Annotated in this window: 111 protein-coding genes, 3 tRNA genes and 1 pseudogene (1 of these 115 running past the window's edge); 76 read left to right on the top strand and 39 right to left on the bottom strand. The window is 62.6% G+C overall.

The genetic code is table 11. The features are described from left to right. The first annotated feature begins 110 nt into the window (after positions 1 to 110). A complete protein-coding gene (locus EL191_RS06030; RefSeq protein ID WP_041977341.1) occupies positions 111 to 1,454 on the top strand; it encodes a short-chain fatty acid transporter in 1,344 nt (447 codons plus the stop codon). 258 nt (positions 1,455 to 1,712) lie between these two features. On the opposite strand, the gene EL191_RS06025 is transcribed toward EL191_RS06030, so the two are convergent. The 10 genes from EL191_RS06025 to EL191_RS05980 all read right to left on the bottom strand — a co-directional run bounded on the left by EL191_RS06025 (position 1,713) and on the right by EL191_RS05980 (position 14,234). Continuing rightward, positions 1,713 to 4,319 (bottom strand): LuxR C-terminal-related transcriptional regulator, encoded by a 2,607-nt coding sequence (locus EL191_RS06025; protein ID WP_041977338.1) that lies wholly within the window; start codon positions 4,317 to 4,319, stop codon positions 1,713 to 1,715. A gap of 169 nt (positions 4,320 to 4,488) precedes the next feature. Continuing rightward, positions 4,489 to 5,856: a DUF1329 domain-containing protein gene (locus tag EL191_RS06020; protein ID WP_026042003.1), complete on the bottom strand. Its 1,368-nt coding sequence runs from the start codon at positions 5,854 to 5,856 to the stop codon at positions 4,489 to 4,491. Positions 5,857 to 5,883: 27 nt separating this feature from the next. Continuing rightward, positions 5,884 to 7,677: a DUF1302 domain-containing protein gene (locus EL191_RS06015; RefSeq protein WP_041977336.1), complete on the bottom strand. Its 1,794-nt coding sequence runs from the start codon at positions 7,675 to 7,677 to the stop codon at positions 5,884 to 5,886. Between the two features lie 275 nt (positions 7,678 to 7,952). Beyond that, the gene (locus EL191_RS06010; RefSeq protein ID WP_080764252.1) at positions 7,953 to 8,969 is read right to left on the bottom strand and encodes an alpha/beta fold hydrolase; all 1,017 of its coding nucleotides are present in this window, start codon (positions 8,967 to 8,969) and stop codon (positions 7,953 to 7,955) included. Between the two features lie 165 nt (positions 8,970 to 9,134). Then, complete coding sequence (locus EL191_RS06005) at positions 9,135 to 10,289, bottom strand: phospholipase D-like domain-containing protein (protein ID WP_232005512.1); 1,155 nt, start codon at positions 10,287 to 10,289, stop codon at positions 9,135 to 9,137. 2 nt (positions 10,290 to 10,291) lie between these two features. Beyond that, positions 10,292 to 10,864, bottom strand: a complete 573-nt coding sequence (locus EL191_RS06000) for a YceI family protein (RefSeq protein WP_041977331.1) — start codon at positions 10,862 to 10,864, stop codon at positions 10,292 to 10,294. 108 nt (positions 10,865 to 10,972) lie between these two features. Then, positions 10,973 to 11,293 (bottom strand): hypothetical protein, encoded by a 321-nt coding sequence (locus tag EL191_RS05995; protein WP_017361835.1) that lies wholly within the window; start codon positions 11,291 to 11,293, stop codon positions 10,973 to 10,975. Beyond that, entirely contained in the window at positions 11,290 to 12,408 is a 1,119-nt protein-coding gene (locus EL191_RS05990) for a serine hydrolase domain-containing protein (RefSeq protein ID WP_041977328.1), read from the bottom strand. Before EL191_RS05990 ends, EL191_RS05995 begins: the two co-directional genes overlap by 4 nt. A gap of 83 nt (positions 12,409 to 12,491) precedes the next feature. Further along, on the bottom strand, positions 12,492 to 13,277 hold the full coding sequence (locus EL191_RS05985) for an oxygen-binding di-iron domain-containing protein (protein ID WP_041977326.1): 786 nt from the start codon (positions 13,275 to 13,277) through the stop codon (positions 12,492 to 12,494). Positions 13,278 to 13,343: 66 nt separating this feature from the next. Further along, positions 13,344 to 14,234, bottom strand: a complete 891-nt coding sequence (locus EL191_RS05980) for an acyl-CoA dehydrogenase middle domain-containing protein (RefSeq protein ID WP_041977324.1) — start codon at positions 14,232 to 14,234, stop codon at positions 13,344 to 13,346. 291 nt (positions 14,235 to 14,525) lie between these two features. Between EL191_RS05980 and olsB the strand changes: the two genes are divergently transcribed. Both olsB and EL191_RS05965 read left to right on the top strand, forming a co-directional pair. Next, positions 14,526 to 15,257: an L-ornithine N(alpha)-acyltransferase gene (olsB, locus tag EL191_RS05970; protein WP_013714316.1), complete on the top strand. Its 732-nt coding sequence runs from the start codon at positions 14,526 to 14,528 to the stop codon at positions 15,255 to 15,257. 68 nt (positions 15,258 to 15,325) lie between these two features. Next, positions 15,326 to 16,108, top strand: a complete 783-nt coding sequence (locus EL191_RS05965) for a lysophospholipid acyltransferase family protein (RefSeq protein WP_013714315.1) — start codon at positions 15,326 to 15,328, stop codon at positions 16,106 to 16,108. Positions 16,109 to 16,186: 78 nt separating this feature from the next. On the opposite strand, the gene EL191_RS05960 is transcribed toward EL191_RS05965, so the two are convergent. Next, positions 16,187 to 17,035, bottom strand: coding sequence for a universal stress protein (locus EL191_RS05960; protein WP_013714314.1), 849 nt, complete (start codon positions 17,033 to 17,035; stop codon positions 16,187 to 16,189). Positions 17,036 to 17,211: 176 nt separating this feature from the next. On the opposite strand from EL191_RS05960, the gene EL191_RS05955 reads away from it, so the two are divergent. Further along, positions 17,212 to 19,929 carry a cation-transporting P-type ATPase gene (locus EL191_RS05955; protein WP_041977321.1) on the top strand — a complete coding sequence of 906 codons (2,718 nt, stop codon included), beginning with the start codon at positions 17,212 to 17,214 and terminating at the stop codon, positions 19,927 to 19,929. A gap of 127 nt (positions 19,930 to 20,056) precedes the next feature. On the opposite strand, the gene EL191_RS05950 is transcribed toward EL191_RS05955, so the two are convergent. Further along, positions 20,057 to 20,644 (bottom strand): acyl carrier protein phosphodiesterase, encoded by a 588-nt coding sequence (locus EL191_RS05950; protein ID WP_041977317.1) that lies wholly within the window; start codon positions 20,642 to 20,644, stop codon positions 20,057 to 20,059. Between the two features lie 126 nt (positions 20,645 to 20,770). Between EL191_RS05950 and EL191_RS05945 the strand changes: the two genes are divergently transcribed. Continuing rightward, positions 20,771 to 21,073, top strand: a complete 303-nt coding sequence (locus tag EL191_RS05945; protein ID WP_041977631.1) for an ArsR/SmtB family transcription factor — start codon at positions 20,771 to 20,773, stop codon at positions 21,071 to 21,073. A gap of 26 nt (positions 21,074 to 21,099) precedes the next feature. Then, positions 21,100 to 22,149, top strand: a complete 1,050-nt coding sequence (locus tag EL191_RS05940; protein WP_041977315.1) for an alkene reductase — start codon at positions 21,100 to 21,102, stop codon at positions 22,147 to 22,149. A 111-nt stretch (positions 22,150 to 22,260) separates the two neighbouring features. Here EL191_RS05940 and EL191_RS05935 read toward each other — a convergent pair whose 3' ends face one another. Continuing rightward, on the bottom strand, positions 22,261 to 23,109 hold the full coding sequence (locus EL191_RS05935) for a coiled-coil domain-containing protein (protein WP_041977313.1): 849 nt from the start codon (positions 23,107 to 23,109) through the stop codon (positions 22,261 to 22,263). A gap of 359 nt (positions 23,110 to 23,468) precedes the next feature. Between EL191_RS05935 and EL191_RS05930 the strand changes: the two genes are divergently transcribed. Beyond that, positions 23,469 to 23,753 carry a hypothetical protein gene (locus EL191_RS05930; RefSeq protein ID WP_041977311.1) on the top strand — a complete coding sequence of 95 codons (285 nt, stop codon included), beginning with the start codon at positions 23,469 to 23,471 and terminating at the stop codon, positions 23,751 to 23,753. Here EL191_RS05930 and EL191_RS05925 read toward each other — a convergent pair. Together EL191_RS05925 and EL191_RS05920 are read right to left on the bottom strand one after the other, a co-directional pair. Then, positions 23,744 to 24,742, bottom strand: a complete 999-nt coding sequence (locus EL191_RS05925) for an NAD-dependent epimerase/dehydratase family protein (RefSeq protein WP_041977309.1) — start codon at positions 24,740 to 24,742, stop codon at positions 23,744 to 23,746. The two genes, EL191_RS05930 and EL191_RS05925, sit on opposite strands and share 10 nt — an antisense overlap. Before the next feature lie 101 nt (positions 24,743 to 24,843). Next, positions 24,844 to 25,739: pseudogene (locus tag EL191_RS05920) on the bottom strand (LysR family transcriptional regulator ArgP). Between the two features lie 92 nt (positions 25,740 to 25,831). Between EL191_RS05920 and EL191_RS05915 the strand changes: the two are divergent. The 12 genes from EL191_RS05915 (at position 25,832) to EL191_RS05860 (ending at position 39,657) form a co-directional block, all read left to right on the top strand. Beyond that, complete coding sequence (locus EL191_RS05915; RefSeq protein ID WP_041977305.1) at positions 25,832 to 26,245, top strand: ACT domain-containing protein; 414 nt, start codon at positions 25,832 to 25,834, stop codon at positions 26,243 to 26,245. Continuing rightward, positions 26,245 to 26,847 (top strand): LysE/ArgO family amino acid transporter, encoded by a 603-nt coding sequence (locus EL191_RS05910; RefSeq protein WP_017361848.1) that lies wholly within the window; start codon positions 26,245 to 26,247, stop codon positions 26,845 to 26,847. The genes EL191_RS05915 and EL191_RS05910 overlap by 1 nt, the downstream gene beginning before the upstream one ends. 48 nt (positions 26,848 to 26,895) lie before the next feature. Continuing rightward, positions 26,896 to 27,852 (top strand): LysR family transcriptional regulator, encoded by a 957-nt coding sequence (locus tag EL191_RS05905; RefSeq protein ID WP_041977303.1) that lies wholly within the window; start codon positions 26,896 to 26,898, stop codon positions 27,850 to 27,852. A gap of 88 nt (positions 27,853 to 27,940) precedes the next feature. Beyond that, on the top strand, positions 27,941 to 28,123 hold the full coding sequence (locus tag EL191_RS05900; RefSeq protein WP_041977300.1) for a hypothetical protein: 183 nt from the start codon (positions 27,941 to 27,943) through the stop codon (positions 28,121 to 28,123). Between the two features lie 85 nt (positions 28,124 to 28,208). After that, positions 28,209 to 28,436 carry a DUF2790 domain-containing protein gene (locus tag EL191_RS05895; RefSeq protein ID WP_013714301.1) on the top strand — a complete coding sequence of 76 codons (228 nt, stop codon included), beginning with the start codon at positions 28,209 to 28,211 and terminating at the stop codon, positions 28,434 to 28,436. 412 nt (positions 28,437 to 28,848) lie between these two features. After that, positions 28,849 to 32,784 carry a trifunctional transcriptional regulator/proline dehydrogenase/L-glutamate gamma-semialdehyde dehydrogenase gene (gene putA, locus EL191_RS05890; protein WP_041977297.1) on the top strand — a complete coding sequence of 1,312 codons (3,936 nt, stop codon included), beginning with the start codon at positions 28,849 to 28,851 and terminating at the stop codon, positions 32,782 to 32,784. Between the two features lie 430 nt (positions 32,785 to 33,214). Continuing rightward, the gene (gene arcD / locus EL191_RS05885) at positions 33,215 to 34,642 is read left to right on the top strand and encodes an arginine-ornithine antiporter (RefSeq protein ID WP_013714299.1); all 1,428 of its coding nucleotides are present in this window, start codon (positions 33,215 to 33,217) and stop codon (positions 34,640 to 34,642) included. 74 nt (positions 34,643 to 34,716) lie between these two features. Further along, entirely contained in the window at positions 34,717 to 35,967 is a 1,251-nt protein-coding gene (gene arcA / locus EL191_RS05880; protein ID WP_041977294.1) for an arginine deiminase, read from the top strand. A 63-nt stretch (positions 35,968 to 36,030) separates the two neighbouring features. Continuing rightward, positions 36,031 to 37,041, top strand: a complete 1,011-nt coding sequence (locus EL191_RS05875) for an ornithine carbamoyltransferase (protein ID WP_041977292.1) — start codon at positions 36,031 to 36,033, stop codon at positions 37,039 to 37,041. Positions 37,042 to 37,188: 147 nt separating this feature from the next. After that, the gene (gene arcC / locus EL191_RS05870) at positions 37,189 to 38,115 is read left to right on the top strand and encodes a carbamate kinase (protein ID WP_013714296.1); all 927 of its coding nucleotides are present in this window, start codon (positions 37,189 to 37,191) and stop codon (positions 38,113 to 38,115) included. A 12-nt stretch (positions 38,116 to 38,127) separates the two neighbouring features. Continuing rightward, positions 38,128 to 38,493 carry a DUF5064 family protein gene (locus EL191_RS05865; protein ID WP_041977290.1) on the top strand — a complete coding sequence of 122 codons (366 nt, stop codon included), beginning with the start codon at positions 38,128 to 38,130 and terminating at the stop codon, positions 38,491 to 38,493. Between the two features lie 210 nt (positions 38,494 to 38,703). Next, positions 38,704 to 39,657, top strand: coding sequence for a hypothetical protein (locus EL191_RS05860; RefSeq protein ID WP_041977288.1), 954 nt, complete (start codon positions 38,704 to 38,706; stop codon positions 39,655 to 39,657). Between the two features lie 155 nt (positions 39,658 to 39,812). Here EL191_RS05860 and lpdA read toward each other — a convergent pair whose 3' ends face one another. Both lpdA and EL191_RS05850 read right to left on the bottom strand, forming a co-directional pair. Further along, positions 39,813 to 41,213 (bottom strand): dihydrolipoyl dehydrogenase, encoded by a 1,401-nt coding sequence (lpdA, locus tag EL191_RS05855; RefSeq protein ID WP_041977286.1) that lies wholly within the window; start codon positions 41,211 to 41,213, stop codon positions 39,813 to 39,815. Between the two features lie 15 nt (positions 41,214 to 41,228). Further along, complete coding sequence (locus tag EL191_RS05850) at positions 41,229 to 42,428, bottom strand: Bcr/CflA family efflux MFS transporter (RefSeq protein ID WP_041977284.1); 1,200 nt, start codon at positions 42,426 to 42,428, stop codon at positions 41,229 to 41,231. A 95-nt stretch (positions 42,429 to 42,523) separates the two neighbouring features. Here EL191_RS05850 and EL191_RS05845 point away from each other — a divergent pair, with 95 nt between their 5' ends. Continuing rightward, a complete protein-coding gene (locus EL191_RS05845; protein ID WP_041977282.1) occupies positions 42,524 to 43,093 on the top strand; it encodes a PaaI family thioesterase in 570 nt (189 codons plus the stop codon). Positions 43,094 to 43,122: 29 nt separating this feature from the next. Further along, positions 43,123 to 43,689 carry a TetR/AcrR family transcriptional regulator gene (locus EL191_RS05840; protein ID WP_013714290.1) on the top strand — a complete coding sequence of 189 codons (567 nt, stop codon included), beginning with the start codon at positions 43,123 to 43,125 and terminating at the stop codon, positions 43,687 to 43,689. Between the two features lie 118 nt (positions 43,690 to 43,807). Here the strand turns inward: EL191_RS05840 and EL191_RS05835 are convergent, their stop codons facing one another. Next, positions 43,808 to 44,602, bottom strand: coding sequence for an SDR family NAD(P)-dependent oxidoreductase (locus tag EL191_RS05835; protein ID WP_013714289.1), 795 nt, complete (start codon positions 44,600 to 44,602; stop codon positions 43,808 to 43,810). Positions 44,603 to 45,030: 428 nt separating this feature from the next. On the opposite strand from EL191_RS05835, the gene EL191_RS05830 reads away from it, so the two are divergent. The 3 genes from EL191_RS05830 to EL191_RS05820 all read left to right on the top strand — a co-directional run bounded on the left by EL191_RS05830 (position 45,031) and on the right by EL191_RS05820 (position 47,332). Continuing rightward, positions 45,031 to 45,837: an outer membrane protein OmpK gene (locus EL191_RS05830; RefSeq protein WP_013714288.1), complete on the top strand. Its 807-nt coding sequence runs from the start codon at positions 45,031 to 45,033 to the stop codon at positions 45,835 to 45,837. A gap of 121 nt (positions 45,838 to 45,958) precedes the next feature. Then, positions 45,959 to 46,804 carry an EamA family transporter gene (locus EL191_RS05825; protein ID WP_013714287.1) on the top strand — a complete coding sequence of 282 codons (846 nt, stop codon included), beginning with the start codon at positions 45,959 to 45,961 and terminating at the stop codon, positions 46,802 to 46,804. 54 nt (positions 46,805 to 46,858) lie between these two features. Continuing rightward, complete coding sequence (locus EL191_RS05820; protein WP_041977279.1) at positions 46,859 to 47,332, top strand: LEA type 2 family protein; 474 nt, start codon at positions 46,859 to 46,861, stop codon at positions 47,330 to 47,332. A gap of 26 nt (positions 47,333 to 47,358) precedes the next feature. On the opposite strand, the gene EL191_RS05815 is transcribed toward EL191_RS05820, so the two are convergent. Further along, a complete protein-coding gene (locus EL191_RS05815) occupies positions 47,359 to 48,153 on the bottom strand; it encodes a gamma-glutamyl-gamma-aminobutyrate hydrolase family protein (protein WP_041977277.1) in 795 nt (264 codons plus the stop codon). Positions 48,154 to 48,615: 462 nt separating this feature from the next. Here EL191_RS05815 and EL191_RS05810 point away from each other — a divergent pair, with 462 nt between their 5' ends. Together EL191_RS05810 and EL191_RS05805 are read left to right on the top strand one after the other, a co-directional pair. Continuing rightward, positions 48,616 to 48,957, top strand: a complete 342-nt coding sequence (locus EL191_RS05810) for a zinc ribbon domain-containing protein YjdM (RefSeq protein ID WP_041977275.1) — start codon at positions 48,616 to 48,618, stop codon at positions 48,955 to 48,957. Positions 48,958 to 49,031: 74 nt separating this feature from the next. After that, a complete protein-coding gene (locus EL191_RS05805) occupies positions 49,032 to 49,754 on the top strand; it encodes a substrate-binding periplasmic protein (protein WP_017361860.1) in 723 nt (240 codons plus the stop codon). Positions 49,755 to 49,758: 4 nt separating this feature from the next. Here EL191_RS05805 and EL191_RS05800 read toward each other — a convergent pair whose 3' ends face one another. The 4 genes from EL191_RS05800 to EL191_RS05785 all read right to left on the bottom strand — a co-directional run bounded on the left by EL191_RS05800 (position 49,759) and on the right by EL191_RS05785 (position 54,310). After that, a complete protein-coding gene (locus EL191_RS05800; RefSeq protein WP_041977273.1) occupies positions 49,759 to 50,532 on the bottom strand; it encodes a hypothetical protein in 774 nt (257 codons plus the stop codon). Positions 50,533 to 50,675: 143 nt separating this feature from the next. Next, the gene (locus EL191_RS05795) at positions 50,676 to 52,007 is read right to left on the bottom strand and encodes a spinster family MFS transporter (protein ID WP_041977271.1); all 1,332 of its coding nucleotides are present in this window, start codon (positions 52,005 to 52,007) and stop codon (positions 50,676 to 50,678) included. Positions 52,008 to 52,372: 365 nt separating this feature from the next. After that, positions 52,373 to 53,395 carry a ferrochelatase gene (gene hemH / locus EL191_RS05790; protein ID WP_041977269.1) on the bottom strand — a complete coding sequence of 341 codons (1,023 nt, stop codon included), beginning with the start codon at positions 53,393 to 53,395 and terminating at the stop codon, positions 52,373 to 52,375. Positions 53,396 to 53,407: 12 nt separating this feature from the next. Further along, positions 53,408 to 54,310, bottom strand: coding sequence for a TIGR01777 family oxidoreductase (locus EL191_RS05785; protein ID WP_041977266.1), 903 nt, complete (start codon positions 54,308 to 54,310; stop codon positions 53,408 to 53,410). 333 nt (positions 54,311 to 54,643) lie between these two features. On the opposite strand from EL191_RS05785, the gene EL191_RS05780 reads away from it, so the two are divergent. The 16 genes from EL191_RS05780 (at position 54,644) to EL191_RS05705 (ending at position 68,978) form a co-directional block, all read left to right on the top strand. Further along, on the top strand, positions 54,644 to 55,630 hold the full coding sequence (locus EL191_RS05780) for an NAD(P)/FAD-dependent oxidoreductase (RefSeq protein WP_017361865.1): 987 nt from the start codon (positions 54,644 to 54,646) through the stop codon (positions 55,628 to 55,630). Continuing rightward, a complete protein-coding gene (locus EL191_RS05775) occupies positions 55,627 to 55,869 on the top strand; it encodes a TIGR02450 family Trp-rich protein (protein WP_013714277.1) in 243 nt (80 codons plus the stop codon). Before EL191_RS05780 ends, EL191_RS05775 begins: the two co-directional genes overlap by 4 nt. A gap of 171 nt (positions 55,870 to 56,040) precedes the next feature. Further along, complete coding sequence (locus EL191_RS05770) at positions 56,041 to 56,991, top strand: YbgA family protein (RefSeq protein ID WP_026042006.1); 951 nt, start codon at positions 56,041 to 56,043, stop codon at positions 56,989 to 56,991. Between the two features lie 4 nt (positions 56,992 to 56,995). Then, entirely contained in the window at positions 56,996 to 57,952 is a 957-nt protein-coding gene (locus EL191_RS05765) for a MerR family transcriptional regulator (RefSeq protein ID WP_017361868.1), read from the top strand. Further along, positions 57,940 to 59,376 carry a deoxyribodipyrimidine photo-lyase gene (phrB, locus tag EL191_RS05760; RefSeq protein ID WP_041977262.1) on the top strand — a complete coding sequence of 479 codons (1,437 nt, stop codon included), beginning with the start codon at positions 57,940 to 57,942 and terminating at the stop codon, positions 59,374 to 59,376. The genes EL191_RS05765 and phrB overlap by 13 nt, the downstream gene beginning before the upstream one ends. Then, on the top strand, positions 59,373 to 59,795 hold the full coding sequence (locus EL191_RS05755; RefSeq protein WP_041977259.1) for a nuclear transport factor 2 family protein: 423 nt from the start codon (positions 59,373 to 59,375) through the stop codon (positions 59,793 to 59,795). The genes phrB and EL191_RS05755 overlap by 4 nt, the downstream gene beginning before the upstream one ends. Further along, positions 59,792 to 60,547, top strand: a complete 756-nt coding sequence (locus EL191_RS05750; RefSeq protein ID WP_041977257.1) for an SDR family NAD(P)-dependent oxidoreductase — start codon at positions 59,792 to 59,794, stop codon at positions 60,545 to 60,547. Before EL191_RS05755 ends, EL191_RS05750 begins: the two co-directional genes overlap by 4 nt. Then, entirely contained in the window at positions 60,544 to 61,791 is a 1,248-nt protein-coding gene (locus EL191_RS05745; RefSeq protein WP_041977255.1) for an NAD(P)/FAD-dependent oxidoreductase, read from the top strand. The genes EL191_RS05750 and EL191_RS05745 overlap by 4 nt, the downstream gene beginning before the upstream one ends. Then, on the top strand, positions 61,791 to 62,591 hold the full coding sequence (locus EL191_RS05740; protein WP_041977253.1) for a DUF1365 domain-containing protein: 801 nt from the start codon (positions 61,791 to 61,793) through the stop codon (positions 62,589 to 62,591). The genes EL191_RS05745 and EL191_RS05740 overlap by 1 nt, the downstream gene beginning before the upstream one ends. Then, entirely contained in the window at positions 62,578 to 63,852 is a 1,275-nt protein-coding gene (locus EL191_RS05735; protein WP_041977249.1) for an SAM-dependent methyltransferase, read from the top strand. The genes EL191_RS05740 and EL191_RS05735 overlap by 14 nt, the downstream gene beginning before the upstream one ends. Next, positions 63,845 to 64,372: a DUF2878 domain-containing protein gene (locus EL191_RS05730; protein ID WP_041977247.1), complete on the top strand. Its 528-nt coding sequence runs from the start codon at positions 63,845 to 63,847 to the stop codon at positions 64,370 to 64,372. Before EL191_RS05735 ends, EL191_RS05730 begins: the two co-directional genes overlap by 8 nt. Positions 64,373 to 64,460: 88 nt before the next feature. Beyond that, entirely contained in the window at positions 64,461 to 64,775 is a 315-nt protein-coding gene (locus tag EL191_RS05725; RefSeq protein WP_041977244.1) for a YkgJ family cysteine cluster protein, read from the top strand. Positions 64,776 to 65,095: 320 nt separating this feature from the next. Continuing rightward, positions 65,096 to 66,547, top strand: a complete 1,452-nt coding sequence (gene ccoN, locus EL191_RS05720; protein WP_126403460.1) for a cytochrome-c oxidase, cbb3-type subunit I — start codon at positions 65,096 to 65,098, stop codon at positions 66,545 to 66,547. Continuing rightward, complete coding sequence (locus tag EL191_RS05715) at positions 66,540 to 66,767, top strand: hypothetical protein (RefSeq protein ID WP_017361878.1); 228 nt, start codon at positions 66,540 to 66,542, stop codon at positions 66,765 to 66,767. The genes ccoN and EL191_RS05715 overlap by 8 nt, the downstream gene beginning before the upstream one ends. A 95-nt stretch (positions 66,768 to 66,862) precedes the next feature. Continuing rightward, entirely contained in the window at positions 66,863 to 67,996 is a 1,134-nt protein-coding gene (locus tag EL191_RS05710) for an HPP family protein (protein ID WP_041977241.1), read from the top strand. Positions 67,997 to 68,117: 121 nt separating this feature from the next. After that, entirely contained in the window at positions 68,118 to 68,978 is an 861-nt protein-coding gene (locus EL191_RS05705) for a LysR family transcriptional regulator (RefSeq protein ID WP_041977625.1), read from the top strand. 65 nt (positions 68,979 to 69,043) lie between these two features. On the opposite strand, the gene EL191_RS05700 is transcribed toward EL191_RS05705, so the two are convergent. The 6 genes from EL191_RS05700 to hemA all read right to left on the bottom strand — a co-directional run bounded on the left by EL191_RS05700 (position 69,044) and on the right by hemA (position 74,511). Beyond that, positions 69,044 to 69,559 carry an acyloxyacyl hydrolase gene (locus EL191_RS05700; protein WP_013714261.1) on the bottom strand — a complete coding sequence of 172 codons (516 nt, stop codon included), beginning with the start codon at positions 69,557 to 69,559 and terminating at the stop codon, positions 69,044 to 69,046. Between the two features lie 95 nt (positions 69,560 to 69,654). Beyond that, entirely contained in the window at positions 69,655 to 70,443 is a 789-nt protein-coding gene (gene murI, locus EL191_RS05695; RefSeq protein ID WP_026042008.1) for a glutamate racemase, read from the bottom strand. Next, positions 70,433 to 71,185, bottom strand: a complete 753-nt coding sequence (locus tag EL191_RS05690; protein ID WP_041977238.1) for a molybdopterin-synthase adenylyltransferase MoeB — start codon at positions 71,183 to 71,185, stop codon at positions 70,433 to 70,435. Before EL191_RS05690 ends, murI begins: the two co-directional genes overlap by 11 nt. A 4-nt stretch (positions 71,186 to 71,189) precedes the next feature. Continuing rightward, on the bottom strand, positions 71,190 to 72,023 hold the full coding sequence (gene prmC, locus EL191_RS05685) for a peptide chain release factor N(5)-glutamine methyltransferase (protein WP_041977237.1): 834 nt from the start codon (positions 72,021 to 72,023) through the stop codon (positions 71,190 to 71,192). Positions 72,024 to 72,151: 128 nt separating this feature from the next. Next, positions 72,152 to 73,234 carry a peptide chain release factor 1 gene (prfA, locus tag EL191_RS05680; protein ID WP_041977235.1) on the bottom strand — a complete coding sequence of 361 codons (1,083 nt, stop codon included), beginning with the start codon at positions 73,232 to 73,234 and terminating at the stop codon, positions 72,152 to 72,154. Next, on the bottom strand, positions 73,231 to 74,511 hold the full coding sequence (gene hemA, locus EL191_RS05675; RefSeq protein WP_013714256.1) for a glutamyl-tRNA reductase: 1,281 nt from the start codon (positions 74,509 to 74,511) through the stop codon (positions 73,231 to 73,233). Before hemA ends, prfA begins: the two co-directional genes overlap by 4 nt. A 209-nt stretch (positions 74,512 to 74,720) precedes the next feature. On the opposite strand from hemA, the gene EL191_RS05670 reads away from it, so the two are divergent. From EL191_RS05670 to EL191_RS05615, 12 genes are all read left to right on the top strand, one after another. Next, on the top strand, positions 74,721 to 76,448 hold the full coding sequence (locus EL191_RS05670; RefSeq protein ID WP_041977233.1) for a tetratricopeptide repeat protein: 1,728 nt from the start codon (positions 74,721 to 74,723) through the stop codon (positions 76,446 to 76,448). Beyond that, positions 76,448 to 77,062, top strand: a complete 615-nt coding sequence (gene lolB, locus EL191_RS05665; RefSeq protein ID WP_013714254.1) for a lipoprotein insertase outer membrane protein LolB — start codon at positions 76,448 to 76,450, stop codon at positions 77,060 to 77,062. Before EL191_RS05670 ends, lolB begins: the two co-directional genes overlap by 1 nt. A 231-nt stretch (positions 77,063 to 77,293) precedes the next feature. After that, positions 77,294 to 78,169 carry a 4-(cytidine 5'-diphospho)-2-C-methyl-D-erythritol kinase gene (gene ispE, locus EL191_RS05660; protein ID WP_041977125.1) on the top strand — a complete coding sequence of 292 codons (876 nt, stop codon included), beginning with the start codon at positions 77,294 to 77,296 and terminating at the stop codon, positions 78,167 to 78,169. A gap of 26 nt (positions 78,170 to 78,195) precedes the next feature. Further along, a tRNA-Gln gene (locus EL191_RS05655) sits at positions 78,196 to 78,270 on the top strand. 56 nt (positions 78,271 to 78,326) lie between these two features. Next, a tRNA-Gln gene (locus EL191_RS05650) sits at positions 78,327 to 78,401 on the top strand. 46 nt (positions 78,402 to 78,447) lie between these two features. Next, positions 78,448 to 79,389, top strand: a complete 942-nt coding sequence (locus tag EL191_RS05645) for a ribose-phosphate pyrophosphokinase (protein WP_026041935.1) — start codon at positions 78,448 to 78,450, stop codon at positions 79,387 to 79,389. 107 nt (positions 79,390 to 79,496) lie between these two features. Then, complete coding sequence (locus tag EL191_RS05640; RefSeq protein ID WP_013714251.1) at positions 79,497 to 80,111, top strand: 50S ribosomal protein L25/general stress protein Ctc; 615 nt, start codon at positions 79,497 to 79,499, stop codon at positions 80,109 to 80,111. 60 nt (positions 80,112 to 80,171) lie between these two features. Then, a complete protein-coding gene (pth, locus tag EL191_RS05635; RefSeq protein WP_013714250.1) occupies positions 80,172 to 80,762 on the top strand; it encodes an aminoacyl-tRNA hydrolase in 591 nt (196 codons plus the stop codon). 25 nt (positions 80,763 to 80,787) lie between these two features. Then, positions 80,788 to 81,888: a redox-regulated ATPase YchF gene (gene ychF, locus EL191_RS05630; RefSeq protein WP_041977123.1), complete on the top strand. Its 1,101-nt coding sequence runs from the start codon at positions 80,788 to 80,790 to the stop codon at positions 81,886 to 81,888. 120 nt (positions 81,889 to 82,008) lie between these two features. Beyond that, entirely contained in the window at positions 82,009 to 83,064 is a 1,056-nt protein-coding gene (locus EL191_RS05625; protein ID WP_126403459.1) for a hypothetical protein, read from the top strand. Between the two features lie 534 nt (positions 83,065 to 83,598). Further along, positions 83,599 to 84,447, top strand: a complete 849-nt coding sequence (locus EL191_RS05620) for a hypothetical protein (protein ID WP_126403458.1) — start codon at positions 83,599 to 83,601, stop codon at positions 84,445 to 84,447. After that, complete coding sequence (locus tag EL191_RS05615) at positions 84,444 to 85,115, top strand: hypothetical protein (protein WP_041977120.1); 672 nt, start codon at positions 84,444 to 84,446, stop codon at positions 85,113 to 85,115. Before EL191_RS05620 ends, EL191_RS05615 begins: the two co-directional genes overlap by 4 nt. Before the next feature lie 73 nt (positions 85,116 to 85,188). Here EL191_RS05615 and EL191_RS05610 read toward each other — a convergent pair whose 3' ends face one another. Both EL191_RS05610 and EL191_RS05605 read right to left on the bottom strand, forming a co-directional pair. After that, a complete protein-coding gene (locus tag EL191_RS05610) occupies positions 85,189 to 86,022 on the bottom strand; it encodes an HNH endonuclease (RefSeq protein ID WP_041977118.1) in 834 nt (277 codons plus the stop codon). After that, positions 86,015 to 86,404: a (deoxy)nucleoside triphosphate pyrophosphohydrolase gene (locus EL191_RS05605; protein ID WP_041977115.1), complete on the bottom strand. Its 390-nt coding sequence runs from the start codon at positions 86,402 to 86,404 to the stop codon at positions 86,015 to 86,017. Before EL191_RS05605 ends, EL191_RS05610 begins: the two co-directional genes overlap by 8 nt. A 439-nt stretch (positions 86,405 to 86,843) precedes the next feature. Here EL191_RS05605 and EL191_RS05595 point away from each other — a divergent pair, with 439 nt between their 5' ends. The 11 genes from EL191_RS05595 to EL191_RS05550 all read left to right on the top strand — a co-directional run bounded on the left by EL191_RS05595 (position 86,844) and on the right by EL191_RS05550 (position 94,917). After that, positions 86,844 to 87,116, top strand: a complete 273-nt coding sequence (locus tag EL191_RS05595; protein ID WP_174447341.1) for a MerR family transcriptional regulator — start codon at positions 86,844 to 86,846, stop codon at positions 87,114 to 87,116. 380 nt (positions 87,117 to 87,496) lie between these two features. Continuing rightward, positions 87,497 to 87,808, top strand: coding sequence for a lysogeny maintenance protein PflM (pflM, locus tag EL191_RS05590; RefSeq protein ID WP_162184343.1), 312 nt, complete (start codon positions 87,497 to 87,499; stop codon positions 87,806 to 87,808). 384 nt (positions 87,809 to 88,192) lie between these two features. Next, entirely contained in the window at positions 88,193 to 88,561 is a 369-nt protein-coding gene (locus EL191_RS05585) for a hypothetical protein (RefSeq protein ID WP_041977108.1), read from the top strand. A gap of 15 nt (positions 88,562 to 88,576) precedes the next feature. Then, complete coding sequence (locus EL191_RS05580; protein ID WP_017361246.1) at positions 88,577 to 88,756, top strand: hypothetical protein; 180 nt, start codon at positions 88,577 to 88,579, stop codon at positions 88,754 to 88,756. 160 nt (positions 88,757 to 88,916) lie between these two features. Beyond that, positions 88,917 to 89,051 (top strand): membrane protein, encoded by a 135-nt coding sequence (locus EL191_RS24650; RefSeq protein ID WP_017361248.1) that lies wholly within the window; start codon positions 88,917 to 88,919, stop codon positions 89,049 to 89,051. Positions 89,052 to 89,170: 119 nt separating this feature from the next. Next, positions 89,171 to 90,646, top strand: a complete 1,476-nt coding sequence (locus EL191_RS05575) for a hypothetical protein (protein ID WP_126403457.1) — start codon at positions 89,171 to 89,173, stop codon at positions 90,644 to 90,646. Position 90,647: 1 nt separating this feature from the next. Further along, a complete protein-coding gene (locus tag EL191_RS05570; RefSeq protein WP_041977105.1) occupies positions 90,648 to 90,986 on the top strand; it encodes a DUF2523 family protein in 339 nt (112 codons plus the stop codon). 1 nt (position 90,987) lies between these two features. Beyond that, positions 90,988 to 92,079 carry a zonular occludens toxin domain-containing protein gene (locus EL191_RS05565; RefSeq protein ID WP_052435026.1) on the top strand — a complete coding sequence of 364 codons (1,092 nt, stop codon included), beginning with the start codon at positions 90,988 to 90,990 and terminating at the stop codon, positions 92,077 to 92,079. A 9-nt stretch (positions 92,080 to 92,088) separates the two neighbouring features. Next, a complete protein-coding gene (locus tag EL191_RS05560; protein ID WP_041977102.1) occupies positions 92,089 to 92,373 on the top strand; it encodes a hypothetical protein in 285 nt (94 codons plus the stop codon). Positions 92,374 to 92,584: 211 nt separating this feature from the next. After that, the gene (locus EL191_RS05555) at positions 92,585 to 93,868 is read left to right on the top strand and encodes a hypothetical protein (RefSeq protein WP_041977100.1); all 1,284 of its coding nucleotides are present in this window, start codon (positions 92,585 to 92,587) and stop codon (positions 93,866 to 93,868) included. Then, entirely contained in the window at positions 93,865 to 94,917 is a 1,053-nt protein-coding gene (locus tag EL191_RS05550; RefSeq protein WP_041977097.1) for a phage integrase, read from the top strand. Before EL191_RS05555 ends, EL191_RS05550 begins: the two co-directional genes overlap by 4 nt. 369 nt (positions 94,918 to 95,286) lie before the next feature. On the opposite strand, the gene EL191_RS05545 is transcribed toward EL191_RS05550, so the two are convergent. Continuing rightward, positions 95,287 to 95,363 (bottom strand) — tRNA-Met (locus tag EL191_RS05545). A 224-nt stretch (positions 95,364 to 95,587) separates the two neighbouring features. Here EL191_RS05545 and EL191_RS05540 point away from each other — a divergent pair. Then, a complete protein-coding gene (locus tag EL191_RS05540) occupies positions 95,588 to 95,815 on the top strand; it encodes a hypothetical protein (RefSeq protein ID WP_041977094.1) in 228 nt (75 codons plus the stop codon). Here EL191_RS05540 and EL191_RS05535 read toward each other — a convergent pair. Next, a complete protein-coding gene (locus tag EL191_RS05535) occupies positions 95,812 to 96,168 on the bottom strand; it encodes an excalibur calcium-binding domain-containing protein (RefSeq protein WP_041977091.1) in 357 nt (118 codons plus the stop codon). The genes EL191_RS05540 and EL191_RS05535 overlap by 4 nt on opposite strands. Before the next feature lie 136 nt (positions 96,169 to 96,304). Here EL191_RS05535 and EL191_RS24385 point away from each other — a divergent pair, with 136 nt between their 5' ends. Beyond that, entirely contained in the window at positions 96,305 to 96,469 is a 165-nt protein-coding gene (locus tag EL191_RS24385; protein ID WP_013714230.1) for a hypothetical protein, read from the top strand. A gap of 25 nt (positions 96,470 to 96,494) precedes the next feature. Then, positions 96,495 to 96,941: a hypothetical protein gene (locus tag EL191_RS05530; protein WP_041977090.1), complete on the top strand. Its 447-nt coding sequence runs from the start codon at positions 96,495 to 96,497 to the stop codon at positions 96,939 to 96,941. 48 nt (positions 96,942 to 96,989) lie between these two features. On the opposite strand, the gene EL191_RS05525 is transcribed toward EL191_RS05530, so the two are convergent. Both EL191_RS05525 and EL191_RS05520 read right to left on the bottom strand, forming a co-directional pair. Continuing rightward, the gene (locus tag EL191_RS05525; protein ID WP_041977087.1) at positions 96,990 to 97,904 is read right to left on the bottom strand and encodes a DMT family transporter; all 915 of its coding nucleotides are present in this window, start codon (positions 97,902 to 97,904) and stop codon (positions 96,990 to 96,992) included. A gap of 208 nt (positions 97,905 to 98,112) precedes the next feature. After that, positions 98,113 to 100,029, bottom strand: a complete 1,917-nt coding sequence (locus EL191_RS05520) for a bifunctional metallophosphatase/5'-nucleotidase (RefSeq protein WP_041977085.1) — start codon at positions 100,027 to 100,029, stop codon at positions 98,113 to 98,115. A 172-nt stretch (positions 100,030 to 100,201) separates the two neighbouring features. Here EL191_RS05520 and EL191_RS24380 point away from each other — a divergent pair, with 172 nt between their 5' ends. Beyond that, complete coding sequence (locus tag EL191_RS24380; protein WP_013714226.1) at positions 100,202 to 100,366, top strand: hypothetical protein; 165 nt, start codon at positions 100,202 to 100,204, stop codon at positions 100,364 to 100,366. A gap of 233 nt (positions 100,367 to 100,599) precedes the next feature. Here EL191_RS24380 and moaE read toward each other — a convergent pair whose 3' ends face one another. The 4 genes from moaE to EL191_RS05500 form a co-directional block, all read right to left on the bottom strand. Further along, on the bottom strand, positions 100,600 to 101,049 hold the full coding sequence (gene moaE / locus EL191_RS05515; protein ID WP_041977083.1) for a molybdopterin synthase catalytic subunit MoaE: 450 nt from the start codon (positions 101,047 to 101,049) through the stop codon (positions 100,600 to 100,602). A gap of 88 nt (positions 101,050 to 101,137) precedes the next feature. Then, positions 101,138 to 101,380 carry a MoaD/ThiS family protein gene (locus EL191_RS05510; protein ID WP_017361261.1) on the bottom strand — a complete coding sequence of 81 codons (243 nt, stop codon included), beginning with the start codon at positions 101,378 to 101,380 and terminating at the stop codon, positions 101,138 to 101,140. Next, positions 101,377 to 101,853 carry a cyclic pyranopterin monophosphate synthase MoaC gene (gene moaC / locus EL191_RS05505; RefSeq protein WP_013714224.1) on the bottom strand — a complete coding sequence of 159 codons (477 nt, stop codon included), beginning with the start codon at positions 101,851 to 101,853 and terminating at the stop codon, positions 101,377 to 101,379. The genes EL191_RS05510 and moaC overlap by 4 nt, the downstream gene beginning before the upstream one ends. A gap of 250 nt (positions 101,854 to 102,103) precedes the next feature. Further along, entirely contained in the window at positions 102,104 to 103,495 is a 1,392-nt protein-coding gene (locus EL191_RS05500; RefSeq protein ID WP_013714223.1) for a PhoH family protein, read from the bottom strand. Between the two features lie 483 nt (positions 103,496 to 103,978). On the opposite strand from EL191_RS05500, the gene yaaA reads away from it, so the two are divergent. From yaaA to algG, 7 genes are all read left to right on the top strand, one after another. Then, positions 103,979 to 104,758: a peroxide stress protein YaaA gene (yaaA, locus tag EL191_RS05495; protein ID WP_013714222.1), complete on the top strand. Its 780-nt coding sequence runs from the start codon at positions 103,979 to 103,981 to the stop codon at positions 104,756 to 104,758. Between the two features lie 706 nt (positions 104,759 to 105,464). Next, entirely contained in the window at positions 105,465 to 106,775 is a 1,311-nt protein-coding gene (gene algD, locus EL191_RS05490; protein WP_041977079.1) for a GDP-mannose 6-dehydrogenase, read from the top strand. A 50-nt stretch (positions 106,776 to 106,825) separates the two neighbouring features. Beyond that, complete coding sequence (gene alg8 / locus EL191_RS05485; protein WP_013714220.1) at positions 106,826 to 108,307, top strand: mannuronan synthase; 1,482 nt, start codon at positions 106,826 to 106,828, stop codon at positions 108,305 to 108,307. A gap of 26 nt (positions 108,308 to 108,333) precedes the next feature. Then, a complete protein-coding gene (locus EL191_RS05480; protein WP_017361265.1) occupies positions 108,334 to 109,497 on the top strand; it encodes an alginate biosynthesis protein Alg44 in 1,164 nt (387 codons plus the stop codon). A gap of 12 nt (positions 109,498 to 109,509) precedes the next feature. After that, positions 109,510 to 110,886 (top strand): alginate biosynthesis TPR repeat lipoprotein AlgK, encoded by a 1,377-nt coding sequence (algK, locus tag EL191_RS05475; RefSeq protein WP_041977076.1) that lies wholly within the window; start codon positions 109,510 to 109,512, stop codon positions 110,884 to 110,886. 14 nt (positions 110,887 to 110,900) lie between these two features. Further along, positions 110,901 to 112,340 (top strand): alginate export family protein, encoded by a 1,440-nt coding sequence (locus EL191_RS05470; RefSeq protein ID WP_041977073.1) that lies wholly within the window; start codon positions 110,901 to 110,903, stop codon positions 112,338 to 112,340. A gap of 11 nt (positions 112,341 to 112,351) precedes the next feature. After that, positions 112,352 to 112,375, top strand: the start of a protein-coding gene (algG, locus tag EL191_RS05465) for a mannuronan 5-epimerase AlgG (protein WP_041977071.1). It continues 1,512 nt past the right edge of the window; only the first 24 of its 1,536 coding nucleotides appear in the window; its start codon is at positions 112,352 to 112,354; its stop codon lies beyond the right edge, outside the window.

The raw sequence follows: 112,375 nt of genomic DNA, 5'->3' as shown, positions 1-112,375 counted from the left end.
CACCAGCTCGGCCTCGGCCGAGCTTTGTCATATCCACCGCAACACCCAGGCATAGCCAACTCTGAATGCCCGGTTAGCCCTTACACAACCATAAGAAAGAGGCGTCATCCATGTTCAACACCCTCACCCGCATGAGTGTGAGCCTGGTACAGAAGTACTTGCCCTCACCCTTCGTGTTCTCTGCGCTCCTGACCTTGGGAGTCCTGCTCGCCGGCATCCTCTCCACCGGCCAGTCGTTGCCGGCCATGGTGCAGCACTGGAGCGGCGGCTTCTGGACGCTACTCGGCTTCGCCATGCAGATGGCGCTGATCTTCGTCACCGGTCACGCCCTGGCCAGCGCGCCGATCATCAACCGTCAACTCGACCGTCTGGCGGGCATGGCGCGCACACCGGGCCAGGCGATCATCATGGTCACCCTGGTGGCGCTGGTCGGCTGCTGGGTCAACTGGGGTTTTGGCCTGGTGATCGGCGCGGTGTTCGCCCGCGCCCTGGCGCGCAAGGTCGATGGCGTCGACTATCCGCTGCTGGTGGCGTCGGCCTACTCGGGCTTCCTGGTCTGGCACGGCGGTCTTGCTGGCTCGGTACCGCTCTCCCTGGCCACCGGCGGCCCGGATCTGGCGCGCATCACCGCAGGGGTGCTGACCGACCCGGTAAGCATCACCGAAACCCTGTTCAGCACCCTCAACCTGACCATCGTCGCCCTGCTGTTCATCGGCCTGCCGCTGCTCAACCGCGCCATGCACCCGCGCCAGGGAGCCAAGGTTGCCGATGCCGCCAAACTGGTCGAGTCTCGCGCTGAACTACCAGCCCGTGATACCCCGGCGCAGCGCCTGGATGACAGCCGCATCCTTGGCCTGGCGCTGGTGGCCATGGCCGGCATCTACCTGTTCAACCACTTCGCCACCAAGGGCTTCGTGCTTGGCCTGGATGTGGTCATCGCCATCTTCCTGTTCAGCGGCCTACTGATGCACGGCACCCCGGAGCGCTATATGCGCGCGGTGGACGAGAGCGTGCGCGGCATCGGCGGCATCGTCCTGCTGTTCCCCTTCTACGCCGGGATCATGGGCATGATGATGGGCGCCAACGCCGATGGCATCTCCCTCGGCCGGCAGATCACCGAAGCGTTCATTTCCTGGTCCTCGGCCGACACCTTTCCGTTGCTGGCCTTCCTCAGCGCTGGCGTGGTCAACGTGTTCGTCCCGTCCGGTGGCGGCCAGTGGGCCGTGCAAGGTCCGATCATGCTCCCAGCCGCCCAGGCTCTGGGCGTTTCGCCGACCGTTACCGCCATGGCCATTGCCTGGGGCGACGCCTGGACCAACATGATCCAGCCATTCTGGGCGCTGCCGCTGCTCGGCATCGTCGGCCTCGGCGCCCGCGACATCATGGGCTACTGCCTGATCATGCTGCTGTACTCGGGCGCGGTGATCTGCGGCGCGTTCTACTTCCTCGGCTGACCAGGCAGCCAGGCCTTGCAGGGTGGGCTGGGCGGCGATCCGCTTCGGCCCACGCTGACCAACCCAGGTGGGCTAAAGCCCACCCGAGCTGACCTGCACCACTATCAGGCAGCCAACCCGCCCTGGGGTGAGCTTCAATATGTAGGGAGAGCCCGGCAGAGATCCGCCTCTTGTAGGGTGGGCTTCAGCCCACCAGCGGCGGCCCACAGAGCTCGCCTCCTGACAGAGCGGGCACCGCCCCATGCGGCCATCGCCCGCTCAATCCCCCATCAGCCCCTGCGCCTTGGCCATCGCCACGGCCTGGGTGCGTCTTTGCACACCGAGCTTGACGTTGATCCGCCGCGCATGGGTCTTGACCGTGTGCAGCGAGATGAACAGACGATCGGCGATTTCCTGATTGGAATAACCCTGCGCAATCAACTGCAGCACTGCCAGCTCACGCGAGCTGAGCAGCGCGGTACCGGCACTGGCAGGTTCGTCCAACCGCGGAGCCGGCTCGAACAGCCGCTGATGCAGGCTCTGCCCGGCCTCCCCCGGCAGCAGGCGTTCGAGCCATTGCGCCTGGCGCTGCTGCAACTCCTGCAAGGGCCGTAGCAGGCGCAGTTGCCGTGCCTCGCCGATGGCTTGCTGCAACAGGCCATCGGCCTGTTCCACCTGGCCCTGTACCAGCAGCGCTTCGGCCAGGCTGACCCGGCATTCACAGGCCAGGCTGCGATGTCCGGCGAGCTGGCATTCATCCAGCAACAGACGCAATGCATGCTCAGCAGCCGCATGATGACCGAGCAGCAGGTCACTGATGGCCAGGCAGTGGCGCAAGCGCGGCAGCAGATCGTAGAACTCGGAAGGCGCCAGTTGCTGGCGCTGCTGCAACTGCTGCAGGGTCTGGGCGAACAACTCGCGCGCACGCCCCGTCTGCCCCTGACGCAGCAGCAGGCGCCCCGCCTGCAGTTGCAACACGCAGCGATAACGAACCTCAGGCACATGCGACCACTGCATCACCCGCTCGGCCCTCTGCAACCACTGGTGCGCCTCGTCGAGATCGCCGCGGCTCTCGGCCAGCTCCAGCATCCCCAGGTAACCGGAAATGATGTAGGCATCCTCGCAGTGCTCGGCTTCCTGCAGCCCCAGGCGATAGGCCTGCTGCGCCGCCTCGTCCAGGCCCTGGCGCGCCAGCAGGCTGGCCCGCACCAGCAGCAGACGGGCAACCACCGGGCTATGGCTGAAGCCTTCACGCAGCAGTGCCAGCGACTGCTCGGCCAGCTCGGCCGCACGCCCGGCCTCACCGCGCATTTTCAGCAGCAGGCAGTGATCGGTATTGATCAGGGCTTCGAAAATCAAACTGCCATGCAGTCGTGCCAGGCGCAGCCCCTGATCCAGCGCCTGCTTGGCCTGATCCAGGGCGTGCTCGGCCATATGCTGCTGAGCCAGCGCCTGATAACAGAGCACGCGCTGCGACCAGCTGCCCTCGTCCAGCATCTGCAGCGCTTCCTGGCAGTGCAAGCGGGCATCGCGCCGTCCGCACTGACGCGCCAGCACGCCCGTCAGTGCCTGCCAATGGGCGATCAACTTGCTCTGGCGCCGAGCATCGGGTTGCGGCATGAAATGCGCCAGCCCCTTGATGCAGGCACTGGCCTCGTCGAATCGGGCGCAGATGATCAGCGCCCAGGCCTGCAGCACGATCAGACGCGGCGAACTGGCGAACAACCAGTCCGGCAGTTCCTCGCGCCATTGCAGCAGTTGCGCGACCGAATGGCCCTGCAGCAACTGCTCCTGATCGAAGCGCTGCAGATAGTTGACCGCGACCTCGACCTGACCCGCCTGCAAGGCATGCTCGACCGCCTCACGGATGTCGCCATGCTGAGCGAACCACTGGCAGGCCCGCACATGGATCGGAGCCGGTGCCGGAGCCCCCGGCAAGCGCCGCAGCACCTCGGCCAGCGGCCGCCACATGCGGAACCAGGTGCCGCTGCTGTCGAGACTGCGTACGAACAGCTGACGCCGCTGCAACTCACTCAACAGCTCGGTAGCACGCCCCTCCAGCAGGTGCTCACAGAGCGACAGGGAGAAACGCGGCAGCAAGGCCAGTGCATGCAGATCGCTGCGCAGCTCCTGGTCCAGATCGGCCAGTACCTCACGCTGCACGTAATCGCGCAGCACCGGACAGCCATCCTGCAAACGCTGGCGCAGCGCGTCCTCGTCGGCATCGAGCAACAGCAGACGAATCGCCGCCAGCCAACCCTCGCTGCGTGCGAGCAACGTCAGCCGGAGATCATCGGCCAGCTCGATCCGCAGCGCGGCGAGAAGCTCGCTCAGCGCCGATTCATCCAACGCCAGCTCTTCGCCCTTGAGCTCCAGCAGATCACCCTGAAGCAGCAGACGTGGCAGGTTCCAGGCCGGCGTTCGACGGCTGGCGACCCACCAGGTGACCTGAGCCGGCGCCGCGGCGAACAGGCGGTCGAGACAGGCATCGAGCGCCTCGTCGGCCTGCCGCGGGTAGTCATCGATAAAGACCCACAAGCGCCCTGCGCGCTCGTGCAGCCGCTCGATCAGCCCTGCTTCGTTGGCATCATCGTTCGGCAGTTGCAAGACAACCGCCAGTCGCTTGCACAACTGCGCTGGCGTCAGGCTGCGCCCCGCGAGATCGAGCCAGACCCGCTCAACGGCGGCAGGCGTGTGCCGCGCGCACTGGCCGAGCAGCACGCTCTTGCCGGTTCCGGCAGGCGCGCACAGCAGGCGCAGACGCGACTCGCTGGCGAGCAGACGCTGCAGCAGGACGGGACGGGAAACGACGCACGGTGGCAGCCGTGGTAGATCGGCAGGTTGTACCTGCAGCGCACTCGGACGGGCGATGGCGAGGGTCGGCATGGCAGCGGTTCTCTCTGCTTGTCATTGTTGAACCACCCGGCGATGGTACCCCGCTCACCGCTCACGACCACCCCTTGACGCTTATGGCGTGAGATTCACGTGAGAGAAGCAGGCAGAAAAAAGCCGGTGGCACGCAAGGCGCCACCGGCTTGTTCAGACTGCTGCCGAGTCAGCGAACGCCAGCGTTACGCAGCGCGGCCGGGGTGAAGTCCTTGGCCGAAGCCTGGGTGCCGTACTGCACCGCGGTGCGCTCCTCGTTGGCCATGCCGATGGCGATGTAGCGACCAGCGATCACGTCGTAGAGGGCTTCCAGCGCGTACACCGGCACCTGCTTGTCGTACTGCTGGAACAACAGCGCCTCACCCACACGCCAGAGCTGACCACGGCCGTCGTAATGCTCGGATAAAGCAATCTGCCAGGAGTCCTCGTCGACGAAGAAGCGCCGCTTGGCGTAGATGTTGCGCTCACCGCTCTTCAGCGTGGCTTCCACCTCCCAGACCCGGTGCAGCTCGTAGCGCGCCAGATCCTGGTTGATATGGCCAGCCTTGAGGATGTCGCTGTACTTCACCTGCGGCGAGGCCAGACGGAAGTTGTTGTAGGGAATGAACGCCTCGCGTTTGCCTACCAGCTTCCAGTCGTAACGATCCGGCGCACCGCTGAACATGTCGAAGTTGTCGGTGGTGCGCAGGCCGTCGGCGGCGGTACCCGGACCGTCGTACGCCACCTGCGGCGCACGACGCACACGGCGCTGGCCGGCGTTGTAGATCCACGCCATGCGCGGTTCGCGCACCTGGTCGAGCGAGTCGTGCACCAGCAGTACGTTGCCGGCCAGACGCGACGGCGCAGTAACCCGCTGCTTGAACAGCAGCAGGGTGTTCTCTGCCTTCGCCGGGTCGATATCCGGAACGTTGTCGGGGAAGGCGACCTCGTCCTCGAAGTTCACCAGGGTGTAGGCGCCATTGGTCTGCGGCGACGCCTGGACAATGCTGCGCTTGAGGTTGCCACCGCGATAACGGGTGATGTGGTTCCACACCACCTCCAGGCCGTTCTGCGGGATCGGGAAAGCGTAGTAGCGGCTGTCATTGAAATTGGTCAGGCCGTTGCCTCCCTCCACCAGCCCGGTATTCAACGCGCTGCGTCTGGCGGCCTCGTAGATCCGCTCCGGCACAGCCGCACTACGATGGGTCGGGTAGACCGGCATGCGGTAGCTTTCCGGATAGCGCTTGAACATCGCCAACTGACCGGGTGTGAGCTGGTCGCGGTACTGCTCCAGGTTCTGCGCGGTGATGGTGAACAGCGGCTGCTCGCCGGCATAGGGGTCACTCAGAAAGCCGCGGGCGTCGACCTGCCCGGCGTCACTGGCCAGGCCGCCGGTCCAGGCCGGGATGGTGCCGGCATTGTTGCCGGCCATCTCCGCACCCAGCGGGGTCAGGCTGTTACCGAGCTTGGCTGCTTCCTGCTCGCTGACCGCCGCCAGCACGCTACCGGCCAGCAGGCTCAGGGACAGCGCGCCGAGCATCTTCAGGGTTGTATTCATCTGCATTCCTCAACTGATCCTGATGGCCTAGAAGCTCACGCCGAAGCTGAGCGCCAGGAAGTCGCGGTCGACCGCGGTGTTGTACTTGCCGCCGAAGAAGTCGGTGTACGAGAGGCTGGCGGTGTAGGTGTTGCGGTAGTCGGCATCGATGCCGAAGCTCACCGCCTTGGCCCCCTCGTTGAACAGGCCGTTGGGGCCGTAGCCGTCCACGTCATGCGACCAGGACACGTTCGGCTTGAGGTTCACCCCGGCGAACACGTTGCTGTACTCCCAGATACCGCGAACGCGGTAACCCCAGGAGGTGCTGGTGACGAAGCCATGGGTGTCGCCGCGGAAGCCATAGGCACCGAACAGCGAATCGCGGCCGTAGCGCAGGTCTTCGCGACTTTCCAGGCCGCCGACATGGGCCATGCCGATCTCGCCCACCAGGGTGAAGCGCCCGGCGCCCATCACCTGATCGAAGAAGTGAGTGAAGGTGGTTTGCACCTGGGTCACTTCCTTGCGCCGGTAGCCGACGTTGTCCTGGCCCGGCCCGGCGGTGACCGGCGAGGTGCCCGGCGCGATGGGGTTGAGCAGGCTCAGGGTCAGGTCGGTGGTGTTGATCTGCAGCGGCAGGTTCGGCCGGTAGCTGATCTCGCCGCTCCACGCGGTGCCGGTCGGCAGCGTGGTGGAGAAGCTCGCGCCGTAGAGACGGATGTCCTCGGGGTAGTCGAGGAAGTAGCGGCCATTGCCGAGCATCACGCTTTGCGCGAGGCCAGCACCGCTGCCCGGCACGATGCCATTGGCGGTACCGATGATCCCCGGCAGCGCAGCCAGGGTCGCCAGGCCGGCATTCTGTGTACCGACGATGGGCGTACGGCTGTGGTAGTTCATGAAGTACAGGCCGTACTCGGTCTCGTCGCCCAGCCAACGCAGCGCAGCACCCCACTGGCCACTGTCACGCGCATCGCGATCACCGGCACGCGGCAGGATCACCCCTTCGCTGTCGACCTGGAAGCCCTGGCCGAACGCTGCAGCCACCGGCTGCAACGGCGCGATGGCCGGCGAGCCGATGTGATACCCGCTGTCGCAGCCGTCGGCGGCCACATCGGCAGTGGAGAAGAAGGTACCGCAGTTGTCGAGGATGGTCTGGTCCCATTCCAGCTGGTAGAAGGCCTCCATGCTCAGGCGGTCGCTGAGGCTCTGCGACAGGTAGAGCATGTTCACCGGAATCAGGCCTTCCTTGATCTCCGCGCCGGGACGGCGGAAGGCGGCGACGTCGATGGGGTTGATCGAGTTGATGCTGTTGCCGATGAAGGTGCTCTCGCCCCAGCTCACCACCTGCTTGCCGACCCGTACCGTGCCGGGCAGATCACCGATGGCGTAGTTGTGGTAGAGGAAGGCATCGAGAATTTCCGCTCCCGAGGACTTGGCGCCCTCCTTGCGGTTGTGGTCGTCGATGTCCTTGAAGCGGCGGCTCTCGTCCTTCAGCTCGAAGTCGTACCAGTACTTGCCGCGCACGAAGACGCCGGTATCGCGGTACTTCAGCTCGAGGTCATGGATGCCCTTGAAGATCTTCGAGAAGGTCTCGCCCTTCTTGAAGTTCAAGCGCCCGTCGTCGCCAGTCTGCGCCTGGCCCTGGCCACCGTTGTTGGGACCGATCAGATCGCGATCCGGACTGCGCATGGACCAACTGGCACCGACCGACAGCGAGCTGTCGAACTGCCCTTCGATCTCACCGATATTGAAATTGACGGCCTGCACCGGGGCGGCGAAACCGACGGCGACGGCCAAAGCCAAGGTGTGCGGCTGGAATAGTCCGGGCCCTCTTGTTCTTGTCATGCGGGTCTCCTGAAGTGGGGTGCAACTGCAGGGAACCCTACGCAGCGACCACACCTCGGATAAGCGCACCAAGGAGGGATTTCACCTGTCGCCCGAAAGGATGAATAACGCCCTGACACGGGCGCGTACGGGCCGACCTCAGCTTGCTGAATGACAGACCATCAGGCAGGTTGGGGAACTATTTGCAGGCAGGCACCGAAAGGTGCTGCCAGAGGACGACGCGAATGGCGTCCAGAAGAAGAGGCAGAGCCTGGGGCAAGGCTCTGCCAGGTCGATCAGTTACCGCTAGCGGCCAGTTCGCGCAACAGCACCTCGTGGAACAGCGCCGGCGCTTCCACCTGCGGCGAATGGCCCAGCTCCGGCCACTCCACAAGTATCGCCTCGGGGATCGCTTCGGCAGTCTTTCGCCCCAGTTCCGGGTAGTTGCCAAGGCGCTTGGCGACGTCCTCCGGTGCACGGTTGGCGCCTGGGGCGGTGCGATCCTTGCCACCGATCAGCAGCAGGGTCGGCGCCTCGATGTTGGCGAACTCATGCACCACCGGCTGGGTGAAGAGCATCTCCGCCGTCTGCGCCTGGTTCCAGGCGACGATCTCCTTACCCGGCCCGTTGTACATGCCATAAAGCATGTCCACCCAGCGGTCGTACTCGGGCTTCCACACGCCGTTGTAGTAGAACTTCAACTGGTAGTCCTTGATGCCCTCGTAAGAGGTTTTCAGCTCGCCCTGGTAGAGCTGGTCGACCGTCACGTAGGGCACGCCCTCGGCCTGCCAGTCTTCGAGGCCGATGGGGTTGACCAGCACCAGTTTCTCGACCCGCTCGGCATGCGCCAGCGCGTAGCGTGCGGCCAGCATGCCGCCCATGGAATGGCCGATCACCGTGGCCTTGTCCACGCCGAGTGACTCCAGCAGCGCGTCGGTATTGCTGGCCAACTGGCCGAAACTGAACTGATAGCCGCGCGGCTTGCTCGAACTGCAGAAACCGATTTGATCCGGCGCGATCACCCGGTAGCCGGCATCGCTCAGGGTTTTGATGGTCGCCTCCCAGGTGGCGCCACAGAAATTCTTGCCATGCAGCAACACCGCCGTGCGGCCATTGGCCTTGGCGGTCGGTTTCACGTCCATGTAGCCCATCGACAACTCCTGCTGTTGCGAGCTGAAGTCGAAGCGCTGAATCGGGTGGGGATAGTCGAAGCCCTCCAGCTGCGGGCCGTAGCTGCCCTGCGGCGAGGCCTGGAGCATGGATAGAGGAAGGAAGCTGGCGGAAAGTATCGCGATGAGCAGGGTTTTCTTCACGGGCGCATTCCTGTATCGGGTTCGCGGCTGAACGCCTGTCACGACCGCGCGCCAGGCGTAAGGGAGCTGGCGACTATAGCAACCGCTCTCTGCCGCCGAAGCGGCAAAGCTTTTCCAGATGTGAACGAAACGCCTGAGATAGAGCCTTCAGCGCACCGCAGTGGGTCAGCGCCAACGGTCCAGCAGGTTCACCGCCAGACGATCCAGCCATCCCCACAGGCGCTGCTGCGCGCGGCGCCACCAGGGGCGCTGACGCCAATCCTCGAGGCTGATTTCGCGGCTGACGCCAAAGTCCTCGATGAAGCTGGCCGTTACCGCCCGGGTAAAGTCCGGGTCGAGCGCCTCGACGTTGGCGTCGAGGTTGAAGCGCAGGTTCCAGTGGTCGAAGTTGCACGAACCAACGCTGACCCAATCGTCCACCAGGACCATCTTCAGGTGCAGGAAACGTGGCTGGTATTCGAAGATGCGCACGCCGGCCCGGAGCAGCTTCGGGTAATAGCGCTGGCCGGCGAAACGTACCGGCGGATGGTCGGTATTGCGCCCGGCCAGCAGCAGGCGCACCTCGACGCCACGGGCCGCTGCGCGGCGCAGGGCGCGGCGGATCTTCCAGGTTGGCAGGAAGTAGGGCGTGGCCAGCCACACGCGCTTTCTGGCGCCCTTCAGCGCATGCAACAGCGAGAGCAGGATGTCGCGATGCTGCGCCGCATCGGCGTAGGCCACACGCCCAAGACCAACGCCAACCGGCGGGCACTCGGGCAGGCTCAGGGGAAGTGGCTGATGACGCGGGCGCCAGGAAAAACGCGCGCGCCAGAGGTGCTCGAACAACTGCTGCCAGTCGCCCACCAATGGCCCTTCGATTTCGACCATGGCTTCATGCCAGGGGCTGCTGGCTTCATCCGGCAACCAGAACTCATCGGTGGAGCCGGTACCGCCGACGTAGGCCAGGCGCTGATCCACCAGCAGCAGCTTGCGGTGATCGCGGTGAAAGTTGCGGATACCACGCCGCCAGCGCACAGGGTTGTACCAGCGCAGCTGCACGCCCGCGGCCTGCATGCGCTCACGCAGCGCAGCACCCAGGCCCGCCGCACCATAGGCATCGAACAGACCACGCACCGCTACGCCGCGCTCGGCCGCCCGACACAGCGTATCGACCAGGCGTTCGCTGCAGCGGCCATCCTCGATCAGGTAAAGCTCGATCTCCACCTGTTGGCGAGCGCCGTCGATGGCCGCCAGCATGCGTGGGAAGAACGCCGGCCCGTCCAGCAGCAACTCGAAGCGATTGCCCCCGCGCCAGGGAAAGATGCGGCCGCGTTTGTGCACGCTCAACGCGCCGTGAAGATCAGCACGGCGCCCACCGGCACCGAAAGGCTAATGGCCGGCAGATCGGCGACCTTGCGCAGCGCCTCGATACCACTGGCCAGGGCGAAGTCTTCGGCGTGCAACACCAGTGGCGCCAGGGTCACCACCTGAAAACGCCGATCATCCAGGCGCGTGACCAGCAGCTCGCTGTCCAGCTGGCGCGTGCGCTCGTTGAGGGTCAGTTGCAGCGGCAAGCGCAACTCCAGCTGCGCGCCGGGCGCCAGGTCGGTGAGTTGCGGCAGATCGATCCGGGCGCTGATGCGCGCCTCGGGCAGACGCGAGGTGTCGAACAACATGGCACGCAGACGTTCGTCGCGCAGTGCAATACCGGTGCTCAGCGAGTCCAGATCCACGCGCAGCCGTGCACGCCCATCGGGCGCGATCTGCCCATGCAGAGTGAGGAAACGATGCACCTCCGACTGGCTGCCGGAGTGGGTGGAAATGAATGACAGCCGCGAAGACTCGTTGTCCAGATACCAATCGGCGTGAACGGGCAAGGCGGCAGCAAGCAACAGGGCGAGAAGCGAACGGCGCATGAGAACTCGAAAACGACATGACCAGGCGGCAACGATAGTCGCCATGCGCGGCGTTGCAAAGCAAGATGCGCTTGGCTCCCCTCTCCCATTTATGGGAGAGGGCCGGCTCTACTTGCCCGGCAGCAACTGGCAACCCTGCCGCTCGCCCAGCCAGGCCGCGCTGTGGGTGCGGCCCAGTCCACTGGCGGTGACACGCTTGGCATCCTGATCATCGAGCAGACTGCTGATCGGCACGTACTGCGCGACATAGCCTTCGCAATAGGCCGCCGGATTACCGCTGACGTAACGGCAGGAGCAATATTCCTTGGCCGTGTAGGCGCCAATGATGTCGGGGAACGCCGCCAGATGCGCGCGGTTCGGCCAGGCCCAGGCCAGCAGCAGGACCAGCAGCAGCGCCAGCACACTGAGAATCGGGTGACGACGGATCATGGCTGCACCTCCACGGCGAAGGCCGCCTGCACTCGCTTGAGCAATTCGTTGTGCTGGAAGCTGCGGTCGCGGTCATCGGCGTAGCGCACCACCACCAGCTTCTCCTGCGGCATCACGTACAGGCCCTGCCCCCAATGTCCCAGCGCGGCGATGGTGTCGACCGGTGCATCCGGCCAGGGCCGCGTGCTGCCCGGCAACTCGGCGTTGAGCCACCAGTGCCCTCCCGGCACCGCGTCGCCTGGCGCGAAGCCCTGTGGCTGATAACCGGCGAAGGGCGTGGAGACGAAATCGACCCAGGCCGACGGCAGCAATTGCCGATCGCCCCAACGTCCACCGCGCTGCATCAGCAGGCCGACGCGGGCCAGATCGCGCGCGTTCAGATAGGCATAGGACGAGGCGACGAAGGTGCCGCTGGCATCGCGCTCCCAGGTCGCGCTGGTAATTCCCAGCGGTTCGAACAGAGCCGTCCAGGGATAGTCGGCGTAGGCCTGCTCACCGACCATACCGCGCAACGCGGCCGCCAGCACATTGCTGTCGCCACTGGAGTAACGAAAGCGCATACCGGGTGCGGCATCGGCCTCATGCGCGGCAGTGAATGCGGCCATGTCGGAGCGACCGCGAGTATAGAGCATGGCCACCACCGAGGATTTCAGCGGCGCGTACTCGTAGTCCTCTTCCCAGGCCAGACCCGAGGCCCAGTTGAGCAGATGGCCGATCTTGATCTGCGGATGCTCGGCCATCGCCGGGTAATACTGCGCGGCCGGTGCATCGAGCTTGAAGCGTCCTTCGCCGTAGGCCACACCGAGAGTGGTAGCGAGCAGGCTCTTGGCCATCGACCAGGTCAGGTGCGGCGTTTGCGCCGTGGTAGGTTCTGCGTAGCGCTCGTAGACGATCTGCCCGTCGCGTATCACCACCAGCGCATCGGTGCGCACGCCCGTGCGCTCGACATCATCGCGCTCGGGAAAGGCGTACTGTTCGAGTTCGGCCAGGGCGGCACTCTCGATACGGGGTTGGCGCTGCCAATCGGCTTGCGGCCAGCTTTCCGCCAGGGCGGTGCTGGCAGCCAGGCTGAAACCGAGCGCCAGGCTCAGTCGACGAAGCAAGGAAGTGGGCATGGGCGGCCTCGATCAGAAATCGTGGCGCACCCTAGCACGGTGATGATGAAGGCTTGAAGCGACGAAACCGCCATCTCAGCCCCTCATTTGGGCAGCTGATAATCCTCCGGCCCCATCAGATCGAGACCGCATTCGAGGTTCTCGATCCAGTAGAGGAAGGCGCTGATCATTTCCGGGCCAACGAAAGGCCGGCCATGCTGCGGCACGATCATCTCCACATCCATCTCGCGCACCATCGCTGCCCACAGGCGGCAGGCCTTGTTTCCGGCCATGTAGCGACGGTGGAAGGCCTCCATGTTCGGTACGTGGTTGACGAAGTCGCGCACAGGCGAGGCGTCGTCGACCATCGAGGCGCCCATGTCGCCGGAGAAGAGGATCTTGCTCACCGGGTCATACACCTGGAAGTTGCCCACCGAGTGCAGGAAGTGCGCCGGCACGGCCTTGAGCGTGCACTTGCCGAGCGGGATGCTTTGGCCCCGGTCCGGCAGCGCGATGATGCGATCGAAGGTATTGATGCCTCGGCTCAGCACCAGGTAGTTGGCCGTCAGGTGCGGTAGAAAGCGCGCCCACAGCTTGGAGCAGATCACCCGCGCACGGGTGTGCAGCAGCCACTTGTCCAGCGAGGCGATGATGTCCGGATCCTGGTGCGAGGCGAAGATGTAGGTCAGGTCCTGCACTGGAATGTGCTTGGACAGCTCCAGCGACAGCGGCGTATAGGTCAGGTCGCCGCCCGGATCGAGCAGCAGGTACTGCTCGCTGTCGGTGATCAGGAACTGGTTGGACTGCACGCCTTCGCCGCTGACCAGGTCATCGAACATCAGGCATTGGTGGCTGCCGTTATCGAACAGCACGATGGGCTCGCGGCGCATGGAAACCTCTTGGATGATTCGCCAAACAACCTTATGCGCGCGCCGCTGCAAGGGTACTGATATGGATCAAAGGCCGGCGACAATCCGCCGCGCTTTCTCCAGGCGCTTGGCCCGTGCCGCCTCGGCGATGCGCAACAAGCCCTTGTCACGTTGCCAGAGGTCGGCCCAGTGCGGCGCGCCGATCGCCAGAGCGGCCTCCAGATCGCCTGCCAGCGCCTGCTGCTCAGCGAACAGGCCGGCCAGCAACAGATGCGTGGTCGGCGCGTTGGGCGCTTGCCGGGCTACTTCGGCGCAACCAGCAAGCAGCGCCTGCAGACGCAACAGCAGGGCGCCCGGCCAGCCGCTTTCACGACCGATACCGAACAGCCAGGCACTCACCGCCGTGAGCACGTACACATCCTCCAGGGTGCGGAAGGGTTTCACGTAGTCATCCCAGCCGTCGCCAGCCAGACGTTCGCACTGAGCCTGATCCAGGTGCAGACGGGCATGGCCGATATCCGGCATCAGTGGCAATGCCGGCAGCGCTTCGATGCGCACGCCCGGCGCGCCCTGACGCACCACGCCCAGGGCCAGCCGCGGCGGCTGCCCATCGCCCTCCTCGCGTGCCGCCACCAGCAACCAGTCGGCGCCTTCGGCGGCGGTGACGAAATCCTTGCGGCCACTGATCTGCAGGCCTTCGATACGCGTATTCATATCCGCCGATCGGGTGCTGCGATTCTCCGTCACGCATAGTGCGCCGGCCGTCCACGGTGCAGCCGGCCACAACATGCGCAACGCGGCCTGGTAGCCGGCCAGGAATGCCAGGCCCGGCGTGGCCGCCTGCAAACCGCCCACCAGCGCTAGATCGAAGGGCTGTGGCGTGCCGCCCAGCCGCGCCAGCAGACGCGCATACCAGTCTTCCAGCCCGGCGTCGGCTGTCAGACGCTCGACCGGCTGAAACAGGCTCGACCAGGGCATCACAAACCTCCTCGCAGCAGCAGTCGGACACCTCTAAAAACTACCTGCGTTGCCATTGCTGCGTAAAAAACAGGCTCAAAATGCTCATTTACAGCTCGTAAACTCCGCTTTTTCGCCTGTTTTTGCCTTGCACTGGCTGCCTCGCCTACGTTTTTAAAAGTGTCCACCTGAGCCGCCGTCACATAAGCATCAAAAAAGCTTCACGGTGGTGACACCGCAGCTACCTAGCCTGAGCTTGCCCAACAAGATCGACCGGCTGCAAGCATCCAGCCGGCACACGGAGGATCTGGCATGACTCAAAACGCTCGCCGTCTGCAGGCCGAACGCCTGCAAGGCCCCGCCGCCCTGCGTGAAGCTCAGGCCTTGCGCTACCGCGTGTTCAGCGCGGAATTCGACGCCAAGCTCAACGGCGCCGAACTGGGTCTGGACATGGACGACTACGACATCCACTGCCGCCATATCGGCGTGCGCGACCTGGAAAGCGGCCAACTGGTGGCTACCACCCGCTTGCTCGACCATCAGGCCGCCGCGGGCCTCGGTCGCTACTACAGCGAAGAGGAATTCGCCCTGCACGGCCTGGCCGGCCTCGAAGGCCCGGTGCTGGAGATCGGCCGCACCTGCGTCGATGTCGCCTACCGCAACGGCGCCACCATCGCCGTGCTCTGGGGCGAGCTGGCCGAGGTGCTCAACGAGGGCGGCTACAGCTACCTGATGGGCTGCGCCAGCATCTCCATGCAGGACGGAGGCATCCAGGCCCATGCCGTGATGCAGCGCCTGCGCGAGCGCTACCTGTGCACCGAACACCTGCGCGCCGAGCCCAAACATCCGCTGCCGCAGCTGGACCTGCCGGGCAACGTCATCGCCGAGATGCCGCCGCTGCTCAAGGCCTACATGCGCCTGGGCGCGAAGATCTGTGGCGAGCCGTGCTGGGACAAGGACTTCCAGGTGGCCGACGTGTTCATCCTGCTCAAGCGTGACGAGCTGTGCCCGCGCTACGCCCGCCACTTCAAGGCGGCAGTCTGACAGCAACACTTGCATACCCTGCGCCGGCCCTGTAGACAGAGGCCGGCTTTTTTCATCTGGAGTCCTGCATGACCCGACTGCGCCTGGCCCTGCGCCTGCTGCACCTGGCCCTGGTAATCGCCTTCGGCACCCTGCTGGCCGGCATCGTCGGCCTGTGCGAACGCGCAGTACGGCACGACCTGATGCCGCTGCGCCAGCGCCTGACGCGCTGGTTCCTGGCACGCCTGGGCGGCGCCCTGCCATTTCGCGTACGAGTCGAAGGCGAACTGCCGACGCAACCGATGCTGTGGGTCGCCAACCATGTGTCGTGGACGGACATTCCGCTGCTCGGCGCCCTGCAGCCGCTGTCCTTCCTGTCCAAAGCCGAAGTACGTGCCTGGCCGCTGGCCGGCTGGCTGGCACACAAGGGAGGGACGCTGTTCATCCGTCGTGGCGCAGGTGACAGCAGCCAGGTCGGCCAGCAACTCACCCGCCATCTGCAACAGGGTCATCACCTACTGATCTTCCCCGAAGGTACCACCACCGACGGCCTCGCCCTGCGCACCTTTCACGGTCGTCTGCTGAGCAGCGCCATCGACAGCGGCGTGGCGCTGCAACCTGTGGCCATCCGTTACTTGCGCGATGGCCAACCCTGCATGGTGGCGCCGTTCGTGGGCGACGACGACATGCTCTCGCACCTTCTGCGCCTGCTTTCCAGTTCCGCCTGCGAGGTGGAAATCCGCCTGCTCGCGCCGATCCCCAGCGAATCACGCAGCCGCAACGAACTGGCACGGCACAGCCAGGCCGCAATCGCCTGCGCCCTACGACTGGAAACGTCGGCCATGGTGCCGACCGAAGCCGAAGCCGCCTAATTCACCGCGCAGCCCGGGTGCAATCCGGGGCTTTGCAAGGGCTCCCTGGATTTCATCCAGGCTACAGGTCGGAGCCGTTCAGCCAGCCGGCGGCACGATCAACGCATCGCAGTCTAGCGAGCCCAGCAGGCGGCTGGCCACGCTGCCCAGGAAGAAGCGCGAGACGCCTTCACGGGCATGGGTGCCAAGTACCAGCAGGTCGGCCCCGGAGAGACGCAAGGCCTCGCCGATCACCCCTTCGGGCGATCCGATCTGCACCAGCAGGCGCTCATGGTTCAGCGTCGCGCCGAGTGCATCCAGGCGCTCCACCAGTTGCTGACGAAGCAGTTCGCGCTGGTTCTCCAGCACCTCGGCGCTGATCCCTGCCTCCATCACGGCACCCGCCGCTACCGGCTCGACCGCGCTGGCCACATGCAGGTTATCGAGGCTCGCCAGTCCCAATTCGCGTGCGCGCTTGAGGGCATTTTGCGAGGTGCGCGACAGATCCATCGCCAACAGCGCATGACGGTACTCATGGGTGACCGGTCCATTGACCCGCAGCACCGGCAGATGGCTGCTGCGCACGACGCGCTCGAGCGTGGTACCGACGAAGAAATCGCGCAGCGCCGACTTGCGATGCGCCCCCACCACCAGCAGATCGGCGCCCATGCCTCGAGCGCTTTCGACGATAACCGCGGCAGCTTCGCCAGTGCCGACTATCACTCGCGGAACGCTGCCGGCCTGTTCACCAAGGCGCTCGGCCTGCGCCTGCAGGAGCGTCTCTGCCTGTTGCACCTGACGCTGCACGTGCGCGGCCGGCGCATCGTCATCGATCACATGCAGCAGACTCCACTCGCCGCCACCCTGGCGACGGACCAGTTGCACGGCACGCTGCACCGCATGCGCCGAACGCTCGGACAGGTCGGTCGCTACCAGAATCTTGATCATCTCGTTTCCTCCATGGGTTTAACACCGAGTTACATTCAAGCGCCTGCCGGCGCCGCACTCCTTGATGCAGGTCAGGCCATACGCGCGAAAGCGGACTAGGGTGATCAGGACTGCTTGTTGCGCCGCCCGAAGGCGACCGGCAAGCGCAGCCCGGTTCACCGAAGGAGACGTGCCTCATGGGCAATTCCCCCTCTCAACATAGTGACCACGCTTGGCACGGTTTGACTGCACAACAAGCACTCGAGGCGCAGCACAGCAACGCCAGTGGCCTCAGCCAGGGCGAAGCCGAACGGCGCCTGCAAAGCCACGGCGCCAACCGCCTGCCACCGCCACAACGCCGTGGACCACTGCTGCGCCTGCTCTATCAGTTCCATAACGTGCTGCTCTACCTGATGCTGGTGGCCGCCATCATCACCGCGCTGCTCGGCCATTGGGTCGACACCTCGGTGATCCTCGCCGCCGTGCTGATCAACGTGATCATCGGCTTCATCCAGGAAGGCAAGGCAGAGAATGCGCTGGACGCCATCCGCAACATGCTTTCGCCTCAGGCCATGGTGCTGCGCGACGGCGAACGCCACGAAATCGACGCCGAATACCTGGTCCCCGGCGACATCGTGCTGCTGGTATCCGGTGACAAGGTGCCGGCCGACCTGCGCCTGCTCAGCGTGAAGAACCTGCTGGTGGAGGAAGCCGCACTGACCGGCGAATCGGTGCCGGTGGAAAAATCCGTGGCCCACTGCCAGGCCGACGCTGCGCTCGGCGACCGCCGCTGCATGGCTTACTCCGGAACCCTGGTCAGCAGCGGCCAGGCCACCGGCGTGGTGGTGGCCACGGGCGCCGACACCGAGCTGGGGCGCATCGGCGCCATGCTGCAACAGGTGCAGGCACTATCCACTCCGCTGCTGCGGCAGATCGAACAGTTCAGCCGCTGGCTGGCGGTGATCATCCTGATCCTCGCCTTCGCCACCTTCGTCCTCGGCATTCTGTGGAACGGCCAGGACCCCGGCGACATGTTCATGATGGTGGTCGCCCTGACCGCAGCGGCCATCCCTGAAGGGCTACCGGCGATCATGACGGTGATCCTCGCCCTCGGCGTACAGCGCATGGCCGGGCACAACGCCATCGTGCGTCGCCTGCCGGCGGTGGAAACGCTGGGCTCGGTGACGGTGATCTGCTCGGACAAGACCGGCACCCTGACCCGCAACGAGATGACCGTGCAGCGCGTGGTCAGCGCCAGCCGCGTCCTCGATGTCTCGGGTGTTGGCTACGCCCCGGAAGGCGCCTTCCACCAGGACGGTGCGCTGCGCGAGCCCGACGCCGAACTGCTGGAGATCGCGCGCGCCGCGCAACTGTGCAACGACGCCCGCCTGCATCAGAACGATGCCGGCCACTGGCGGCTGCACGGTGACCCCACCGAAGGCGCGCTGCTGACCCTGGCGCTGAAAAGCGGCCTCGATATCCAAACCCTGCAGGCGCAGTTACCACGCAGCGACGCCATTCCGTTCGAGTCCGAGCATCGCTTCATGGCCACCCTGCACCACGACCACACGGGCCATGGCCTGATCTACCTCAAGGGTGCTCCCGAGCGGGTGCTGGAAATGTGCACCAGCCAACGCAGTGCCGATGGCAGCAATGCCCCACTGGACACCGATTACTGGCGACGCCAGGCCACCGACCTGGCTGCCCGTGGCCTGCGCCTGCTGGCCCTGGCCAGCAAGGCGGCGCCGGCTGAGCAGCGCACGCTGAATTTCGCCGACGTAGAAGATGGCCTGACCCTGCTGGCTCTGATCGGCATCATCGATCCACCGCGCGCGGAAGCCATCGTCGCCGTCGCCGAATGCCAGCGCGCCGACATCCGAGTCAAGATGATCACCGGTGATCACGCCGAAACCGCACGCGCCATCGGCGCGCAACTGGGCATCGGCGTCGGCCTGCCGGCAATGACCGGTGCCGAGCTGGAACTGCTCGATGACCGTCGCCTGCGCGAGGTGCTGCCCGGCGTGGAGGTATTCGCCCGCGCCAGTCCCGAGCACAAGCTGCGCCTGGTGCAGGCAATGCAGGACAGCGGCCAGGTGGTCGCCATGACCGGCGACGGCGTCAACGATGCCCCCGCGCTGAAGCGCGCCGACGTCGGTGTCGCCATGGGCCTGAAGGGTACCGAAGCGGCCAAGGAAGCCGCCGAAGTGGTGCTGGCCGACGACAACTTCGCCACCATCGCCGGTGCCGTACGCGAGGGTCGGGCGATCTACGACAACCTGAAGAAATTCATCCTTTTCGCCCTGCCCACCAACGGCGGCCAGGCGTTGATCGTGATCTTCGCCATCCTGTTCCAGGTGCTGCTGCCGCTGACCCCGGCGCAGGTGCTGTGGATCAACATGGTCACATCCAGCACGCTGGGCCTGGCGCTGGCTTTCGAGCCCAGCGAACGCGGGCTCATGAACCGCGCGCCGCGGGCGCCGAACGAGCCCCTGCTGTCTGGCTTTTTCGTCTGGCGCGTGGTGATGATCTCGGTGCTCATCGCCGGTGCCGGCATCGCCCTTTTCCTTTGGGAACTGCAGCTCGGCAACGACCTGAGCAGTGCAAGGACCGTGGCGGTCAACGCCGTGGTGATGTGCGAAATCTTCTATCTGCTCAACTGCCGCAGCCTGTTCGGCTCGGTGCTCAGCCGTGAGGCCCTGCTGGGTAATCGCGCGGTGCTGGTGACCATCGCCCTGTGCCTGGTGTTGCAGGCACTGTTCACCTACGCCCCGCCGCTGCAAAACCTGTTCAACTCGGTTGGCCTGAGCCTGGAACAATGGCTGCGCGTGCTGCTGGCGGGCCTGGTGCTATTTTCCCTGGCAGAGCTGGAGAAATGGCTGGTGCGGCGCTATCGCCTGCATCCGCAGGCGGTCTGAACGTCAGAGAAGCGCTGCGGTGATGTTGTCGCGGCTGAAGCCCCTCCCACGGAGCCAGACGCCCGCTTCTGTGGGAGGCGCTTCAGCGGCGAGCGGGGATGCCGCTCCCCCCGGATTTGCATCCGGGCTAGGGCTCGCTCCCGCCCAGCTCGGCCTCAGCGAAGGCCATCAACTCAGGGTAGAAGGCGCGAAAGTCCTCGCTGAGCGGTTCGTACAGGCGCTCCAGTTCGCTCAGGCTGCCATCGAGCAACTGCGGTTTGGACAGGCGTCGCTGCATGCCGGCGATCACCTGTTCCAGCACGGCGAACTCGCGGTAGCTGCCGAGCCAGTCCTGCGCCGCCATGCGCGGTGCCATCAGCGCCAGACGCCCCGGCAGTTTAGGCTCGGCAGCCAGTACCCGGTATACCCGACCGGTGAAGTGATCCAGCGGCTGCGTCGCGTACATCGGCCAGTCACGAGCCAGGCAATGATCGAAGAACAGGTCCAGCAGCATGCCGGCCGTTCTTCGCCGCTCGACGGGAAAGCGCGCCCGTGCGCGGGTTTGCAGTGGGTGGCTGTCGGTGAAGGCGTCGATACGCCGGTGCAGGCGAATGGCCGCCTCGATCTGCGCCGGCCAGCGCCCGTTGAGCGGGCCTTTGACGAAATCGCCATAAAGGCTGCCGAGTAGCTGTGACGGCGCGTCACCGCCGAGATGCAGATGGGCGAGGTAGTTCATTCCCGGAGCTTAACGCCGTCGGCGGGACAATCGAAGCGGTTGATGGAGACTATCGGAACAAACGATCTGTATATCGCTCAGAGACGATATAAGGTTCGCCACATGACGAAACACGGCCCACACATCATGGATATCGACCTCGACGCCATCATCAAGGCCCTTGCCCACCCGGTACGCCGCGACATCCTCGACTGGCTGAAGGAGCCTGAGCGCCACTTCGCCGAACAGGATCATCCGCTGGAAATCGGCGTGTGCGCGGGCAAGATCTTCCTGCGCACCGGGCTTTCGCAATCCACCGTTTCCGCCCATCTGACCACCCTGCAGCGCGCCGGTCTGGTGACCAGTCGCAAAGTCGGTCAGTGGCACTTCTTCAAGCGTAACGACGAGCTGATCCAAACCTTCGTCGAGCGCCTAGGCCAGCAACTCTGATTTGACCTTTCCTTCGGAGACATCACATGCCCACACTGTTCGCCCCCATCCAGATCGGTGATCTGCACCTGAACAACCGCATCATCATGGCGCCGCTCACTCGCTGCCGCGCCGACGAAGGCCGCGTACCCAACGCGCTGATGGCCGAGTACTACACCCAGCGCGCATCGGCTGGCCTGATCATCAGCGAGGCCACCGCCGTCACGCCAATGGGCGTGGGCTACCCGAAAACGCCCGGCATCTGGTCCGACGAGCAGGTCCGTGGCTGGAGCAATATCACCCAGGCAGTGCACGCCAACGGCGGCAAGATCGTTCTGCAGCTGTGGCACGTCGGCCGTATCTCCGACCCGATCTACCTGAACGGCGAACTGCCGGTCGCTCCCAGCGCGATCAAGCCAGCCGGCCATGTCAGCCTGGTGCGTCCGATCAAGGACTATGTCACCCCGCGCGCCCTGGAAACCGAAGAGATCGCCGACATCGTCGAGGCGTATCGTCAGGGCGCCGAAAACGCCATGGCCGCCGGTTTCGACGGCGTGGAAATCCACGGCGCCAATGGCTACCTGCTCGACCAGTTCCTGCAGAGCAGCACCAACCAGCGCACCGACCGCTACGGCGGCAGCCTCGAGAACCGTGCGCGCCTGCTGCTGGAAGTGACGGATGCCGCCATTTCCGTGTGGGGCGCCGGCCGCGTCGGCGTGCACCTGGCGCCGCGCGCCGACTCGCACGACATGGGCGACGCCAACCGCGCCGAAACCTTCGGCTACGTGGCCCGTGAACTGGGCAAACGCGGCATCGCCTTCATCTGCGCCCGCGAGAAGGCAGGTGACGACAGCCTGACACCGCAACTGAAGAAGGAATTCGGCGGTGTGTTCATCGCCAACGAGCGCTTCACCAAGGATCAGGCCAACGCCTGGCTGGCTGAAGGCAAGGCCGACGCCGTGGCGTTCGGTATCCCCTTCATCGCCAACCCGGACCTGCCGGAGCGCCTGGCACAGGACGCAGCGCTGAACGAGCCGCATCCGGAAACCTTCTACGGCTCGGGCCCGGTCGGCTATATCGACTATCCGCGCCTGTAAGATCGCAGCTTAAGCACCTCCCGCAAGCGACATCCCATGGGAGGGGCTTTAGCCGCGACCAATAAATGAACAAGCCCCGCATTGCGGGGCTTGTTCATTTAGCGAATTGCCTCAGCGCTGATTGAGCTGCTGCTGCAGATTCGCCACCTGGCTCTGCAGGGTGTTGATGTTGCGCGTCATCTGCGCGCGGAAGGCATCGAACTCGGCGGTGCCGGGGCCCGCGCTGGCGGCCGGGCGATTGTCCAGCTCACTGCGCAGTACCAACAGATCCTGCTCCAGGTTGCGGATGGCCTGGGCAGGGTTGCCCTGCTTCTTCAGCGCATCGATATCGCCACCAAGCGCCTTGATCCGGGTATCGAGCTTGGCCAGCTCGGCCTGGGTCGCCTTGGCATCACCCTGCGCGGCCTTCAGCGCCGCCTGCTCGGCGGAGAGCGCCTGCAGGCGCTTGTCGAAATCGGCGCTGGCACCAATGCCACCCTTCAGTTCGCTGCCAAGTTGCTCGACGCGCTTGTCCAGCGCGGCCTGCGCGGTGGCGCTCTGCTGTTGCTGCTTGCTCAGCTCGGCCAGACGCGTTTCCAGTTGCTTGACCTGCAGCTTAAGCGCCTCGCTGCCGCTAGTGACGCTGGATTCGGTCGCTACCACCTTGCCGGAAATATCCTGAATGCGTCCGGCGGCCTCTTCGCTGATGCGCGCGAAGCTTTCCTGGGTCGCCACCAGGCGCTGCTCCATCAGGCCGATCTGTTGCAGGCTCCACCAGCCCAGGCCAGCCAGGGCGAAGCTCAGTGCACCGACCAATGCCCACAGCGGCCCGGTGCTGGCGCCCTTGACCACTGGCGCCTTGCTGCTGGTCATGCGGCTGCTGCGCGGGGCCGGTTCCTCACGCGGCTCGGCGAAATCCTCGCGGCGTTCCGGGGTCAGGCTGGGCAGGTTGTCGAGCTCGTCGTTGGCGTCGTTGCGCATGGTCGGACCTATGGTTGGAACGTAGAAACGGAAATGCCGCGCAGTATACCGATTCGCCACTATGCCATCAGCGTCGCGCCAAGCAGGTGCGCGGCGCACCGACGAAGGGCGCGACAGGGCCATCGACTCGCCTGCAGCCCGGCAGTTCCGCAAAACTTGAACTGGTACGCACTTTGCTTTTGATCCTGTCGTGAATGCGCCGATAGCGCGTCGCTCACGAGCCAGCATGCGGCCTGAAAGTTCTGCAATGCACTCAGCACGAAAATACGTGTGACAGCCACCGGGAAGTGGCTGGCCAGGACACGGCGGGCGAGGAACGCCACAACCCGTGCCCCTTCAACCAACCGGGGGAAGTCGCGATGGAACTGAACAAAGAAGTACTGGACTGCATGAAAGCGCTGCGTCGTCGCCTACGCGAAGAGCAGGCGGTGGACATTCGCCTCAGCCAGCCCAACGCCATCGGTGCCATGCTCGATGGCAGCCTCAAGTCCGATGATGAAGAAACCCGTAGCCTGGGCAGGCGCCTGGCGGAGTTGTCCGATCAACCGCAGCGCATCGTTTCACCCGTGGCTGCAGTCGAGCTGCCGGTCGGCAGCGCCACCGGCTCGGTGCGCATCTATCGCGGCCAGCGCATCTACGCCTGATGCCCCATCTGCGCCTGCCACCAGGTGCAGAACTCATCCAGTGCATCCCACAGGCTGGCCCTGGGCTCATAGCCGAGGTACTCACGGGCGTGATCGATGTTCAGGGAAAAATCCCTGGCCATCACCGCCACGCCCAGACGGAACAGGCTCGGTTCGGGACGACCGGGCAACAGGCGACACACGCCCTCGTTGAGCGTCGCCGCAGCATAGGCCAGCGGAAACGGCACATGCCGGGTTACCGGTGGTAGCTCCAGGCGACGCAACACGTAGTTGACCACATCCCACAACGGCACCGGCGCGCCATTGCTGATGTTGTACACCTGACCAAGTGCCGCTCTGCCCACTTGCAACGAGCTAAGCAAGGCATCGTTGAGATTGTGCACATTGGTGAAGTCGACCTTGTTCAGACCATTGCCGATGATCGCCAGGCGACCCTTGCGTTGCATACCGATCAAGCGCGGGAAGATGCTGGTATCGCCCGCCCCGGTAACGAAACGCGGGCGCAGGGCGACCACCTCCAGGCCGAACTCCTGCGCGGCGAACACCTGCTGCTCGGCCAGGTGCTTGGTTTTGCCGTAGTGATCGGAAAAACGCTTGGGCACCTGCTCCTCGCGGATATCGACATGGGATTTCCCATCGAAGTAGATCGAGGGTGAAGACAGGTGCACCAGGCGCTGCACTTTCTGCTTGAGGCAGGCGTCGACGATGTTCTCGGTGACCGTCACATTGGCCTGATGGAAATGTCCGTAGTCGCCCCACACCCCCACGGCGCCGGCACAGTGCACCACGGCCTCGACATCCTGGCACAGCGCCTGGGCCAGCTCGGCATCGCCCAGATCGCCCTGGACGAACTCGGCACCGCGCTTGATCAGGTGCTGCACACCTTCGGCACGGCGGCCGTTGACCCGCACCGCCAGGCCCTGTTCGAGCGCGAAACGTGCGAAGCGCCCACCGATGAAACCACTCGAGCCGGTGACCAGAATCTTCATCGCATCCCCCAAACACTGATTCTTGTAATGGCCGAACTCTAGCAGCGCTCGGTTCGCCCTGCGCTGTCGGCGGCGGCCAGAACTACGACTCTGCAGGCCGCCTATGAGTGCAGCGACACCAGCACCGAAGCCGAGTGGCGACGCAGTTGCTCGGTCAGCTCGCCGAGCAGTTCACCGCCGTTGCGCCAGTGGTGCCAGTACAGCGGCACATCGATGAAGCGCTCCGGCACCAGCTCCACCAGCCGGCCACCGACCAATGCCTCACGCACCTGCAACTCCGGCACCAGACCCCAGCCCAGGCCGCCTTCGGCCAGGCGCACGAATCCTTCCGACGACGGGCACAGGTGATAGGCAAAGGCTCCGGTCACCCCCAGCCCTGCGAGGTAGCGGTGCTGCAGTTGATCATCAGGGCCGTAGACGATAGCTGGGGCACGCGCCAACGACTCGGCGGTAACGCCAGAGGAAAAGTGCCGGGAAACGAAGGCCGGGCTGGCCAGCGCGCGATAACGCATCGCCCCTAGCGCCAGGCTGCGCGCGCCCGCCACCGGACGCTCGGCAGCACACACGCAGCCGGCCACCTCACCCGCACGCATGCGCTTGAGACCCACTTCCTGGTCCTCAACCACCAGCTCCATCAACACCTGCTGGGCGGCGCAGAACTCGGCCGTTGCCGCCGCCCACCAGGTAGCCAGGCTATCGGCGTTGATGGCGATGCGCAGACGCTCGGGCAAGGCCTGTTCATCCAGCCCCGGCACCTGGCCCTGCAGGTCGCGTTCGAGCAGGCGCACTTGCTGCACGTGGTTGAGCAGGCGTCGACCAATGTCGGTGGGTGCTGGGGAGATGCACGCACCAGCACCGGCTGACCGACGCGCGCCTCGAGCAACTTGATGCGCTGCGAAACGGCAGACTGCGACAGCCCCAGCACCTGCGCAGCGCGCTCGAAGCCGGCCTGCTCCACCACTGCTGCCAGAGCAGCCAGCAGTTTGTAGTCGAACATCGATTTTCCTAATGAGCAATCAGCAATATTTGTTTCTCTTATACATCCAGTCGCAGCAGACTCGCTAGCACTCACCCAATCAGGAGCCTGCCATGTCTGGCGAAACCAATCTCGCGCGCCTGTTGCAAGGCATGACGCCGCAGCTCAACCCCGGTCAGTATGTGTTCTGCTGCGTCCCGTCCGGGTATGACTGCAGCGGCTTGCAACCCATCGCCAGCCTGCGCGAAACCGAAGGCCTGAGCCTGGTGCTGCCGCGCGAGGCCGCCGACGCGTACAACCTGAGCTACGACTACGTCGCGGCCTGGATCACCCTTGAGGTGCATTCGTCGCTGGCCGCTGTCGGTTTGACCGCTTCCTTCTCCACCGCCCTGGCGCAGGCGGGGATCAGTTGCAACGTGGTCGCAGGCTTTCACCACGACCACCTGTTCGTGCCCTGCGAACGAGCCGAAAAGGCGCTTTCCACCCTGCGCGCTCTGTCAGCGGCCTCCCTGCCGGAGCACGCGTGATGTGGCAGAGCTACAGTAACGGCCTGCTGGTGGCCATCGGCCTGATCATGGCCATCGGCGCACAGAACGCCTTCGTCCTGGCGCAAAGCCTGCGCCGCGAACACCACCTGCCGGTGGCCGCGCTGTGCATCGCCTGCGACGCGGCACTGGTGGCGGCCGGCGTGTTCGGCCTCGCCACACTGCTGACGCAGAGCCCGACGCTGCTGGCAATCGCCCGCTGGGGCGGCGCTGCCTTCCTCATGTGGTACGGCAGCCAGGCGCTGCTGCGCGCCGCCCGCCCACAGTCACTGCAGGCGGCTGGCAGCGAACCACGTTCGCTTCGCGCGGTGATGCTCGCAGCGCTGGCGGTCACCCTGCTCAACCCGCACGTCTATCTGGATACCGTGTTGCTGATCGGCTCGCTCGGTGCTCAGCAACCCGAGCCCGGCGCCTATGCGGCAGGAGCGGCCAGCGCGTCCTTTCTCTGGTTCAGCGCTCTGGCTCTTGGTGCGGCCTGGCTGGCGCCGTGGCTGGCGAAGCCGCTGACCTGGCGCCTGATCGATCTGGGTGTGGCTGCGATGATGTTCGCGGTGGCGGCGCAGTTGATCCTTGGCGTGCTGTAGCGGCAGGACGCGCATAATGCGTCAGACCCTCTTACGCCAGGAGCAACAATGGATACCTTGCATGCGATGCGCGTGTTCATTCAGGTGGTCGAGCGCGGCAGTTTCACTGCAGCAGCTCAGGCGCTGGATCTGTCGACTGCTCAGGTGTCACGCCTGATCGCCGATCTGGAGCAGCATCTGCAAGCGCGCCTGCTGCAGCGCACCACTCGCCGCCTGGCCCTGACCGAAACCGGCGAGCGCTATCTGGAACGCAGCCGACAGATTCTCGGCCAGATCGACGAAGCCGATGCCGAAGCACGCGGCGCCCACCTCACGCCCAGTGGCCGCCTGCGCGTACACACCATGACCGGCCTCGGCCTGCAGCACCTGACGCCACTGATCGCCCGCTACGCCGAGCGTTATCCACAGGTGGTGGTCGAGCTCACCCTGGCGCAACGCACGCCGGATCTTCTCGAAGACGGCCACGACGTGACCGTCGCCTTCGCCCGCGACCTGCCGGATTCGCAACTGGTCGCACAACGTCTCGGCCCGGTGTACAGCGTGCTCTGCGCCGCCCCCAGCTACCTGGCCAAACACGGCATCGCACAACGACCGAGCGATCTGCAGCAACACCGCTACCTGCGGCTGACCGACCCGCAGTACCGCGGCCAGTGGGATTTCGGTGACGAGCAGCTGGATGCCTTGCCAGCCGAATGCTTTCAGGTCAACGTCGCCGAGGCTCTGGTCAAGGCAGCGCAGGCGGGCATGGGGTTTTGCCTGCTGCCATCGTTCGTCGCCAGTCAGCCGCTGCGCGAGGGGCGACTGCTGCGTATCCTGCCGCAGCACCGCCTGCGCGCCCTGAACATCTATGCGATGTATCCGTCGCGTCGCTTTCTCGATGCCAAGACGCGCACTTGGGTGGACTTTCTCAAGGCCGAACTGCCACCGCTGCTGCGCGCTGACGAAGCGGTATTGGACGACACGCGATACTGGGCGACGCCCGATAAATTGTTGCGCGAGAAGTAAGAGTCATTCACCCGCAACGCTCTTTTTCCGACCCCGATGCCTCACTAGGATGACTTCGACCCCACGAAGAATCCCGAGAGGATCCCCCATGAAGAACCTCATCACTGCTGCTGGCCTGTCTCTCTCCACTCTACTGGCCGCCCAGGCCTGCCTTGCCGAAGAGTCGGCTGCATTCGTCGCCCATCAGCAGGCCCACCAGCAACAACCGCACACCACAACCACCCAGCAAGCGCAGACCACGGGCTCGCAGAGCACCGATCATCACGGCTGAAACAAGGCTTACCGGGTGCCGGCCGAGCACCTGACTGGCGCCCCCGAGGCCGCTGACACGGCCTTTTCTCCCAATCGAGGCCAACATGAAACGTATCGCCTGCCTACTCGCTTTCGCCTGCACCGCTACCCTGGCACACGCCGAAACACCCGAGCACTACCACTATGGGATGCACCTGGACATCGCCAGAATCATCAGCCAGACCCTGCCGCAAGGCTGCGAAACGGGTGAAGCCCGAATGGTCTACCTGGACTCCAAAGGCGAACAGCACACTCTGATCTATCAACGCATCGGCGAAGACTGCCGCTACTGATCTGCGCCTGGCGCTACCCGGCGCATGCAATCCGTCACCTCGCACCACCGTCCCCTTTCCAGCGGTCTACCCTGATCAAAAGGCAATACCTTGCCGACGATCGGGTAGCACCAAGGTTGCACCACAAAGTCTCCCCACCGGTTTCAGCCCGCTTTGCGCTACTCATGACCTATTGTCTGCGGCGCCGGGCTTTAGCGGCAGCGTTCATGAGCCATGAGATTAGACGTTCGTCGGCCCACGACAATTATTGGTTGCACCTAGTTGCACCCTACATATTTACGGGTTTACTCTCCCGCAGCTTTTTTGCTGCCCGCATCGAAGGCGGCAACTCTTCGGGCCGTCGCAGGGCGACGTCAAAAATTGCTTCGGCAATTTTCTACCGTGCATAACCTGACAATAAGTAGGACTCCCCATGGCTACTACCACTCTTGGCGTGAAACTCGACGATGCCACCCGCGAACGCCTGAAAAAGGCTGCCGCGCAGATCGACCGCACGCCGCACTGGATGATCAAGCAGGCGATCTTCAATTATCTGGAGCAAGTCGAGAGTGGCCTGACGCCCGCCGAGCACGCCGGCCTGGCCGCTGCCGCCGGTGAAGAGGCGCTGGAGTCGCTGACCGAGCAGGGCTTGCAGGTATTCCTGGATTTCGCCGAGAGCATCCTGCCGCAGTCGGTGCTGCGCGCCGCCATCACCAGCGCCTACCGCCGCCCGGAAACCGAAGTGGTACCGATGCTGCTGGAGCAGGCGCGCCTGAACCCGGAGCAAGCCGAAGCCTCGCAGAAGCTGGCCCTGGGCATCGCCGAAAAGCTGCGCAACCAGAAGAACGCCAGCGGCCGTCAGGGGCTGGTGCAGGGCCTGCTGCAGGAGTTCTCGCTGTCGTCGCAGGAAGGCGTGGCGCTGATGTGCCTGGCCGAAGCCCTGCTGCGCATCCCCGACAAGGCCACCCGCGACGCGCTGATTCGCGACAAGATCGCCAACGGCAACTGGAGCCAGCACCTCGGCCAGAGCCCGTCGATGTTCGTCAACGCGGCCAGCTGGGGCTTGCTGATCACCGGCAAGCTGGTGTCGACCCACACCGAAGCCGGCATGACCTCGGCGCTCAACCGCATCATCGGCAAGAGCGGCGAGCCGGTCATCCGCAAGGGTGTGGACATGGCCATGCGCCTGATGGGCGAACAGTTCGTCACCGGCGAAACCATCGCCGAAGCCCTGGCCAATGCATCCAACCTGGAGGCCAAAGGCTTCCGCTATTCCTACGACATGCTCGGTGAAGCCGCGCTGACCGAAGAAGACGCCAAGCGTTACCTGGCCTCCTACGAGCAGGCCATCCACGCCATCGGCAAGGCCTCGCACGGTCGCGGCATCTACGAAGGCCCGGGCATCTCGATCAAGCTGTCCGCCCTGCACCCCCGCTACAGCCGCGCCCAGTACGAGCGCGTAATGGACGAGCTGTACCCGACCCTGCTGGGTCTGACCCAACTGGCCAAGCAGTACGACATCGGCATCAACATCGACGCCGAGGAAGCCGACCGCCTGGAGCTGTCGCTGGATCTGCTCGAGCGCCTGTGCTTCGCGCCGAGCCTGGCCGGCTGGAACGGCATCGGCTTCGTCATCCAGGCCTACCAGAAGCGCTGCCCGTACGTGATCGACTACGTCATCGACCTGGCCAAGCGCAGCCGCCACCGCCTGATGATCCGCCTGGTGAAAGGCGCCTACTGGGACAGCGAGATCAAGCTGGCCCAGGTCAATGGCCTGGAAGGCTACCCGGTGTACACCCGCAAGCCGTACACCGACCTCTCCTACATCGCCTGTGCGCGCAAACTGTTGGCCGCGCCGGAAGCCATCTACCCGCAGTTCGCCACGCACAACGCCCACTCGCTGTCGGCCATCTATCACCTGGCCGGGCAGAACTACTACCCGGGCCAGTACGAGTTCCAGTGCCTGCACGGCATGGGCGAGCCGCTGTACGAGCAAGTGGTCGGCAAGATCGCCGATGGCAAGCTGAACCGCCCGTGCCGCATCTACGCCCCGGTCGGCAGCCATGAAACCCTGCTGGCCTACCTGGTACGTCGCCTGCTGGAAAACGGCGCCAACACCAGCTTCGTCAACCGCATCGCCGACCACAGCATCTCGCTGAAAGACCTCGTACTCGATCCGGTGCAGCAGGTCGAGCAGATGGCCGCGCAGGAAGGCACCGTCGGCCTGCCGCACCCGCGCATCCCGCTGCCGCGTGATCTGTACGGCAAGCAGCGTGTCAACTCCGCCGGCCTCGACCTGGCCAACGAACACCGCCTCGGCTCGCTGTCCTCGGCGCTGCTGTCGACCGTCAACCACAGCTACCTGGCCGAGCCGATGCTCGGTTGCGATGGCGCCAATCCGGGCGAGCCGGAGCCGGTGCGCAACCCGGCCGATCATCGCGACCTGGTCGGCCATGTGCGCGAAGCCAGCGTCAAGGACGTCGACAGCGCCATTCTCTGCGCCCTGGCCAGTGGGCAGATCTGGCAGTCCACCCTGCCCGCCGAGCGCGCCGCCGTGCTGGAACGCGCCGCCGACCTGATGGAAGCCGAGCTGCAACAGCTGATGGGCCTGCTGGTGCGCGAGTCCGGCAAGACCTTCGCCAACGCCATCGCCGAAGTGCGCGAGGCGGTGGACTTCCTCCGCTACTACGCCATTCAGGCACGCAGCTTCGGCAACGACAGCCACCGCCCGCTGGGCCCGGTGGTGTGCATCAGCCCGTGGAACTTTCCCCTGGCAATCTTCACCGGCCAGGTCTGCGCCGCACTGGCCGCCGGCAACACCGTGCTGGCCAAGCCGGCCGAACAGACCCCGCTGATCGCCGCCCAGGCCGTGCGCATCCTGCGCGAGGCCGGCGTGCCGGCCGGCGCCGTGCAACTGCTGCCGGGTCGTGGCGAAACCGTTGGTGCGCGCCTGGTGGGTGACGAGCGCGTGCGTGGCGTGATGTTCACCGGCTCCACCGAAGTGGCCGGCATCCTCCAGCGCAACATCGCCGGTCGCCTGGATGCCCAGGGCCGGACCATTCCGCTGATCGCCGAAACCGGCGGCCTCAACGCCATGATCGTCGATTCCTCGGCGCTGACCGAGCAGGTGGTGATGGACGTGGTCGCCTCCGCCTTCGACAGCGCCGGCCAGCGCTGCTCGGCGCTGCGCGTGCTGTGCGTGCAGGACGACGTGGCCGACCGCGTGCTGACCATGCTCAAGGGCGCCATGGCCGAATACAGCCTCGGCAACCCGGAGCGCCTGAACACCGACATCGGCCCGGTGATCGACGCCGAAGCCAAGGCTGGCATCGAAACCCATATTGCCAAGCTGCGCGAGAAAGGCCGCAAGGTCACTCAACTGGCGCGCGTCAACGGTGACGAGATCAAGCGCGGCACCTTCGTCGTGCCGACCCTGATCGAGCTGGACAGCTTCGACGAAATGAAGCGCGAGATCTTCGGTCCGGTACTGCACGTGGTGCGCTACCAGCGCGCCGATCTGGGCAAGCTGCTGCAGCAGATCAACGACAGCGGCTACGGCCTGACCCTCGGCGTGCACACGCGCATCGACGAGACCATCGCCCAGGTGGTCGGCACCGCCAAGGTCGGCAACCTGTACGTCAACCGCAACATGGTCGGCGCCGTGGTCGGCGTGCAGCCGTTCGGTGGTGAAGGCCTGTCAGGCACCGGCCCGAAAGCCGGCGGCCCGCTATACCTCTATCGCCTGCTGTCGACCCGCCCGCAGGAGGCCGTCGCCCAGTACCTGCAACAGGCCGAAGTGCAGGCACTGCCAGCACCGACCGAGCTGGACAATGTACGCGCCGCCTTCGCCGAGTGGGCAGGCAAGCAGGAGCCGGCCGTCGCCGCACTGTTCGAGCACTACCGCGGCCTGTCGCAGAGTTACAGCAGCCACGCCCTCACCGGCCCGACCGGCGAGCGCAACAGCTACAGCCTGCTGCCGCGTGAGCACGTACTGAACCTGGCCGACGAACGCAGCGACCTGCTGACGCAACTGGCTGCTACCCTGGCAGTCGGCAGCCAGGCGATCTGGCTGGAAAGCCAGCGCGCCCTGTACAGCGAGCTGCCGAAGGAAGTGCAGAAGCACATCCAACTGGTGGCCGACTGGAACAGCGTCGACGTGGAGCTGGACGCCATTCTGCACCACGGCGACTCCGACCAGTTGCGCGCAGTCAGCGAGCAAGCCGCGCAGCGCAAGGGTGCCATCGTCGGTGTACACGGCCTGAACAAGGGCGAGACCGACATCCCGCTGGAACGCCTGCTGATCGAGCACGCCTTGAGCGTCAACACCGCAGCGGCCGGCGGCAACGCCAGTCTGATGACCATCGGCTGATAGTCGTCATATGGCGGCAACGCCGTGGAAAGCTGGCTGAAAGCTTTCTACGGCATGCTGTACCCACACGGCGCACCTGCCTGCAGGGGCTACCCGCCCAGCGCCGTGCCATCTCCTCGTGACCTTAGGGTCTGCGCCAGCCTACCCGGCCGGTGCTTCGAGCGGGGCCAAACGCCCCGCCCATTTCCCTCCCCATACTGATTTCATCTCAACTGGCCATCATTGCGTAACGAAAAGTTCGGACTATGGTGTCAGGACGGTCGCCTTGCCGCGCCCGCCAGAGCTGCAGTCCTGAGGCTTATCAGGTGCTCGACAACGCTTACTACACGGATGTGCGTTGACGAATCCTGACTGTTGACTCAAGTCAGGATGTTCTGCTCGCCAAACGCGCTCAATACCTATGTCTCCCTGTGATACGGAGGTAATTGAGATGTCAGACTCGACCCAAAAACTCCGCCTCGCCGCGTTGATCGCACTGGTAGTCGGCTCGATGGTCGGCGGCGGTATCTTCTCTCTTCCGCAAAACATTGCGGCCAGCGCCAGCGCCGGCGCCACCCTGATCGGCTGGTTGATCACCGGGGTCGGCATGCTGACCCTGGCGTTCGTATTCCAGACCCTGGCCAATCGCAAGCCCGAACTCGATGGTGGGGTGTATGCCTACGCCAAGGCTGGTTTCGGTGACTACATGGGCTTTTCTTCGGCCTGGGGCTACTGGATCAGCGCGTGGATCGGCAACGTCAGCTACATGGTGCTGCTGTTCTCCACCCTGGGTTACTTCTTTCCGGTCTTCGGTGAAGGCAATACCCTGCCGGCGGTGATCTGCGCCTCGCTGCTGCTATGGCTGCTGCACTTCTTGGTGCTGCGCGGGATCAAGGAGGCGGCGTTCATCAACACCGTCACCACCATCGCCAAGATGGTTCCGCTCGCGCTGTTCATCATCATCGCCGCCATCGCCTTCAAGTTCGACGTCTACACCGCTGACTTCTGGGGCCACGGCAACAGCGAGTTGGGTAGCGTGATGGATCAGGTACGCAACATGATGCTGGTCACCGTCTGGGTGTTCATCGGCATCGAGGGTGCAAGCATCTTTTCGGCCCGAGCCGAGAAACGCAGCGACGTTGGCAAGGCCACAGTGCTTGGCTTCGTCGGCGTGCTCCTGCTGCTGGTGCTGGTCAACGTGCTCAGCCAGGGCATCCTCGCCCAGGCCGAACTGGCCGGTTTGAAGAACCCGTCCATGGCCGGTGTGCTGGAACACGTGGTCGGCCCCTGGGGTGCACAGCTGATCTCCATCGGCCTGATCGTCTCCCTAGCCGGTGCGTTGCTGTCGTGGACCCTGCTGTGCGCGGAGATTCTCTTCGCCAGTGCCCGCGACCACACCATGCCGGAGTTCCTGCGCAAGGAGAACGCCAACCACGTTCCGGCCAATGCGCTGTGGCTGTCCAACGGGCTGATCCAGCTGTTCCTCATCATCACCCTGTTCAACGCGTCCACCTACCTGAGCCTGCTGTACCTGGCCACCTCGATGATCCTGGTGCCGTACTTCTGGTCCAGCGCCTATGCGGTGCTACTGGCCGTGCGCGGCGAGACCTACGAGAAGGCTGCCGGCGAGCGCAACAAGGACCTGCTGATCGCGCTGATTTCCACCCTCTACGCGGTGTGGCTGGTATACGCGGCCGGTATCCAGTACCTGCTGCTCTCCGCGCTGCTCTATGCCCCTGGCGCGATTCTCTTCGCCAAGGCCAAACGCGAACTGGGGCAACCCGTGTTCACCGGCCTGGAAAAGCTGATTTTCGCCGCCGTACTGATCGGTGCCGCCATTGCTGCCTACGGGCTGTATGACGGCTTCCTGAGTCTGTAACACCGCTGGCCGTGGAGCGGCCCGCGCGGGCCGCTGGTCAGCCTGAAAACTCGCTCTACGAGAAGGAGTTCGACATGTCCAAGAAAGCCCTCGGCGTTCATTCCGAAGCCGGCAAACTGCACAAGGTAATGGTCTGTTCACCAGGCCTGGCCCATCTACGCCTGACTCCCGCCAACTGCGACGAACTGCTGTTCGACGACGTGATATGGGTATCGCAGGCCAAGCGCGATCACTTCGACTTCATGACCAAGATGCGCGAACGCGGTGTGGAAGTCGTGGAGATGCACAATCTGCTGGAAGAGACCGTCAGCGATCCCAATGCACTGAAGTGGATTCTCGATCGCAAGATCACCCCCAACAGCGTAGGCCCCGGCCTGCAGAACGAAGTGCGTTCCTTCATCGAAAGCCTGGAGCCCCGGCGCATCGCCGAGTTCCTGATCGGTGGCGTTTCCGGCGCCGACCTGGCCAAGCACAAGGATTCCGAGGCGGCGAAGATGTTCAACGCCTACCTGGGCGAAGCCAGCTTCATCTTCCCGCCGCTGCCCAACACCCAGTTCACTCGCGACACCACCTGCTGGATCTATGGCGGCGTCACCCTCAACCCGATGTACTGGCCGGCACGTCGTCAGGAAACCCTGCTCGCCAGCGCCATCTACACATTCCACCCGGACTTCGCCAACGAGCCCTTCGAGATCTGGTTCGGCGACCCGGACAAGGATCATGGCTCGGCCACCCTGGAAGGCGGCGACGTGATGCCCATCGGCAACGGCACCGTGCTGATCGGCATGGGCGAACGCACCTCGCACCAGGCCATCGGCCAGTTGGCACGCACCCTGTTCGCCAAGGGCGCAGCCGAGCGGGTGGTGGTCGCCGGCCTCGGTCGCTCACGTGCGGCCATGCACCTGGATACGGTGTTCAGCTTCTGCGACCGCGATCTGGTGACCATCTTCCCGGAAGTGGCCAACAGCATCGTGCCCTTCACCCTGCGTCCAGATGAAAGCCGCCCCGGCGGCATCGACTTGCGCCGCGAGGAAAAGCCATTCGTCGATGTGGTCGCCGAATGCCTGGGCCTCAAGCAGCTGCGCGTGGTGGAAACCGGTGGCGATGCCTACGAGGCCGAGCGCGAGCAATGGGATGACGGCAACAACGTGGTCTGCCTCGAGCCGGGCGTGGTCATCGGCTACGACCGCAACACCTACACCAATACCTTGCTGCGCAAGGCCGGCGTCGAGGTCATCACCATCAGCGCCAGCGAGCTGGGACGCGGTCGTGGCGGCGGTCACTGCATGACCTGCCCGATCATTCGCGACCCTATCGATTACTGATCCAGCCTGCCCCGGTGGCCATCCGCCGCCGGGGTGTTTCGACGCCCCAAAAGGAGAGAGACCATGGCTTTCAACATGCACAACCGCAACCTGCTCAGCCTGATGCACCACAGCCCGCGCGAGCTGCGTTACCTGCTCGACCTGTCGCGCGATCTCAAACGCGCCAAGTACACCGGTACCGAGCAGCAGCACCTCAAGCGCAAGAACATCGCGCTGATCTTCGAGAAGACCTCGACCCGCACCCGCTGCGCCTTCGAGGTCGCCGCCTACGACCAGGGCGCCAACGTCACCTACATCGACCCCAACTCGTCGCAGATCGGCCACAAGGAATCGATGAAGGACACCGCCCGCGTGCTCGGGCGCATGTACGACGCCATCGAGTACCGTGGCTTCAAACAGGAAATCGTCGAGGAACTGGCTACCTACGCCGGCGTACCGGTGTTCAACGGCCTGACCGACGAATACCACCCGACGCAGATGCTCGCTGACGTACTGACCATGCGCGAACACAGCGACAAGCCGCTACACGACATCACCTACGCCTACCTCGGTGACGCGCGCAACAACATGGGTAATTCGCTGCTGCTGATCGGCGCCAAGCTCGGCATGGACGTACGCATCGCCGCGCCCAAGGCACTCTGGCCACACGATGACCATGTCGCCGCGTGCAAGAAATTCGCCGAGGAGAGTGGCGCACGTATCACCCTCACCGAAGACCCGAAGGAAGCGGTCAAGGGCGTCGACTTCGTCCATACCGACGTCTGGGTATCGATGGGTGAGCCGGTGGAAGCCTGGGGTGAGCGCATCAAGGAGCTACTGCCCTACCAGGTCAACGTCGAGATCATGAAAGCCGCTGGTAATCCGCGAGTGAAGTTCATGCACTGCCTTCCGGCCTTCCATAACAGCGAGACCAAGGTCGGCAAGCAGATCGCCGAACAGTATCCGAACCTGAAGAACGGCATCGAAGTCACCGAGGACGTCTTCGAGTCGCCGTGGAATATCGCCTTCGAGCAGGCGGAAAACCGCATGCACACCATCAAGGCGATTCTGGTCTCGACCCTGGCTGATATCTAGGTTCACGTAGCCCGGATGCAATCCGGGGGATGAGCTTGTCTCCCCTCTCCCACTGATGGGAGAGGGGCCGGGGGGATAGGGTCTGGCCGGCGACGCCGAATCTCAGACCACAACCCCGGAGTCAACCTGATCGACAAGGAGAACATCATGCGACTCGTCATCGCCCTGGGCGGCAACGCCCTGCTTCGTCGCGGCGAAGCCATGACCGCGGAAAACCAACGCGAAAACGTGCGTATTGCTTGCAAGCAGATCGCCAAGGTGGCGCCCGGCAACGAGCTGGTGATCGCCCACGGCAACGGCCCACAGGTCGGCCTGCTGGCCCTGCAAGGCAACGCCTATGACGCAGCCAACCCCTACCCGCTGGACGTGCTAGGCGCCGAGACCGAAGGCATGATCGGCTACATGATCGAACAGGAACTGGGCAACCTGCTGCCGTTCGAGGTGCCCTTCGCCACCATCCTCACCCAGGTCGAAGTGGACAGTGCCGATCCTGCGTTCCAGAAACCCACCAAACCCATCGGCCCGGTCTACACCCAGGCAGAGGCCGAACGCCTGGCCACCGAAAAAGGCTGGAGCATCGCCCCGGACGGCGACAAGTTTCGCCGCGTCGTGGCCAGCCCCAGACCGCAGCGCATCTTTGAAATACGCCCGATCAAATGGCTGCTGGAAAAAGGCAGCGTGGTGATCTGCGCCGGTGGTGGTGGCATTCCTACCATGTATGACGGCAAGCAGCTACGCGGCGTCGAAGCGGTTATCGACAAGGACCTGTGCTCGGCACTGCTGGCCGAACAGCTGAATGCCGACCTGCTGGTGATCGCCACCGATGTCGACGCTGCCTATATCGAGTGGGGCAAGCCCGGACAGAAAGCCATCGCCGCCGCTCACCCCGATGAAATCGAAAAACTCGGCTTCGCCTCCGGCTCGATGGGGCCCAAGGTGCAAGCCGCCTGCGAGTTCGCGCGCAACACTGGCAGCAGTGCGGTGATCGGCTCGCTGGAGAACATCGATGCCATCGTCCAGGGTCGTTCGGGCACGCGCATCAGCCTCGACTGCACCGGCATCGTCTACCGCTGAGAGGGCTCGGTCATGTTCACTCCGGGCCACCTGCACCGCGACAATAACGACCGTCCCGAGCACATGCGTCGGCTGCCACCCTTCTCGGTGGACTTCTACTACGACGTTCGCAAAGACCCGCAGCACGGGCCGATGTTGCACATGCGCCTGGTCGGCGAGGTGGACGGGCGGCGTTTCGAGGAGGAGTTCGAGTTGCACCGCGACGTTGCCTTCAACTTCGCCAGCGTGGCGACCCGCATCGCCGCCCGCCACGGCCTGAACCCCAATGCCAGCCCGGTGATGCGCGGCCATGACGAGTACGACAAGGTGTTCGCCGATATTCGCAACAAGCTCAATGTTCAACCGGGCGAACCGGTGAACCTCGACCACGTACTCTGACGTCACATGGCCCGATTGCATCCGGGCCATGTTTCTACCCGCAAGGTGCGCCACGCGCACCGATGCCGTTGCTCATGCTTACGGACACCCCGGTCTGTATAGGCCCAATAAGTGATAGCGCCTCAAGACCTCCGCCGAACTGCCGATCTACATCACATGGCTCAGTAGCTAACTGCGCGCGCAGGACAGCAAGAACCAAGGGATGTGGAAATGACAAACTTCAGCGTGGAAGGTCTGCTGGCACACCGTTCTTTCAAGGCTGGTATGGCTGGCGCCGTTATTCAGCGTGACGATCAATCCAGGCCATCACCCGCCCCACAGAGCATGGGTTCTGATGCTGGCGTGAAGGTAGTCCTCTCTCCCGCAGCCTCGAAGATATCCTTGCTGCTCAAGAGCGAGTCCGCGGGCAAGGCCAGTGCGGCAGTGGGTTTCGATGAGTTTCTGGAAAGCAATCACCAGCAGATCAAGGCTCACGGCAAGAATGCCGACTTCCTCAAGGAAGTCCCTCAGGACCTGAGCCCGGAGCGGCAAATACTGGCCCAACAAGCGGCCAACTATCTTCTCGGCAATCACTACGGTGAAGAGAAACTCCATCCCAGCCGCTCTGCGGAAAATCCGTTCGCTGCACTGGACCGGGTCACGCTTTCAAAGATTTCCTTCGATGATTCCGGCCTATTTACCGCAGCGGAACGCCAAGTGGCTTTTCTGGAAATGACCAATCGCGACATGCAGCACCGCAATGCCACCTATGATCTGGCCGAGGAGCTGCAACGGCGAGATGGTTCCGCCCCATGGTTCCAGGTAACCGCCTTTCTGCGCGACGCACAGTTGATCGGCACCATGAGTGAGGGAGAAAAAGCCTGGCGAAACTGGCCACCAGCGGCCGAGTTGGAAGCCTATGCAGCGTCGATGCTGCGCAATGACCCCAGTCGGGAGCCAACCCTACCGGAATATCAGAACCTGAATAACCAGGACAAACCCATCCTGGCTTTCATGGTTGGCAAAGATGGCTCAGGGACGTGGAAGAATGTCGCGGTTGAAGAGCTGGCCTCGGACACCCTCCCCCTCAGGCTCATCCATTCCCTGATTGAAAAGAACAAAACCACCCAACCCGAGCACCCGTGGTTATCGCTCTACCTGAGCATCGACAACCTGGGGAAATAGGGTGCAGCCAGAGGATTGTCGAGGCGCCCCCTGAGAGTTCGCCCAGCCAGAGAAAAACGCGGCACTCACAGGTGCGCCGCGCACACCGATCTAATGACTCGATCAGGATAATTCCCACTGCGCACGGCGCGGGATACGCCGCGAGCCCTTCTCCCTTACGCCTGCATCGTCCAGCCATGCACGCCCATCGCCGCCTGGCGCCCGGCCTCGGAACGGGTCGGGTGCGGATGACAGGTCAGCGCGATGTCCTCGGCCGAGGCTGAGAACTCCATGGCCACGCAGTACTCACCGATCAACTCGCCCACGCTCGGACCGATCATGTGTACGCCGAGGATCTGGTCGGTATTGGCGTCGGCGAGAATCTTCACGAAACCTTCGGTCTCGTGGTTGATCTTCGCCCGGCTGTTGGCGGTGAAGGGAAACTTGCCCACCTTGTAGGCGCGACCCTCTGCCTTCAGCTCCTCCTCGCCCTTGCCGACGCTGGCCACCTCAGGGCGGGTGTAGATCACCCCGGGGATCACCCCGTAGTTGACCTCCGCCTTATGCCCGGCGATGCGTTCGATGCAGGCCACCGCCTCGTCTTCGGCCTTGTGCGCGAGCATCGGCCCGGAGGTGACGTCACCGATCACCCACACGCCAGGTACGCCGCTCTGATGTTTTTCGTTGGCGAGCATGCCGCGCTTGTCGGTGTTCAGGCCGACAGTCTCCAGACCGAGCCCCTTGGTGTAGGGACGCCGGCCGATGGCCACCAGCACGTAGTCGGCTTCCAGGGTTTCACTCGCACCGCCAGCGGCAGGCTCCAGACTCAGGGTCACGCCGGACTTGCTCGCCTTCGCGCCCATGACCTTGGTACCCAGCTTGAAGCTCATGCCCTGCTTGCCCAGGGTGCGTTGCAGGGTCTTGGCGGTCTCGCCATCCAGGCCGGGACAGATGCGGTCGAGGTATTCCACCACGGTGACCTGGCTACCCAGGCGGCGCCATACCGAGCCCAGCTCCAGGCCGATCACCCCGGCGCCGATCACCACCAGGTGCTTGGGCACTTCCGGCAACGACAGCGCACCGGTGGAATCGAGGATACGCGCATTATCGATGGTCACGCCCGGCAGCGGCGTCGGCTCGGAGCCAGTGGCGATGACGATGTTCTTCGTTTCCAGCAGGCGCTCGCCGCCCTCGTGCAGCTTGACCTGCACCCGACCAGGGCCGTCGATGCGTCCCCAGCCCTTGACCCATTCCACCTTGTTCTTGCGAAACAGGAATTCCACACCCTTGGTCAAGGCTTCGACGCTGTCGGCCTTCTGCTTCATCATCTGCGCCAGGTTGAGCGTCGGCGTAACCTCTACCCCCAGTGCACTGAGCTCACCACCGGCCGCCGCCTCGTAGAGTTCGGAGGCATGCAGCAGCGCCTTGGACGGCATGCAACCGACGTTCAGGCAGGTGCCGCCAAGGGTTTCGCGACCTTCCACGCAGGCCACCTTCAGGCCCAGTTGGCCGGCGCGAATGGCGGCGTTGTAACCGCCGGGGCCGGCGCCGATGATGACCACGTCATAGCTGCTCATTGCTTTGTCCTCGAATCAGGGAAGTTTGCCGACCACCGCAGCCGTAACGACCGGGCGGACACGCAGAAGGTGGAAGAACAGAAACGCCAGCACGGCGAACAGCGTGTTCAGGGCAACCATAGGCCAAGCCGAGCCATCCTGCAGAGCGCCGAGCAGCAACCCCGCCAGGGTGGCGCCGGCCATCTGCGAGAAGCCCATCAAACCTGCCGCCAAGCCGGCACGCTGCGGATTGGGAATCACCGCGCCGGCCACGGCGGCGGGCAGCAGCATGCCGCCACCCAGCGTCACCAACACCTGCGGTAGCGACAGCCCCAGCAGCGACAGGCCGGACAACTGATAAACCACCAGGGTCAGCAGCGACCCGATCAGCACCAGCGCCACGCCGATGCCGACTACCCGTTGCGGCCCCATGCGTTGCACGTTACGTAGGGTGAACAGCGCACCGCCGAGCAAGCCGGAAACGACCAGGGCAAAGGTCAGCCCGTACTGCGCGGCGCTCAACCCCAGCTGGCCGATGTACACCGACGACGAGCCGGCCACCACGACGAACATCGCGCCATAGGTGCAGGCGATGGTCAGCGCCAGCGCGCGGCAGCTGGGCCAGACCTGCAGATAGTTGGCCAGCAGCCCCTTGAGCCGGCCCGCCAAGGGATCACGCTGCAGATGCGTCTCGCGGTAGCGGCCAAGCACCGATAGCAGAGCCAGGCTGCCGAGCAGCAGGGTCGCCAATAGCGGTGCGCGCCAGCCGCCGTACTGGGTCAGCAGACCACCGACCACCGGCGACAGCACGATAGCCGTGAACATGCCCAGCACGGTTAGCGCTAGGGCTGGCCCCGCCTGCTCCTGCCACACATCGCGGACGATGGCCCGCGCCAGCACCAGCGCCGCACAGGCGCCCAGACCTTGCAGCACGCGCATGCCGATCAGCATCTCGATATTGGGTGCCAGCAGCATGCCCAGGGTCGCCAGCAGATAGAGGCTCAAGCCAACGAGCAACACCGGCCGGCGCCCCAGTCGATCCGACAGCGGCCCGAGCCACAACTGGCCAAGGCCAAAGGCACCGACGAACAACGACAGCGCCAGCAGACTGCTGCCGGGCTTGGCATGCAGGCCTCGCTCCAGCTCGCCCAGCGCAGGGATCAGCAACTGCGTGGAGGTTTCGCCCAGCGCAGTGAGCAGCATCAGGATGATCAACAGAACACGGGAAGGCTGCATGGCGGAACTCCGATCGACAGCGACTGGCGGCTATTTATATTTCGACCATAATATGAAACATTGAATGTCGTCCATCATATTTACCTGGAGTCTGTATGACCGCCCTATCCCGAGACGCCCGCCTCGCTACCTGGATCGCCGAAGAACAGGCGGTGCGCAGCCAGCTTGCCGCCCCCGGCACCCTCAGCCTGGCGGAGGTGGCCGCCATGACGCCGATGGATTTCTTCGACGGTATCGGTCGCGGTGACCTACCCTCGCCGCCGATCAACGCAGTGCTCGACTTCACCCCGGTGCAGTGGGCCAGCAGCCTGTTCGTATTCCAGGGCTCGCCCGACCAACGCCACTACAACCCGCTGGGCAGTGTGCACGGCGGCTACATCGCCACCCTGCTCGACTCCTGCATGGGTTGCGCCGTGCATACCCTGCTCAAGCCTGGCCAGGGCTACACCACCGCCGACCTGCGGGTGAGCTATATCCGCGCGCTGCGCAGCGAGGCCGGCCCGGTACGTGCCGAGGGCCGCATCATTCACCTCGGTCGCTCCACCGCCCTGGCCGAAGGGCGCTTGTACGACGTCGACGAACGCCTCTACGCCGTGGCCTCCACCACCTGCTTGATTCTCGATATGAACGCCCCACGCCAGAACAGCGATGGGGGTGTAAGATGACGGCCAGCATCTGAAAGACGGGGAAGCCCATGCGCTATTCGGAAGATCACAAGGCCAAGACTCATCAACGCATCATCGAGGAGGCGGCCCTGCGCTTTCGCCGCGACGGCGTCGGTGCCACCGGCCTGCAACCGCTGATGAAGGCGCTGGGCCTGACCCACGGCGGCTTCTACGCCCATTTCAAATCCAAGGACGATCTGGTGGAAACCGCCCTGCAACATGCCGTGCAGGAGCTGTCCAGCAGCACCGAGGCACTGGCAAAGGACGCCGAAGCGCCGCTGCCGCACTTCATTGCCAGCTACCTGTCCAGCGCGCACCGCGCCAATCCTGGTGCTGGCTGCCCATTGCCGACCATGTCGGCGGAACTGGGCCAGCGTGGCGAACCCAGTACGACCACCGACGCGATGGTGCGCAACCGCCTGGCACTGATCGAAAGCAACCTGTCCGGCGATGATGCCGACGATGAAAGCGTGCTGATGCTGTCGGCCATGGTTGGCGCACTGCTGCTGTCGCGTAGCGTCAAGGACCCGGAACTGTCCGACCGCCTGCTGAAAACCACCCGCCGCCTGTTGATTGAGCAGGCACAGAAGCAGTGACGGGCCCGAAGCTATCGTAGGGTGCGCCATGCGCACCTGTGCTACGCGGTGCGAGCGGGCTCCGCTGTAGCAGAGCCCCGAGAGTGGTGCCAGACCCGGTGTGCGCAGCGCCCAGGTATCACTTGTAGCGTCCGGCCGCCTGATTGCGCGACAGATTCGGCCCCAACGCTGCTCGCGCCTTGACGAAGGCGTCCCAATCGGCGGCGTCAGGTAGCGACGGGATGGTCACCAGTTCCTTCTGATCGAAGCCGGCTAGCGCCGCATCGACCATCTCCCCCACTTCCATGATCATCGATGGCGGCAGCGCCGAGGCATCGGTGCCACTGCGCTCCCAGATTTCGGTGCGGGTCACGCCCGGCATCACCGCCTGCAGTTGCACCCCACGCTCGCGCACCTCACCAGCCAGCGTCTGCGTCAGACTCAATACATAGGCCTTGGTCGCGCTGTAGACGGCGTTGAACATCTCGGGAGCAAGGGCCACCACCGAGCCAAGGTTGATGATCCCGCCACGCCCGGCAGCGGAAAAATTGGCTGCCGCTGCGGCGGCCAGGCGAGTTAGCGTCACCACGTTGAGCTGGATCATCGCCTCGGCCTGTTCCAGATCGGCCGCCGCCAGCGTGCCGTTCATGGCAACGCCGGCATTGTTGACCAACAGGGTGATGGAGGAGTCCTCACGCAGGCGCCGCTCCACCTTGAGCACGTCGGCCTTGTTGGTGAGATCGGCCGGCATTACCTCGACCGCAACGCCGTACTCGGCCCCCAGGCGCTCGGCCAAGGCGTTGAGACGCTGGGCATCGCGTGCCACCAGCAGCAGGTCGTGACCGCGCTGAGCCAGGCGATCGGCATAGGTCGCACCGATACCGGTCGAGGCGCCTGTGATCAGAGCAGTTCCGAGGGTGGCTTGGGCATTCATGGTGAGTCTCCAGGGGGGGGATGAGTGAGAGGACATCCTCCCACCAATTAAATTACAACCATAATTTAAATATCATATTACGACCATAATAAAAATAATCAAACTCACAACTGAAGCCGTCCCCGGACATCCGCCAGACGGTTGCGCACCAAGTTATGGCTGTATCTGTCCTCTCGGTCAGAAAACGGTGCAATGGCGACGCCGGATCAACTGCGGGATATCCGTGCATCCGATTGATTTGCAAGGAATATGATCAATCACGAGAATTGGCGCCGTTTTTGCTCTAGCTGTACCAGCCTGACCAGGCAGACAACTTTAATAACGCCATGAGCGTTCTTTGGACATCGCCACGATGACCCGAAGATCCTCCGCCAGAGATGGCAGGCCACAAGAACCATAACGACACGTCTTAACCACCAGGAGCTTTCATGAATCGCACCCTTTCTTCGCTGGCGCTCGCCAGTGGTCTGCTGGCCGGCGGCCAGGCCATCGCCGGTGAACTGCTGCACTGGCAGAACAACAGCCTGACCTATCTCTATGGGCAGGACTTCAAGATCGACCCGGAGATCCAGCAGACCGTCACCTTCGAGCACGCCAGCGGCTGGAGCTTCGGTGACCTGTTCTTCTTTACCGATGTGATCAAGTACAACACCGACGCGCAGAATGGTAACGGCGACGGCCACACCTACTACGGGGAATTCAGCCCACGCCTGTCGTTCGGCAAGATCAGTGGTGCCGACCTGTCCTTCGGACCGATCAAGGACGTACTGCTGGCCTTCACCTACGAATTCGGCGAGAAGGACGTCGATGCCTACCTGCTCGGCCCGGCATTCGATCTGGATATTCCCGGTTTCGACTACTTCCAGCTCAACACCTACCTGCGCAAACCGGACGGCAGCCGCCCAGGCAAAAACGTCTGGCAGATCACCCCGGTATGGAGCTACACCATTCCGGTCGGCGAATCCGACATCCTCATCGACGGCTTCATGGACTGGGTGGTGGACAACGACAGCAACCGCCGCGGTGACTACCACGCCAACCTGCACTTCAACCCACAGATCAAGTACGACTTGGGCAAAGCCATGAAGTGGGGCGAGAAACAGCTCTACGTCGGCATCGAGTACGACTACTGGAAGAACAAGTACGGCATCAAGGACGGTGGTTTCGTCAGCGACAACTTCGTCGGTCCGACCGACCAGAACACCGCCAGCCTGCTGGTCAAGGCGCATTTCTGATCGCCGCGCGCATGCGTGAACGGCCAAGGTCGCAGCGACTTGCGACCTTCTGCCAATGCCCAGCATCGGCCGGGCATGTTTAGCTGCGAGGCATCACCAGACCTTCACCCAAGGATGGACGATGCCTCCGCGTATCCTGCTACTCACCACCCTCGCCATGCTGGCCTTCGCCGGCAACTCGCTGCTGTGCCGCCTGGCATTGCGTGAAACCCAGATCGACGCGGCAAGCTTCACCGCCATTCGCCTGCTCTGCGGCGCAGTGACACTGTGGGCACTGCTGAAACTGCGGCAAGGCAAGCAGCCCCTGGCCGGCAACTGGACTGGCGCCCTGGCGCTGTTCACTTATGCAGCTGCCTTTTCCTTCGCCTACCTGCAATTGGATACCGGTGTCGGTGCCCTGCTGCTGTTCGGCGCGGTGCAGTTGAGCATGCTGCTCTGGGGCTGGCTGCGCGGCGAACGTCTTGGCCTGGCAGCCAGCCTTGGTACAGCACTGGCTGCGGCGGGCCTGTTGGCGCTGCTGCTACCAGGCGCCAGCGCGCCACCGCTGTTGGCCGCCTTGCTGATGTTGCTGGCCGGTATCGCCTGGGGCGCGTATTCCTTGCTCGGGCGTGGCCAGGGGAGTCCGCTGGCGGTGACCGCCGGCAACTTCATGCGCGCAACGCCATTGGCGTTACTGCTGGCTACGTTGCTGTTAGGGCAGCTCGACTGGGATGGACCAGGCCTGCTCTATGCGCTGCTGTCCGGTGCGCTGACTTCAGGTATCGGTTACGCCATCTGGTACAGCGCCCTGCCCGGCCTGCGCGCCAGCCAGGCCGCCACCGTGCAATTGAGCGTACCGATCCTCGCCGCACTTGGTGGCAGCCTGCTGCTGGGCGAAGCACTCAGCGTGCGCCTGATGCTCAGCTCCGTTGCCGTGCTGGGTGGGATCGCACTGGTGCTGGGCAGCCGGCAACGTGCCGGGAGCTAATCGCAAGCACAGTGGTCTTCTATCCTGAGCCCACAAAGTCCAGGGAAGATCGCCATGCCGCGCCTGCTCCGTCTTTGCCTTGTCATCCTGCTCGCCGCAGGCCTCGGCGCTTGTGCCGGCCTGAGCAATCGTGACCCGCTGCGGGTCGACCTGGTCGGCCTGGAACCGCTGCCCGGTCAGGGCCTGGAGGTGCGCTTCGCGGTCAAGCTGCGGGTGCAGAACCCCAACGACAGCGCGGTGAGCTTCAACGGTATGGCACTTGATCTGGATGTGAACGGCCAGCCACTGGCCAGCGGCGTCAGCGATCAGAGCGGCAACGTGCCGCGCTTCGGGGAAACGGTGGTGAGCGTGCCGGTGAGCATTTCCGCCTTTTCGGTGATGCGCCAAGCCTGGGGTGCTGCCGGCTACCAACCGGGTCAGGAGGTGCCCTACAGGCTGCGCGGCAAACTGGCTGACGGCCTGTTCGGCACGCGCCGCTTCAGCGACAGCGGCACCCTGAACTGGCCGCAGCCGCCAAGCCCCTACTGACGGAGGAGCTGGCGGCAGCGCCTGATTCAGGCAGCCTGACGGCTGTTGCGCGAGGCTACACGACGGTGACAGGCGTCACCGAAAGCCTGGAAGATCTTCACCGAATCCGGGTTCAGCGCGGCCTGCCATTCCGGATGCCACTGCACCGCAAACAGGAAAGGCGACAGGCTTGGCGCGTGAACGGCCTCAATCAGGCCATCCTCGGCGGTGGCCAGCACTTCCAGCCCCTTGCCCAGCGTGCGGATGGCCTGGCCATGCAGGGAGTTGACCTGGATCTCGTCCTTGCCCAGCAGGTCGGCGAACCAGCTTCCGGGCACCGGACGTACGCTGTGGCTGGGCGCGTACTGCACCTCGACCGGGTCATCAGGATTTTCACGGTGGTCGTTGAAGCCGGGCTCGGCGTAGACCTTCTGATAGATGTCGCCGCCCAGTGCCACGTTGATTTCCTGCATGCCCCGGCAGATACCGAAGATCGGCAGACCGCGGGCGATGGCGGCACGAATCAGCGGCAGGTCGAACAGATCACGGTCACGATCCTGGCCCTTGTTCGGCGTTTCGTTCTCCTGCCCGTACAACGCGGGGTCGATATTGCTGCCGGCCCCGGTCAGGTAAACGCCGTCGGCCATGTCCAGATACTGCTCGAGGTCATCGATACCGCAGCAAGTGGGCACCAGCACCGGCCTACAACCGGAGAACTGGACCAGAGGCTGGATGTATTTGTGAGTCATTACTTGGTAGTCGTGGCCCTTGCGCTCTTGAGCGCCCATGGACATCAGCACGACGGGCTTGCGGGAAGTGTTGCGGATCTTGTTCTCGGACATACGTCACCTTGGGACAGGCCGGGCCTGTCGTTGCTGTGCAGACCGGTGTACAGCAGAGGCTCTGCCGACACGGATGGCCTGTTTGGCTAACCCCGTGCACCCATGCTCTTCCTGAGCCAGCGTGTCGCCTTCCGACGGCGGCTCGAACCGGGTCAGCTCCATCCAGAGAGGGGCTGCAGCGACGCTGCCCATTACCCGGTTCGGCAACGGAATCTGCAGCCAGTCTGCCCGAGCCGTAAAATATGTCAAACAAATCCACTCAAAATCTCACAACAGGCCTTCTAGCAATACTGCCGGAAAGCCCATTAAAAGGCTTACAAGGGCGATATCCGACAAAAACGGCCAGATAGAAGTCCAATATTTAAAACACCCTACTGCCAGGCGCGCCTCAGCCTGAAGCAGCGCCCGCCGACAAAACCCTATATAATCTGCGGTTTTCTCATCACACCTTGAGGATGCCCCTTGAGCGCTTTGCCACCCTGCCCCAAATGCAACTCCGAATACACCTACGAAGACGGCGACCAGCTGATCTGCCCCGAGTGCGCCCATGAATGGAAAGCCGGCGAAAATGCCGACGCCAGCGACGATGCGCGCGTGATCAAGGACTCGGTCGGCAACCTGCTGCAGGACGGCGACACTATCACCGTGATCAAGGACCTCAAGGTCAAAGGCTCCTCGCTGGTGGTCAAGGTGGGCACCAAAGTGAAGAACATCCGCCTGGTCGACGGCGATCACGACATCGACTGCAAGATCGATGGCATCGGCGCGATGAAGCTCAAGTCCGAGTTCGTGCGCAAGGTCTGATATTCCTCGCCTCACCCGCCTCGTTCGAAGAAACTGACTAGCCTGAATACAGGTCGGTCACGAGGTATCCCGCCATGCGCTATCTGCTGCTCGCCCTGCTGGCTTTGAGTCACTCGCTGGCAGCACAGCCCTGGCGGGTCGTGGGCGATGAACAGTTCGCGCCCTACAGCTTCGTCACCGCCGATGACGACACCCCACACGGACTCGATGTCGAACTGATCGACGCCGTGCTACGCGAAGCACAGGTCCCCTACGAAATTCGTCTGTATCCCTGGGAGCGAGTCAAGCGCATGCTCGACCGCGGTGAAGTGCAGATGGCCTTCCAGTTCGCCGGCACACCGCAGCGTCAGGAGCAGTACGAACTGGTCGGCCCGCTGCGCAGTGGCTCGACCGTGTTCATGACCACCGGCAAGACCGCGATCAAAGACTGGAAGACACTGGATGATCTTTCGCCGTACGTAATCGGCCAGGTTCGCGGCTATGCCTATGAGGAGAGTTTCGACCGCGCCGACCTGGCTCGCGACAGCAGTGCCCAGAATCCACGGCAGCTGGTGTCGATGCTGCTGGCCGGGCGCATCGACATCATCGTCGGCGATCACACTCAGTTGCTGTATTTCATCCGTGAGCAGCGCGCCCAGGAGCAGGTACGCGTACTCCCTCGCCCGCTGATCCAGATGCCACGCTTCGTCGCCTTCGCCAAAGGCGATGTCGAGCGCGCCCGGCAATTTTCCGAAGCCCTGGTACGTCTACGCAAAGCCGGAAAGCTGGACGAAATCCAGCAGCGCTGGCACCGGTGACGCGCTACTGCACTGGCAGGAAGTTCAGCAGGAACAGGCTCTGCGCGTAGTTAGCGCCCATGCGCCGGTAACGCTCTTCGAGCACGTGCGTGAGTAGATCGAGGCGCGCCACCATCTTGCCGAACTCCACCGCATAGCTGAGGTTATTGCCCTGTTCGGAGAACTCGTTGGATAGCAGTAGCGGCCGGCCCGCGGCATCACGACGCTGCGACAGCATCCAACCAGCCTTCTCCAAGTTGCGCGCAGCGTTGTGGATGAATTGCGCATTGAAGCTGTCGGTCAGGTAAAACTCGGTGCGCCCACCGTGCGCAGTGACCAGCATGCTGCCGATGGCATAGGTGAAGGCAGCCACGCGGTCGCCCTGAAAGGCTGGGCTCAACGAGTAATCCAGCGCCGCGACATCGCGTCGCCCACCCAACGTCGGCCAGTCCTGGTTGTGCTCGATGGCATACTGGATGGCACGCTCGGCCGCGGCGGCATCAGGCAGGGAGTTCTTGCGCCATTCGCGCGGATTACGCTGATACAACTTGTTCATCAGCCGATACAGGCTGTTGAGGTTGTTGCGCATGGCCAGGGTCGCCATACGGTCGACATCGGTTTGCAACACCTCGGTTGGCTTGAGTGGGTTGCGCGTGTGGACGATCGAATCATTGTCCAACCGGCCCGTACAGCCGCCCAGCAACAAGAGCGCAACGAGCCCCGGCAGCAATAACCGTCGTCCCGATACCGAGTCTTTGAATGCCCTGCCCTGCACGGCAGACGCTGGCCCCGCTCCCATTCGGAGATTCCCTGGCTGGCACGCGCCGGAGTGACGCGCGCAACACTCAGAACCTCAGTAAAGCGCAAAAATTCCATGCTGCCCGTGCGCTAGCGCATAAACCGTGCCGAACAACCCTCGACACGGCAGAAAAACGCGCAGGCTCAGGCCGGACTGGCAGCCCATTGCTCCAGTCTTGTCACGCTCTCGCGATAAGGCTTGAGGCTCTTGGCCAGCAGGATGATCGACATCAGCACCGCCAGGGTGGTGACGATCAGCAGCGAATAGCGCAGCGCGGCGTCATCGGCGAAGACGAAGTCGGTGACCAGCGCCACGGCTGTCGGCCCAATGCCCAGGCCGATCAGGGTGATGACGAACAGGTAGATGGCCGACGCCTGGCCGCGCATCGAGTTGGGCATGATTTCCTGGATTGCCGCCGGCGCCACGCCGAACGGCATGCTCAGGCAGAACACCGTAGGCGCCATCAGCAGGCTCGCCCAAAACGCGGTGTCCATCAGCGGAAAAAGCGTCACCATCGGCAAGGCGCCGAGCGCCGAGTAGAGGCCGACGCGCATGTTGGCATCGCTGCGCCCGCGCTTGGCCATCCAGTCTGCCAGGCGGCCGCCGAAGACAATCCCCAGGCAACCGAACACCGCGACGATGCTGCCATAGACGATACCGACCTGGCCGGCATCCCAGCCGTAGGTGCGGATGTAGAAGGAAGGGACCCAGGCCGCGCTGCCGTAACCGGCGAAGGCCAGGCCGGCGAAGCCGAAGTTGTGCAGCAGTACGGTACGCCGGTTGGCGCGGATATAGCGCCCCACCTCGCTGAGCGGCACAGCCACGCCCGCGCCGGCGCCACGCCGGACCGGTTCCTTGACGGCCAGCATCAGCAAAGTGAACAGCACGCCGGCGACCCCGAGAATAAGGAAGATCAACTGCCAGGGGCGTACCTCGCCCAGCACTGGCAAGACCACGTCGCCCTGCGCAGAGGCGAACTGAATGACCAGCCCGCCCACCAGAAAGGCCAGGCCCGAGCCCAGATAAACCCCCATCGAATAAACGCTGATGGCCGTGGCCCGGCGCTCGGCGGGAAAGCTGTCGGCGATCAGGGAATAGGCGGCCGGCGACAACGCCGCCTCACCAACCCCCACGCCGATGCGGCAGAGCAGGAACTGCCAATACATCTTGGCCATGCCGCAGGCTGCAGTGGCAGCACTCCAGAACAGCACGCCAACGGCGATCAGGCCGCGCCGGCTGCGGGTGTCGGCCACACGGCCCAACGGGATACCACACACGGTGTAGAACAGCGCGAAGGACAGCCCCATCAGCAGGCTCATCTGCGTATCGCTGATCAGCAGGTCGCGGCGAATGGGCTCGACCAACAGGTTGAGAATCTGCCGATCGACGAAGGACAGCACGTACGCCACCATCAGGATGGCGACAGTGACCCAGGCTCGGGCACTGGAGGGATAGCCGTTATTGTTGTTATGCACGGACGCTCTCCTCGGCACCGCTTGGGGGTGCTTTTAAAAACCTAGGCGAGGCAGTCAGCGCAAGGCAAAAACCGGCGAAAAAGCGCAGTTTACGAGCTGTAAATGAGCATTTGATTCGCTTCGCTCCCCCCTTCGGGGCCGCGCTAAAGCGCGTTCAGCGTTCGACTGTGAGCCTGTTTTTAACGCAGCGATGGCAACGCAGATAGTTTTTAGAAGCACCCTTGACGCGATGCGCGGTGGTTGAAAGAGCCGTCAGCTTAGGACGATATAAACGGCGGTGAGTATCGCTCGAAGGTGTTATCAGGCCGGCGAATGCTTCATACCCGCCAAGGCGAATGGCTCGCCTCGACGGTATGCGATACGACTTAAAGTGACTGCGGCGCCCGCTCGCACAGGCTGTTCAAGGCAGCTGCCCACTGTGGATGATCGTTCAGGCAAGGTACCAGTTGCAGGCTCTCGCCACCGGCCTCGACGAACTGCTCACGGCCGCGATCACCGATCTCCTCCAGGGTCTCGATACAGTCGGCGACGAAGGCCGGGCACATTACCAACAGCTTCTTCACCCCTTGCGCGGCCAGCTCATCGAGACGCGTCTCGGTATAGGGCTCGATCCACTTGGCGCGGCCCAGGCGCGACTGGAAACTCACCGACCATTGTTCCGGGCGCAGGCCCATGCGCTCGGCGAACAACTCGGCGCTGCGCAGGCTTTGCGCGCGATAGCAGTTGGCGAGCACCTCGGGCGAAGCACTGCGACAGCAGTCGTCGCCTTTCAGGCAATGGCCACTGGGGTCGAGCTTGTGCAGGTGACGCTCGGGTAGACCGTGGAAACTCAGCAACAGGTGGTCGAAATCCTGCTCCAGATAAGGCTTGGCACTGGCCACCAGAGCATCGAGGTATTCCGGCTGGTCGTAGAACGGTGGGAGTGTGGAGAGACGCAGGTCCAGCCCGCGCTCGCGCACCACCCGCTTGACCTCTTCGATCACCGTGGTGGTGGTGCTGTCGGCGAACTGCGGATACAGCGGTGCCAGCGTCACCTGGCGAATGCCCTGCGCCGCCATGCGCTGCAGGGTCGACTCGATGGATGGCTCACCATAGCGCATGGCCAGTTCCACCGGGCCATGGTTCCAGTGAGCCTTCATCGCTTCCTGCAGGCGACGACTGAGCACCACCAGCGGCGATCCCTCATCCCACCAGATCGATGCATAGGCATGCGCAGACGCCGCCGGGCGCTTGATCAGAATCAGCGACACCAGCAGGCGACGCAGCGGCCAGGGCAAATCGATCACGTAGGGATCCATCAGGAACTGATTGAGGTAACGGCGGACATCGGCTACTTCGGTGGACGCGGGCGAACCCAGGTTAACCAGCAACAATGCGTGATCGGTCATGCGAAATCCTAGTCAGTGATGGCTCAGCAAATCCACCAGAGCCACATCCAGATGGGTGAAACGAAAACTGAAGCCCGCCTCCAGCAGGCGGTTCGGCATGGCGCGCTGCCCACCCAGCAGCAATTCGGACATCTCGCCGAGGGCTGCACGCAGGACGAAGGCCGGAGCTGGCAACAGGGTCGGGCGACTCAGAGCCTGCCCCAGCGCCTTGCTGAACTCGGCATTGCGCACCGGTATCGGCGCGCAGGCATTATAAGGACCGCGAGCATCGCCTTGCTGCAAGAGAAAATCCATCAGGCCGATTTGATCAGCGATATGGATCCACGGCATCCACTGCCGACCATCGCCGAGGCGGCCGCCAAGGCCGAGCCTGAATGGCAGCAACAGGCGTTTGAGCATGCCGCCATCAGGGCTCAGCACCAGACCGGTACGGATCAGCACCACGCGAATGCCCAACTCCTCGGCGCGCAGCGCGGTTTCTTCCCAGGCACCGCAAAGCTGCGCGGCAAAATCGTCGGTCACCGGTGGCGTGCTTTCACTCAACTCACGCTCACCAGCATTGCCGTACCAGCCCACTGCCGAGCCCGACAGCAACACGGTCGGGCGCTGCGTTCGCCCCTGCAACCAGGCCAGCAACTGCTCGGTCAAACCGATACGGCTGGACCACAGCAGCGCCTTGCGCTTGCTGCTCCAGGGTTTGTCGGCGATCGGCGCACCAGCCAGGTTGATCACAGCATCCAGGGGCTCCTCACCCAACTCCTCGAGCCGAGCGATACCGCGTACGTCGCTGCCGCAGAGACGCGCGACCTGGCTGGGTTCTCGGCTCCAGACCGTCAGGCGGTGGCCCTGCTCGGCCCAATGTGCGCACAGCGCCCGACCGATCAGGCCGGTACCGCCGGTCAGCAGGATGTGCATGGCATCGTCCTCGCATGGCAATGGAAGAAACTTCACCTTTAGTCTGGTTCATGACGCGCATACCTGTCGCGTTTGTCCTAAACCTAAAGCAAGGAGCGCCACTCAGAACCTGTTCAAAGGCTCGCGAGCTAGAGCTATGCAAGGCAAAAACAGGCGAGGACGCGGAGTTTACGAGTTGTAAATGAGCAGTCCGAGCCAGTTTTTAACGCAGCAGAGCCGACGCGCAGCAGGCTTTGAGCAGGTTCGAACGGCACCAGCTGTACATGAAAACACTCTTGTATAGCTTTTGTCCAAACCTTAGCCTATATAGCATTCGGCGCTGAAGAGGTCACCATGAACGCACCCATCGCCATCATTGGCACCGGTATCGCAGGGCTGTCCGCCGCTCAGGCATTGCATGCGGCCGGGCAGAACATCGAACTGTTCGACAAGAGCCGCGGCAGCGGCGGGCGCATGGCCAGCAAACGCAGCGACGCCGGCAGCCTGGATTTAGGCGCGCAGTACTTCACTGCCCGCGACCGACGCTTCGTCGAAGTCGTGCAGCAATGGCAGGCCCGTGGCTGGGTCGCCGAATGGCAGCCAAGCCTGTACAACGCTCAGGATGGCCAACTGAGCGCCTCGCCGGACGAGCAGGTGCGCTGGGTCGGCAGCCCGCGCATGAGCGCCATCACCCGCGCTATGCTTGGTGCCCTGCCGGTCCGGTTCAGTTGCCGCATCACCGAAGTGTTCCGCGGCGATCACTACTGGAGCCTGCTGGATGCAGACGGCAACAGCCACGGCCCCTACAGCCACGTCATAGTCGCTACGCCTGCACCGCAAGCCACGGCCCTGCTGGCGGCCGCTCCCAAGCTGGCTGGCGCCGCAGCAAGCGTGATCATGGAACCAACCTGGGCCGTGGCGCTGGGCTTCGACAGCGCGCTGGACACCCGTGTGGAGGGCTGCTTCGTACAGGACAGCCCGCTCGACTGGGTGGCTCGCAACCGCAGCAAACCCGGTCGCGACAACCATATCGATACCTGGGTACTGCACGCCGGCAGCGCCTGGAGCCGGCAACACCTGGACCTGGCCAAGGAAGCGGTGATCGAACAGCTACATGGAGCCTTTGCCGAACTGATCGGCTGCGCGGTGCCGCCACCGAGCTTCACCCTTGCTCATCGCTGGCTCTACGCACGCCCCGCGCAGGCACACCAATGGGGCGCGCTGGCCGATGCCGACCTGGGGTTGTATGCCTGCGGCGACTGGTGCCTGTCCGGCAGAGTCGAGGGCGCCTGGCTAAGCGGCCAGGATGCCGCGCGCCGCCTACTCGAGCACCTGCAATGAGCTCGCTCAACGGCAAGCCTGGCAAGCGCCACCTCAACCCGCGCAAGCTGCTGCTGTCGAAGTGGACGGCAGCGCAACCAAAGAATCGCGAGCGTCACTTCCTGGTCACCGAACTGATCCGCGATGAAGCCGACAACATCCTTGGCGTCGAACTCCAGGCGGTACTCACCCAACGCTGCCAGCAACTCGATTGGCGTCAATTGCAGGATAGCGAGCGCTGGCTACAAGGCTGGCGCTGATCCCTTCCTACCTGGCCTTCAACGGCGACCGCTTTCGCGGCTGTCGTGTACCGCGCTGCGCAAAGCAATACCAAAGCTGTACAAATAATTTGACTTGTACAACCGCACACCTATGATAGACACAGGTTGTACAAGAACAAGTTTATGTACAAGGTCTTTCGAGGTCAGGTTATGCAAGCGAGCAAAGCCAAACTGGGTATCAGCGCCTGCCTGCTGGGTGCTGAAGTACGCTACAACGGCGGCCATAAACTGTCGCGCCTGTGCAGCCGCAGCCTGACCGAACACTTCGACTTCATCCCGGTTTGCCCGGAAGTCGGCATCGGCATGTCGATCCCGCGCGAGCCGATACGCCTGGTCGGTGATCCGCTGGCGCCGCGTGCCGTCGGCACCGTCGACCGCTCACGCGATGTCACCGATGCGCTGGCCGCCTATGGCGAGCGCATGGCGCAGGAGCTGCAGGGCATCAGCGGCTACATCTTCATGCAACAGTCACCCTCCTGCGGTCTGGAACGGGTCAAGGTCTATCAGGAAGGCGGGCGCCCAAGCGAACCGGGCCGCGGCATCTTCGCCGCGGCCTTCTGCGCACGCCATCCGGACCTACCGGTGGAAGAAGATGGCCGTCTCAACGACCCGGTACTGCGCGAAAACTTCATTACCCGCGTATACGCCCACGCCGAATGGCAGCGCCTGCTGCAACAGGGCCTGACCCGGCGCGCGCTGATCGCCTTCCACTCGCGCTACAAGTACCTGCTGATGGCTACCGACCCGGCGCGCTACAAGTCGCTCGGACGCCTGCTAGGCGAACTGAGCCAGCATGATCTCGGCGAGCTGGCGCCGCACTATTTCAGCGAGCTGATGAGTGCATTGAAGAAATGCGCCACGCGCGGCACCCACAGCAACGTGCTGCAGCATCTGAGCGGCTACCTCAAGCGCGCCCTCAGCCCTGACGAGAAGCAGGAGATGCAGCAGCTGATCGGCCAGTACCGCGACGGCATCGTGCCGCTGGTAGTGCCGCTGACGCTGCTCAAACACCACTTCCGCCGCCATCCGGATCGCTACATCGCTGAACAGGCTTACCTGCAGCCACATCCCGAACCTCTTGCCCTGCGCAACGCACTGTGACGCCATGACCAGCGAAACCATTGCCGACGAAGACACCAGCCAGGATTATCGTCAGGCGCTCGATGAGGGCTACCTGCCGATTCGCGAAGTGGCGCGCAGCACCGGCGTAAACGCCGTGACTCTGCGCGCCTGGGAGCGCCGCTACGGCTTGATCGTGCCGTATCGCACGCCCAAGGGCCATCGCCTCTACTCCCCGGCCAACGTCGAACGTATCAACGCCATTCTCGCCTGGCTGGCCCGAGGCGTTGCCGTCGGCCAGGTCAAGGCGCTGCTCGACCATGGCCAGGTCCCCCAGGCCACCAGCAGCGACAACTGGGTGCGCCAGCGCAACGAGATGCTCGGCTGCATCGTCCAGCTCAACGAGCGCCGCCTCGACGACCGCTTCAATTCGGCACTGGCGCTCTACCCTGCCAGCACCCTGGCCGAGCAGCTGTTCTGGCCGCTGCTCGGTGATCTGCGCCAGCGCTGGCAGGGCCAGTTCGGCGCACGCGCCGAGCAGGTGTTCTTTCTTTCCTGGCTGCGCAGCAAGCTGGCCACGCGCATCTACCACTGCAATCGCCAGGTCGGTGGTGCGCCGCTGCTGCTGATCAACCTGGGTGAAGCCCCGATGGAACCGGGCCTGTGGCTATGCGCCTGGCTGGCCAGTGCCAGCGATTGCCCGGTGGAAGTCTTCGATTGGCCGCTGCCGCCTAATGAGCTACTGACGGCGCTGGAGCACATCGCACCACGTGCCGTTTTACTCTACGCCGAGGACGCACTGGACGGCACCCTGGTGCGCCGCCAGTTGCCACGCCTGGCCGAGCAATGCCCGGTGCCGCTACTGATCGCCGGCCCCGCTGCCCATATTCATCGCGACGCCCTGGCTGACCTGGAGTCGGCCAACGATCCGCTCGCCGCGCACGCCTGGCTGCAGCGTCACGGTCTGCTAAGCGTTCAAGAGGTAACCCCATGCAGCAACTGATGTGGTTTCGCAGTGACCTGCGCGTCCAGGACAACACCGCCCTGAGCCAGGCCATGAGCCGCGGCGCGACCATCGCCCTGTATCTCATCACGCCCGATCAGTGGCAGCGTCACGACGATGCGCCCTGCAAGGTGGACTTCTGGCTGCGTAATCTGCGCGAGCTGAGCAAGGCCCTGGCCGAACTCAACGTGCCGCTGCTGGTGCGCCAGTGCCACGACTGGGGTGACGTGCCGGTTCAGGTGGCCGACGTCTGCCAGGAGCACACCATCTGCGCCGTGCACGTCAACGAGGAATACGGCATCAACGAAAGCCTGCGCGATCGTCGGGTCAGCGCCTACCTGAGCCAGCAGGCCATCGCCTGGCATAGCCATCTCGACCAGATCCTGTTCAAGCCGGGCAGCGTGCTGACACGCTCCGGTGGTTACTTTCAGGTCTACAGCCAGTTCCGCAAGGTCTGCTACGAGCGTCTGCACAGCGCGCTACCGCCGCTGGTCACGCTACCAAAGGCGCAGACGCCGATGGTCGTGAAGAGCGACATCATTCCCGACAGCGTCAAGGGCTTCGCCACGCCCAGCGAAAGTTTGCGCCTGCTGTGGCCCGCTGGAGAGCAAGCGGCATTGCAGCGCCTGGAGCGCTTTGCCGACGAGCAGGTGGCCTTCTACAAGGACGAACGCGACTTCCCCGCCAAACCGGGCACCAGCCAGCTTTCAGCCTATCTGGCCGCTGGCATCCTCTCGCCGCGGCAGTGCCTGCATGCAGCGCTGTCGGCCAACCGCGGCGAGTTCGACAGTGGCAACCAGGGCGTCGTTACCTGGATCAACGAGCTGCTCTGGCGCGAGTTCTACAAGCACATTCTGGTCGGTTACCCAAGGGTATCGCGGCATCGCGCCTTCCGCCCCGAAACCGAGGCAGTCCCCTGGCGCAACGCGCCGGAGGAGCTGGCCGCCTGGCAGCAGGGCCGCACCGGCTTGCCGATCATCGACGCGGCCATGCGCCAGCTGCTGGAGACCGGCTGGATGCACAACCGCCTGCGCATGGTCGTCGCAATGTTCCTGACCAAGAACCTGCTGATCGACTGGCGCGAGGGCGAGCGCTTCTTCATGCGCCACCTGATCGATGGCGACCTGGCCGCGAACAATGGCGGCTGGCAGTGGAGCGCCTCCACCGGCACCGACGCCGCGCCCTACTTCCGCATCTTCAACCCCATCAGCCAGTCGCAGAAGTTCGACCCTGACGGCCAGTTCATTCGCCAGTGGGTGCCGGAGCTGTCCGGCCTGAACAAGCGCGACATCCACGACCCGTCCGCGCTCGGCGGCCTGTTCGCGCCATCCGGATATCCGCGGCCGATCGTCGACCTGTCACGTTCGCGCGAGCGTGCCCTGGCGGCGTTCAAGAACCTTTCCACCGAGGCCCTTCCAGCATGAGCGACTTTCTGCGCCACTTCGCCGAGCGCTTCACTGCGCTGAACAAGGACAACCTCGACCGCCTGGGCGAGCTGTACAGCGACGATGTGCTGTTTCGCGACCCGCTGCATGAAGTGCACGGCCTGAACGAGATGCGCCGCTACTTCGCCGAGCTGTATGCCAACGTCGAAGCGCTGCGCTTCGAGTTTCACGGCTTCGACCAGGTCGCAGATGGCGAAGGCTACCTGCGCTGGACCATGTATTACCGCCACCCACGCCTGCGCGGTGGCGCCGAGATCACGGTGGAAGGCTGCTCGCACCTGCTCTGGCGCGAGCGCGTCTACCGGCACCGAGATTACTTCGATGCCGGCGCCCTGCTCTACGAACACCTGCCCGTACTCGGCAGCGTGATCGCCTGGCTGAAACGGAGGCTGGCATGAAGCGCATCTGGCTGACCGGCGCCAGCAGCGGCATCGGTGCCGCCCTGGCCGAAGAGTTGCTGCGCGCAGGCCATCGACTGGCGCTCAGCGCGCGCAGCACGGGTCCGCTGCAAACCCTGACCGCACGTTATGGCGATCAGGTGCTGGTGGCCCCCGGGGATCTGACCGACGCCGAGCAGGTGCGCGCCATTGGCGAACGCATCGCTCAACAGTGGGGCGCGCTGGATTGCGCGATCCTCAATGCCGGCACCTGCGAATACGTCGAGGTTCGCCAGTTCGAGGCGGCGATGATCGAACGCGTGGTCAATGCCAACCTGTTTTCCGCCAGCTACTGCATCGAAGCCGCCCTGCCCTTGCTGCGCCGCGGCGAGCGCCCTCATCTGGTCGGGGTCGGCAGCTCGGTGACCTTCATGCCGCTGCCACGTGCCGAAGCCTACGGTGCCTCCAAGGCGGCCATGCGTTACCTGATGCAGACGCTGCGCATTGACCTGGCGGCAGAAGGCATCGACGTCACCCTGGTCAGCCCGGGTTTCGTCGACACCCCGCTGACGCAGAAGAACGACTTTCCCATGCCCATGCGCTGGCCCGTGGAGCGCGCAGCCCGGCATATCGCCGCGCGCCTGGACAAGCGCCCGCACGAAATCGCCTTTCCCACTCCCTTCATCGCCGTACTGAAACTGCTCGGCAGCCTGCCCAGCAGCCTGCAACTGGCCATAGGTCGCCGTCTGGCGCGTAACGAGGACAACGCATGAAAATCGCCATCGTCGGCAGCGGCATCGCCGGCCTGACCTGCGCCTACCTGCTCAACCGCCAGCACGACATTCAGGTGTTCGAGGCCAGCGACTGGATCGGTGGCCACACCCACACCGTCGACGTGCAGGTGGAGGGGCGAAATTACGCCATCGACACCGGCTTCATCGTCTTCAACGACTGGACCTACCCGAATTTCATCCGCCTGCTGGGGCAGGTCGGCGTTGGCTTCAAGCCCACCGAAATGAGCTTTTCGGTGAGCGACCCGGCCACCGGCGTGGAATACAACGGCCACGACCTCAACACCCTGTTCGCCCAGCGCAGCAACCTGCTGTCGCCAGCGTTCTGGGGCATGCTGCGCGACATCCTGCGCTTCAATCGCCAGTCGCTGGACGACCTGGCCAACAACCGCATCGACGCCGATACCACGCTCGGCCAGTACCTCGAGCGCAACGGCTATGGCCGCCGCTTCATCGAGCATTACATCGTGCCGATGGGCTCGGCCATCTGGTCGATGTCGCTGGCCGACATGCTCGGCTTCCCGCTGCAGTTCTTCGTGCGCTTCTGCAAGAATCACGGCCTGCTCTCGGTCAGCGACCGGCCGACCTGGCAGGTGATCGAAGGCGGCTCGCGCAGCTACGTGGCACCCTTGACCGCCAGCTTCGCCGAACGCATTCGCCTCAACTGCCCGGTCAGCCGCGTCGTCCGTGATCAGGATGGCGTCACCCTGCACAGCGCAGCCGGCAGCGAGCGCTTCGACAAGGTGATCTTCGCCTGCCACAGCGACCAGGCCCTGGCCCTGCTCGAGCAGCCCAGCGAACAGGAGCGGGACATTCTCGGCGCCCTGCCCTACGCCAACAACGATGTGGTGTTGCATACCGATACACACCTGCTGCCCAAGCGCAAGCTGGCCTGGGCCAGCTGGAACTATCGACTGGGCGGGCCGACCGATCAGCCTGCAGCCGTCACCTACAACATGAACATTCTGCAGGGCGTCGAGGCCGACACCACCTTCTGCGTCAGCCTCAACCAGACCGCCGCCATCGACCCAGGCAAGATCCTCGCACGCTTCCAGTACGCTCACCCGCAGTACAGCCTGGCCGGCACCGCCGCCCAGGCGCGCTGGGAAGAGTTGCTCGGCGCCCAGCACAGCTACTACTGCGGCGCCTACTGGGCCAACGGCTTCCATGAAGACGGTGTGGTCAGCGCGCTGCGCGTGGCGCGCGCCTTCGGAGAGACGCTGTGATGCACAGCGCCCTGTACAGCGGCTGGGTGCAGCATCGTCGCTTCGCCCCACGCGCCCATGCCTTTCGCTATCGCATGGGCCTGCTGTATCTCGATCTGAGTGAGCAGGCGCAGCTGTTCGCGTTGTCGAAGCTGGCCGGCTCCGGTCGCTTCGCGCCATTCGCCTTTCGCGAAACCGACTACCTGCCCGAGTCCACCCGCCAGGGCATGGCACTGCACGAGGCGGTGCGCAATCGCGTGGAAGAAGCACTGGGCACACGCCCGCAAGGCCGCATCTGCGTGCTGACGCAACCACGCAGCTGGGGTCTGGCCTTCAACCCGGTGAGCATTTTCTACTGCCATGACAGCGAAGAACGCCTGGTGGCGATTCTCTGCGAAGTCAGCAACACGCCGTGGCGCGAGCGCTATCACTACGTACTGCCGGCTGAGGGCGACGGGCGTCACCAGGTCAGCGTGGACAAGGCCTTCCACGTGTCGCCCTTTCTGCCGCGCGAGCTGGAATACCGCATGAGTTTCAGCCCTGTCGGTGAACGCCTTGGCGTGCACATGGCCGACTGGCAAGGCGCAACCAAGATGTTCGATGCCAGCCTCAGCCTGCAGCGCCAGGCGCTCGACCGCGCCAGCCTGCACCGCTATCTGCTCAGCTTCCCCTGGATGACCGGCAAGACCGTGGCCGCCATCTACTGGCAGGCCCTGCGCCTGCTGCTCAAGCGCATCCCGATTTTCGACCACTCCCCCGCGGAAGGCAGCTTCCGCGTTGCCCGCCCGTACGTGAAGGACACGCCCCATGAAGAGCTCTAGCCTGACCTCCACCCGAAGCCTGGTACGCAGTGGCAATGGCATCGGCGCCGGCCTGCTGCGGCGCGCCGTACTGCGCCAGCTGGAAAACCTGCGCCATGGCCTGCTGCTGATCCAGGAAGGCAGCGATACCCTGCATTTCGGCACGCCGCAGAGCGAGCTGCGCGCGGAGATCCGGGTGAGCGATCCTGCCGCCTGGGGGCTGGTGGCCGGCAATGGCTCCATCGGCGCCGGCGAGGCCTACATCCACGGCTACTGGAGCACGCCGGACCTGACGGCGGTGATCCGCATCTTCGTCGCCAACCTCGACGTACTGGATGCCATGGAAGGCGGCCTGGCGCGCCTGGGACGGCCGCTGATCCAGGGTCTGCACTGGCTCAATCGCAACACCCGGCAGGGCTCGCGGCGCAACATCGCTGCGCACTATGACCTGGGCAACGACCTGTTCGAGCAGTTTCTCGACCCGACCATGATGTACTCGGCAGCCATGTTCAGGCGCGAGGATGACAGCCTGGAGCAGGCGCAACTGAACAAGCTCGAACGCATCTGCCAGAAGCTGGCCCTGCAGCCGTCCGATCATCTGCTGGAAATCGGCACCGGCTGGGGCAGCATGGCGCTCTACGCCGCGACCCACTACGGCTGCCGGGTGACAACCACCACGCTGTCGCGCGAGCAACATGCCTACACCGAGCGACGCATCCGCGAGATGGGCCTGCAGGACCGCGTAACCCTGCTGCTGGAGGACTATCGCGATCTCAAGGGCCAGTACGACAAGCTGGTTTCCATCGAGATGATCGAAGCCGTCGGCCACCGCTATCTCCCCACCTACTTCGAGCAATGTGCGCGTCTGCTCAAACCCGATGGGCTGATGCTGCTGCAGGCCATCACCATTCGCGACCAGCGTTACGAACAGGCCTGCAGCTCGGTGGATTTCATCCAGCGCTACATCTTCCCTGGCGGCGCCCTGCCCTCGGTGCAGAAGATGCTCGACGTGGTCACCCGCCATACCGACTTCAACCTGCATCACATGGAAGATTTCGGCCTGCACTACGCGCGTACCCTGCGCCTGTGGCACGAGAACCTGCGCCAGGCCCGCCAGCGCCTGGAGCAGTTGGGCTACGACGATTACTTCTATCGCCTGTGGGAGTTCTACCTCTGCTATTGCGAAGGCGGCTTCCTCGAACGCACCATTGGTACCGCGCAACTGCTGCTGGCCAAACCGGCCGCTCGCCCTGCGCCACTGTTGGGAAACTTCGATGCCTAAGCTGATCGCCAATGCCCTCCTGTTCCAGCTTGGCTGGCTCGTCTGCGTCTTCGCCGGCGATAGCCCCTGGCTGCTGGTAGTGGCGGCGATCATCGGCGTGCACCTGCTTTGGGTCAGCAGTTGGGCGGCGGAAGGCAAGCTGCTGCTCAGCGTATTTCTCGCCGGCAGCGCGCTGGACAGTTTTCTGCTCAACCTCGGGGTATTCGACTTCGGCGAACCGCGCCAGCTGATCCCGCTGTGGCTGGCCTTGCTCTGGCTGTTGCTGGCCAGCACGCTCAACCACTGCCTGGCCTGGACCGCACAGCCCTGGTGGCGCAGCAGCCTGCTGGGCGCGCTTGCCGCACCGCTGTCCTACTACGGCGGCGCGAAGATCGCGGGCGTCGAGCTGCCGCTGGGTACCTGGCCGACCCTGGCGATTTTCGCTGGCGTCTGGGCCGTGGTCATGCCGGTACTCCATGGCTTCGCCAAGCTGTATGGCGGGCAATACGAGCAGAGCCTGCGTAGCCGGCGCTCGGCCTAGCAGGCCGTTTTTCAGCGCCTGCCAGGGTAGCGCTGCGTCTGTCAGCCCAAGCCCCTGATCGCCACGGCGTGGCGTACACTGCCGCGCCATGAGCGAGACCATTTCCCTTACCCAACTGCCGACCACCCCCGAAATCAGTTGCAGCACCTGTGCAGCCTGCTGCTGCCAACTGGAAGTGATGCTGATCGGCGACACCGGCGTGCCACAACGCTACATCGATACCGACGCCTGGGGCGGTGAGGTCATGCGCCGCCTGGACGACGGCTGGTGCATCGCACTGGACCGCGACAGCATGCGCTGCACCATCTATGCACAGCGCCCGCTGATCTGCCGCGAGTTCGAACTCGGCGCCGCCGAATGCCTGGAAGAACGGCGCGGCATCGCCACCGCCTATAGCCAGTAACATCTTATGCATGAATTTTAATGTTGAGTAAGTGCATTTCTATAAATACATAACGATCAACCATGAAGGAACACCCTGGCTCAACACCGAGCCATTTCAGTGCACCAGCACCAATCCAGTGCGTTACTCGGTCGCACTTCATGGCTTGATATCAAAAAAAAAGAATAAAAGCGTATTTATTATTAATTAGTCGAATCCATCGCCGTCCCGCACACTTTCGGTGCTCTCTCCCTCGCCCCCGCCACGCTCTTGCGAACCCGCCAACAGCCCGTTCCGAGCGACAGGAGAGACATGCCTGAAATTCTCAGCTAGACGGATTCATGATGGCTACCCTTGCGACTGCACCCCATTATTACAACTACGAGATCGTTCGCCGCTTCACCCTCACCACTCTGTTCTGGGGCATCCTCGGAATGGGCATGGGTGTATTCATCGCGGCCCAACTGGTCTGGCCGGAATTGAACTTCGGTATTCCATGGCTCAGCTTCGGACGTATCCGCCCCGTCCACACCAATCTGGTGATCTTCGCCTTCGGCGGCGGCGCGCTGTTCGCCACCTCGTTCTACGTGCTGCAACGTACCTGTCGAGTACGGATCATCTCCGACGGCCTGGCCAACTTCCTGTTCTGGGGCTGGCAGGCAGCCGTGCTGGCGATGATCGTCAGCTATCCGCTGGGCATCACCTCCTCCAAGGAATATGCCGAGATGGAGTGGCCGATCGCCTTGTGGGTCACCCTGTTGTGGGTGATCTACGCCTACCTGTTCTTCGGCACCATCGCTCGCCGCCAGGTGCGCCACATCTACGTGGGCAACTGGTTCTACGGTGCATTCATCATCGTCACGGGCATGGTGCATGTGGTCAACCACATCGCCGAACCAGTCTCGCTGCTCAAGTCCTACTCGGTGTACTCCGGCGCCACCGATGCAATGATCCAGTGGTGGTACGGCCATAGCGTGGTCGGTTTCATCCTCTCGGTAGGTTTCCTGGGGATGATGTATTACTTCGTGCCCAAGCAGGCCGAGCGGCCGATCTATTCCTATCGCCTGTCCATCGTGCACTTCTGGGCGATCATCACCCTGTATATCTGGGCCGGCCCGCATCACCTGCACTACACTGCTCTGCCGGACTGGGCGCAAACCCTCGGCATGGCCATGTCGGTCATCCTCCTGGCGCCAAGCTGGGGCGGCATGATCAACGGCATGATGAGCCTGTCCGGCGCCTGGCATAAGCTGCGCACCGATCCGATCCTGCGCTTTCTGGTCGTTTCGCTGGCGTTCTACGGCATGAGCACCTTCGAAGGCCCGATGATGGCCATCAAGACGGTCAACGCGCTTTCCCATTACACCGACTGGACCATCGGCCACGTACACGCGGGAGCCCTGGGCTGGGTGGCGATGATCTCCATCGGCGCGCTCTACCACATGCTGCCCAAGCTCTATGGTCGCACGCAGATGCACAGCGTCGGCCTGATCAATGCGCACTTCTGGCTGGCGACCATCGGCACCGTGCTGTACATCGCCTCGATGTGGGTCAACGGCATCACTCAGGGCCTGATGTGGCGTGCGGTGAACGAGGACGGCACCCTCACCTACTCCTTCGTCGAGGCGCTGGAAGCCAGCCACCCCGGCTATGTCGTGCGCCTGCTTGGCGGGGCGGTCTTCGCCAGCGGCATGCTGCTGATGGCCTGGAACACCTGGCTGACGGTACGCAGCGGCGAACGCATCGATGCCGTGCCCTCCACCCCGGATGTTGGAGCCGCCGCCAATGCCTGACGCCCTGATCCTGCCGGTTCTCGCCACGCTGGGTTGCCTGCTCGGTTGCTGGCTGAGCTGTAGCATTCCGTCGACGCTCGACCAGGCCAGCCTGCTGCCCTTCGCCGACGACCCAGAAGCGGCGGCGCGCATGACGCAAGCCACGGGCCGCCCTTGCAAGGTCACCACGCAGCCACTCGAAGAGCCCGGCAATCCGACCGAAGAGTGTCTGCTCGCTTGACGTTCCTTCGCCCACGGACGGGCGTCCAGAAGTGCCGCTTGCGGCACCCTCAGGGCTTTTCAGCAGTGAAGGGCCCTCTTTTTTGACCGGATACCATGAACACACCATCACGCCTGCACCAATGGTGCATCGCCTTTCTCCCCGAGGCTCCACACACGCGGCCACGCGAATGGCTGCGCGCGGCACTCGGCGCCAGCCTGGGTTTTGTCTTCACCACCTGGCTATGCGGCCAGCTTTTCGGCCCGCAGCTGGCCGTGCACTTCTCCGGCCCGCTGGCCGCCTCGGCGGTACTGCTGTTCGCCGTCTCTTCGGGCGCACTGGCGCAACCCTGGTCGATCCTCGGCAGCTATCTGTGCGCCACACTGGTCGGTGTGCTGGTCGGTCATCTGCTCGATCACAGCCTGCTTGGCGCCGCCCTGGCGATAGGTCTGAGCCTGTTGCTGATGTGCCCGCTGCGTTGCCTGCACCCGCCAGGCGGTGCCATCGCCTTCTGCGTCGTATTCGCGCCCGTGGCACCGGGCATACCCGCCTGGCACCCGGCCATGACGGTGGTGATCGCCGCGCTGGGCCTGCTGAGCAGTGCTCTGATCTATAACAACCTCACCGGCATGCGCTACCCGCGCCAGACTGCGCCAGCAGCCGATGCACACCATACCCGCGACCCGTTGCCCGGCGAGCGCGTAGGCATCCGCGATACCGACCTCGACCAGGCGCTCGACGAACTCGGCGCCTTCGTCGACGTGACTCGCGAAGACCTGGCGATGATCGTCAAAAGCACCGAGCGCTATGCGCTGCGCCGCAGCATGGGCGATATCCGCGCCGGCCAGGTGATGTCACGCGATCTGATCTGCGCCACGCCGGGCACCAGCATCAAACAGGGCCTGCACCTGCTGCGCCACCATCACCTCAAGGCGCTGCCAATCCTCGACCATAATGAGCAACTGGTCGGCATCGTCAGCCTCAGCGACCTGATCGCCCCCCTGCATCACCGCCCGGCCAAGCGCCTTGGCCTGTTCAAGCGACGCCCTCGCCCGCGCCTGGGGGAGCTGATGAGTAGCCCGGTACGCTGCACCGATGTCGATACGCACGTCGTCGACCTGATCGGGGTGTTATCTGATCGCGGCCTGCACTGCCTGCCGGTGCTGGAGAACGAAAAGCTGGTGGGGATCATCACCCAGACCGACGTGATTGCGGCGTTGCAACGAGATCTGTTGGCCCACTTCGATTGAGGCAGCGACCTACTGCGATCCAAGCTCGCTCCCCCTAATGCGGCTGCTCATCGAAAAGTGCCAGAGCAGCCCTTACACTGCCCGTCTGCCCATCTGCCCGCTTGCTGAGCACCGCCACGACATGGACATCGATCTGACCCGCACCTTTCTGGAAATCGTTCGCAGCGGCAGCTTCATCGCCGCCGCCGAACGCCTGCACGTTACCCAGACAGCCGTCACAGCGCGCATCCAGAAGCTCGAAGGTCACCTCAACTGCACGCTGTTCGTACGCAACCGAGCCGGGGCCAAGCTGACGGCCGACGGCGAAGCCTTCGTCGCCTATGCCAACCAGATACTGCAAACCTGGGAGGCGGCGCAGCGCGACCTGCCCCTGCCGGATGGCTATCACAACGTCATCCACGTCGGCGGCGAAGTCAGCCTGTGCAACCCGCTAATGCTGCGCTGGGTCAGTCGCATCCGTGCGCACATCGACCAGTACACCGTGCACACCCATATCGGCGACGGCCAGGAACTGCTGCGTCAACTGGAACTGGGCGTGCTGGATGCCGCCCTGGTGTATCAGCCGAACTACTGGCCTGGCATGCAGGTGGAGCAGTTGCTGGAAGAAAAACTGATCCTGGTGCGTGCGAAGAATCCCGAACCCTACGTGTACGTCGACTGGGGCGAGGCGTTCCGCCTGCAACACGACAGCGCGCTGCCGGATCGGGCCAAGGCGCCGGTGTCCTTCAACCTCGGGCCGCTGGCCCTGCAGTACATCCTCGAACACGGCGGCTCTGGCTACTTCCGCACGCGAGTGGTGCAGAGCTACCTGGACAAGAAGGTGCTCAAACGCGTGCCCCGTGCGCCCGAGTTCAGCTACCCGACCTACCTGGTATATTCCCGGGAGCGCGACTCGGCAGTGCTGCAGCAGTCGTTCGATCTGCTGCGCGAGATCATTGCCGAAGACACCGACTGGTCGCAGCGCTGGGACCCAATGATCTGAGCACCACCTGAAACGAAATCGCCCCTCGTAGAGAGGCGATTTCTTCACCGTGCCGCGACGGCTGCTTAGAAACTCATGCGGTAATGCACGGTGTAGGCTTCGGCGCCATCGTTGGGCTTCTTCAGACCGGCGTTGGAATAGTGGATCGCCCGCAGGCCGATTTCCTGCCCAGCGAAACGCAGGCCTACGCCGATGCGATCTTCGAACTGGAAGGACGAACCCAGCTCGTTGCTTTCCAACTCGGTGCTGGAAAACGCAGCAACGCCGATGCCGGCTTCGATGTAGGGGCGAACGTTCTGCCCGGCGAACTCGTAAACGAATACCGGGGCGAAGGACAGGCTGTGGTTGCTCGCCGTGTCATCGCCATCCCAATAGGTGTAGCCCAGGTCCCAATAACCCGTCAGACGGCCGTAGCTGCTTTCCAGCCAGCTATGGTTCCAGTCCCACTGCGCGCCCAAACGGTAAACCATGGTGGAATCGCCACTCTGACCAATAGCCGCGGTTACATCCGCAGCCTGCGCAGCGCCCAGAGCCCCGAACGAGAGCGCAGTGGCTGCAGCAAAGGCATACAACTTCTTCATGAGTCATTCCTTTTTTAGCGAGAGGTTTTTATCAGGCCGTGACAAAAATATAGAAGTATCCGATAGGAGGGATAGCCTAATCGGAGAAAAATTCACTATATCGAAAGAACTTCGGCTTTTTCGCCTAACAAAATCGGCAGTACTCGACAAAGTTGCGAAACTTCACCGCTGCTCCAATAGCGAGTCGCCTGGGCCGGTGTGGTCGCCAGCAGGTCATGCTGAGTGAGCAGACGCTGCAACTGACGCGCCACTGCCGCACCGGTATCGATCAGGGTCACCGATGGCGGCACCAGCTCACCCAGCAACGGGCGCAGGAAGGGATAGTGAGTGCAGCCGAGAATCAGCGTGTCGCAACCCTCCGCCAGCAGCGGCGCCACATACCCCTGCAGCAGTTCACGCGTAGCCGGTGCCTGCAGCTCTCCCGCCTCGATGCATTCCACCAGCCCCGGGCAAGGCTGGGTAATCACCCGCACGTCATTGGCGAAGCGATCGAGCAACGCAGCGAATCGTGCGCTCTTGAGCGTACCGGTGGTCGCCAGCACACCGACCACGCCACTGCGGGTCGCTGCTGCCGCCGGTTTCACCGCTGGTTCCATGCCGACGATGGGCAAATCCGCATAACGTTCGCGCAATTCTCCAGCCGCAGCGGCAGTCGCGGTATTGCACGCCAGCACCAGGGCCTTGGCACCCTGCGCGCGCAAGTGCTCGGTGATCACTACGCAGCGCTCGCGAATGTACTCCGGGCTTTTTTCGCCATAGGGCACATGGCCGCTGTCGGCAACGTAGAGCAACGTCTCGTTGGGCAGCAACTGACGAATCTCGCGCAGCACCGACAGGCCACCGACGCCCGAGTCAAAAACGCCAATCGGTGCGTTACTGGGCATCGCCGCAAACGCCGCAGGCAGGATCACGTTTGACCCGCAACTCGCGAAAGCGCGTACCCAGCGCGTCGATCAGCAGCAGGCGGCCCACCAGCGGCTCACCGAAACCGGCCAGCAGCTTGAGCGCCTCCAGCGCCTGCAGGCTACCGACCAGGCCGACCAGCGGGCCGACCACGCCAGCCTCGCTGCAGGTCAGCTCGGCTTCGCTGCCGTGGCCGTACAGGCAGTGATAGCAAGGACTGGCCGTATTGCGCGGATCGAATACCGACAGCTGGCCTTCCAGGCGGATCGCCGCACCGGACACCAGCGGCTTGCCGGCTGCAACGCAGGCAGCATTGACCGCCTCGCGCGTGGCGAAGTTGTCCGAGCAGTCCAGCACCAGGTCGACGGCGCTCACGGCAGCAGCCAAGGAATCGACATCCAGTGCCTGGCGATGCGGCACCAGGTTGATCTGCGGGTTGAGGGCCGCCAGGCGCGCCATGGCCGAGTCCACCTTGGCCTGGCCGATGCTGGCAGTGTCATGGGCGATCTGCCGCTGCAGGTTGGTCAGGTCCACCGTATCGAAGTCGGCCAGGTGCAATTCACCGACGCCGGCCGCGGCCAGGTACAGCGCCACCGGCGAGCCCAACCCGCCCATGCCGACGATCAGCACTCGGCCCTGCTTGAGGCGCAGCTGGCCGTCCACGTCGATCTGTTTCAGCAGAATCTGCCGGCTGTAACGCAGCAGTTCATCATCGCTCAGCATCTGATCACTCACGGTCGAAACGTCCCAAACTGATGCGCTCGTGGCCGCCCAGGTCACGCCGGCTCTCGACCTCGACGAAACCACCATCGGCGAGCAGACGGCGCACGTCCACGGCCTGGTCGAAGCCGTGCTCCAGCAGCAGCCAGCCCCCGGATAGCAGGTGGTCCGGCGCGGCCTGGATGATCGCACGAATATCGTCCAACCCGTCGTTACCAGCGACCAGGGCGCTGCTCGGCTCGAAACGCACGTCACCCTGCTCGAGATGCTGGTCGTCCGCGCGGATATAAGGCGGGTTGCTCAGAATCAGGCCATAACGCTGCCCAGGCAGGGCGGAAAACCAGTGGCTGTGCACGAAGCGGGCATTACCCAGTTGCAGGCGCTGGCGATTGCGCTCGGCCAGCGCCACGGCCTCCTCGATGCGATCCACGCCGGTCACCTGCCAGGCCGGACGCTCGCTGGCCAAAGCCAGAGCGATGGCGCCAGTGCCAGTGCCGAGGTCCAGCGCCACCAAGGGGGTGGCCGGCAGCAGGTCGAGCGCGGTTTCCACCAGTAGTTCGGTATCCGGACGTGGAATCAGGGTATGCGGCGCTACTTCCAGATCCAGACTCCAGAAGCCCTGATGGCCGAGGATATAGGCCACCGGCTCGCCACTCCGGCGGCGCTGCATGAACGCGTTGAACTGCGCTTGCTGGGCTGCGTCCAGATCACGCTCCGGCCAGGTGCGTAAATAGCTGCGTGGTTTGCCCAGCGCTGCCGCCAATAGCAACTCGGCGTCCAGCCGAGGCGTCGGCGAATCGGGCAGATCAGCGGTAGAGAGCAGGGATTCGATGCTGGCCATATTTCTCTCGTAGCCCGGATGCAATCCGGGAAGTATGTCCCCGGATTGCATCCGGGCTACGGTTCTGCTGCAAGCGGCACGCGCTCCGTAGGGCGCGCCATGCGCACCGCAACGACCTCAAGCGAAACTCAATCGCCCAGTGCCGCCAACTGGTCAGCCTGATATTCCGCAAGCAACGGCTCGATTACTGCGTCCACGCCGCCGGCAATCACTTCGTTCAGCGAATACAGGGTCAGGTTGATGCGGTGGTCGGTCACCCGGCCCTGCGGGAAGTTGTAGGTGCGGATGCGCTCGGAGCGATCGCCCGAGCCCACCAGCAGCTTGCGCGTCTCGGAGATTTCCTTGTGCGCCGCCGCTTCCTGCTGGTCCTGCAGCTTGGCCGCGAGCCAGGCCATGGCCTTGGCGCGGTTCTTGTGCTGCGAACGCTCTTCCTGGCATTCCACCACGGTGCCGGTGGGGATGTGGGTAATGCGGATTGCCGAGTCGGTGGTGTTGACGTGCTGACCGCCCGCGCCGGAGCTGCGGTAGGTATCGACACGCAGATCGGCCGGGTTGATCTCGATGGCCATCTGCTCGTCCGGCTCCGGCAGCACCGCCACGGTGCAGGCCGAGGTGTGGATACGGCCCTGGGATTCGGTTTCCGGCACGCGCTGCACGCGATGGGCACCGGATTCGAACTTGAGCTTGGCGTAGACGTTGTCACCCTCGACGCGGGCGATCACTTCCTTGAAGCCGCCATGCTCGCCCTCGTTGGCCGACAGCACCTCGACCCGCCAGCCCTGCTTCTCGGCGTAGCGCGAGTACATGCGGAACAGATCGCCGGAGAAGATCGCTGCCTCGTCGCCGCCGGTGCCGGCGCGGATTTCCAGATAGACGTTGCGCCCGTCGTTGGGGTCCTTGGGCAGCAGCATGCGCTGCAGCTTGTCTTCCAGGCCGACCAGCGACTCCTTGGCCTGATCCACTTCCAGCTCAGCCATCTCACGCAGATCCGGGTCGCTGTCCTTGAGCAGCGCTTGCGCGCCCTCGAGGTCGTCCTGCACCTTGCGCAGCTCGCGGAAGGTGGCGATCACCGGCTCGATCTCGGCGTATTCCTTGGAATAGGCGCGGAACTGCGTCTGCTTGGAAATCACCTCGGCATCGCCGAGCAGCGCCGTCAGTTCCTCGAAGCGGTCGCTGAGGTTGTCCAGCTTGTTCAACAGTGAAGCTTTCATTGCAGACCTTTGTCCTGCGGCGCGCTCTCGTCGAGGGCGAACAATTCCTGGGCCAGGCTGAGCGCGTCGATGCGCCCCTCGGCGGTAAGTTTCTTCATGCGTACGCTGGGCGCGTGCAGCAGCTTGTTGGTCAGGCCACGGGCCAGTTGCGCCAGCACGTCCTCGGGATTGCTACCGTTGACCAGCATACGCTGGGCCTTGGCCAGCTCCTCGTCGCGCAGGCGCTCGGCCTGCTGGCGGTAGGCCTTGAGCACGTCGACCGCGGCCAGCTCACGCAGGCGCTGCATGAAATCGTCAGTGCCGGCAGCGACCAATTCCTCGGCAGCCTGCGCCGCGCCCTGGCGGCTCTTGAGGTTTTCCTCGATGACTTCGTGCAAGTCATCGACGGTATAGAGGTAGACGTCATCCAGCTCGCCCACCTGCGGTTCGATATCGCGCGGTACGGCGATGTCGACCATGAAGATCGGCTTGTGCTTGCGCTTTTTCAGCGCACTTTCCACGGCCCCCTTGCCGAGAATCGGTAGTTGGCTGGCAGTGGAGCTGATGACGATATCGCTGTGCGCCAGCTCATCGGGAATGTCCGAGAGCAGCACAGCATGCGCGCCGAACTGCTCGGCCAACTGGCTGGCGCGCTCCAGCGTTCGGTTGGCAACGACGATGCGCTTGATGCCTTGATCATGCAGATGGCGCGCCACCAGGCTGATGGTTTCGCCAGCGCCGATCAGCAGCGCCTGGCTGCGATTGAGGTCGGCGAAGATCTGCTTGGCCAGGCTGACCGCAGCGAAGGCTACGGACACCGGGTTCTCGCCAATGGCGGTGTCGGTGCGCACGGTCTTGGCGGTACTGAAGGTGGCCTGGAACAGGCGCCCGAGCAGCGGGCCGACGGTGCCCGCCTCACGCGCCACGGCGTAGGCTGATTTGAGCTGGCCGAGAATCTGCGGCTCGCCGAGGACCATGGAGTCCAGCCCGCAGGCCACGCGCATCATGTGGCGCACCGCGTCCTGCTCACTGTGCACATAGGCACAGGCACGCAGCTCGTCGATGCTCAGGCGATGATAGTTGGCCAGCCACTGCAACACTTCGTCGCTGCTCAGCTGATCCTGCTCCAGGTACAGTTCGCTGCGGTTGCAGGTAGAGAGGATCGCGGCCTCGCGACTGGGCGTCAGCCGACACAGCTGCTGCAGTGCCTCGACCAGTTGCTCAGGGGTGAAGGCAACGCGCTCGCGCACCTCTACCGAGGCGGTCTTGTGGTTGATACCGAGGGCGATAAAGGCCATGCAGGGTCGCTGAGGGGCAGTACGAGAGCCGGCAATTGTCCTACTTCGCCCCCGAGAGAACAACTCCCGCGACCTATTGTCCCAATAGACAGTTCGCCGCATCGTCCAGGCCAGTGGGCTTGCTCCAAGGCTTGTGTCATGATGCCGCGAACGTCGCAGGGCACGAGCCAGCACGGCCCTCGCCCCGGAATAACGCACGACAAGGCACTATGAACAGACCCCTCGCGTTGCTCACCGCATTCGCCTTCCTCAGCGGCTGCCAAACCTTCGCCCCCAGCGAGCCGGACGGTACTCCGCCGGTACAGGAAGCTGACCAGACCACCCAGCTGGAACCGAGCGAGTACGGCTCGTTCAGCCAGGAAAGCCTGTTCGCCCTGCTCACCGCCGAGCTGGCCGGACAGCGCAACCGCTTCGACATCGCCCTCGGCAACTACGTGCAGCAGGCGCAGATCACCGGCGATGCCGGCGTCGCCGAGCGCGCCTTCCGCATTGCCGAATACCTTGGCGCCGAACAGGCTGCCCTGGACAGCGCATTGATCTGGGCCAGCAACGCACCAGGCAACATCGACGCGCAACGCGCCGCCGCCGTGCAGCTGGCACGCGCCGGTCGCTACGACGAATCCATGACCTATATGGAGCAGGTGCTGCAGCGCCAGGGTGACACCCACTTCGATTTCCTTGCACTGTCTGCTGCGGAAACCGACCCGGACACCCGCGCCGGCCTGTTGCAAGGCTTCGACCGCCTGCTGAGCAAGAACCCGGACAACAGCCAACTGCTGTTCGGCAAGGCCATCCTCCTGCAACAGGACGGCCGCGCCGAAGAAGCCCTGGAGCTGCTCGAGGACAGCCCGGCCAGCGCCGACCAGGTTTCTCCGATCCTGCTGCGCGCGCGCCTGCTGCAAAGCCTCGGCCGCGGCGACGAAGCCCTGCCACTGCTGCAGAAAGGCATTCGTAAGAACCCCGACGACAAACGTCTGCGCCTGACCTACGCACGCCTTCTGGTCGAGCAGGACCGCCTCGACGACGCCAAGGGCGAGTTCTCCAAGCTGGTGCAGGAAAACCCCAACGACGACGACCTGCGCTTCTCCCTGGCCCTGGTCTGCCTGGAGGCCGAAGCCTGGGAAGAGGCCATCGTCTACCTCGAAGAGCTGGTCGAACGCCGCAGCCACGTGGATGCCGCGCACTACAACCTCGGCCGCGCCTACGAGGCACTGAACGATAACGACAACGCCCTGCAGGAATACGCCCAGGTTGGCCCGAGCAACGACTACCTGCCGGCCCAGCAACGCCAGGCCGAGTTGCTGTTCGCCCAACAGCGCGGCGAAGAAGCCAGCGCGCGCCTGGCACAGGCGCGTGATGCCCAACCGGACTACGCCATCCAGCTGTACCTGATCGAGGCCGAGGGCCTGAGCAACAGCGGCCAGGTCGAGCCGGCCTGGAAGGCCATCAACGACGGGCTGGAGCAGTACCCCAACGACCTGAACCTGCTCTACACCCGCGCCATGCTGGCGGAAAAACGCGATGACCTGGCTCAACTGGAAACCGACCTGCGCTACATCATCGAGCGCGAGCCGGAGCATGCCATGGCCCTCAACGCCCTGGGCTACACCCTGGCTGACCGCACCACGCGCTACGAAGAAGCGCGCGACCTGATCGCCAAGGCGCACCAGCTCAACCCGGACGACCCGGCGATTCTCGACAGCCTCGGCTGGGTCAACTATCGCCTGGGCAATCTGGACGAGGCCGAGCGCCTGCTGCGCCAGGCTCTGGAGAAGTTTCCCGACCACGAAGTCGCTGCCCACCTCGGCGAAGTCCTCTGGGCCCAGGGCAAGCAGCGCGAAGCCCGCAGCGTCTGGCGCGATGCATTGAGTGCAGCGCCTGACAGCCCCATCCTGCGTGACACTCTGTTACGCCTGACCGGCTCCGAGACTCTTTGATGATTCGTCACCTACTCGTATTCAGCCTTGTCGCCCTGCTAGCCGGCTGCGCCGGCCTCACCTCGCACGAAGCGTTGGAAGGCCAGGGCGACCCGGCGCAGTGGAAGGCCCATAAACAGCAGATCGCCCAACTCGACGGCTGGCAGATCAATGGCAAGATCGGCATCCGCGCCCCGCAGGACTCCGGCAGCGCCACGCTGTTCTGGCTGCAGCGCCAGGACTACTACGACATTCGCCTGTCCGGCCCGTTGGGCGGCGGCGCCGCGCGCCTGACCGGGCGCCCGGGTGACATTCTGCTGGAAGTGTCCAACCGCGGCCGTTTCCGCGCCGAGTCCCCCGAGGCTCTGCTGCGCGAGCAACTGCGCCTGGACCTGCCGGTGTCCAACCTGCTCTGGTGGATTCGCGGCCTGCCCGCCCCGGAGAGCCGCAGCCGCATCACCCTCGATGGCGAAAGCCATCTGGCGCAACTGGAACAGGATGGCTGGAAAGTCGAATACAAGCGCTACACCGAGCAGAACGGCTACGCCCTGCCGGAGCGCATGAAGCTCTACGGGCAGGATCTGGAAGTGACCTTGGTGATCAAGGACTGGCAGCCGCGACAGCTCGGCCAGTAAGCCAGCGGTACATACGTGGGAGAGGCTTTAGCCGCGACGACTTGTCCAGCGCCTCCCATAACACGCAGCCGGTTGATAGGCCACGCAGCCAACTACTTCCGCGGACCACTCCCTCTCCCATTTATGGGAGAGGGCCGGGGAGAGGGTGATTTGCCGCCCCTCTCCCCCGCCCCTCTCCCGCAAGCGGGAGAGGGGAGACAAGCCCCTAACACGACTCTGTCAGCGCACCCCATGACCAACACCGCCATCCCCACCCACGCCGAACTGATCCTGCCCGCCCCAGCCAAGCTCAACCTGATGCTGCATATCCTCGGCCGCCGCGCCGATGGCTATCACGAGCTGCAGACCCTGTTCCAATTCCTCGACCACGGCGACGAGCTCGGCTTCAGCATCCGTCAGGATGGCGAAATTCACCTGCACACGCCCATCGAAGGCGTGCAGCATGACAGCAACCTGATCGTGCGCGCCGCCAGGCGTTTGCAGGAAGCTTCAGGCTCCGTGCTGGGTGCCGATATCTGGCTGGACAAACGCCTGCCCATGGGCGGCGGTATCGGCGGCGGCAGCTCGGATGCCGCCACTACCCTGGTTGGCCTCGACCACCTGTGGCACACCCAATTGGGCGAAGATCGCCTGGCCGAACTGGGCCTGGCCCTGGGCGCCGACGTGCCGGTATTCGTGCGCGGCCGCGCGGCCTTCGCCGAGGGAGTTGGCGAGCGCCTGACACCGGTCGAACTGGAGGAACCCTGGTTCCTCGTCGCCACGCCGCAAGTCTTTGTAAGCACAGCAGAAGTTTTCGGCTCGCCCGAGTTGACACGGGATACGCCGCCCATTAAAGTTCGCAGCCTTCTTGCGGGGGGTGGTCGTAACGACTGCCAGCCGGTTGTAGAGAAGCGTTACCCTGAAGTTCGTAACGCTTTGATCTTGTTGAACAAATTTGTTTCAGCTAGATTGACCGGCACTGGAGCTTGCGTATTTGGGAGCTTCCCAAATCGGGACGATGCTGATAAAGTCGCCCGCCAACTTCCAGGCACTCTGCCGAGCTTTGTCGCTCAAGGTCGCAACATTTCGATGCTGCACCGCAAGCTCCAAGCATTGGCCAAGAAGTGAATGCTCAGCATTCGGTTATACGATACAGGGGCGTCGCCAAGCGGTAAGGCACCAGGTTTTGATCCTGGCATGCGTTGGTTCGAATCCAGCCGCCCCTGCCATAACCTCCCTCGGGAGGCATCGCAAACCGAGTCATGCAGCGTTCGACACAGAATATAGGGGCGTCGCCAAGCGGTAAGGCACCAGGTTTTGATCCTGGCATGCGTTGGTTCGAATCCAGCCGCCCCTGCCATTTTCCATACCCATCCAGGTATACCCTCAGCCGGCAGGTACTGCGCGTGTCCAAGATGATGGTCTTCACGGGGAACGCAAACCCCGATCTGGCGCGACGGATCGTTCGTCAGCTGCACATCCCCCTCGGCGATGCTTCGGTCGGTAAATTCTCCGACGGCGAAGTCATGATCGAAATCAACGAAAATGTCCGCGGTAAGGACGTTTTCCTGATTCAGCCGACCTGTGCACCCACCAACGACAACCTGATGGAACTGGTAGTGATGGCTGATGCCTTCCGCCGTTCCTCGGCCACCCGCATCACAGCGGTCATCCCCTACTTCGGTTACGCCCGCCAGGATCGCCGTCCGCGCTCCGCTCGCGTGGCGATCAGCGCCAAAGTGGTTGCCGACATGCTCACCGTGGTCGGTATCGACCGCGTGTTGACCGTCGACCTGCACGCTGACCAGATCCAGGGCTTCTTCGACATTCCGGTGGACAACATCTACGGCTCCCCGGTTCTGGTCGACGACATCGAAGACCAGCGCTTCGACAACCTGATGATCGTCTCCCCCGATATCGGCGGCGTCGTTCGTGCCCGCGCCGTGGCCAAGAGCCTGGGCGTCGACCTGGCGATCATCGACAAGCGTCGCGAGAAGGCCAACCAGTCGGAAGTGATGCACATCATCGGTGACGTAGAAGGCCGTACCTGCATTCTGGTCGACGACATGGTCGACACCGCCGGCACCCTGTGCCACGCCGCCAAAGCGCTGAAAGAGCGCGGTGCCGCCAAGGTCTATGCCTACTGCACCCACCCGGTGCTGTCAGGCCGCGCCATCGAGAACATCGAAAATTCCGTCCTGGACGAGCTGGTGGTGACCAACACCATCCCGCTGTCCGCTGCGGCACAGTCCTGCGCGCGCATTCGCCAGCTCGACATTGCCCCGGTCGTCGCCGAAGCGGTCCGCCGCATCAGCAACGAAGAATCGATCAGCGCCATGTTCCGCTAAGCGGAACTGGCCCGATCACACTGCCCCGCCACGTGCGGGGCTTTTTGCCCTACCGCCCGAGGCTGGTCGCAAGCCACAAGGCGGTTTGGCTATTTTGGAGAAGTGAAATGACTGTTGAATTTGCCCTGAATGCCGAAGTGCGTTCCGACCTGGGGAAAGGTGCGAGCCGCCGCCTGCGTCGTAACGTGTCCATGGTGCCTGCCGTAATCTACGGTGGCGACAAAGCCCCGCAATCCATCAGCCTGCTGGCCAAAGACCTGGCCAAGCTGCTGGAAAACGAAGCTGCCTTCAGCCACGTCCTGAGCCTGGACGTTGCCGGCACCAAAGAAAACGTACTGATCAAAGCCCTGCAGCGCCACCCGGCCAAAGGCTTCGTTCTGCACGCTGACTTCCAACGCGTCGTTGCCGGCCAGAAACTGACCGCCCACGTACCGCTGCACTTCATCAACGAAGCCAGCTCCGTTGGCGTCAAGCAAGGCGGCGGCGAAGTCCTGCACGCCCTGAACGAAGTCGAAGTTTCCTGCCTGCCGAAAGACCTGCCGGAATTCATCGAAGTCGACATGGCCAAGGTCGCTGTTGACCAGACCGTTCACCTGTCCGACATCAAGCTGCCGAAAGGCGTTGAGCTGGTTGCTCTGGCCCACGGCAGCGACCTGCCGGTAGCCAGCATCCACCTGCCGCGCGTTCGTGAAGAAGCTGCCGGCGAAGGCGCTGCCGAGTAATCGTCAGTAGCAGGCCCGGCATGCGATCACGCCGGGCCATGTTAGCGAAAGGGCTCCTGTATGACTGCCGTACAACTGATCGTTGGCCTGGGAAACCCAGGTCCCGAATACGACCAGACCCGGCACAATGCAGGGGCCCTTTTCGTTGAGCGCGTGGCAGCCAGCCAGCGCGTCAACCTCTCCGTAGATCGCAAGTATTTCGGCCTGGTGGGCAAATTCAACCACCAGGGGCGCGAAGTTCGTCTGCTCATCCCCACCACCTACATGAACCGCAGCGGCCAGTCCGTGGCGGCCCTGGCCAATTTCTTCAAGATCAAACCCGAAGAGATCCTGGTGGCCCACGACGAACTCGACATGCCACCCGGCGTCGCCAAGCTCAAGCAAGGCGGCGGTCACGGTGGGCACAACGGCCTGCGCGACATCATCGCCCAGCTCGGCAACCAGAATAACTTCCATCGCCTTCGGCTCGGCATCGGCCACCCGGGACACGCCAGCCTAGTCTCCGGCTACGTGCTCGGACGCGCCCCACGCAGCGAACAGGAACTGCTCGACAAGAGCATCGATTTCGCCTTGGACGTCCTGCCGGAAATACTCGCCGGCGACTGGACCGTGGCCATGCGCAAACTGCATAGCCAGAAGGCCACCAAGTAACCACCTTTCCCCCGAGGGACACATCATGGGATTCAACTGCGGCATCGTCGGCCTGCCCAACGTCGGCAAGTCCACCCTGTTCAACGCCCTCACCAAGTCCGGCATCGCCGCAGAAAACTTCCCCTTCTGCACCATCGAGCCGAACAGCGGCATCGTGCCCATGCCCGATCCGCGCCTGGATGCCCTGGCCGAGATCGTCAAGCCCGAAAAGGTTATCCCCACCACCATGGAATTCGTCGACATCGCCGGCCTGGTCGCGGGCGCGTCGAAAGGTGAAGGCCTGGGCAACAAGTTCCTCGCCAACATCCGCGAGACCGACGCCATCGCCCACGTCGTGCGCTGCTTCGAAGACGAGAACGTCATTCACGTCGCCAACAGCGTCGACCCAAAGCGCGATATCGAGATCATCGACCTCGAACTGATCATGGCCGACCTCGACAGCTGCGAGAAGCAACTGCAGCGCGTTGCTCGTACCGCCAAGGGTGGCGACAAGGAATCCGTGGCGCAGAAGGCCCTGCTGGAAAAGCTCATCCCCCACCTCACCGAAGGCAAACCGGCGCGCAGCCTGCTCAAGGACCTGGGTGACGACGAGAAGCGCCTGGCCAAGACCTTCCACCTGCTCACCACCAAGCCGGTGATGTACATCGCCAACGTCGCCGAAGACGGCTTCGAGAACAACCCGCACCTCGACGTGGTGAAAGCCATCGCCGAAGAAGAAGGCGCCATCGTCGTACCGGTGTGCAACAAGATCGAAGCCGAGATCGCCGAACTGGACGATCTGGAAGAAATGCAGATGTTCCTCGAAACCATGGGCATGGAAGAGCCGGGCCTGAACCGCGTGATCCGCGCCGGTTACTCGCTGCTCAACCTGCAGACCTACTTCACCGCTGGCGTGAAGGAAGTGCGTGCCTGGACCGTCCGTGTCGGCGCCACCGCCCCGCAGGCCGCCGCCGTGATCCACACTGACTTCGAGAAAGGCTTTATCCGCGCCGAAGTGGTCGCCTACGACGACTTCATCGCCTACAAGGGTGAAAGCGGCGCCAAGGAAGCCGGCAAATGGCGCCTGGAAGGCAAGGACTATATCGTCAAGGACGGCGACGTAATGCACTTCCGCTTTAACGTTTGATCGTTGGGAGCAGTGCATAAACAAAACCCCCGCTTCGGCGGGGGTTTGTTGTTTTTGGGGTGGGGAGTTGCCGGATTACTTCGCTACCACACTGGTTTTGCTTGAGACGTCTTGAGACTGGTGAACCAGTTCGTAACGATCTTCTCTGCTTTTCCTGTGGGTGGATTCTTGCGGTTAGTCGGAAAGCACGACAGAGTTAAGCCTTCTTTGAACTGCAATTTTGGTTGCGTTATGACTGAAGACTCCGCCAGCTCGTCCGGTCAGCCGGAGGAGAATTTCGCCAATAGTGAAGGCTGGATCTCATGGCGAAACCTCACCACTGAAGCCATGGAGCGATTTTACAAGCAGCTTCTTGCGAACACTTGCGGGACTCCTGGCTTGGTGGGCTACGAGGCAGTGAAACGAGCACGCGCAGCCAATGGCAACTTTGCTTGGTCTTGGGGCGCCGCTGCTGAAATTCAGGAAACTATCAATACGATAAATGCCTGGGGGAAATACCTGCGAGACTGGCACGCATGGAATGCCGTTGTTGAGTCTTTTGAGAAGGATGAAGACAAGTGGCAACTGCTGCATCACTTCGTTAAGCCGCTAGCTTTCTTCTGCATGCATCAACCTAGTGCAGTCAGTGATCGCCTGATGCTTCTTACAGAAACACTTTTACATCAGGCCAACTGCCTTGTAGATCCAAGCTACGTTGATCGACTTGATCAAGATGGTTTGAGGCCCGGACAAGGGCTCCGACGCTCTGATCGCAGAAAGCAAGTCATTCGCCTTGGTCAGCGCTGGACACGATTTAATGTGTTTCTGGCTGCTCTGGATACGATGAATGATTCGGCTTATCGAAAGCTTAGTCGCAATTTCCGCGACCTATCTGTTCACTCATTTGCTCCTAGACTCATGGTCGGGCAAATCATGCGTGCAGTTCGTTCAATTGAGCCCTGGCAAGAGACCGTGAAACAACCGTGTGGCGAGTACCTACTCGTAGATCATCCGACCAAGAAATGTGTGAGCTATACGATGGGGGTGCTGGAACCGTTTCCTCTCAGCGATGCATGCTCAGCTAGCCTTTCTGAGTACCAAAAAGTGGTGACCGCTATGAGTGCATTCTCTGAGCTTCTTGAGGAGATATGCGACAGCATGGATGCAATACCAGATCGCTTATCAGGACAGTCGTAGGCTGGGACAAGAAAGGGACAGTTCGGGGACACCGGCCCAAATAAAAAGGGGCTAGCTTGCGCTAACCCCTTGAAGTATATGGTGGCTACACCGGGACTTGAACCTGGGACATCAGCATTATGAATCCGCTACGAACCGCCCCGCCGAGCCAGAAGGCCCCATAAAACGGGGTTTTCAGACCTCCGCCAAGCTGGCTAGACCAGTCCTTTCCAGAAAATTCGACCAATGTAGTCACCCTAACCTCTTTACGTTATCCCGCTGAGCGGATAGCTTTAGTCATGCTGGCCATTTGCCTATTTTGTGGCCTGATGATAGGTAAGGAAACCATGAGCGATTTACCTCCTACCCACTGCGCGCTCTTTTCAATAACTCCAAGCCTTTCATTTTGGTTCGGGCTATTGCCAATCCGTATTTCTATAAGCTTTATTTTCACACCAGTAAAGCGCTATCGATCAACATGATCGTAAAAATTAAATAACCTTAAAGCTATCGAACCCTAACAGCCAGGCAGCTATCAATACTAATGGAATAAATATGGGACAGATATTACTTCACTTTGATGGGGACATTACCAGAGACCACCGAGTTTCACTTCGTACTTTAGGCAAAGGTCTGTTCCATTTACAGGCCGCAATTAACCGTGCTTACCTTGACACTAAATATGGAGAGGTGTGGAAAGGCGCACGTATGGCTCACGAGGACTACGAAGCGACTGAATTCTGGTCGCGCGCCCCTCAAGAAGGCGGTTATATTATCGACTTCATCAACGACAGTCCTTTGATAAAAAAGACTTTGACACGAATGGTGCGTGCCATTTCTCCAGCAACAGAAAAGGCCAAAATTCAGTCTCTTTCCAACCTAGGATCACTTGCTGACCAAGCTGCTTTACGCGCCGAGCAAGTCAGCAAAGGTATCATTGATCCTATTCACTATGAATCTTATCTTCCTACTGCATCTGAAAACCCATACGGCGATCGCGCGATAAATAAAGAAATTGATATGATAGCCAGTATTGTTCGGACTCCCGGCGCAGGCAACAGCGTTGTAGAGCTAGGTATTGGCGGGGAACAAAGCTCAACATTCACATTCAACAGGGTCTCGAGCGAAAACTTCCACCAATTCATATCCAAGCGATCTCTTGGAGAACCTCTGATTTTCTCAGTAAGAGTAACCGAACTAGATCACAAGAACGGAACCGGTACAATATTTAACATATCAAGCTCCAAGCAATCAAAACTTCATTTTGCCAACGACTTTGAATTTCAATCCATCAAGAAATATCTTGGCTTACCTGAACCAATGCATTTCCTTGGCTGTCCAATCTTCGAGGGCGGAGCATATGACGCTAAAGCCGGAGACATATTCTTTTTGTCACTCGTATGATTGAGCAACTGACGGAACTCTGCAAAGACAAATTCAAAGGCGAGCTTGATGAAGCGCTCACGCTCGCCAATATACTTTGCTGGTTTTTTTTCGTAGTTTCCTGGCATATCTTCTACACTCTAGAAGAAACAAACCTTATTGACGGACTCTCTAAAGTAAAAATAAATGACGCAATAGACTTCAGCTCTGGAATTTTCTCTACATTTAGCATTCTAGAGCTTTTTGCGTCATTTATTTTTGTTTTTGTCCTATCGTGGCTTGCCAAGGAAATGTCCGAGGGACTATTTTTCCTGTTCTCTCTGCGTGACGACTTTGACTCTCATATGATTGAGTCAAATAAAATCCTACTTCAGCTCAAGCAAAAGTCACCATTAGCAATGTTTTTCCTTGGAAAGGATGCAGAAGCAAAACTCTCTCAAAAAAGAGCGGCATACTCACGAAAAAGAACTACCTCCCAGATTATTTTGGGAGCTGCTTTTTCTACGATGCTAGGCCTGAATTTCACTCTTCCAAACCTTGCCCTCTTCATTTTTCTTTTCTTATTCTTTGTAGCGTATACTTGGCGAGGCTTTTATTTCTATATCGAAAATATACTCCCCTACCATGTAGCTCAGAAATATAGCTCCGGTGGTTTTGCGTCTTTCGAAGACGGCATAGAGGCAGATTGACCGCTCTTATTCCGACTAAATATTTTTACTCCTCATTTACAAACACCAACACAGCCTTTCATATCGCCCTCAATTAAGTGGCATGCTCCAGGCTTGTTTTCATTTTGAGAATGGTCCGATCAGACTCGCTGTTAACAACATGCATTTTTCGGTGACAGTTAGGACAAAGTGCCACGGTGTTCTCCACTATGTCCGCTCCGCCGTTAGCCAGCCACTCGATATGGTGTGCCTCCAGGTAAGGGCTACCATCCTTCCGCTTAAACGGTGCCGGCTCTCCACATAGCTCACAATGGCCTTTGGCTCGACGTCTTGCATTCTCGGCGACCCATGCCGAGCGCTGATGCTGAGTGGCGCTAACGGTGCGCGTTCCTACCTTTGCCTGCCCCTGCTGCTTGGCCAGTTTCTCGACTTCGGTGTCGCTTAGGTAGCGAGCTTGTTTCTCTTTAACCTGGTCCAGCGCTTTCAGCGTGGTATCAGGTATCTCAGGCAAGCTGCCTGCCTTCAACCGCAACGGGAACACCCATACCGGTCGGTTGTTGCCCTCTGCATCTAGCTGCTGCTCTTGATAAGGCTTGCCGGCCAGAACAACTTCACCGATGTAGGTGTATACGCGCTTGGTGAAAACCTCGAACAGATGGACCGCTACGCCGTTGGTAGGCGATTCGTTCAGCGTCCTGTTCTGATTGAATTCAAGCGACTGGGGGCCAACCTGCCCCATGCCGGTGTAATGCAGCACGTCGTTTATCCAACGATCGTCATACACCGACTCGACATGGTTCGAGACGATAACCAACGTATTGGTGCGCTTGGACCGGCGCATGCCACCTTGTCCGCTGCAAAGAAAGGTCGCTGTGAGCTCGTCATTATTGAGCGTTGCGCCAGGTACTGGCGGCATGAAGCTAGCCATACGTGCGGATGATCTCTTCGGCAATCGGAATGTCTGCGGGGGCTAATTCATAGCCCAGCAGTTCATTAGGCGGGACCCACTCAGCCAGATCGTGCACCTGGAGCTTGAGAGCGGTAGACCGCAGCTCGACCACCACTGCAATCAACTCGATGGTGCCGCCCGGGTATGTGTAGATAGACGTGGTGAGGATCTCGCCGGCATCCGATTCGACGCCAAGCTCTTCGTGCAGCTCACGGATGATGCAAGCTTGCGGGGTTTCGTCAGCTTCGAGCTTTCCGCCCGGGAACTCCCACATGCCCGCTAGTTTCTCGCCTGGGGCTCGGCGAGTGATCAGGATCTTTCCGTCCCGATAAATGACCGCGGCGGCCACTTGGCGTCCCATACCTCTACTCCTTGCCGCTATTCCTTCGGGCGTACCAGCGCCTAGTAACTTCCTGTGTGATCGCTATCCCGCGTTTGGATTGGCCAAGTTTCGGTTGGCTTCGTCGAATTCGGGGCTGGTCTGGCCTATCTCCGGCGCGATCTCGCCGCTGACCAGCCATAGAGAATACTGAGGAAATACCTTCACGACGGCATCTATCTCGGCGTCAGACAGTCGTGCCTTACCGCTACGGATGTTTCCCCACCGGTATCGGTCGATGCCGGTCTCCTTCTCAAACCAGACGCTCGTCCGCTTACTGTCGAAAAGGCTTATAAGCCGATCTCTTATCATTCCTAAAAATTCTACTTAGTAGCTTGTACTTAGTAGGAAAGCGCCCGACAATGGGGCTACCTAGTAAATATTACTTAGTTGGTCTGTCAGGCAATTATAGGACATTCGCATGGAACAGTCTGGTGTAGTGGGGCTTTCGATTTCGGGAGACGCCCAACGCGTAACGGATTTCCGCGACGCACCGTTCTGCACGAAATACGTGCTGGCTCAGCTTCTGGGCACTGAGCAAATCACCGAAGACGTGGTGCGCGGCTGGATCGAAAGCCACACCGTCCCGACCGTGAAAATCGGCCGTCACCGCGTCATCAACCTGCACCGCATCCGCCGCGACCTCGACCGAGGCAAAACCATCTTCTGCGCGGGGGATTACAGCGATGACTAAGCCAGTCATGGACTACCAAAACTTCCTCTGGCGCCTGCTCTGTGCGCTTACTGAGGTTCGCCTTTCCAATGATCCACATGGCACAGAGGGTGACTCGCTGACGGAAGCCTCATCGCTGATCAATCGTGGGCTGACTGAGGGCTATATCTCTGCACCTGAATTTCTTCGGCTCAATCGCCTGCTTCGGAGTGCGGCTCTGTACTCCGCAAATCTGAACTTTCCCGATGCTCGTAACGCTGGGCCATACATGCCTACGTCAGTGTGGTTCAAACGCCACAAAGCTGAACTGGCTGCTGAATCAATGACTGGCGTGATCCATATGCCCGGCTACTACGTTGTCGATCCTGTTCATGGGAAGTCTCAAACCCTGGAGGCGACCAATGAAAAGCCTGAGCCAGTACCTGCACCAGCCGCACCCCGCGAACTGCGACTGCTCTGTGTGCTACGTCAATCGAAACTGGTCGACTCTCCCAGCATCGTCTCCATCGGCTACCTGCCGATCCACACCATGCACCGAGTGCCGCCCCGCGCAATGGTCCAAGGTAAATGGTCGGACCCACGTTACGCCGGCCTATACCTGCGAGAAACACACGCCACCGAGCCGACCGCCGAAGTACTGGCACGTTGTGCTCGACACCGGCAAACCAACGCCCTTCGTGCCTCTGCGCGAACCGTTCGAACTGGTGGGGTGAGCGCATGATCACTTTCGAATCGCTCCTCTTTATCGGCTGGTTACTCACGCTCTGCGTTCTCTTCCTGCTTGATATCAATCGCCTCTTCAGTGTGGCTAATAAGCCATCTGAGCAATCGCCTCCGGCGTCCGTGACTGGCCACCCCGGCCTCCCTGACCGAACCGCGCAATCACCGCCAGTCGCGGGCGACGGTGGCGAAACGGGATGACAAGGGCGCGGCCCTTGGTGTTAACGAACTAACAGGCTGCACAAGCGGCAACTGAAACCCCGGCAAGTTGAGAACCCCACTCTCGGGCAAAAACGAAAGTTTGCCCGCGTGGACTCGCTCGGCCTGCTGAAAGGTAAATCCGCGCAATAAGGCGCAACTAAGCGAGGTAACACAACATGGCACGCACCACTATGGAACTGGCATTCATCAGCGCTGAGCGCGTGAAGTTCGACAACGTGGATCTGGTCAAGCTGTACCTGGGCGACGAACCGGACGGCGAAAAGGACCTTGGCGTCTCCCTGCTCTCGATGCAGGTATCCGAAGACGTTCGCGAAGAAGTATGGGGCGCCTGCAAAGGTCTCGACGTGCTCGAAACCGCCCGCGTAACCGTCGAGATCGAACGCGGCTCCAAGAACGCCGGCAAGTTCATCGTCCTGCACGTCGAGTCGGCCAAGCCCGCTCAGGCCGCCAAGCCTGCCGCCACGCAAGCCACCCAACAACAGCCCAAGCCGACCGGCGCCCAGCCGGACGCGGCCAAGGCCTGACGGGAGGGCGCCGCCGTGCTGATCGTTGATCGCGTGCTGTGCGACTGCTGTGGGCAGCCCATGGGCCAGCTCTACAACCAGTCCGCCCCCCAGCCCGACCTGCTGCCCGATCTGAACAAGGCGCCCGCCCTCGTCATCTGTCCCGATTGCATCGCCATGGCTGAGGTCGTCCGCGACCCCAGCCTGGCTGAGTAGTCGGGCCGTTCTTTGGAGGTGATCAGCAATGGTTACAGCCGAAGCAGTCGCCGCCGTGTACGGCTCCGGGTTCGCCTTGACCCTGGGGTTCTACATGGTGGGGCTGAAAGTCGGTGCGGTGCTCTCCGCACTCCGAAAACTCTGAAAGAGGAAACACGAGATGGAAGCCATCTTCGCTGCTGTTGATTTTTCCACCGTCGCCACCTGGGTTGGCACTGCTGGCGTTGCCATCATCGGCATCGCCATGGCCTTCAAAGGCATCGACCTGGGCAAACGTGGTGTGAAAAAGGCCTAAAGGCCGGAGGGAGGGGGCCGCAAGGCTCCCTTCGACTTTATGGAACCGCTCGTATTCACCTCCGAAGACCTGGCCACACTCGTTTACGCCCTGGTCTTCCATGCCGGAGTGCTAGGCGCATGGGCAGCAATCGCTGGATTCAAATCACGCTTCTGATCGCTGGCCTGATCCTCGTCAGCACCGAGGTCTATTCCGCTACGCGCAAGACGGTCAATCATGCGCAAACTGCTCGCGACATCGTTAATGGGCAGACTGCCACAACTGGCACCATAAGCGTCCCCGCCGGAGCTGTCGCTTTCTACGGTCAAGACTATGTTGACCGTCACGAAGCTAAGAGCCTGCTGACTAGCGGCAACATTGGCTCGGGAGCGGCTAACGGTCCCGGTGGTGGCATTGGCGGGTCCGTTAGAACTAAGCAAGCTGTCACCATTAAGCCTGCCGTAGTAATTCCAAAGTCTGCTATTGCGAATCTTGCTGTAAACACACTTAAAGGCGGTGTTGCGAGTGTTGCTGCTACAGCCGCCGTTATGTGGGCTATTGATCAAATTCCCGGTGCTAGTTTTGATCCGCAGACGGGGGAGTTGGTTAAGTCTAATGCCCCAGAGATAGTAACTACTGGTACTTTTTGGCATTCGAATCGAGGCGGATCAACGTATCGCGCGGGTTCTGCTATAGAGGCATGCCGTCGTGGTAATTCTGGCTTTTATCAAGTTCGCAAGAATGGCTCGTCTGAGCCGCTTGGTGCTAATGATACTGTTGCTGGGTGCTGGAACTCCTACGGTTTACTAGAGACTATTTATCGTTCTAATTTTGACTGCCCTCATGGCATTAATCCTTCCAACTATACTTGTCATGCAACTGCGCAGCCGTTTCCGCCTCCTGATCCTTTTTCCCCTGCTGATGATCAGTTGCTAAAGGATGCTCTTGCTTCTGTTCAGAACTCCGAATGGCTCCGCGATCTGATCAAAGCCTCCTGCAACGGCTCTAACAATCCCGCTGGATGCTACGAAAGCCTCGTAGAGCGTCGTCAGTTGATGGGGCCCGCATCGCAGGTTGGCCCGAAGACCAGCACTACCACGACAACTACTAGTCCAAATGGCGCCACCTCTACAACGACGACGACTAGTCAGAACACCTACACGTATAACTACGGCGACAACTATTACGACTACAGCACTACTACTAAGACAGAAACGACAAAGGACGGAGAAACCACTGTCGAGGAAACAACAGATAATCAGCCGGATGAAGAGCCGACCGAAGAGCCCAGCGAGGAAGACTTCGAGGGTGACTTCAGCGACTCAGATTTTCCTGAAGTCGAACCATTCTACGAACAAAAATACCCAGATGGTCTAGAGGGAGTTTGGCAGAGCCGCAAGGCCGAAATAGACGCCAGCGCCTTCATCAGCTTTCTCCAGTCATTCGTGCCCAACTTCTCCGGCAGTTGCCCGGCCTATGGCCTCGGTTTCGACCTTGGCTACATCAACTTCGGCCAGCACGGCTTCGACGTGGCCTGCTACGTCTTCGAGTTCATCGGGATCATCTTCATGGTCACCGCCTTGTTCACTTCGCGCGCACTGATCTTCGGGGGCTGACATGGCCGGTATCTTTCGCTTCTTCTCCGCCATCCTGGAAAAGGTCGCCAATTTCGCCAAGTGGCTGCTGGCTGTGTTCAAGCAGGTCTTTGCTGATCTATGGAACATCATCACCGACCTCGGCTGCTGGGGTTTCGATGCGTTGTTGGGCATCGCTATCGGCGCCCTGAACGCCATCGCCATACCCTTCGACCCCAGCACCTACTACGCCATGATCCCGGCCGACGTGGCCAACATGCTCGGCCTGGTCAAGATCCCTCAGGCCATCGCCATCATCGTCGCAGCGCTGGTAATCCGCTTCGCCCTGCAGACCATCCCATTCGTGCGCTGGGGGTCCTGATATGCAGAACCTCCTGATGGGGCCCTCTGGCGGCGGCAAGTCCTATGAAGCCTGCGTCTTCCACGTCCTGCCTGCGCTCAACAAGGGCCGTAAGGTCATCACCAACCTGCCGCTGAACGTCGATTACTTCGAAGCGATCTGCCCGGGCGCCATCGACCTCCTGGAGCTACGCCGCGATCAGGGCAACGTCCGCGCCTTCTCCCGCGTCGACCATTTTGGTGACGACTGGCGACACCCTGAAACAGGCACCGGGCCGCTGTACGTCATCGATGAATGCCACAAGGTCTTTCCGCGCGGTAAGACCAGCCAGCAGGTCGAAGAGTGGTTCGCCGAACACCGCCATGAATCGGCCGACGTGCTCCTGATCACCCAGAGCTACGGCAAGATCTCCAAAGCCATCGTCGACAACATGCAACTGATCTACCGGGTGCGCAAAGCCACCGCTTTCGGTAGCAACAGTGCCTACATCCGCAAGGTACAGGACGGCATTCGCGGCGAAGTCGTTAACGAAACCGTCCGGCGTTACGACCCCAAGTACTTCAAGCTGTACCGCTCGCACACCAAAGGTGGCGGCGAAGAGTTGGCCGCTTCCGACGTGACACCACTCTGGAAGCACTGGACGTTCAAAGGTGCCGCTCTCTGCCTGCTGATACTGGTGTTCATGGTGCCCAACCTCCAGCACCCATTTCGCCCCAAAGCAAAAGAGCCGGCACCAGAACAGCACCACGAAGCCCCCGATGAACAGCCGGTGCCTGATGAAAGGCCTGCACCAGAGCAGACCGCTCAGGCCGCGCGGGAAGATCACGCCAAGGGCAAGCGCTCCCACCCCTGGCAAGGCTATGGCCTGCACATCGCGGCTATCATGCACGGCAACCGGGACGGGCACGAAGTGATCAAGGGGCTGATGCGTGTCAGTCAGAACGGGCAGCCCATCACCACTGTCAGCTTCGCGGACCTCACCCAGGCGGGCTACCAGCTCAACTACCATTCAGATTGCGTCATATCGCTGCGCTTCGAAGGCGTCGATATTGGGTATTCCGTCTGCGATGCACCCAAGGTAGGCTTAGCTGGCAAGGTGCCAGGTAATGGATAGGAGGTCCCTATGGGTCTGGAAGACCGCGAGTGGTATCGCGAAGAGTTGCGCCGTAGAGGTCAAAAGTCCTCATGGGACAATTTCAGCGCCAAGGATAAAGTCCCGCCACGACAGCCTGAGCAGCCAAAGCCAGCGCCGTCCAAGCGCCGAACACCTCCGTCATACGTCCACCTGCAAGCTCAGGAAATCCTCGACTCACGTCGAGAGAACGCCGGGCCACCTTTCAGGCTGGCCATCTACTTCTTCGTCGCTGCAGCACTGCTGGTCATCGGCATCTTCCAACTGCTGCCGTAACGCCTTCAATCGCATGTCCCTACTTTGGCCAAGGCCAGAGTGGGGAGCTTGCTTGCGCCTGCGTGAAATTCATGACGTCACCCGGCTAGACGCCGCGCGGGAGGGCACCCGCTTGCGGGTGGGACCCGCGCGGGCGCGCGCCGGTGACGTCCCTGTAGCACGTCAGATAAACCAATTTTAGCACCCACGTTACACCAGAGAGATACAGAGAATGAGCGCACCAAAGGACTACTACCGCATTGATATTGAGACCGGGAAAGAAGACCCAAAAAGTCGTCTGTTCTGTGATCCTCGAGCGGGTGGTTTCGTGGATCTGTCCAACGTCCGAATCCTGGCCTGTAGCGTCGATACCGTCCGCCAGTTGTACCGTGGCCTGATCCGCCCGGAAATCATGTGCCTGTTCGAGAAGCCCGGCACCATCGTCGATTTCGCTGGCCAACGTTGGCACTCGGGTCGTGTCAGCAAGGATTCCGGCTACCAGTACAAGCTGCAGAACGCTGACCTGGGCATCATCCTGCTGGTGAAGAACTTCAACGCCAAAATCGAGAACATCGGGCCCCACCTGAAAATCGAAGTGTCGCCCCACGCTATCGACCAGTTCTGCCCCGAGCGCTTGCAGGAACGCCTGGACTACTACGCCAGCCACGTACTGACTAATGTCGAGCGCAACCAGTGCGCCGTTCACCTCGCGCTAGACCTGCAAGGATGGCAACCGCCTGCTGATCTGGTCGCCCGCATGCACTGCCGCGCACGTGCTGCCCGTGATATCTCCGGCATCAAGGAAATTCAGTGGACCCTGGAGTCTGCCACCTACGGCAAAGGCCAGTCCTACCTGTTCGGCTCTGCCGGTGGCGTCCAGCTCGGTATCTACAACAAGACCGAACAAGCCCGCTCCATCGACAAGCTCGACTATTGGGAAAACGTCTGGAAGCGTCGCGACAGCTTCGATGAAGCCGACCCGGACAACTACAACCCCGAACAAGACGTGTGGCGTGTCGAGCTGCGCTATCACCACTCGGTGATTCAGCAATTCGCCTCAGGCTCGTTTGACCTGCACAGCGGCGAAACCATCGAAACCAACAGCTATGCCGCTTTTGCACCGCATCTAGATGGCCTGTGGCGCTATGGCCTGCGTCAGTTCAAGTTGCTGGCTCGCCCTGGTTATTTCGAACCCATCTGGACGCTGATCCGTGACGATGTGCGCGTGGATCTGCCGGTGGATTCCCTGGTGGATGAAACCGAGTACAAGCGCCATTACAAGACCTCGCGAGGCTTCTCGGGGAAGAACGTCGAGCTATTCCTGGGAAACTTCGTCAGCCTGCTGGCACGGGAGCGAGTGGGCGCTAGACGAGCATTTCACCGGCTCAAGGATTGGGAATGCTGGCCGGTAATCCGCGACCACTATGCCGCCAAGGGCATGGATGAAGACGGGCTGTATAAACACATTAAGGGCATCCTGGAAGAACGCCATGTTCGTTGGGGGCGTGCTGTATGACGGCCAGGAAAGACGGCAACACTTGGACCGCTGACTTCTACGAAAATGGCCGCTCGGGTCGCCGCATCCGCAAGAAGGGTTTCAAGACCAAGGCCGCAGCCCAGCGCTATGAATCGGAGTTTTTCGCCAGCCTGAACAGCACCGGCCGGCCGCTCGATGATCGGCTGTCTGATCTGGTGACGCTCTGGCATGACCTGCACGGCTGCTCGCTCAAGGATGCCAAGCATCGTCTTGCACGCACCCTGGCCACGGTCGAACGCCTCGGCAACCCGATGGCTTCCAACTTCGATGCCCTCGCCTGGGCACGCTATCGCCAGACACGCCTCAAGGATGTCAGCCCGCACACCGTCAACCATGAACAGCGCTACCTGTCGGCGGTCTTCTCCGAACTGATCCGCCTGGGTGCCTGGGTCGGCAACAACCCGTTGGCCAAGGTTCGTCAGATTAAGACAGATCAGACCGAGCTGACGTTTCTGACACTGCAACAGGTCGAACAACTGCTGGAAGAGTGCAAGCGCTCGACCAACAACCATACCTATCCGGTTGCGCTGATCTGCTTGGCCACTGGCGCCCGATGGGATGAAGCGGAATCCCTGTCACGGGGTGCCCTGTTCGGCGGTAAGGCCCACTTTCATCGGACGAAGAACCGCCAGTCTCGCTCGGTGCCGATCCCGAAAGAAGTCGAAGACATTGCGTTAAAGGTAGGAATGCCCGGAAACGGCCGGCTGTTCATGCCTTGCCGATCCGCCTTTCGCTCTGCCTACCTACGTTGCGGTTTCCATACACCGGGGCAAATGACCCACATCTTGCGCCATACCTTCGCCAGCCATTACATGATGGGCGGTGGTGACATCCTGGGCCTACAACGGATCCTTGGGCACTCGACCATCACCATGACCATGCGTTATGCGCACCTGTCGCCTGATCATTTGGAGTCGGCACTTCGGCTTTCTCCTCTTGCTCAATCAGGCTGCCTAGCTAATACAACCGTGTCAGCAATAGAAGTGTCGGGGCGACTACGAGGCCAAAGCCAATACGGAACTGTTTGAGGTTTTGCCAAGGTATGGTTATGGCGATAAGGAGCGTAGCGGGGACTAGTAGGAGCTGCGGTACAGTTACTGCTACTGCTAAGCAATAAGTGAATGCTGACTTGCCGGCAGGGGCTTCCGGGGTATCAATAATGCAGTCGTATCCCAGTAGGATAAGACCGCCCCACCCTAATGCTCCTAGAGAAATGCCTATCCAATATAGCCAGAGGCCAATTCGTCTCATCACTGCATCCTTGCATCCTTGCATCCTTGCATCCTTGCATCCTTGCATCCTTGCATCCTTGCAATCCGTAGGCGCGGTGTAGTCACTTCGTAGTCACTACCCCAGAAACGACAAAGGGCTAGCCTAAGCTAACCCTTTGAAAAATATGGTGGCTACACCGGGACTTGAACCTGGGACATCAGCATTATGAATGCTGCGCTCTAACCGACTGAGCTATGTAGCCAACGGCGCGCATTTTCCGCGTCTCGCCTACCGCTGTCAACCCCAGATCGTCGATAAATTTACGTTTTATCAAGCGGTTAGGCTTCGCAGGTGGCGACTCGCTGAATCGCTCATTTCTGAGCCTGCGGCTGACCTCTCAACCACTCGGACGGTGCTTGCGGGGCTGTCGGGCGATGCCGGAAAATCCGCCTCAGCAGGCTGCAGCGCCGCCGCGCGCGCTGGCCCATGAACCAGGAGAGCACCTTGAGAGCGAGAGACGACTTCGACGACCTGCGGGCGGAGCGTGATATGCCAACGCATTACCGCAACGAAACCAACCGCTTCGCCGGGCTGTGGAAGCAGATCGCGATAGGCATCGTTGTCGGGTACAGCGTGCTGGGCATTATCAGCGCAGTCGCCTGGACGCTTATCGCCCAGATCGCGCTTAGCAGCCTGTCGATTACCCTACCCTAACGCCCGCACCACTGCCCTTCACAGGGCACGCCATCGTTGTCGCCGTCCATCCTGGTGCCGGGGCAGTTGCGCAGGAAGAAGGTCGCTTCGGCGCAGGACGTCATTTGCGAGCAGTGCGTGCGGCCATCACAGCGATAGCTGCTGCCAGCCACCTGGGCTGCGGGCTGGATGAGCGAGGACGACGAGTGCCGGTTGTCGATCGAGAAGCTGGACGCGCCGGGCTGAGTGACCTCCGGGTTGTCCATCACCGAGCCATCGCCGGCGACATTGCTGATGATCGGGTTGCCGGGCTTGCTCAGGTAGAACTGCCAGAAGGCAGCACCCAGCAGCAGGATGATAATCAGCTTCTGCATTGCACAGTCCCTTGCCCGTTTGGGTAGATGCCAGTAATGGCTTGGCGATGTGATAAATCCAGAGCCGAATCTTGGCACTTGCCATCCCCTGCCCGCCTCTTCATCCTGCCCCCTTGTTTACCAATCGAGCCCTGTCATGACGCCCATCCAGAATATCGGCCTGGCGCTATTCGTCGTGCTTTCCATCGGTATCGCCATCGGCCACAAGACTGAATGCAGCGATGGCCGCGTGGTTGAAACCTATCTGGCCAAGGGGCTGGCTTCAAAGGTGCTGGGGCATGATCTTTGCCAGCAACCCTGAACGATCCTTCATTAAGGAAGCTGTGATGAAAAAGCTCGCCGTGCTTGTCAGCTGTGCTCTGCTCGGAGCCTGCGCCAACCTGGGTTCGCAGCCACCGGTGCCGGTTACCTCTCCGGTGGTGCAGGCCTTTCGCGATATCTGCCTGCAGACGGCGCCGAGCTTTGCCGAGGCGCATCGCGTGGCACGGCAGCATGGCATCACCGAAATGACCGACATGGGTTTTGCCATCATCGGCTTCAACGCAGACAAGAGCCTGAGCATGCAGGTGAAGGTCAGCCACGAATGCGTGGTGACCAGCGAGACGCAACAGGACGACACGCTGACCAGTCAGTTGCTGACGGCAGCAGCGATCAGCGCCGGCACCACGGTACCGCGCAAGGTACCAGTGAAGATGATGATTGCCGGGCAGCCTTTCATCCTCATGCACGATCGCGAAGGCGGTGAGGCCTTGGTGGTGTTGAAGCCGGAGTAAGCACCCTTTCTCCCGGCCCCTCCCCGCAAGCGGGAGAGGGGAGTTTATTCAGACGCTTTTGCCTGGCCGCGTGGCCAGCAGTAGGCCGCCGAAGATCATCGCCGCGCCCAGCCAGTGGTAGAGCTGCAGGCTCTCGTTCAACAGTACCCAGCCGAGAAACGCGGTGAATACCGGCATCACGTAGTTGGTCAGCGCCGCCTTGGCCGCGCCGATCACACGGATGCCATGGTTCCAGGCCAGGTAGGCCAGCAGCGAGGCGAATACCGCTGTGTAGGCGATGGCCGAGAGATTGGCGGCATTGAGCGTCAGGTGTGTGCCCTGGCTCAGTTCATAGAGGTAGAAAGGCAGGATCAGCGGCACGCCGAACAGGATGAAAACCCCGAGCAAAGCCAGTGGCGGAATCGGCTGCAGGTACGCCGACCAGCGCCGCAGCAGCAGTGAGTACAGCGCCCAGTCGACCACCGCCAGCAGCATGATCAGGTCGCCCTGGTTGAAGGACAGGCTGGCCAGTCGGCTCCATTGCCCCTGGCTGATCAACACCGCCAACCCCGCCACGGCCACCAGCATGCCCCACCAGGCACGGCGCGCCGGCCATTCATTGAGCAACAGCCCTGCACCGATGAAAGTCACCAGCGGCAGACAGGTGTTGACTAGCGAAATGTTGATCGCCGCCGTGGTCTGGGCGGCGCTGTAGAGCAATGAGTTGTAGCCGGCGATCCCCAGGCCGCCAAGCACCAGTAGGCGCCAGCCGGCGTGGCAGACCGCCGCGCGATGACGCCACAGCGGCATGGCGACGAACGGCAGCAGCAGCACAAGAGCCAGGCACCAGCGCCAGAACGACAGGGTGAACGGGGCGATTTCACCCGCGAAGGCGCGAGCCACAAGGGCATTACCGGACCAGCAGAGGTTGGCCAGCAGCAGACCGAACAGCGCCAGCGGGCGCGAATGATTGAGTGCGTTCATAAGGTGATTGCCGCGCCGATGCTATTCGAGTGGGAACGGGCCGGTTGAGCACGGTCAGCGAGCGGGCAGTGCTGAGCGATCATTGCGTAGCTTCCGAATCAGGCGGTTTTGCACCATACGGAGGCAGGCCAGGCTTGGCAAGATTGCGGCTGATGTGCAAAGGCAGCGCGCTGCGTACCGAAGTCGGCACGCAGCGCACCCCAGGCACTCAACACCAGCGGCGCAGCGGGCGGGTCAGCAACCAGAGAATCAGCAGCACGCAGGCCAGGATCACGGCACTGACGCCCCACTGCAGCGGCCCGGCGAGGCGGAACATCTCGGCCGGATGCAAGCTGGGCGCACGAATCATGCGCGCTTCGGCAGCGATGCCGGCGGTGGGAATATCGGCCAGGCCATCGCCGTCGAGATCCGGCAGGCCGCGGATATGGTCGAGCAACGCCTGCCATTCCTTGAGCTCCTGCACGCCTTCGGTTTCCGGGTCCTGATCGACGATGGCATCTTCGATGCGCGGCAGCGATTTGCCCTCGGCATCCTTGGGGATCACGTCGAGCAGGCCCTTGGTCAGGTCGGGCACCAGCCAGGTGAAGCTGCCGACGTAGCTGGTGGCGCCAATGCTGTAGAGGCGCGTGTCGTCGAGGTCCAGATCGTGGTAGCCCTTGACCGGATCACCGATCTCGATCCGGCTGATGCGGTCGAACGGTACGCGCCAGGGGTTGTAGGTAAAGCGCACGCCGGAGACCCTCGGGTAATAGCTCTGACTGTCGCGCAACTGATAGGCGAGCAGCAGCACCTCCAGCAGCGACTTGATTTCACGGGCGCTGACGTAGGCCTTGATCATCGGGTAGCCGGGTTCGTCGTCGAAATGGCCGATGCCCAGCGGCGCGATGCGGAACAGGTCGGAGACGTCCTGCACGCCATTACGGCCCTTGAGCAGGTCATCGCGGATGGTGCCGTTGCCGGTGAACGCCAGGTCGGCATCGACTGCATGGCGCAGCGCGTCGGTTACCAGGTTGGCCAGGGTCTGGTCGGTGAAGTCGCGGCCCAGGCTCTGCTCGACCTTGGCCAGCGGCTGGTCGAAACGATAGTCCTTGGGCGCCAGCATGCGCTCACTGACCACCTGCTTGAAGTCTTCGACCTTGGCGGTGATGGCCGCATCGCCGACGATGCTGTCGTTGACCGGATGCAGGCGGTAGTCGCGCACACGTGGCACGCCATCATCGCCGATGGTCATGCGCAGTTCGCCGAGGTACTGGATTTCCGAACCAGCCTGCACCACCGGGGTATGCCCATTGACCAATACCGGCCGCGGTAGCGCCACATGCGAGTGGCCGCCGACGACGATATCGATGCCCGGCACCTGCTCGACCAGCTCCACCTCCTCGCCACGCCAACTGGCGTCGTCCTGCTGGGTGACGCCCATGTGCGAGAGCAGAATGACCACTTCGGCGCCCTCCTCGCGCAGCTTGGCCACGGTGTCCTTCGCGGTGGCCACTGGGTCGGCGAAAGTCACCGGTTTGATCATCGGGCTAACTGCCACGGCGTCGTTGCCGAGCAGACCGAACAGGCCGAAGCGGATGCCGCCACGCTCGATAAGCCTGTAAGGCAGGATGCGCCCGGCCTCGGCATGCGCCTGGAGGCTGTCGTCGGCCGTGCTCGCCGGATCGAAACGCATGTTGCTCGACAGCAGCGGCACCAACGCATCGCCCTTGGCCTTGTGCGCAGAGCTGATCATCGCCGCGAGGCCTGCTGGACGGAAGTCGAACTCGTGGTTGCCGATCACTGCTGCGTCGTAGCCCAGGTCGCTCATCAGACGCAATTCGCTGCCCATCTCGCGGGCGATGGTATGAAACAGCGTGCCCATGGTGAAGTCGCCACCATCGAGCAGCAGCAAGGGCTCATCCCCAGCCGCCGCGCGGCGCTCGTTCAACAGGGTGGCCAGGCGCGCAACACCGCCAACGGTGCCGTCGTCGTTCACCGTTGCCGGGCTGTATTCGTTGTTCGGACCGAAACCAAGCAGGCGCGACTGCCAATCGTTGCTGTGCAGGATGGTGAAATTGCGCTCGGCGGCGGCCAACGGCGTGGCGGCCAACAAGCCGGCGAGCAGAAGCGAGGGGAACAGGCGCATGGACGATCCTTGACAATGACTGCGCGCAGTATGGAGCAGGCGATGATGCCAGACAGCGACCAATCGAGACGCCTCTTGTCGCCAATCGAGTCAGGCATTCATTGCCCCAGGTCAGCCCCAAGCCTGACAGACGGGCTAGGCTGTAAGCAGGACGGCGAAATGGAGAAGAGCAATGGACCACTATCACCTGATGCTGGTACTGCTGATCGGCGGATTCCTGATGCTGGGAGTCGGCTTCAACTTTCGCGAACACGAGTGGGGCGTGCGGATGCTGGGCCTGGGTGTGCTGCTGATGCTGGTACCGATTGCGCTGCGGGTGCACCTGGCGCTGGCGTAGCGCCCGCTGGGGCTTTGCAGCATGGCCGTGCAGCGCTGGGTGACGTTCGACGCAGATGCTGCTAGCGCGTCGTGCAACTTACCAGACGGTAGATCGCGTTGCGCCAATGGTGGGTTACGCCGCACCAGAGATTGCGATTCGCTCAACAGACCTACCAGGCGGTTAACCCACCCTACGGTCCAGCGAGCGATCACTCGTAGGGTGGGTTCAGGTAACAGCCCCGTGACTCCCTGCTACTTCCAGCGCTCGGCGGCGCTCTGGTCGCTACAGCGGCCTTCGACCCAGCGCGGGCCCTCGCTGGTGTCTTCCTTCTTCCAGAACGGCGCGCGGGTCTTCAGGTAATCCATGACGAAATTGCAGGCATCGAACGCGGCCTGGCGATGGGCGCTGCTAGTGCCGACGAATACGATGGGCTCGCCCGGCTCCAGCCGACCGACGCGGTGGATGATCTCGATACCCAGCAGCGGCCAGCGCTCGCGCGCTTCATCGGCGATCTTGGCCAGGGCCTTTTCGGTCATACCGGGAAAATGCTCAAGAAACATGCCGCCGACTTCGCGGCCATTATTGAAGTCGCGCACGTAGCCAACGAAGGTGACCACCGCGCCGATGCCAAGATTGGCGGCATGCAAAGCATTGAGCTCGCTGCCGGGATCGAAGGGTTGGGCTTGGACGCGGATGGTCATGGGGGTCTCGTTTAATGAGGCGTTTTCAGAGTCGGTTTGGTGGGCTAAAACGGAACGCCGCCCGGCCCACCCTACGGCTGGATCGGCATCAACCGCCGGTGACGGTGGGGAAGAAGGCGACTTCATCACCTTCAGCCAGTGGCTCGTCGAGGCTGCACAGTTCCTGGTTGCGCGCGCACATCAGGTTCTGCTCGCCCAGCACTTCCCACTCGCCGCCACGGGCGACCAAATGCAGGCGCAAATCGTCGAGGGTGACGAAGTCGCCGCTGAGTTGTTCATCGTCACGGCCCAGGGCTTCACGGTAGCGGGCGAAATACTGCACGCGGATCATGCTTGTTCCTCCAGCTTGTAGTGACCGCTCTTGCCGCCGAGCTTTTCCAGCAGGCGCACCTGCTCGATGACCATGCCGCGATCCACGGCCTTGCACATGTCATAGATGGTCAGCGCGGCGACGCTGGCGGCAGTCAGTGCTTCCATCTCGACACCGGTTTGCCCGGACAGTTTGCAACGCGCGGTGATATGCACCGTGTCGTCGCCCTCTGCACTCAGCTCGACCTTGACCCCAGTGAGCATCAGCGGGTGGCACAGGGGGATCAGGTCGCTGGTTTTCTTCGCGGCCTGGATGCCGGCGATACGCGCTACGGCGAACACATCGCCCTTGGGGTGCTCACCGGCAACGATCATCTGCAGGGTGGCGGGTAGCATGCGCACACGCGCTTCGGCGGTGGCCTCACGGAAGGTGGTCGCCTTGTCGGTGACGTCGACCATGTGCGCGCGGCCTTGGGAATCGAGGTGGGTCAGCACGGGAAAGCTCCTGGCGGGAATCGGCCGATTGTAAACCTGCAAGTCAGGATTTGTCCGGGGCCAGAGCGGCAAAAATCCCCGGATTTCAGCCGGGCTACTGACTGCATCCGGCGACACAACTGTAGGAGCGGATTTATCCGCGATCATCGCGGCTGAAGCCGCTCCCACGAGACCTGTAGAAATTCGTTGATGCAGACTAAAACGCCCCTGCTCTTACGAACAGGGGCGCCAGTGTTTCACAGCTGGAAGGTTACATATGGGTTTCCGCGTACTCCGCCAGGATCGAGCGCGGTACGCCTTGCAGGGTGATGTGCACGCCGTGTGGGAAGTCCTTGAAACGTTCGGTAAGGTAGGTCAGGCCCGAGCTGGGCGCCGACAGGTAGGGCGTATCGATCTGCGCCAGGTTGCCCAGGCACACCACCTTCGAGCCACTGCCGGCACGGGTGATGATGGTCTTCATCTGGTGCGGGGTGAGGTTCTGACACTCGTCGATGAGGATCAGGCTCTGCTGGAAGCTGCGTCCGCGGATGTAGTTCAGCGACTTAAATTGCAGCGGCACCTTCTGCAGGATGTAGTCGACGCTGCCGTGAGTGCTCTCGTCCTCCATGTGCAGGGCTTCGAGGTTGTCGGTAATCGCGCCGAGCCAGGGCTCCATCTTCTCCGCCTCGGTGCCGGGCAGAAAGCCGATTTCCTGATCCAGCCCCTGCACGCTGCGGGTAGCGATGATCCTTCGGTATCGCTTGCTGACCATGGTCTGCTCGATGGCCGCGGCCAGCGCCAGGATGGTCTTGCCCGAACCGGCGGCGCCGGACAGGTTGACCAGGTGGATGTCCGGGTCGAGCAACGCGAACAGCGCCAGCGCCTGGTGGATGTCGCGCGGTTTGAGGCCCCAGGCTTCCTGGTGCAGCAGCGGTTCCTGGTGCATGTCGAGGATCACCAGCTCATCGCCCTTGATCGCCTTGATCCAGCCGACGAAGCCCTGCTCATCGAGGATGAACTCGTTGACATGCACCGCCGGCAGGTTGTCGGTGAGTTGCACGCGGTGCCAGGTGCGGCCATGGTCCTGACGGGTGTCGACCTTGCTCACGCGGTCCCAGAACGAGCCGGCCATGTCGTGATACCCCTTCGACAGCAGCGAGACATCATCGACCAGCTGGTCGGTGTGATAGTCCTCAGCGTCGATCCCGCAGGCGCGCGCCTTCAGGCGCATGTTGATGTCCTTGGTCACCAGCACTACGGACAGCCCGGGATTACGTGACTTCAGTTCCACCAACTGGTTGATGATCTTGTTGTCGTTGAGGGTTTCCGGCAGCCAGGTGACCGGCGCGGCACTTTTGCTCATGAGGATGGACAGTCGCCCACAGGGACCGCTCTTGCCGCGCTGGATAGGTACGCCGTACTCGACGTCCTCGGGTTCGGCACCGGCGAGAATCTGATCGATCAGGCGGATGGCCTGGCGACACTCAGCGGCGACGCCGTGCTTGCCGGACTTCAGTTTGTCGAGTTCCTCCAACACCGTCATCGGGATGGCGACGTGGTGTTCTTCGAAGTTGAGCAAGGCGTTGGGATCGTGAATCAGAACATTGGTGTCGAGGGCGTAGAGGGTTGGAGCGGTGGGCTTGGAGCGTCCGTGGTCATCCATACTCGGTCACCTTCTTGTAGTAGCCAGGCGACGCAATACCAGTGCGGTGCTGCGCCGGACAGAGACCGCCGATTTTTCAGATCGGGGCCGAAAGGTGGCAAGCAAGGTGAGGGCCAATGGCCGCCACCTGTCTGCAGGTTTCGGCGGTCTTGCTTTTTTATTACTCCAATTCACATGACAGAAAAACGTTTTTTTTCTGGCATGCAGTTTTATTTGCACAGGCGACAGATAACGCTTGGCGTGCCGCTGGCGCCCCGTTACAGTCCGAAGTCCTACCTGCTTCAACCCGCTTGGCTTACCCGCCCCCTCTTGCAGCACGCCGCGCCAATCAGGTGCAGGCGACGCTCCGCCTGTGCTCAATTGCCCGCAAGCGTTTCGCAAGCAGGGCTCCTGCCTACCACGCGTTGCTCAATCGCCCCGATAGGTAGTCTTGCCGATCCCTGGCCTCTAGAATCGCCGTCACGCTTTCTGGAGACTTTGCACATGCTAATGGTGATTTCACCGGCCAAGACCCTCGATTACGAGACACCGCCCGCTACCCCACGCTTTACCCAACCCGAACACCTCGACCATGCCCAGGAGTTGATCGAACAGCTGCGCGATTTCAGCCCGGCGCAGATCGCCGAACTGATGGGGCTGTCGGACAAGCTCGCCGGCCTCAACGCCGCTCGCTTTGGCAGTTGGGAGCGACCATTCAACCCATCCAACGCCAAGCAGGCACTGCTCGCATTCAAGGGTGACGTCTATACCGGGCTGAATGCCGAGGATTTCTCCGAAGACGATTTCGACTTTGCCCAGGCCCACCTGCGCATGCTTTCCGGCCTGTATGGCGTGCTGCGCCCGCTGGATCTGATGCAGGCCTATCGCCTGGAAATGGGTACCAAGCTGGCCAACGGGCGCGGCAAGGATCTGTACGCCTTCTGGGGTGAGCGCATCAGTGGCTGGCTGAACGAGGCACTGGCCGCACAAGGCGACGACGTACTGCTCAACCTGGCATCCAACGAATACTTCGGTGCGGTCAAGCGTAAGGCGTTGAACGCGCGCATCATCGACACCGAGTTCAAGGACCTGAAGAACGGCCAGTACAAGATCATCAGCTTCTATGCCAAGAAGGCCCGCGGCCTGATGGCGCGCTACGTGATCAAGGAACGCCTGAGCAACCCCGAAGGCCTGAAGGATTTCAACTATCAGGGCTACCGTTACTCGGCCGAGCATTCCAAGTCGGATAGCCTGGTTTTCCTGCGCGACCAACCGCAGGACTGATCGCCAAACCGATCGAACCCATGCACCGCTCATCGGTTACTGCATGGGTTCGACCGCTGCACTGAACGACACCTCCGCTTCCCACCTGTCGCCTCGCTGCGCGCCGAGCGCTGCGCCTGGCAAAAATTCCCTCGCCGTTGCGTTTGATTCTCAAAAACCTGTTTGGCATCACAGTTTCAGCGCGATCGCACTTCCTGCAGAACTTATTACGTCACTTAGTTATCGGATAGTTTCGCGTTAGTTAACTCGCCGAGTGCCATCATGCATTTTGCAACTTGCCACTATATTGCGATCAAATTAGTCGTTCAGCTCCGGTTCAGCTTCAGGACGAACGGTAGGAACTATCCGAAAGTGCCGCCACTCATACAGCCCGTAACACATTTCAATACATAACTTTCCGTCAACTGAACCTGCCTGATAGCGGATTGACTTCCGCCAGACAGCTTCGCCCAGAGAAAAGTTGGTGTAGTTCAAAGGGAGACCCAAGCAACCTGCAAGAGTACCGTTACAGAGGCCTCGTACGAGGTTAAAGCGACAACATCAAAGGGCCACCTTATATATAAAGGCCCGCACTCGGTGCCAATTCAGGCACCACTCTCTACTTATGCCTGAATGAACTTGCTCTTATTTGAAAAGCAAGTTCACGGACTAGTTTTGGCCAAAAGGCCAGTATTTGAAACTGCATCGAACGGACGAGGTGAATACCATGCGAATCAGTATCTTCGGTTTGGGTTATGTAGGTGCCGTTTGTGCCGGCTGTTTGTCGGCACGCGGTCACGACGTGATTGGCGTGGACATCTCCGCGAACAAGATCGACCTGATCAACAACGGCAAATCGCCCATCGTCGAGCCGGGCCTGGAAGAACTGCTGCAACAGGGCCTGCGTCAGGGCCGCCTGCGCGGCACCACTGACGTCGCCGCCGCCGTTCTGGAGAGCGATGTGTCGTTCATCTGTGTCGGCACGCCGAGCAAGAAGAACGGCGATCTGGAGCTGAACTACATCGAAGGCGTGTGCCGCGAAATCGGCATGGCCATGCGCGACAAGAACGAGCGTCACACCGTGGTGGTGCGCAGCACCGTGCTGCCGGGCACCGCGAAGAACGTGGTACTGCCGATTCTCGAAGATTGCTCGGGCAAGAAGGCCGGCGTCGATTTCGGCCTGGCGGTGAACCCCGAGTTCCTGCGTGAAAGCACCGCGATCAAGGACTACGACTTCCCGCCAATGACCGTCATCGGTGAGCTGGACAAGGCCTCCGGCGATCTGCTGGAAAGCATCTACAGCGAGCTGGATGCGCCGATCATCCGCAAGGACATCGAGGTCGCCGAGATGATCAAGTACACCTGCAACGTCTGGCACGCGGCCAAGGTCACCTTCGCCAACGAGATCGGCAACATCGCCAAGGCAGTCGGCGTCGACGGCCGCGAGGTAATGGACGTGGTCTGCCAGGACCACAAGCTGAACCTCTCCAAGTATTACATGAAGCCCGGCTTCGCCTTCGGTGGTTCCTGCCTGCCCAAGGACGTACGCGCGCTGAACTACCGCGCCAGCAGCCTGGACGTGGAAGCCCCGCTGATCGGCTCGCTGATGCGCAGCAACGCTGCCCAGGTGCAGAAGGCCTTCGACATCATCGCCAGCCAGGAGTCGCGCAAGGTCGCCCTGCTCGGCCTGAGCTTCAAGGCCGGTACCGATGACCTGCGCGAAAGCCCACAGGTGGAACTGGCGGAAATGCTCATCGGCAAGGGTTTCGACCTGAGCATCTACGACCGCAACGTCGAGTACGCCCGCGTACACGGCGCCAACAAGGACTACATCGAGTCGAAGATTCCGCACGTTTCCTCGCTGCTCAACAGCGACCTGGAAGACGTCGTGGCGAAGGCCGACATCATCGTCCTGGGCAACAGCGACGAGCGTTTCGCCAAGCTGGCCGAGCAGGCGCCGAGCGGCAAGCGGGTGATCGACCTGGTCGGTTTCATGCCCCACGCCAGCAACGGCGTGGCCGAAGGCATCTGCTGGTAAGGCCCGAGCGTACCTGCACGCCCAGCGCGTGCAGGTACGCGGAGACGCAAATGGACAAGCTCAAGAACGGCCTCAACCAAGCCAGTGGCTGGATGCTCTATCTCAGCCTGCTGATGCTCCTGGCGCTGGCGCTGCCGCGGTCTGTGTTCGATCCCGACTCGCGACACTTCCTGCTGCTGATCGGCATCGTCGGCATCTGGCGTTATTCCATGGGTGCCATGCACTTCGTGCGTGGCTGCCTGTTCCTTTACCTGGTGTACCCCTGGTACCGCCGCAAGGTTACAAAACTCGGCAAGGACGCCGACCCCTCTCATGTGTTCCTGCTGGTCACCAGCTTTCGCATCGAGGCACTGACCACTGCCATGGTCTACCGCTCGGTGATTCGCGAAGCCATCGACTGCGGCTACCCGACCACGGTGGTGTGCTCGATCGTCGAGCTCTCCGACGAGCTGCTGATCAAGAACCTCTGGGCTCAGGCCGAACCGCCGGCGCACGTCACCCTGGACATCGTGCGCATTCCCGGCACCGGCAAACGTGACGGCCTGGCCCACGGTTTCCGCGCCATTTCCCGGCAGATGCCGGACCGCGATGCGGTGGTGGCGGTGATCGACGGCGACACCGTGCTCGAACCTGAAGTGGTCCGTAAATGCGTGCCCTGGTTCAAGCTCTTCCCCAATGTCGGCGGGCTGACCACCAACGAGTTCTGCGAGGTACGCGGCAGCTACCTGATGAGCGAATGGCACAAGCTGCGCTTCGCCCAGCGTCACCTCAACATGTGCTCGATGGCGCTCTCCAAGCGCGTGCTGACCATGACCGGGCGCATGTCGGTGTTCCGCGCCAGCGTGGTGACCGACCCCGAGTTCATTCGCGATGTCGAAGCCGACCACCTCGAGCACTGGCGCCTGGGTCGTTTCCAGTTCCTCACCGGTGACGACAAGTCCAGCTGGTACAGCCTGATGCGTCTGGGCTACGACACCTTCTATGTGCCGGACGCCGCTATCAACACGGTCGAGCACCCGCCGGAGAAGAGCTTCATCAAGGCCAGCCGCAAGCTGATGTTCCGCTGGTATGGCAACAACCTGCGGCAGAACTCGCGCGCCCTGCGCCTGGGCCTGGGTCGCCTCGGCGCCTTCACTACCCTGGTGTTGTTCGACCAGCGCGTGTCGATGTGGACCTGCCTGCTGGGCCTGTGCGTGGCGATCATCGCCAGCCTCAAGTACAGCGTGATGTACCTGCTGATCTACCTGCTGTGGATCGGTACTACTCGGCTGATCCTGACCCTGCTGCTGATGCTCTCCGGGCACCGCATCGGCCCGGCCTACCCGGCGCTGCTCTATTACAACCAGATCGTCGGCGCCCTGGTGAAGATCTACGTGTTCTTCCGCCTCGACCAACAGTCCTGGACGCGCCAGAACACCAAGCTCAACCGCGGCCTGTCCAGCTTCGCCAACTGGTTCAACAGCTGGTCGTCGCGTGCCATGACTTTTTCTGCTGCCTCCGTCTTCATCGCCGCGCTGCTGGCGCTGGTATGACCGTACTCGAATAGGAATTAGCCACCATGAACTCCGTCGCCAATCTCAACGTCGTCCATGAGTCCGAGGCCCAGCGCCAGCACGCCCGCGTCAAGCTGCCGGGGCGCCTGCGCTACACTAACGCCCAGCGCGAACGCATCGATGCGCGCCTGCAGGATGTCTCTGCCGGCGGCTTCAGCTTCACCAGCGAAAACGCCACGCACAAGGTCGGGGACTTCCACCGCGGCCAGTTGCAGTTCCAGCTCGACAGCCTGGTACTGGGCCTGGACATCGAATTCCAGGTCACCTCGGTGCAGCCCGAGCACAACCGCGTCGGCTGCCAGTTCCACGGCCTCGGCGCACGTGAAACCGCGGCCCTGCGCCACCTGATCAGCAGCCACCTGGCCGGTGAACTGGTCAACGTCGGCGAGGTGCTGCACATCCTCCAGCGCGACAACTTCACCAAGGCGCGCAAGAACGGCGCTGGCGGTGGCATGGGCATGTTCGGTCGCCTGCGTGCAGTAACCTTCAGCGCCGCGATCTTCGTGATCGGCCTGGCCGCGTTCGGCTACATCGGCAAGTCGATCTACGGCCTGTACTTCGTCACCCACGCGCAGTCGGCGCAGATCAGCCTGCCGGCGCTGCAAGTGACCATGCCGCGTGAAGGCAGCGTACAAGCTCTGGTGCAGCCGGATGGTGTGGTGGAAAAAGGCGCGCCGATCGCCACCTTCACCACCAGCATGCTGGAAATGCTCAAGGGCCATCTGGGCGACGACCAGCTCGAACCGAGCCAGATCGAAGCGCTGTTCGCCCGCGAGATGCAGGGCACGCTGACCAGCCCGTGCAACTGCAAGATCGCCCGCCAACTGGTGGCCGACGGCCAGTTCGCCAGCAAGGGCGACGTGATCTTCGAACTGGTCCCGCAGGATGGCGTGGCCACCGTCAGCGCCAGCTTCCCCTACCGTCACCTGGAACAGGCTCGCCCCGGCACGCCGGTGACCTTCAAGGTCGCGGGCGAAGACCAGGCGCGTCACGGCGAGATCGTCAGCAGCGCGCTGCATGATGGCGGCCTGAGCTCGGATATCCGCGTGGTGATCAAGCCGCAGGACACCCTGCCGGCCAGTCTCGCCGGTCAGCCGGTGGACGTGGTGATCGACCGTGGCCCGTCGCTGGGCTGGCTGGTCGACCGCGCTGTCGCGGCAGGTCGCTAAGGAGGTCACGCCGTGAGCATGCCCCTCCTTCGCCCTGCCCTGCTCGGCCTCGCCGTCAGCGCCACGCTGGCTGGCTGCGCCGGCCTGCCGGATGAGCGCCTGGCCCGCGAAGCCCTGCAGAGCGGTGACCAGCAGACCGCCGAATGGCATTTCCGCCAGCTCGCCGAGATGGGCTACAGCGACGCGCAGATCGGCCTGGCCGACATCTACGCCGCCAATGGTCAGACCCAGGACCTGGACGAGGCCGAGCGCATCTATCGCCAGGCCCTGGATGGTTCGCCGCGTGCCAAGGCGCGCCTCGGCAAGCTGCTGGCGCGCAAGCCCGGTAGCACCCTGGCCGAGCGCCAGGAGGCCGCCGAGCTGCTGGAAAGCGCAGCCCAGGCCCGCGAGCCCAGTGCACTGCTACCGCTGACCGAACTCTACCTGTTCTATCCACAGGACTTTCCCGCCATGAACCTCGCGCAACGTATCCAGGACTGGCGCCAGCAGGGCCTGCCCCAGGCAGAGCTGGCGCAGATTCTTCTGTATCGCACCGATGGCACCTACGACCAGCACCTGGGCGAGATCGAGCGCATCTGCCAGGCACGCCTGGCCAGCAACGACGCCTGCTACGCCGAGCTGGCCACCGTGTACCAGAAGCAGAACCGCGAAGACGACCGCCAGGCACTGATCGACCAACTGTTGGCAGGCTATCGTGCCGGTAGCGTTTCGCCCAACCAGGTCGAGTCCGTGGCTCAGGTACTCAGTGATCCCGAGCTGGGCCAGCCGCAACCGCAGCAGGCGCAGGACCTGCTCGAGGCCATCGCGCCGAGCTACCCGGCCGCCTGGGTCAGCCTGGCACGCCTGCTCTACGACTATCCGGGCCAGGGCGATATCGACACCCTGCTCGGTTACCTGGAGAAGGGCCGCGAGGCCGCACTGCCGCGGGCCGAACTGTTGCTCGGACGCCTGTACTACGAAGGCAAGCTGCTCCCGCAGCAGCCGAAGAAGGCCGAGGAGCACCTGCGCAAGGCCGCACCCAGCGAGCCCAGCGCCAATTACTACCTGGGCCAGATCTACCTGCGCGGCTACCTGGGCGAGGTCTACGCCCAGCAGGCGCTCGATCACCTGCTCAGCGCCGCGCGCGCCGGCCAGCTCAGCGCCGACTTCGCCCTGGCGCAGATGTTCAGCCAGGGCCGCGGGGTCAAGCCCAACCCGGTCAACGCCTATGTCTTCAGCCAGTTGGCCCTGCCGCGCAACACGCCACCGACCTTCGAGCTGGCTCACGCGGTGGCCGAGAGCCTGACCCCGGCACAACTGGCCGAAGGCCAACGCCTGCTGCGTGAAGAGCGCGATGCCCGCGGCATCGTCCTGCAACAGCAGGCCGCCCTGCAGGTCAGCCAGCCATGAACAAGGATGCACGCATGCAGCTAAATCGTATCGTCAGCCAATTGGGGCTGAGCGCCAGCCTGCTGGCAGCCAGCGCTGCCTGGGCGGCGGATGCGCCGAAGAATTTCGGCCTGGATGTGAAGATCACCGCACAATCGGAAGACGACCGTGACCTCGGCACCCGCGAGGGTGGCGACGTCAGCGGTATCGGTCTCGACCTGCGCCCCTGGGCATACGGCGAGCGCGGCGACTGGAGCGCCTTCGCCATGGGCCAGGCGGTCACCGCCACCGACACCATCGAAACGGACCCGTTGCAGGACGACGGCGAAGACAGCACACAGCGTAGCGACGCCCGTCAGCCGGACAAGAGCTACCTGGCCATGCGCGAGTTCTGGGTCGACTACGCCGGCCTCACCGCCTACCCCGGTGAGCACCTGCGAGTCGGCCGCCAGCGCCTGCGCAGCGACGACGGCGCCTGGTGGGACACCAACATCGAAGCGGTCAACTGGCGCTTCGACACCACCCTGCTGCAAGCCACGGTCGGCGTTGCCGAGCGTTTCTCCGACTACCGCACCGACCTCGACGACCTGGCCCCCGAAGACGAAGACCGCCGCCACTACTTCGCCGGCCTCGACTACCAATGGACGCCCGGCCACCGCATCGGCGCCAACCTCCATCACAGCCGCGACGACGGCCACCTCGCACGGCCCGGCGAGCGCCTCGACGAACTGAGCAAACGCTACACCGGCGACCTGACCTGGTTCGGCCTGCATGCCGACGGCGGTTTCTTCGAGCGCAACTCACGCAACCGCCTCAACTACTGGGCGCAGTTCACCTGGCTCAAGGGCGATACCGATCAGTTGCAGCAGGAAGTGGTCGGCAACGACCGCATCGCCACCGGCTCGCGCAGCCAGGACGTGGATGCCTGGGCCGTGGATCTGGGCCTGCGCTACAGCCTCGACGACAACTGGAAGGTCGGCGCCGCCTACTCCCGCGGCAGCGGCGGTGGCGATGAAGGCAAGTCGCGCCAGTTCATGCAGACCGGCCTGGACAGCAATCGCGCCAACTTCACCGGCGTCGAATCGCGCCTGCACCGCTATGGCGAGGCCTTCCGTGGCGAGCTGTCCAACCTGCAGGTGGCCAGCGCGTTCAGTTCCTGGCAACTGGGCGAGGACTACGACGCCAGCGTCGTCTACCACCGCTTCTGGCGTGTCGATGGCGACCAGGACGTCGGCGACAGCGGCATCACCGCGCCGCTGGTGGCGGGCGAGAAAGACATCGGCCAGGAAGTCGACCTGGTGCTGACCCGCTACTTCAAGCAGGGCCTGCTGCCGGCCACGGTCGCCGAACAGCTGGATGATCGCTCGGCCCTGGTACGCCTGCGCGCCGGCGTGTTCCTGCCGGGCGACGCCTACGGCAGCGGCACCGACTCGGTGATGCACCGTGCCTTCGTCGACTTCATCTGGCGCTTCTGAGGGATCGGATCATGCAACCCAACGGCTTAGCCCTA

The sequence above is a fragment of the Pseudomonas mendocina genome (assembly GCF_900636545.1).
Classification (GTDB): domain Bacteria; phylum Pseudomonadota; class Gammaproteobacteria; order Pseudomonadales; family Pseudomonadaceae; genus Aquipseudomonas; species Aquipseudomonas mendocina.
Note: the sequence above shows the minus strand (reverse complement) of the source record. Positions and strands in the feature narration are given on the sequence as shown.

Bases quoted from the DNA above. Each gene is read 5' to 3' on its own strand.
- EL191_RS05815 (WP_041977277.1), bottom strand. From the start codon at position 48,153: ATGTCCGAGAACAAGATCCGCAACACTTCCCGCAAGCCCGTCGTGCTG.
- EL191_RS05535 (WP_041977091.1), bottom strand. From the start codon at position 96,168: ATGCAGAAGCTGATTATCATCCTGCTGCTGGGTGCTGCCTTCTGGCAG.
- moaE (WP_041977083.1), bottom strand. From the start codon at position 101,049: ATGACCATCCGCGTCCAAGCCCAACCCTTCGATCCCGGCAGCGAGCTC.
- EL191_RS05690 (WP_041977238.1), bottom strand. From the start codon at position 71,185: ATGCTGAGCGATGATGAACTGCTGCGTTACAGCCGGCAGATTCTGCTG.
- EL191_RS05950 (WP_041977317.1), bottom strand. From the start codon at position 20,644: ATGAACTACCTCGCCCATCTGCATCTCGGCGGTGACGCGCCGTCACAG.
- EL191_RS05555 (WP_041977100.1), top strand. From the start codon at position 92,585: ATGAGCGCACCAAAGGACTACTACCGCATTGATATTGAGACCGGGAAA.
- EL191_RS05840 (WP_013714290.1), top strand. From the start codon at position 43,123: ATGCGCTATTCGGAAGATCACAAGGCCAAGACTCATCAACGCATCATC.
- EL191_RS05620 (WP_126403458.1), top strand. From the start codon at position 83,599: ATGGGACAGATATTACTTCACTTTGATGGGGACATTACCAGAGACCAC.
- EL191_RS05985 (WP_041977326.1), bottom strand. From the start codon at position 13,277: ATGCGCCGCGAGCCCATCGTGCTGTTCGATAACGGCAGCCACCAATGC.
- EL191_RS05955 (WP_041977321.1), top strand. From the start codon at position 17,212: ATGGGCAATTCCCCCTCTCAACATAGTGACCACGCTTGGCACGGTTTG.
- ccoN (WP_126403460.1), top strand. From the start codon at position 65,096: ATGATGGCTACCCTTGCGACTGCACCCCATTATTACAACTACGAGATC.
- EL191_RS05735 (WP_041977249.1), top strand. From the start codon at position 62,578: ATGAAGAGCTCTAGCCTGACCTCCACCCGAAGCCTGGTACGCAGTGGC.
- EL191_RS05480 (WP_017361265.1), top strand. From the start codon at position 108,334: ATGAACTCCGTCGCCAATCTCAACGTCGTCCATGAGTCCGAGGCCCAG.
- EL191_RS05585 (WP_041977108.1), top strand. From the start codon at position 88,193: ATGGCACGCACCACTATGGAACTGGCATTCATCAGCGCTGAGCGCGTG.
- EL191_RS05830 (WP_013714288.1), top strand. From the start codon at position 45,031: ATGAATCGCACCCTTTCTTCGCTGGCGCTCGCCAGTGGTCTGCTGGCC.
- EL191_RS05805 (WP_017361860.1), top strand. From the start codon at position 49,032: ATGCGCTATCTGCTGCTCGCCCTGCTGGCTTTGAGTCACTCGCTGGCA.
- murI (WP_026042008.1), bottom strand. From the start codon at position 70,443: ATGCCCAGTAACGCACCGATTGGCGTTTTTGACTCGGGCGTCGGTGGC.
- EL191_RS05835 (WP_013714289.1), bottom strand. From the start codon at position 44,602: ATGAATGCCCAAGCCACCCTCGGAACTGCTCTGATCACAGGCGCCTCG.
- EL191_RS05925 (WP_041977309.1), bottom strand. From the start codon at position 24,742: ATGAAGATTCTGGTCACCGGCTCGAGTGGTTTCATCGGTGGGCGCTTC.
- EL191_RS05615 (WP_041977120.1), top strand. From the start codon at position 84,444: ATGATTGAGCAACTGACGGAACTCTGCAAAGACAAATTCAAAGGCGAG.
- EL191_RS05750 (WP_041977257.1), top strand. From the start codon at position 59,792: ATGAAGCGCATCTGGCTGACCGGCGCCAGCAGCGGCATCGGTGCCGCC.
- EL191_RS05995 (WP_017361835.1), bottom strand. From the start codon at position 11,293: ATGATCCGTCGTCACCCGATTCTCAGTGTGCTGGCGCTGCTGCTGGTC.
- EL191_RS05775 (WP_013714277.1), top strand. From the start codon at position 55,627: ATGAGCTCGCTCAACGGCAAGCCTGGCAAGCGCCACCTCAACCCGCGC.
- EL191_RS05915 (WP_041977305.1), top strand. From the start codon at position 25,832: ATGTCTGGCGAAACCAATCTCGCGCGCCTGTTGCAAGGCATGACGCCG.
- arcD (WP_013714299.1), top strand. From the start codon at position 33,215: ATGTCAGACTCGACCCAAAAACTCCGCCTCGCCGCGTTGATCGCACTG.
- EL191_RS05770 (WP_026042006.1), top strand. From the start codon at position 56,041: ATGCAAGCGAGCAAAGCCAAACTGGGTATCAGCGCCTGCCTGCTGGGT.
- EL191_RS05820 (WP_041977279.1), top strand. From the start codon at position 46,859: ATGCCGCGCCTGCTCCGTCTTTGCCTTGTCATCCTGCTCGCCGCAGGC.
- EL191_RS05560 (WP_041977102.1), top strand. From the start codon at position 92,089: ATGGGTCTGGAAGACCGCGAGTGGTATCGCGAAGAGTTGCGCCGTAGA.
- prmC (WP_041977237.1), bottom strand. From the start codon at position 72,023: ATGGCCAGCATCGAATCCCTGCTCTCTACCGCTGATCTGCCCGATTCG.
- EL191_RS06030 (WP_041977341.1), top strand. From the start codon at position 111: ATGTTCAACACCCTCACCCGCATGAGTGTGAGCCTGGTACAGAAGTAC.
- EL191_RS05640 (WP_013714251.1), top strand. From the start codon at position 79,497: ATGACTGTTGAATTTGCCCTGAATGCCGAAGTGCGTTCCGACCTGGGG.
- ychF (WP_041977123.1), top strand. From the start codon at position 80,788: ATGGGATTCAACTGCGGCATCGTCGGCCTGCCCAACGTCGGCAAGTCC.
- EL191_RS05755 (WP_041977259.1), top strand. From the start codon at position 59,373: ATGAGCGACTTTCTGCGCCACTTCGCCGAGCGCTTCACTGCGCTGAAC.
- EL191_RS05865 (WP_041977290.1), top strand. From the start codon at position 38,128: ATGTTCACTCCGGGCCACCTGCACCGCGACAATAACGACCGTCCCGAG.
- EL191_RS05730 (WP_041977247.1), top strand. From the start codon at position 63,845: ATGCCTAAGCTGATCGCCAATGCCCTCCTGTTCCAGCTTGGCTGGCTC.
- EL191_RS05965 (WP_013714315.1), top strand. From the start codon at position 15,326: ATGACCCGACTGCGCCTGGCCCTGCGCCTGCTGCACCTGGCCCTGGTA.
- EL191_RS05845 (WP_041977282.1), top strand. From the start codon at position 42,524: ATGACCGCCCTATCCCGAGACGCCCGCCTCGCTACCTGGATCGCCGAA.
- EL191_RS06000 (WP_041977331.1), bottom strand. From the start codon at position 10,864: ATGCGCCGTTCGCTTCTCGCCCTGTTGCTTGCTGCCGCCTTGCCCGTT.
- EL191_RS05510 (WP_017361261.1), bottom strand. From the start codon at position 101,380: ATGATCCGCGTGCAGTATTTCGCCCGCTACCGTGAAGCCCTGGGCCGT.
- EL191_RS24385 (WP_013714230.1), top strand. From the start codon at position 96,305: ATGACGCCCATCCAGAATATCGGCCTGGCGCTATTCGTCGTGCTTTCC.
- EL191_RS05860 (WP_041977288.1), top strand. From the start codon at position 38,704: ATGACAAACTTCAGCGTGGAAGGTCTGCTGGCACACCGTTCTTTCAAG.
- EL191_RS05575 (WP_126403457.1), top strand. From the start codon at position 89,171: ATGGGCAGCAATCGCTGGATTCAAATCACGCTTCTGATCGCTGGCCTG.
- EL191_RS05610 (WP_041977118.1), bottom strand. From the start codon at position 86,022: ATGGCTAGCTTCATGCCGCCAGTACCTGGCGCAACGCTCAATAATGAC.
- EL191_RS05800 (WP_041977273.1), bottom strand. From the start codon at position 50,532: ATGGGAGCGGGGCCAGCGTCTGCCGTGCAGGGCAGGGCATTCAAAGAC.
- EL191_RS05930 (WP_041977311.1), top strand. From the start codon at position 23,469: ATGGAACTGAACAAAGAAGTACTGGACTGCATGAAAGCGCTGCGTCGT.
- EL191_RS05935 (WP_041977313.1), bottom strand. From the start codon at position 23,109: ATGCGCAACGACGCCAACGACGAGCTCGACAACCTGCCCAGCCTGACC.
- EL191_RS05670 (WP_041977233.1), top strand. From the start codon at position 74,721: ATGAACAGACCCCTCGCGTTGCTCACCGCATTCGCCTTCCTCAGCGGC.
- EL191_RS05900 (WP_041977300.1), top strand. From the start codon at position 27,941: ATGAAGAACCTCATCACTGCTGCTGGCCTGTCTCTCTCCACTCTACTG.
- EL191_RS05905 (WP_041977303.1), top strand. From the start codon at position 26,896: ATGGATACCTTGCATGCGATGCGCGTGTTCATTCAGGTGGTCGAGCGC.
- EL191_RS05940 (WP_041977315.1), top strand. From the start codon at position 21,100: ATGCCCACACTGTTCGCCCCCATCCAGATCGGTGATCTGCACCTGAAC.
- pflM (WP_162184343.1), top strand. From the start codon at position 87,497: ATGAAAAGCCTGAGCCAGTACCTGCACCAGCCGCACCCCGCGAACTGC.
- EL191_RS05825 (WP_013714287.1), top strand. From the start codon at position 45,959: ATGCCTCCGCGTATCCTGCTACTCACCACCCTCGCCATGCTGGCCTTC.
- EL191_RS05710 (WP_041977241.1), top strand. From the start codon at position 66,863: ATGAACACACCATCACGCCTGCACCAATGGTGCATCGCCTTTCTCCCC.
- EL191_RS05540 (WP_041977094.1), top strand. From the start codon at position 95,588: ATGAACCAGGAGAGCACCTTGAGAGCGAGAGACGACTTCGACGACCTG.
- EL191_RS05850 (WP_041977284.1), bottom strand. From the start codon at position 42,428: ATGCAGCCTTCCCGTGTTCTGTTGATCATCCTGATGCTGCTCACTGCG.
- EL191_RS24380 (WP_013714226.1), top strand. From the start codon at position 100,202: ATGGACCACTATCACCTGATGCTGGTACTGCTGATCGGCGGATTCCTG.
- prfA (WP_041977235.1), bottom strand. From the start codon at position 73,234: ATGAAAGCTTCACTGTTGAACAAGCTGGACAACCTCAGCGACCGCTTC.
- EL191_RS05740 (WP_041977253.1), top strand. From the start codon at position 61,791: ATGCACAGCGCCCTGTACAGCGGCTGGGTGCAGCATCGTCGCTTCGCC.
- arcC (WP_013714296.1), top strand. From the start codon at position 37,189: ATGCGACTCGTCATCGCCCTGGGCGGCAACGCCCTGCTTCGTCGCGGC.
- lolB (WP_013714254.1), top strand. From the start codon at position 76,448: ATGATTCGTCACCTACTCGTATTCAGCCTTGTCGCCCTGCTAGCCGGC.
- EL191_RS05550 (WP_041977097.1), top strand. From the start codon at position 93,865: ATGACGGCCAGGAAAGACGGCAACACTTGGACCGCTGACTTCTACGAA.
- EL191_RS05780 (WP_017361865.1), top strand. From the start codon at position 54,644: ATGAACGCACCCATCGCCATCATTGGCACCGGTATCGCAGGGCTGTCC.
- EL191_RS06015 (WP_041977336.1), bottom strand. From the start codon at position 7,677: ATGACAAGAACAAGAGGGCCCGGACTATTCCAGCCGCACACCTTGGCT.
- EL191_RS05765 (WP_017361868.1), top strand. From the start codon at position 56,996: ATGACCAGCGAAACCATTGCCGACGAAGACACCAGCCAGGATTATCGT.
- EL191_RS05700 (WP_013714261.1), bottom strand. From the start codon at position 69,559: ATGAAGAAGTTGTATGCCTTTGCTGCAGCCACTGCGCTCTCGTTCGGG.
- phrB (WP_041977262.1), top strand. From the start codon at position 57,940: ATGCAGCAACTGATGTGGTTTCGCAGTGACCTGCGCGTCCAGGACAAC.
- yaaA (WP_013714222.1), top strand. From the start codon at position 103,979: ATGCTAATGGTGATTTCACCGGCCAAGACCCTCGATTACGAGACACCG.
- lpdA (WP_041977286.1), bottom strand. From the start codon at position 41,213: ATGAGCAGCTATGACGTGGTCATCATCGGCGCCGGCCCCGGCGGTTAC.
- EL191_RS05875 (WP_041977292.1), top strand. From the start codon at position 36,031: ATGGCTTTCAACATGCACAACCGCAACCTGCTCAGCCTGATGCACCAC.
- EL191_RS05725 (WP_041977244.1), top strand. From the start codon at position 64,461: ATGAGCGAGACCATTTCCCTTACCCAACTGCCGACCACCCCCGAAATC.
- EL191_RS05530 (WP_041977090.1), top strand. From the start codon at position 96,495: ATGAAAAAGCTCGCCGTGCTTGTCAGCTGTGCTCTGCTCGGAGCCTGC.
- alg8 (WP_013714220.1), top strand. From the start codon at position 106,826: ATGGACAAGCTCAAGAACGGCCTCAACCAAGCCAGTGGCTGGATGCTC.
- EL191_RS24650 (WP_017361248.1), top strand. From the start codon at position 88,917: ATGGAAGCCATCTTCGCTGCTGTTGATTTTTCCACCGTCGCCACCTGG.
- EL191_RS05945 (WP_041977631.1), top strand. From the start codon at position 20,771: ATGGATATCGACCTCGACGCCATCATCAAGGCCCTTGCCCACCCGGTA.
- EL191_RS05500 (WP_013714223.1), bottom strand. From the start codon at position 103,495: ATGGATGACCACGGACGCTCCAAGCCCACCGCTCCAACCCTCTACGCC.
- EL191_RS05605 (WP_041977115.1), bottom strand. From the start codon at position 86,404: ATGGGACGCCAAGTGGCCGCCGCGGTCATTTATCGGGACGGAAAGATC.
- EL191_RS05705 (WP_041977625.1), top strand. From the start codon at position 68,118: ATGGACATCGATCTGACCCGCACCTTTCTGGAAATCGTTCGCAGCGGC.
- EL191_RS05715 (WP_017361878.1), top strand. From the start codon at position 66,540: ATGCCTGACGCCCTGATCCTGCCGGTTCTCGCCACGCTGGGTTGCCTG.
- EL191_RS05990 (WP_041977328.1), bottom strand. From the start codon at position 12,408: ATGCCCACTTCCTTGCTTCGTCGACTGAGCCTGGCGCTCGGTTTCAGC.
- EL191_RS05960 (WP_013714314.1), bottom strand. From the start codon at position 17,035: ATGATCAAGATTCTGGTAGCGACCGACCTGTCCGAGCGTTCGGCGCAT.
- algD (WP_041977079.1), top strand. From the start codon at position 105,465: ATGCGAATCAGTATCTTCGGTTTGGGTTATGTAGGTGCCGTTTGTGCC.
- hemA (WP_013714256.1), bottom strand. From the start codon at position 74,511: ATGGCCTTTATCGCCCTCGGTATCAACCACAAGACCGCCTCGGTAGAG.
- putA (WP_041977297.1), top strand. From the start codon at position 28,849: ATGGCTACTACCACTCTTGGCGTGAAACTCGACGATGCCACCCGCGAA.
- arcA (WP_041977294.1), top strand. From the start codon at position 34,717: ATGTCCAAGAAAGCCCTCGGCGTTCATTCCGAAGCCGGCAAACTGCAC.
- olsB (WP_013714316.1), top strand. From the start codon at position 14,526: ATGACTCAAAACGCTCGCCGTCTGCAGGCCGAACGCCTGCAAGGCCCC.
- EL191_RS05745 (WP_041977255.1), top strand. From the start codon at position 60,544: ATGAAAATCGCCATCGTCGGCAGCGGCATCGCCGGCCTGACCTGCGCC.
- ispE (WP_041977125.1), top strand. From the start codon at position 77,294: ATGACCAACACCGCCATCCCCACCCACGCCGAACTGATCCTGCCCGCC.
- EL191_RS05785 (WP_041977266.1), bottom strand. From the start codon at position 54,310: ATGCACATCCTGCTGACCGGCGGTACCGGCCTGATCGGTCGGGCGCTG.
- EL191_RS05910 (WP_017361848.1), top strand. From the start codon at position 26,245: ATGTGGCAGAGCTACAGTAACGGCCTGCTGGTGGCCATCGGCCTGATC.
- EL191_RS06025 (WP_041977338.1), bottom strand. From the start codon at position 4,319: ATGCCGACCCTCGCCATCGCCCGTCCGAGTGCGCTGCAGGTACAACCT.
- EL191_RS05570 (WP_041977105.1), top strand. From the start codon at position 90,648: ATGGCCGGTATCTTTCGCTTCTTCTCCGCCATCCTGGAAAAGGTCGCC.
- EL191_RS05895 (WP_013714301.1), top strand. From the start codon at position 28,209: ATGAAACGTATCGCCTGCCTACTCGCTTTCGCCTGCACCGCTACCCTG.
- EL191_RS05595 (WP_174447341.1), top strand. From the start codon at position 86,844: ATGGAACAGTCTGGTGTAGTGGGGCTTTCGATTTCGGGAGACGCCCAA.
- EL191_RS05470 (WP_041977073.1), top strand. From the start codon at position 110,901: ATGCAGCTAAATCGTATCGTCAGCCAATTGGGGCTGAGCGCCAGCCTG.
- EL191_RS05980 (WP_041977324.1), bottom strand. From the start codon at position 14,234: ATGCCCTGGTCGAGCCTGTTTCAGCCGGTCGAGCGTCTGACAGCCGAC.
- pth (WP_013714250.1), top strand. From the start codon at position 80,172: ATGACTGCCGTACAACTGATCGTTGGCCTGGGAAACCCAGGTCCCGAA.
- EL191_RS05520 (WP_041977085.1), bottom strand. From the start codon at position 100,029: ATGCGCCTGTTCCCCTCGCTTCTGCTCGCCGGCTTGTTGGCCGCCACG.
- EL191_RS05565 (WP_052435026.1), top strand. From the start codon at position 90,988: ATGCAGAACCTCCTGATGGGGCCCTCTGGCGGCGGCAAGTCCTATGAA.
- hemH (WP_041977269.1), bottom strand. From the start codon at position 53,395: ATGACCGATCACGCATTGTTGCTGGTTAACCTGGGTTCGCCCGCGTCC.
- EL191_RS06020 (WP_026042003.1), bottom strand. From the start codon at position 5,856: ATGAATACAACCCTGAAGATGCTCGGCGCGCTGTCCCTGAGCCTGCTG.
- EL191_RS05525 (WP_041977087.1), bottom strand. From the start codon at position 97,904: ATGAACGCACTCAATCATTCGCGCCCGCTGGCGCTGTTCGGTCTGCTG.